The 115,343-nt window shown below is 38.9% G+C and carries 92 protein-coding genes and 7 tRNA genes (1 of these 99 running past the window's edge); 42 read left to right on the forward strand and 57 right to left on the reverse strand.

The window, feature by feature from the left end; genetic code table 11:
- Positions 1–289: 289 nt before the first annotated feature.
- From ABXG98_RS13245 to ABXG98_RS13315, 15 genes are all read right to left on the reverse strand, one after another.
- The gene (locus tag ABXG98_RS13245; protein WP_353539173.1) at positions 290–1,531 is read right to left on the reverse strand and encodes a porin family protein; all 1,242 of its coding nucleotides are present in this window, start codon (positions 1,529–1,531) and stop codon (positions 290–292) included.
- Positions 1,503–1,754: a hypothetical protein gene (locus ABXG98_RS13250; RefSeq protein ID WP_353539174.1), complete on the reverse strand. Its 252-nt coding sequence runs from the start codon at positions 1,752–1,754 to the stop codon at positions 1,503–1,505. Before ABXG98_RS13250 ends, ABXG98_RS13245 begins: the two co-directional genes overlap by 29 nt.
- 278 nt (positions 1,755–2,032) lie before the next feature.
- A complete protein-coding gene (locus ABXG98_RS13255; RefSeq protein ID WP_353539175.1) occupies positions 2,033–2,923 on the reverse strand; it encodes a diguanylate cyclase domain-containing protein in 891 nt (296 codons plus the stop codon).
- A gap of 53 nt (positions 2,924–2,976) precedes the next feature.
- Positions 2,977–3,642: a peptidylprolyl isomerase gene (locus ABXG98_RS13260; RefSeq protein WP_353539176.1), complete on the reverse strand. Its 666-nt coding sequence runs from the start codon at positions 3,640–3,642 to the stop codon at positions 2,977–2,979.
- A gap of 287 nt (positions 3,643–3,929) precedes the next feature.
- Positions 3,930–4,014: transfer RNA gene (locus ABXG98_RS13265), tRNA-Leu, on the reverse strand.
- A 68-nt stretch (positions 4,015–4,082) separates the two neighbouring features.
- Positions 4,083–4,158 (reverse strand) — tRNA-Gly (locus ABXG98_RS13270).
- A gap of 30 nt (positions 4,159–4,188) precedes the next feature.
- Positions 4,189–4,264: transfer RNA gene (locus ABXG98_RS13275), tRNA-Gly, on the reverse strand.
- A 120-nt stretch (positions 4,265–4,384) separates the two neighbouring features.
- Positions 4,385–4,469, reverse strand: a tRNA-Leu gene (locus ABXG98_RS13280).
- Positions 4,470–4,473: 4 nt separating this feature from the next.
- Positions 4,474–4,547: transfer RNA gene (locus ABXG98_RS13285), tRNA-Cys, on the reverse strand.
- Between the two features lie 62 nt (positions 4,548–4,609).
- Positions 4,610–4,685: transfer RNA gene (locus ABXG98_RS13290), tRNA-Gly, on the reverse strand.
- Between the two features lie 32 nt (positions 4,686–4,717).
- A tRNA-Gly gene (locus tag ABXG98_RS13295) sits at positions 4,718–4,805 on the reverse strand.
- Between the two features lie 123 nt (positions 4,806–4,928).
- On the reverse strand, positions 4,929–5,507 hold the full coding sequence (pgsA, locus tag ABXG98_RS13300) for a CDP-diacylglycerol--glycerol-3-phosphate 3-phosphatidyltransferase (RefSeq protein WP_353539177.1): 579 nt from the start codon (positions 5,505–5,507) through the stop codon (positions 4,929–4,931).
- 75 nt (positions 5,508–5,582) lie between these two features.
- On the reverse strand, positions 5,583–7,496 hold the full coding sequence (uvrC, locus tag ABXG98_RS13305) for an excinuclease ABC subunit UvrC (protein WP_353539178.1): 1,914 nt from the start codon (positions 7,494–7,496) through the stop codon (positions 5,583–5,585).
- Between the two features lie 2 nt (positions 7,497–7,498).
- Positions 7,499–8,143 (reverse strand): UvrY/SirA/GacA family response regulator transcription factor, encoded by a 645-nt coding sequence (gene uvrY / locus ABXG98_RS13310; protein ID WP_353539179.1) that lies wholly within the window; start codon positions 8,141–8,143, stop codon positions 7,499–7,501.
- Positions 8,144–8,155: 12 nt separating this feature from the next.
- Positions 8,156–8,422 (reverse strand): hypothetical protein, encoded by a 267-nt coding sequence (locus tag ABXG98_RS13315; RefSeq protein ID WP_353539180.1) that lies wholly within the window; start codon positions 8,420–8,422, stop codon positions 8,156–8,158.
- A gap of 266 nt (positions 8,423–8,688) precedes the next feature.
- Here ABXG98_RS13315 and fabA point away from each other — a divergent pair, with 266 nt between their 5' ends.
- Positions 8,689–9,204, forward strand: a complete 516-nt coding sequence (gene fabA / locus ABXG98_RS13320) for a bifunctional 3-hydroxydecanoyl-ACP dehydratase/trans-2-decenoyl-ACP isomerase (RefSeq protein ID WP_353539394.1) — start codon at positions 8,689–8,691, stop codon at positions 9,202–9,204.
- Between the two features lie 216 nt (positions 9,205–9,420).
- Here the strand turns inward: fabA and ABXG98_RS13325 are convergent, their stop codons facing one another.
- The 3 genes from ABXG98_RS13325 to nadK form a co-directional block, all read right to left on the reverse strand.
- On the reverse strand, positions 9,421–9,801 hold the full coding sequence (locus ABXG98_RS13325; RefSeq protein WP_353539181.1) for an outer membrane protein assembly factor BamE: 381 nt from the start codon (positions 9,799–9,801) through the stop codon (positions 9,421–9,423).
- A gap of 196 nt (positions 9,802–9,997) precedes the next feature.
- Positions 9,998–11,689: a DNA repair protein RecN gene (gene recN, locus ABXG98_RS13330; protein WP_353539182.1), complete on the reverse strand. Its 1,692-nt coding sequence runs from the start codon at positions 11,687–11,689 to the stop codon at positions 9,998–10,000.
- A gap of 121 nt (positions 11,690–11,810) precedes the next feature.
- The gene (gene nadK, locus ABXG98_RS13335) at positions 11,811–12,692 is read right to left on the reverse strand and encodes an NAD(+) kinase (protein ID WP_353539183.1); all 882 of its coding nucleotides are present in this window, start codon (positions 12,690–12,692) and stop codon (positions 11,811–11,813) included.
- A gap of 193 nt (positions 12,693–12,885) precedes the next feature.
- On the opposite strand from nadK, the gene grpE reads away from it, so the two are divergent.
- The 3 genes from grpE (at position 12,886) to dnaJ (ending at position 17,089) form a co-directional block, all read left to right on the forward strand.
- Positions 12,886–13,524 carry a nucleotide exchange factor GrpE gene (gene grpE / locus ABXG98_RS13340; RefSeq protein WP_353539184.1) on the forward strand — a complete coding sequence of 213 codons (639 nt, stop codon included), beginning with the start codon at positions 12,886–12,888 and terminating at the stop codon, positions 13,522–13,524.
- A 253-nt stretch (positions 13,525–13,777) separates the two neighbouring features.
- A complete protein-coding gene (dnaK, locus tag ABXG98_RS13345; protein WP_353539185.1) occupies positions 13,778–15,700 on the forward strand; it encodes a molecular chaperone DnaK in 1,923 nt (640 codons plus the stop codon).
- 246 nt (positions 15,701–15,946) lie between these two features.
- Positions 15,947–17,089 carry a molecular chaperone DnaJ gene (dnaJ, locus tag ABXG98_RS13350; protein WP_353539186.1) on the forward strand — a complete coding sequence of 381 codons (1,143 nt, stop codon included), beginning with the start codon at positions 15,947–15,949 and terminating at the stop codon, positions 17,087–17,089.
- Between the two features lie 88 nt (positions 17,090–17,177).
- On the opposite strand, the gene ABXG98_RS13355 is transcribed toward dnaJ, so the two are convergent.
- Positions 17,178–18,050: a choice-of-anchor H family protein gene (locus ABXG98_RS13355; protein ID WP_353539187.1), complete on the reverse strand. Its 873-nt coding sequence runs from the start codon at positions 18,048–18,050 to the stop codon at positions 17,178–17,180.
- Between the two features lie 206 nt (positions 18,051–18,256).
- On the opposite strand from ABXG98_RS13355, the gene ABXG98_RS13360 reads away from it, so the two are divergent.
- Genes ABXG98_RS13360 through ABXG98_RS13370 form a run of 3 tightly spaced genes read left to right on the forward strand, consistent with a single transcriptional unit; the run spans position 18,257 to position 20,594 of the window.
- Entirely contained in the window at positions 18,257–18,565 is a 309-nt protein-coding gene (locus tag ABXG98_RS13360; protein ID WP_353539188.1) for a PepSY domain-containing protein, read from the forward strand.
- A 2-nt stretch (positions 18,566–18,567) separates the two neighbouring features.
- The gene (locus tag ABXG98_RS13365; RefSeq protein WP_353539189.1) at positions 18,568–19,248 is read left to right on the forward strand and encodes a response regulator transcription factor; all 681 of its coding nucleotides are present in this window, start codon (positions 18,568–18,570) and stop codon (positions 19,246–19,248) included.
- The gene (locus ABXG98_RS13370; RefSeq protein WP_353539190.1) at positions 19,245–20,594 is read left to right on the forward strand and encodes an ATP-binding protein; all 1,350 of its coding nucleotides are present in this window, start codon (positions 19,245–19,247) and stop codon (positions 20,592–20,594) included. Before ABXG98_RS13365 ends, ABXG98_RS13370 begins: the two co-directional genes overlap by 4 nt.
- 18 nt (positions 20,595–20,612) lie before the next feature.
- Here the strand turns inward: ABXG98_RS13370 and ABXG98_RS13375 are convergent, their stop codons facing one another.
- Entirely contained in the window at positions 20,613–22,442 is a 1,830-nt protein-coding gene (locus ABXG98_RS13375) for an EAL domain-containing protein (protein WP_353539191.1), read from the reverse strand.
- A gap of 419 nt (positions 22,443–22,861) precedes the next feature.
- Here ABXG98_RS13375 and ABXG98_RS13380 point away from each other — a divergent pair, with 419 nt between their 5' ends.
- Together ABXG98_RS13380 and ABXG98_RS13385 are read left to right on the forward strand one after the other, a co-directional pair.
- Positions 22,862–24,070: an IS256 family transposase gene (locus ABXG98_RS13380; protein WP_353539192.1), complete on the forward strand. Its 1,209-nt coding sequence runs from the start codon at positions 22,862–22,864 to the stop codon at positions 24,068–24,070.
- Positions 24,071–24,318: 248 nt separating this feature from the next.
- Positions 24,319–26,256, forward strand: a complete 1,938-nt coding sequence (locus ABXG98_RS13385) for an FG-GAP repeat domain-containing protein (RefSeq protein ID WP_353539193.1) — start codon at positions 24,319–24,321, stop codon at positions 26,254–26,256.
- A gap of 512 nt (positions 26,257–26,768) precedes the next feature.
- Here ABXG98_RS13385 and ABXG98_RS13390 read toward each other — a convergent pair.
- The 6 genes from ABXG98_RS13390 to ABXG98_RS13415 all read right to left on the reverse strand — a co-directional run bounded on the left by ABXG98_RS13390 (position 26,769) and on the right by ABXG98_RS13415 (position 35,390).
- Positions 26,769–28,163 (reverse strand): alanine/glycine:cation symporter family protein, encoded by a 1,395-nt coding sequence (locus tag ABXG98_RS13390; RefSeq protein WP_353539194.1) that lies wholly within the window; start codon positions 28,161–28,163, stop codon positions 26,769–26,771.
- 146 nt (positions 28,164–28,309) lie between these two features.
- On the reverse strand, positions 28,310–29,746 hold the full coding sequence (gene lpdA, locus ABXG98_RS13395) for a dihydrolipoyl dehydrogenase (protein WP_353539195.1): 1,437 nt from the start codon (positions 29,744–29,746) through the stop codon (positions 28,310–28,312).
- An 8-nt stretch (positions 29,747–29,754) separates the two neighbouring features.
- The gene (locus ABXG98_RS13400) at positions 29,755–31,053 is read right to left on the reverse strand and encodes a dihydrolipoamide acetyltransferase family protein (protein WP_353539196.1); all 1,299 of its coding nucleotides are present in this window, start codon (positions 31,051–31,053) and stop codon (positions 29,755–29,757) included.
- A 4-nt stretch (positions 31,054–31,057) separates the two neighbouring features.
- A complete protein-coding gene (locus tag ABXG98_RS13405; protein ID WP_353539197.1) occupies positions 31,058–33,439 on the reverse strand; it encodes a thiamine pyrophosphate-binding protein in 2,382 nt (793 codons plus the stop codon).
- A gap of 84 nt (positions 33,440–33,523) precedes the next feature.
- On the reverse strand, positions 33,524–34,063 hold the full coding sequence (locus ABXG98_RS13410; protein ID WP_353539198.1) for an OsmC family protein: 540 nt from the start codon (positions 34,061–34,063) through the stop codon (positions 33,524–33,526).
- Between the two features lie 25 nt (positions 34,064–34,088).
- On the reverse strand, positions 34,089–35,390 hold the full coding sequence (locus ABXG98_RS13415; protein ID WP_353539199.1) for a trans-sulfuration enzyme family protein: 1,302 nt from the start codon (positions 35,388–35,390) through the stop codon (positions 34,089–34,091).
- A gap of 436 nt (positions 35,391–35,826) precedes the next feature.
- Here ABXG98_RS13415 and ABXG98_RS13420 point away from each other — a divergent pair, with 436 nt between their 5' ends.
- Positions 35,827–37,158, forward strand: a complete 1,332-nt coding sequence (locus ABXG98_RS13420; RefSeq protein WP_353539200.1) for a M23 family metallopeptidase — start codon at positions 35,827–35,829, stop codon at positions 37,156–37,158.
- Positions 37,159–37,226: 68 nt separating this feature from the next.
- Here ABXG98_RS13420 and ABXG98_RS13425 read toward each other — a convergent pair whose 3' ends face one another.
- From ABXG98_RS13425 to ABXG98_RS13440, 4 genes are all read right to left on the reverse strand, one after another.
- Positions 37,227–40,325 carry an immune inhibitor A domain-containing protein gene (locus ABXG98_RS13425; RefSeq protein ID WP_353539201.1) on the reverse strand — a complete coding sequence of 1,033 codons (3,099 nt, stop codon included), beginning with the start codon at positions 40,323–40,325 and terminating at the stop codon, positions 37,227–37,229.
- Between the two features lie 85 nt (positions 40,326–40,410).
- Positions 40,411–43,299 (reverse strand): TonB-dependent receptor plug domain-containing protein, encoded by a 2,889-nt coding sequence (locus tag ABXG98_RS13430; protein WP_353539202.1) that lies wholly within the window; start codon positions 43,297–43,299, stop codon positions 40,411–40,413.
- A gap of 405 nt (positions 43,300–43,704) precedes the next feature.
- The gene (locus ABXG98_RS13435) at positions 43,705–46,584 is read right to left on the reverse strand and encodes an insulinase family protein (protein WP_353539203.1); all 2,880 of its coding nucleotides are present in this window, start codon (positions 46,582–46,584) and stop codon (positions 43,705–43,707) included.
- A gap of 85 nt (positions 46,585–46,669) precedes the next feature.
- Positions 46,670–47,365 carry a DsbA family protein gene (locus tag ABXG98_RS13440; RefSeq protein ID WP_353539204.1) on the reverse strand — a complete coding sequence of 232 codons (696 nt, stop codon included), beginning with the start codon at positions 47,363–47,365 and terminating at the stop codon, positions 46,670–46,672.
- Positions 47,366–47,623: 258 nt separating this feature from the next.
- Between ABXG98_RS13440 and ABXG98_RS13445 the strand changes: the two genes are divergently transcribed.
- Positions 47,624–49,150: a sigma 54-interacting transcriptional regulator gene (locus tag ABXG98_RS13445; RefSeq protein ID WP_353539205.1), complete on the forward strand. Its 1,527-nt coding sequence runs from the start codon at positions 47,624–47,626 to the stop codon at positions 49,148–49,150.
- Positions 49,151–49,278: 128 nt separating this feature from the next.
- The gene (locus ABXG98_RS13450; RefSeq protein ID WP_353539206.1) at positions 49,279–50,664 is read left to right on the forward strand and encodes a DUF3300 domain-containing protein; all 1,386 of its coding nucleotides are present in this window, start codon (positions 49,279–49,281) and stop codon (positions 50,662–50,664) included.
- A gap of 267 nt (positions 50,665–50,931) precedes the next feature.
- Here the strand turns inward: ABXG98_RS13450 and ABXG98_RS13455 are convergent, their stop codons facing one another.
- A complete protein-coding gene (locus ABXG98_RS13455; RefSeq protein ID WP_353539207.1) occupies positions 50,932–51,402 on the reverse strand; it encodes an Lrp/AsnC family transcriptional regulator in 471 nt (156 codons plus the stop codon).
- 300 nt (positions 51,403–51,702) lie between these two features.
- Between ABXG98_RS13455 and ABXG98_RS13460 the strand changes: the two genes are divergently transcribed.
- From ABXG98_RS13460 to ABXG98_RS13520, 13 genes are all read left to right on the forward strand, one after another.
- Positions 51,703–54,495: a monovalent cation/H+ antiporter subunit A gene (locus tag ABXG98_RS13460; protein ID WP_353539208.1), complete on the forward strand. Its 2,793-nt coding sequence runs from the start codon at positions 51,703–51,705 to the stop codon at positions 54,493–54,495.
- Positions 54,495–54,842: a Na+/H+ antiporter subunit C gene (locus ABXG98_RS13465; protein ID WP_353539209.1), complete on the forward strand. Its 348-nt coding sequence runs from the start codon at positions 54,495–54,497 to the stop codon at positions 54,840–54,842. Before ABXG98_RS13460 ends, ABXG98_RS13465 begins: the two co-directional genes overlap by 1 nt.
- On the forward strand, positions 54,839–56,356 hold the full coding sequence (locus tag ABXG98_RS13470; protein ID WP_353539210.1) for a monovalent cation/H+ antiporter subunit D: 1,518 nt from the start codon (positions 54,839–54,841) through the stop codon (positions 56,354–56,356). Before ABXG98_RS13465 ends, ABXG98_RS13470 begins: the two co-directional genes overlap by 4 nt.
- Positions 56,356–56,892: a Na+/H+ antiporter subunit E gene (locus ABXG98_RS13475; protein WP_353539395.1), complete on the forward strand. Its 537-nt coding sequence runs from the start codon at positions 56,356–56,358 to the stop codon at positions 56,890–56,892. Before ABXG98_RS13470 ends, ABXG98_RS13475 begins: the two co-directional genes overlap by 1 nt.
- Entirely contained in the window at positions 56,886–57,155 is a 270-nt protein-coding gene (locus ABXG98_RS13480; RefSeq protein WP_353539211.1) for a K+/H+ antiporter subunit F, read from the forward strand. The genes ABXG98_RS13475 and ABXG98_RS13480 overlap by 7 nt, the downstream gene beginning before the upstream one ends.
- 10 nt (positions 57,156–57,165) lie before the next feature.
- On the forward strand, positions 57,166–57,498 hold the full coding sequence (locus ABXG98_RS13485) for a Na+/H+ antiporter subunit G (RefSeq protein WP_353539212.1): 333 nt from the start codon (positions 57,166–57,168) through the stop codon (positions 57,496–57,498).
- 75 nt (positions 57,499–57,573) lie between these two features.
- A complete protein-coding gene (locus ABXG98_RS13490; RefSeq protein WP_353539213.1) occupies positions 57,574–58,122 on the forward strand; it encodes an elongation factor P hydroxylase in 549 nt (182 codons plus the stop codon).
- A complete protein-coding gene (locus ABXG98_RS13495) occupies positions 58,115–59,290 on the forward strand; it encodes an ATP-NAD kinase family protein (protein ID WP_353539214.1) in 1,176 nt (391 codons plus the stop codon). Before ABXG98_RS13490 ends, ABXG98_RS13495 begins: the two co-directional genes overlap by 8 nt.
- Positions 59,291–59,330: 40 nt before the next feature.
- Positions 59,331–59,933 (forward strand): recombination mediator RecR, encoded by a 603-nt coding sequence (gene recR / locus ABXG98_RS13500; RefSeq protein WP_353539215.1) that lies wholly within the window; start codon positions 59,331–59,333, stop codon positions 59,931–59,933.
- 8 nt (positions 59,934–59,941) lie between these two features.
- Positions 59,942–60,436, forward strand: coding sequence for a GNAT family N-acetyltransferase (locus tag ABXG98_RS13505; RefSeq protein WP_353539216.1), 495 nt, complete (start codon positions 59,942–59,944; stop codon positions 60,434–60,436).
- A 150-nt stretch (positions 60,437–60,586) separates the two neighbouring features.
- Entirely contained in the window at positions 60,587–62,548 is a 1,962-nt protein-coding gene (htpG, locus tag ABXG98_RS13510) for a molecular chaperone HtpG (protein WP_353539217.1), read from the forward strand.
- A 265-nt stretch (positions 62,549–62,813) separates the two neighbouring features.
- Positions 62,814–63,458, forward strand: coding sequence for an adenylate kinase (adk, locus tag ABXG98_RS13515; protein WP_353539218.1), 645 nt, complete (start codon positions 62,814–62,816; stop codon positions 63,456–63,458).
- A gap of 118 nt (positions 63,459–63,576) precedes the next feature.
- Positions 63,577–63,981 (forward strand): MAPEG family protein, encoded by a 405-nt coding sequence (locus tag ABXG98_RS13520; RefSeq protein ID WP_353539219.1) that lies wholly within the window; start codon positions 63,577–63,579, stop codon positions 63,979–63,981.
- Between the two features lie 22 nt (positions 63,982–64,003).
- Here the strand turns inward: ABXG98_RS13520 and ABXG98_RS13525 are convergent, their stop codons facing one another.
- The 13 genes from ABXG98_RS13525 to ABXG98_RS13585 form a co-directional block, all read right to left on the reverse strand.
- Positions 64,004–64,480, reverse strand: coding sequence for a GNAT family N-acetyltransferase (locus ABXG98_RS13525; protein WP_353539220.1), 477 nt, complete (start codon positions 64,478–64,480; stop codon positions 64,004–64,006).
- A gap of 59 nt (positions 64,481–64,539) precedes the next feature.
- Complete coding sequence (locus ABXG98_RS13530; protein ID WP_353539221.1) at positions 64,540–65,418, reverse strand: transporter substrate-binding domain-containing protein; 879 nt, start codon at positions 65,416–65,418, stop codon at positions 64,540–64,542.
- 88 nt (positions 65,419–65,506) lie between these two features.
- Positions 65,507–66,127: a bifunctional phosphoribosyl-AMP cyclohydrolase/phosphoribosyl-ATP diphosphatase HisIE gene (gene hisIE, locus ABXG98_RS13535; RefSeq protein WP_353539222.1), complete on the reverse strand. Its 621-nt coding sequence runs from the start codon at positions 66,125–66,127 to the stop codon at positions 65,507–65,509.
- Entirely contained in the window at positions 66,121–66,897 is a 777-nt protein-coding gene (gene hisF / locus ABXG98_RS13540; RefSeq protein ID WP_353539223.1) for an imidazole glycerol phosphate synthase subunit HisF, read from the reverse strand. Before hisF ends, hisIE begins: the two co-directional genes overlap by 7 nt.
- A complete protein-coding gene (gene hisA, locus ABXG98_RS13545; protein WP_353539224.1) occupies positions 66,879–67,616 on the reverse strand; it encodes a 1-(5-phosphoribosyl)-5-[(5-phosphoribosylamino)methylideneamino]imidazole-4-carboxamide isomerase in 738 nt (245 codons plus the stop codon). Before hisA ends, hisF begins: the two co-directional genes overlap by 19 nt.
- 1 nt (position 67,617) lies before the next feature.
- Complete coding sequence (hisH, locus tag ABXG98_RS13550) at positions 67,618–68,259, reverse strand: imidazole glycerol phosphate synthase subunit HisH (RefSeq protein WP_353539225.1); 642 nt, start codon at positions 68,257–68,259, stop codon at positions 67,618–67,620.
- Positions 68,260–69,345: a bifunctional histidinol-phosphatase/imidazoleglycerol-phosphate dehydratase HisB gene (gene hisB, locus ABXG98_RS13555; protein ID WP_353539226.1), complete on the reverse strand. Its 1,086-nt coding sequence runs from the start codon at positions 69,343–69,345 to the stop codon at positions 68,260–68,262. It abuts the gene before it with no gap.
- Positions 69,342–70,436 (reverse strand): histidinol-phosphate transaminase, encoded by a 1,095-nt coding sequence (hisC, locus tag ABXG98_RS13560; RefSeq protein ID WP_353539227.1) that lies wholly within the window; start codon positions 70,434–70,436, stop codon positions 69,342–69,344. The genes hisB and hisC overlap by 4 nt, the downstream gene beginning before the upstream one ends.
- Positions 70,429–71,751: a histidinol dehydrogenase gene (gene hisD / locus ABXG98_RS13565; RefSeq protein ID WP_353539228.1), complete on the reverse strand. Its 1,323-nt coding sequence runs from the start codon at positions 71,749–71,751 to the stop codon at positions 70,429–70,431. The genes hisC and hisD overlap by 8 nt, the downstream gene beginning before the upstream one ends.
- A 158-nt stretch (positions 71,752–71,909) precedes the next feature.
- Complete coding sequence (hisG, locus tag ABXG98_RS13570; RefSeq protein WP_353539229.1) at positions 71,910–72,812, reverse strand: ATP phosphoribosyltransferase; 903 nt, start codon at positions 72,810–72,812, stop codon at positions 71,910–71,912.
- A gap of 478 nt (positions 72,813–73,290) precedes the next feature.
- Positions 73,291–74,355, reverse strand: a complete 1,065-nt coding sequence (locus tag ABXG98_RS13575) for a lipase secretion chaperone (RefSeq protein WP_353539230.1) — start codon at positions 74,353–74,355, stop codon at positions 73,291–73,293.
- A 63-nt stretch (positions 74,356–74,418) separates the two neighbouring features.
- A complete protein-coding gene (locus ABXG98_RS13580; protein ID WP_353539231.1) occupies positions 74,419–75,408 on the reverse strand; it encodes an esterase/lipase family protein in 990 nt (329 codons plus the stop codon).
- Between the two features lie 242 nt (positions 75,409–75,650).
- Complete coding sequence (locus tag ABXG98_RS13585; RefSeq protein ID WP_353539396.1) at positions 75,651–76,694, reverse strand: endonuclease/exonuclease/phosphatase family protein; 1,044 nt, start codon at positions 76,692–76,694, stop codon at positions 75,651–75,653.
- A gap of 334 nt (positions 76,695–77,028) precedes the next feature.
- Here ABXG98_RS13585 and ABXG98_RS13590 point away from each other — a divergent pair, with 334 nt between their 5' ends.
- The 7 genes from ABXG98_RS13590 (at position 77,029) to fadD (ending at position 84,186) form a co-directional block, all read left to right on the forward strand.
- Positions 77,029–77,394 carry a hypothetical protein gene (locus ABXG98_RS13590; protein WP_353539232.1) on the forward strand — a complete coding sequence of 122 codons (366 nt, stop codon included), beginning with the start codon at positions 77,029–77,031 and terminating at the stop codon, positions 77,392–77,394.
- A 73-nt stretch (positions 77,395–77,467) separates the two neighbouring features.
- Positions 77,468–79,432 (forward strand): DNA repair helicase YoaA, encoded by a 1,965-nt coding sequence (gene yoaA / locus ABXG98_RS13595; RefSeq protein WP_353539397.1) that lies wholly within the window; start codon positions 77,468–77,470, stop codon positions 79,430–79,432.
- Between the two features lie 36 nt (positions 79,433–79,468).
- A complete protein-coding gene (tsaB, locus tag ABXG98_RS13600; protein WP_353539233.1) occupies positions 79,469–80,179 on the forward strand; it encodes a tRNA (adenosine(37)-N6)-threonylcarbamoyltransferase complex dimerization subunit type 1 TsaB in 711 nt (236 codons plus the stop codon).
- 45 nt (positions 80,180–80,224) lie between these two features.
- Positions 80,225–80,590, forward strand: a complete 366-nt coding sequence (locus ABXG98_RS13605) for a hypothetical protein (RefSeq protein WP_353539234.1) — start codon at positions 80,225–80,227, stop codon at positions 80,588–80,590.
- A 94-nt stretch (positions 80,591–80,684) separates the two neighbouring features.
- Positions 80,685–81,383, forward strand: coding sequence for a M50 family metallopeptidase (locus ABXG98_RS13610; protein WP_353539235.1), 699 nt, complete (start codon positions 80,685–80,687; stop codon positions 81,381–81,383).
- The gene (locus ABXG98_RS13615) at positions 81,380–82,288 is read left to right on the forward strand and encodes an alpha/beta fold hydrolase (protein WP_353539236.1); all 909 of its coding nucleotides are present in this window, start codon (positions 81,380–81,382) and stop codon (positions 82,286–82,288) included. Before ABXG98_RS13610 ends, ABXG98_RS13615 begins: the two co-directional genes overlap by 4 nt.
- Positions 82,289–82,530: 242 nt before the next feature.
- Positions 82,531–84,186 (forward strand): long-chain-fatty-acid--CoA ligase FadD, encoded by a 1,656-nt coding sequence (fadD, locus tag ABXG98_RS13620; protein WP_353539237.1) that lies wholly within the window; start codon positions 82,531–82,533, stop codon positions 84,184–84,186.
- 85 nt (positions 84,187–84,271) lie between these two features.
- Here fadD and ABXG98_RS13625 read toward each other — a convergent pair whose 3' ends face one another.
- Positions 84,272–85,009, reverse strand: coding sequence for a YciK family oxidoreductase (locus tag ABXG98_RS13625; protein ID WP_353539238.1), 738 nt, complete (start codon positions 85,007–85,009; stop codon positions 84,272–84,274).
- Between the two features lie 245 nt (positions 85,010–85,254).
- Between ABXG98_RS13625 and ABXG98_RS13630 the strand changes: the two genes are divergently transcribed.
- Together ABXG98_RS13630 and sohB are read left to right on the forward strand one after the other, a co-directional pair.
- Complete coding sequence (locus ABXG98_RS13630) at positions 85,255–87,714, forward strand: VolA/Pla-1 family phospholipase (RefSeq protein WP_353539239.1); 2,460 nt, start codon at positions 85,255–85,257, stop codon at positions 87,712–87,714.
- Between the two features lie 131 nt (positions 87,715–87,845).
- Positions 87,846–88,910: a protease SohB gene (sohB, locus tag ABXG98_RS13635; RefSeq protein ID WP_353539240.1), complete on the forward strand. Its 1,065-nt coding sequence runs from the start codon at positions 87,846–87,848 to the stop codon at positions 88,908–88,910.
- A gap of 134 nt (positions 88,911–89,044) precedes the next feature.
- On the opposite strand, the gene ABXG98_RS13640 is transcribed toward sohB, so the two are convergent.
- Together ABXG98_RS13640 and ABXG98_RS13645 are read right to left on the reverse strand one after the other, a co-directional pair.
- Positions 89,045–90,193 carry an AAA family ATPase gene (locus ABXG98_RS13640; protein ID WP_353539241.1) on the reverse strand — a complete coding sequence of 383 codons (1,149 nt, stop codon included), beginning with the start codon at positions 90,191–90,193 and terminating at the stop codon, positions 89,045–89,047.
- Between the two features lie 479 nt (positions 90,194–90,672).
- A complete protein-coding gene (locus ABXG98_RS13645; protein ID WP_353539242.1) occupies positions 90,673–92,013 on the reverse strand; it encodes a dicarboxylate/amino acid:cation symporter in 1,341 nt (446 codons plus the stop codon).
- 238 nt (positions 92,014–92,251) lie between these two features.
- Here ABXG98_RS13645 and ABXG98_RS13650 point away from each other — a divergent pair, with 238 nt between their 5' ends.
- A complete protein-coding gene (locus ABXG98_RS13650; RefSeq protein ID WP_353539243.1) occupies positions 92,252–94,267 on the forward strand; it encodes an Ig-like domain-containing protein in 2,016 nt (671 codons plus the stop codon).
- A gap of 121 nt (positions 94,268–94,388) precedes the next feature.
- On the opposite strand, the gene ABXG98_RS13655 is transcribed toward ABXG98_RS13650, so the two are convergent.
- Positions 94,389–95,498, reverse strand: a complete 1,110-nt coding sequence (locus ABXG98_RS13655; RefSeq protein ID WP_353539244.1) for an arginase family protein — start codon at positions 95,496–95,498, stop codon at positions 94,389–94,391.
- Positions 95,499–95,875: 377 nt separating this feature from the next.
- On the opposite strand from ABXG98_RS13655, the gene topA reads away from it, so the two are divergent.
- On the forward strand, positions 95,876–98,551 hold the full coding sequence (topA, locus tag ABXG98_RS13660; RefSeq protein ID WP_353539245.1) for a type I DNA topoisomerase: 2,676 nt from the start codon (positions 95,876–95,878) through the stop codon (positions 98,549–98,551).
- 147 nt (positions 98,552–98,698) lie between these two features.
- On the opposite strand, the gene ABXG98_RS13665 is transcribed toward topA, so the two are convergent.
- Together ABXG98_RS13665 and ABXG98_RS13670 are read right to left on the reverse strand one after the other, a co-directional pair.
- Positions 98,699–99,067, reverse strand: coding sequence for a ribosome recycling factor family protein (locus ABXG98_RS13665; protein ID WP_353539246.1), 369 nt, complete (start codon positions 99,065–99,067; stop codon positions 98,699–98,701).
- A 78-nt stretch (positions 99,068–99,145) separates the two neighbouring features.
- Positions 99,146–99,913: a hypothetical protein gene (locus tag ABXG98_RS13670; RefSeq protein ID WP_353539247.1), complete on the reverse strand. Its 768-nt coding sequence runs from the start codon at positions 99,911–99,913 to the stop codon at positions 99,146–99,148.
- Between the two features lie 418 nt (positions 99,914–100,331).
- Here ABXG98_RS13670 and cysB point away from each other — a divergent pair, with 418 nt between their 5' ends.
- Positions 100,332–101,306, forward strand: coding sequence for an HTH-type transcriptional regulator CysB (gene cysB, locus ABXG98_RS13675; RefSeq protein ID WP_353539248.1), 975 nt, complete (start codon positions 100,332–100,334; stop codon positions 101,304–101,306).
- A 62-nt stretch (positions 101,307–101,368) separates the two neighbouring features.
- Here the strand turns inward: cysB and ABXG98_RS13680 are convergent, their stop codons facing one another.
- From ABXG98_RS13680 to pabB, 3 genes are all read right to left on the reverse strand, one after another.
- Positions 101,369–102,745 carry an L-serine ammonia-lyase gene (locus ABXG98_RS13680; protein ID WP_353539249.1) on the reverse strand — a complete coding sequence of 459 codons (1,377 nt, stop codon included), beginning with the start codon at positions 102,743–102,745 and terminating at the stop codon, positions 101,369–101,371.
- 165 nt (positions 102,746–102,910) lie between these two features.
- On the reverse strand, positions 102,911–103,504 hold the full coding sequence (locus ABXG98_RS13685; RefSeq protein WP_353539250.1) for a CoA pyrophosphatase: 594 nt from the start codon (positions 103,502–103,504) through the stop codon (positions 102,911–102,913).
- Positions 103,497–104,987 (reverse strand): aminodeoxychorismate synthase component I, encoded by a 1,491-nt coding sequence (gene pabB / locus ABXG98_RS13690; RefSeq protein WP_502901562.1) that lies wholly within the window; start codon positions 104,985–104,987, stop codon positions 103,497–103,499. Before pabB ends, ABXG98_RS13685 begins: the two co-directional genes overlap by 8 nt.
- A gap of 143 nt (positions 104,988–105,130) precedes the next feature.
- Between pabB and ABXG98_RS13695 the strand changes: the two genes are divergently transcribed.
- Complete coding sequence (locus tag ABXG98_RS13695; protein WP_353539251.1) at positions 105,131–106,648, forward strand: fumarate hydratase; 1,518 nt, start codon at positions 105,131–105,133, stop codon at positions 106,646–106,648.
- 152 nt (positions 106,649–106,800) lie between these two features.
- On the opposite strand, the gene dapD is transcribed toward ABXG98_RS13695, so the two are convergent.
- Genes dapD through ABXG98_RS13715 form a run of 4 tightly spaced genes read right to left on the reverse strand, consistent with a single transcriptional unit; the run spans position 106,801 to position 111,800 of the window.
- Positions 106,801–107,634: a 2,3,4,5-tetrahydropyridine-2,6-dicarboxylate N-succinyltransferase gene (dapD, locus tag ABXG98_RS13700; protein ID WP_353539252.1), complete on the reverse strand. Its 834-nt coding sequence runs from the start codon at positions 107,632–107,634 to the stop codon at positions 106,801–106,803.
- Positions 107,635–107,690: 56 nt separating this feature from the next.
- A complete protein-coding gene (glnD, locus tag ABXG98_RS13705; protein WP_353539253.1) occupies positions 107,691–110,327 on the reverse strand; it encodes a [protein-PII] uridylyltransferase in 2,637 nt (878 codons plus the stop codon).
- 19 nt (positions 110,328–110,346) lie between these two features.
- A complete protein-coding gene (gene map, locus ABXG98_RS13710) occupies positions 110,347–111,138 on the reverse strand; it encodes a type I methionyl aminopeptidase (protein WP_353539254.1) in 792 nt (263 codons plus the stop codon).
- A 23-nt stretch (positions 111,139–111,161) separates the two neighbouring features.
- Positions 111,162–111,800, reverse strand: coding sequence for a DsbA family protein (locus ABXG98_RS13715; protein WP_353539255.1), 639 nt, complete (start codon positions 111,798–111,800; stop codon positions 111,162–111,164).
- A 440-nt stretch (positions 111,801–112,240) separates the two neighbouring features.
- On the opposite strand from ABXG98_RS13715, the gene rpsB reads away from it, so the two are divergent.
- The 4 genes from rpsB to frr form a co-directional block, all read left to right on the forward strand.
- A complete protein-coding gene (gene rpsB, locus ABXG98_RS13720) occupies positions 112,241–112,969 on the forward strand; it encodes a 30S ribosomal protein S2 (protein WP_353539256.1) in 729 nt (242 codons plus the stop codon).
- A gap of 208 nt (positions 112,970–113,177) precedes the next feature.
- On the forward strand, positions 113,178–114,014 hold the full coding sequence (gene tsf / locus ABXG98_RS13725) for a translation elongation factor Ts (RefSeq protein WP_353539257.1): 837 nt from the start codon (positions 113,178–113,180) through the stop codon (positions 114,012–114,014).
- A gap of 230 nt (positions 114,015–114,244) precedes the next feature.
- Positions 114,245–114,976: a UMP kinase gene (gene pyrH / locus ABXG98_RS13730; RefSeq protein ID WP_353539258.1), complete on the forward strand. Its 732-nt coding sequence runs from the start codon at positions 114,245–114,247 to the stop codon at positions 114,974–114,976.
- Between the two features lie 63 nt (positions 114,977–115,039).
- Positions 115,040–115,343 carry the 5' portion of a ribosome recycling factor gene (gene frr / locus ABXG98_RS13735; protein WP_353539259.1) on the forward strand. The gene runs 254 nt beyond the window's last position, so the window shows 304 of its 558 coding nt (coding positions 1–304); its start codon is at positions 115,040–115,042; its stop codon lies beyond the right edge, outside the window.

Raw genomic sequence — 115,343 nt, forward strand, 5'->3', positions numbered from 1 at the left:
CTCGTCGGACTCATAACCCGAAGTTACAATATAAGTGGCTCCCGCAACCATCTTTCACATGTATTACCTGCCATGCTCGTTGCTATTTTCTCTTGGTATTGAATACCTAAAGTGATGATATCACTACGTGCGCAATAATTTGGTGTTGAACGGTTTGAAGATTCAGCCAAAATTACAAAGCACGAAATAGATTCGCATCCCAAACGTATTATATGTCTCAGCCACGTTTTAAACATCGTCTTTCAAACGGTCTTCAAATTCAATTAGAAACTATTTTGTTAACAAGTTTTTAAAACCAATACATCAATTGAAGAGCCCATAGTTGCCAGTATTCTTCTTTATTTACACGTGGTTCAGGTATTAACACAGGAGTTAACCTTGCAGTGCCTTGGATCCAATGATGCTCGAATTGTAGTTCAATCTTTGACGCAATTCTATATTTAAGCCCAAGGGTAGTATCGTATTGATAACCAAAGTAATGAGGTACTCCGCCACCAGAATTCAACGCTAGTTGACGACCATGCTTATCGTTTTTATTGGCATAATAATGTTCATATCGACCTAAAAATTGTAACTTAGGTGTAATACTATATTGTGCTTGAACATAACCGCCTTGTCCCTTTGAATCACTGATAAATTCAGGGACGACTAAGCCATAAAGCTTTATGTTTTCTTGCAAGATTTCTGCACTAAATGTCCAGTGTTCAGCCTGATATTCAGCATTAGCATAAAACCTTTCTAAGTCTAATCCTCCATTGATAAAGCCATCATTTTGTCCATTTTTATAAGTAAAGTCAGCATTAGTTGTGGCCAAACCAAACTTCCATTGAGATAAACTAGGTCGCCAATATATACTCCCTTGAAAGTCATTCTCTTGCGTCAATCTTCCTGTTGATGTGCTGCCCATTAAAAGCGTTGTTTGCTCTTTAGAAACAGGGGAAATACCAATGCTTGCTGTAATATCAATATCACCCAATCTTTCATGTGAGTAACGTGCAGCAATTGCGCCGCCGTCACCTCCAATAGACATATCACGTGTACCATCAAAATATACGGATTGAGGTAGTACTATACTCGGCCTTGTCATAGGAACATCGCGTGTACTTGAATACAGCCAATGATAGTTTTTAATACGTCCTAAATATAATTTAGTTTGCCAATTTTCTGTATTATGTAATGCCCATTCAAGTAATAAATAATCGAGTCTTAAACCTTTGTCGTATCGATTACCACCATTGAGATACACTCCTTGCCCGGCAAAACGAAGATCGTCTGTGAATTGATAAGATGCATTCAGTCCCATTTCAGTCAATTTGAATGATACACCTTGATCATCACTCACAAAATCACTGCCGCTTACGTCAATAACACCTTGTGCGATAAAGCCATGAATTTGAACATCGTCACTACTACCAATATTGTTGCCAAAAGCAAACCCAGCAATAAGTAAATAACTAGCCAAGAGTATTGTTATTAATCCTTTATTCACTTTCCTTACCTTATTATTTTGTAATGTTAATAACATTGACATGCTGATTTTCCTTATTCAATATCTCAACATAACCGATTGAGCCACGTGTAGTACTTACCGCGTGTATAAGTTCGGCTTGAGAATTAACTATTTTTGGTGCAACGCCTAACCCTGAAAAGGTTAGCTTATTCCATATGCTATCTAATTGATATGGGAAGATGTGTAGCATATCTTTTGAGAAGGTTTTATGCACAGGATGCTGACTAGGTAAAACAAATACCATAATTGCTTCATTATTTGGCCAACGTATCTGCCGTACAGAATAAATTCTACGAAGCTGTGATGACGAAAGAGATTTTAGCTTAACGGACTGATGAGCAATTACTTGCAAGCTATGTGATTTTAAACACATTAACCCGAATAGCAATAAGATACTAATTTTAAGAATTAATTGAGTAATAACAACATCCTTATAAAGATCACTACCATCGAAGAACACCTAATGTGTAAGATTATGCACTGACAACTGATATGAATGCAATAAATTATAAATACGTTGAACTACTTAACAAAAGATACTGATGTACCATGTTTTTTTGCGACATACATGGCTTGATCTGTAGCATGAATAAACACTGCTAAATCATCTTGTTGATCGGTATATATTCCTGCACCAATGCTGGCACTAATATTAACCGAGTGTCCTTGAGTTACAATTGGCTCGGCAATAATTTTGTTTATTTTCGAGCAAATTTTTTCGAGCACCTTTTGTCTATTTGAAACGTCAGTTAGATTGAGTAAAATAAGAAACTCATCTCCACCTTCTCTAAAAGCAATATCATCGAACCGCACAGTTTCTCTTAACCGATTAGCAACAATTTTTAAAATTTGATCACCCATTCTATGACCCAAATTATCGTTAATAGGCTTGAACTTGTTGAGATCTAGATATAAAACCCCTGTTGCTAGCCATGTGGTATGAACTCTACTGTCAGCTTTTAATATTTCATGTAAATAGCGGCGATTGAATAGCCCAGTGAGTATGTCAATATTTGATTGGGTTTCAAGTTCTGATATTCTATTTTGAACTGAGGTGAAGTCTTGTAGTATGGCAACGCCATAGAGTTCTTCACCAATATGGGCGCTGGCAATAGATATTCTGCTGGCGAATTTATTGCCTTGTGCATCTACACAGGGTATTAAATTACGCTCTGTCATCTCTTTGGCTGGTGCATGAGAGCAGATGTATTTTTCAGTAAGTTTAGCATGATTCAAGTGCTTAATAGGCGTGGTCAAGTCTTCAATGTGACATTGCAGCATTTGTGCTTTCGAATAGCCAAATAAATGTAAACAGGCAGTATTTGCAAATACTATTTCAGAAGCATTATTTGATATTAAAATTGGCTGCGCTAAAAATTCAAGAAAACTTCCTACTTCTGTTAAGGATTTCATTCAATTATTGGCCTAATCATTGACGTACTGTTATTAGTATTGAGTTTAGCAGCTTATTGACTGTTTGCTATACGAATTGATGCTTTAGTTATCTTAATTGAGTCCTTAGTTTTTCCTGTTCTAGTACCTAACGCTTCAATTTTTGCCAAAGCGCCCTCGTTATCTTCAATAACTTTACCAAAGACAGTATGCTTTCCATCTAAAAACGGGGTTGCTGAGAAGGTGATAAAGAACTGACTACCATCAGTACCAGGTCCTGCGTTTGCCATACTCAATACGCCTGCCTTGCTATGGTTTGGTTTGCCTGAAAACTCTCCTTCATATTTATAGCCTGGGTATCCTGCACCCGTGCCTGTAGGGTCTCCTCCTTGGGCCATAAAGCCAGGAATGACACGATGAAAGGTAACATCATCATAAAAGCCCAACTTGGTTAAATATATTGTACTGGATACATGCATGGGTGCAGATTCAGAGAATAACTCAAGCGTCACCTTACCTTGGTTTGTTTGTAGCTCCCAGAAATAGGTTTTACCTTGTGTAAAAGTAAGTAAGGGAGGGGTGTTTAATTGAGTTTTCCAATTAGGATCAGATTTATCAATAGCTTGCTTACTAATAAAACGTTCTATTTTTTGTATTGCTGGATCTTTGCCGCAACAAGCTGTTAGGGCAATTAACAAAAGAAAAGTGGATATTGTTTTGAAAAAAGTATTTATAGTCATTGTTATAATCTTATGCGGTCGGCTGATGTTCAAGTGTTTAAGTGTTTAAGTGTTTAAGTGTTTAAGTTTAAAGCAACTCAAGATTGATTACATTAACGTTTGTGCTTGCTTACTGTTTTTTCACAGAATGAGGTGTTTATTTAGAAATTAATGACGTTTTCGATAATAAGTTTTAGGTAATAAACAGCTATAAATTATAAGTAATGTATAAAGAGTGCTGGGGCTATCAAGATTGATATATAAGAGTAGTGTTTTAAGTATACTGAAGAGGTTTTATAGTATAAAGATGGTACCCGGAGCCGGACTTGAACCGGCACGCTTTTCGGCGAGGGATTTTAAATCCCTTGTGTCTACCAATTCCACCACCCGGGCATAGTTATCTTAATGATAAAGGGAGTTTTTTATAGTAGGAGATTGGAAACCTACTTGTTCTTTAAATTTGGAGCGGCTAACGAGACTCGAACTCGTGACATTCACGTTGGCAACGTGATGCTCTACCAGCTGAGCTACAGCCGCTTCATAGAGCTTGTACTTTTAAAACAATGTTGGAGCGGCTAACGAGACTCGAACTCGTGACATTCACGTTGGCAACGTGATGCTCTACCAGCTGAGCTACAGCCGCTTCATTAGAGCTTGTACTTTATAACGTTCATTTCGTTAAAAATGAGCGCGCATTCTAGCGTACCTAAACTGTTTTGACAACAGCAAAAACACACTTTTTTCTCAACCTTTGTTGATGAAATGGTACCCGGAGCCGGACTTGAACCGGCACGCTTTTCGGCGAGGGATTTTAAATCCCTTGTGTCTACCAATTCCACCACCCGGGCATCATGGAGGCGGGTCCCGGAGTCGAACCGAGGTCCACGGATTTGCAATCCGCTGCATAGCCATTCTGCCAACCCGCCATTTTATCAACACGAGTTGAGGTGCATTCCTTTGGAATTTCAGCTTAAAACAAGTTAAATATTGGAGCGGCTAACGAGACTCGAACTCGTGACATTCACGTTGGCAACGTGATGCTCTACCAGCTGAGCTACAGCCGCTTCATTAGAGCTTGTTCTTTTTTAAACTATCTTGGAGCGGCTAACGAGACTACTCTCATCAACATAAGTCGTGACATTCACGTTGGTAACGTGATGCTCTACCAGCTGAGCTACAGCCGCTTCATTTGTTGACTCCTTGTCAACGGAAACGCATTCTACATCGAATTGAGTTACAGTCAACTATTAAATTCTTTTTTTATATCGACTGCTCAAAAAGCAGCTGATTTGATGTTATTTTATCTGTTATTTTTTTAGCTCAGGCCATGCAGCTTTGAAATAACTCACTAAAGTTGAAACCGTTAAAACTGTTGCAATAGCGTAAAACAAATAAGACGCGTAATTGATTACTTCATGAGGTAAATAAAATAAAATAAGTGGGATGTCATAATCTGGCCGCCAAATTAAGCCCATAATACCTAACATTTGAGCAGCTGTTTTGTATTTGCCCATTTCAGAAACCGCAATAAGGTCTCTTTTGCCACGAGAAGACATAAACTCTCTTAAGCCACTAATAAATATTTCACGGGCTATCATGATGATGGCTGGAATAGCCACTAGCCATGTTTGATAATCTTGTACTATCATAACGAGCGCCGCAACCACCATAAGTTTATCGGCTACGGGGTCAATAAATGCACCAAATGCAGAAGATTGGTTGAGTTTTCTTGCTAAATAGCCATCTAAGGCGTCACTAATTGATGCCGTCCAGAATATCGCAAAAGCGCCAAAGTGGCTCCATGATAGCGGTAAATAGAATACAATAAGAAAAACAGGGATCAAAATGATCCGAAAGAGTGTTATTTGATTAGGTAGTGTCCACATAGTTTTTATTTTAGTTAGAGGCTTGTCTGTAAAAATTCCGCTTTCATTCTACACAGGATTGGCAATTAGATATAGTCACTTATTATGTAATGCGTCATAAATATTTTTTGCTAATACTTTACTGATCCCTGGCACTTTTTCTAATTCGTTAATATCAGCTTTATTAACCTCTTGAATGCCACCTAAATGTGCCAGCAGCGCTTGCCGTTTTTTAGTTCCAACTCCTTCAATATTTTCTAATACAGATTTCTTACTTGCTTTTTGTCTTTTTGCGCGATGTCCGGCAATGGCAAAGCGGTGTGATTCATCGCGAATATGTTGAACTAAATGCAGTGCAGGGGAGGTCGCTGGTAATGATATTAGTTGATGAGACCCTGCTAAAATTAAGGTTTCTAACCCCGGTTTACGTGACTCTCCTTTAGCAACACCCACTAATAAAGGTATTCTTTCAAATTGTTGTTTAGTGCTTAATTGTGCAAAAAACTGTTCAGCTCTGGCTAATTGCCCTTTACCACCATCGATAAACACAATGTCGGGCATTTTTTTTACACCATCTGTCACCGACGAGTTACTTTCTGCATCACTTGGTTTTAGCTTGCCGTAGCGCTTATTTAAAGCAAAAGACATGGCAGCGTAATCATCGCCAGGGGTAATGCCATGCACGTTATAGCGTCTATAATCTGATTTTACCGGACCATCTTGATTAAACACCACATTAGATGCAATGGTTTGTTGCCCCATTGTGTGGCTAATATCAAAGCATTCAATGCGATGAATGCCATTAGCAAGCTCAAATACTTCATTTAATGCGACGAATCTTGCTTGCATTGATTCTTTGTGGCTATTACGAGTTAATAGCGCGGTTTGTGCGTTGGTCGATGCAAGTTTGATATATTGCCTGCGCTCGGAGCGGGTTTTGGTTGATATTTTTACATCATGCTCAGCTTGTTGTGAAAGTAGGTTTGCTAACTCAGTCACCAGCTCAAAATCAAAAGGAGCCACTATTTCTTTGGGAATAGTGCCATGATTATTACCGTCGCCTAATTCATTTCCTAGATAATGCTGACCAATAAATGCCTGAATTATTTCTGAATCACTTGTTTCATTGGGGACGACTGGAAAGTAACTTTTACTGCCCAATATTTTATGGTCACGAATGCAAAGTAAATGTATACATACTTGTGATTTTAACCGATAGAGGCCGATAACATCCATTTCGGCTGTAACGCCACTTACATATTGTTGTTGTTGTACTTTTCTTAACGTAGTAATTTGGTCACGAAATTTTGCGGCCTGCTCAAAATCTAATCGATGACTGGCTGATTCCATTTTTTCAACAAGCTGCTCAATAACCATTGAGCTTTTTCCTTTGAGGAATAGTTTTGCTAGCGCTACTTGCTGTTGATAGTCGTCGTTAGTTACTTTATCAACGCACGGTGCTAGGCATCGCCCTAATTGGTGCTGTAAACATGGGCGAGAACGTGCTCGATAATAACTGTCTTCACATTGTCGAATAGGAAATATTTTTTGAATTAAACGTAAACTCTCCCAAACTGCGCCTACACTAGGGAAAGGGCCGAAATAGTCACCTTTTACCCTTTTACCACCACGATGAAGCCCTAATTTCGGATGTTTATGAGCGGTAATTAGTAAATAAGGGTAAGACTTATCATCACGTAATAAAATATTGTATTTGGGCTGGTACTTTTTGATGTAGTTATTTTCAAGGATCAAGGCTTCCCCTTCAGTATGGGTAACCGTTACATCAATTGCACATATTTGTTTTACCAAGGCTTTGGTTTTTACTGAGCCGACATCTTTGCGAAAATAACTCGCTAACCTATTTTTTAAATGTTTGGCTTTTCCAACATATATTACTGTTTGCTCTGCGTTATACATACGGTATACGCCAGCTTGGTCAGTAACAGAGTTTAAAAAAGCTTCGCTATCAAAATTAAGCTTGGGTGGTATTGGGGTACTTGCAGACACAATTATAACTTTTCGGTGTTGATCATGCCGTAACGAATTGCTAAGTGCGTTAATTCAACATCGTTACCAACGCCGAGTTTTTCAAACATGCGGTAACGATAGCTGTTAATAGTTTTGGTACTTAAGTGCAAATGCTCGGAGATTACGGGCACTTTTTCACCGCGGGTAACCATAAGCATAATTTGTAGTTCACGATCGGATAACTCGCTAAAAGGGTTTTCTTCAGCGGACTTAAACTGGCTTAATGCCATTTGTTGGGCGATGTTTGCTGGCAAGTAGCGTTGCCCACTGTGAACTTGTCGGATAGCATTAACCATCTCTTGTGAAGCCGTGCCTTTGGTTAAATACCCTGAAGCGCCAATTTGCATGACTTTCGTTGGAAATGGATCTTCGGTATGCGCGGTCAATATGATCACTTTAGCTTCAGGAGCAAAACGTAAAATCTTCTTGGTTGCTTCAAGGCCGCCCATGCCAGGCATGTCCATATCCATTAAAATAACATCAGCTTCAGTTTGACGACAAAACTTGACTGCATCTTCACCGGTTTTACATTCTTTTAACACCTTAAAGCCTTTCACTTCATTCAGTATTTTACTAACACCTGTTCGTACAAGTTCGTGATCATCAACTAATAATATATTTATCAATGGAAACTGCCTTTATAAGTCGTTATTTTTTAGCCAACTATTGAGTAGGCCAATTTGACCATTTTTATATGCTGCATAGGTTAAGCGTACTGCATTACTTAAAATAATACTATCTGACCAATTCGTTTGCTCAGAAATTAATTGATAGCACACCTTTGCTTCAGGAGATAGGTAACCACGCATCTCTTGTTTTCCGCGCTCTTTTTGCCTTTCGCGATAGCGTTTTTGCTTTTCAGCATTGGTCATTGCTTTTTTTTTAGTTTTTACCGAATCGTCCATTTATTTCTCGATACGTTTTATGGTCTACTCTATTTAAGCACTATGTTACTCCGACAAGTTAATTTTGCAATATCATAGCGAGTACAAATAACAGGATAAAAATTGATTTTTATCATTAAAACCTATTTATTTCACTGTTCGGAGTTGTTTAGTGTACAAGTGTTCGCTAAAGTAGCGGCCACAAATTATTTCATACTCAAGTAATCGCTGTAAATAGACTTTATTCCTTGAGTACACAACAATTATAGGTAAAAACACTTATGGCTATGGCACAACAAAGTTCATACGATAAAGCTGACTTAATAAAAGCGGGTACAGGTGAAATGTTCGGCGAAGGAAACTCGCAGCTTCCTTCAGACAATATGCTGATGATGGATCGCATTCTAACCATCACAGAAGAAGGTGGTGAGCATGGCAAAGGTTATATCGAAGCAGAGTTAGATATTACTCCGGATTTATGGTTCTTTGATTGCCACTTTAAAGGGGACCCTGTAATGCCGGGTTGTCTAGGTTTGGATGCGATGTGGCAGCTTGTGGGTTTCTTCTTGGCTTGGACTGGTGGTCCGGGTAGAGGACGTGCTTTAGGTGTGGGTGAAGTGAAGTTTACCGGTCAAATATTACCTACCGCCAAAAAAGTTTCGTTTAGAATTGATTTCAAGCGTGTTATTAAACGTAAGTTATATATGGGCTTAGCTGACGGCTCTGTTAGTGTTGATGGCCGTGAAATATATACAGCCAAAGATTTGAAGGTAGGGTTGTTTACTGATACCACTAAGTTTTAATACGACTTAACGAGAAAAGGGGATATTTCCTCTTTTCTTTGTCGGACTGAAGTCCGCCCTACATTGGTGATGCCGTCTGTTGGGGGATATTTCCTCTTTTCTTTGTCGGACTGCGCTACATGGATGTAGCTAATTAGAGAATGCAGGACGCACATTCTCTTGAAGTCCGCCCTACATTGGTGATGCAGTTTGTAGGGGTAAGTTATTGCCCGTTATTTATTTTTCTTCTTTAGTATCTTGCTGTGATAAAGGCGCATTAAAAGGGATGTTAAAATTTTCCGACAATTCAAAGTCACCTTCGGCTGAAACTAACTTGTTATCTTCAAATTTTATAGTGAAATTTTTCTGTGTGTTAAGTTTTTCACTTCGTCCTGACTTAAAGCGATATACATAGTTCCAACTATCAGAATCAAACGCATCAATAACAACAGGGCTCCCTAATACAAACTTAACTTGTTCTTTAGTCATACCTACTTGTATTTTATTTATGGTTTTCTGTTCGAGGTAATTTCCTTGAGGAATATCAATGCGATATATCCAACTTGAACAAGCAGAAAGTGATAAAGTTAGAGCAATAATAGAGGTGCGGAGTAACATGAAAATTTACTTTCCTTAAATACAAATGAGTAACAAATAAGTTCAGCTGAAGTATTAAGGGTTAACTTAAGTATCAAGACCAAAAGACACAGCTTTATATTAGCGCATAAAGCGCGAGCAGGGATAATAACCAAGCACGAGGTTAGATACAAAGCTATTTTTCAAAATTTTTGTTTTCAAACTGAAAAATAAACGTCTAACTTGCTAACAATTCTTGTGCATTTGCTAGACTGTGCTCAGATATTTTATCTCCAGCGAGTAAACGAGCAATTTCTTTGACTCGACTTTGTTGGCTAAGTTCCGTAATTTTTGTTTCAGTATATTCACCATCAGTTAATTTACTGACAAAAAATTGCTGATGTCCTTTACAAGCTACTTGAGGTAAATGAGTAACACATATTACTTGAGTATTGCTAGCAAGTTGTTGCAGTTTACTGCCAACCATTGCTGCTGTAGGCCCGCTGATCCCCACATCAACTTCATCAAAAATAAGTACAGGTGTGACTACTTTATCAGCCAGAATAACTTGCATGGCTAAACTTATTCTTGAGAGTTCTCCACCTGAGGCAACTTTGCTCATCGCCTCTAATCCTTGACCTGGATTGATACTTACTAGAAAATCAATTTTATCCAAACCATTGGCATTCATCGTGACATGCTCTTGATCCCTTGCGTTGGCATTAGCAGGCTCTATGGCAATGTGGAATTGCCCTTGAGGCATATTTAATTCGTGCATGCTGGTGCTAATCAATTGCCCTAATTTTTTTGCTGCACACTTTCTGGAGGAGGATAAGGTTAATCCTGCCTCTTGGTATAATTGTTCAGTTTTGGCTATTTGCGTAATCACTTCATCAATTCTTGACTCATCGTTGGAGATCGCTGCTAGTTTTTGTCTTAATTCTTGATGGAAATTGACTAAGCTTTCGGGTGGTAAGCTATGTTTCTTTGCTAGTTGTAATGCTGCAGAATAGCGTTCTTCGATTATGGCATAGGCTTGGGGATCTAATTCAAGATCCTGATAATAATGTTTAAGATCAGTACCTGCTTCATCAAGTTGCACTAATGAATCGTTAAGTATCGACGCAACATTAGCAAGCCGGCTATCAAGGCGAGCCAAGGCACTAATATTTTCGCTACATTGCTGTAAGGAATCGAGTATATTAAAGCGTTCATTTTCAGTTAAGGTTTGCAGCGACTGCAAGGTACAATCAAGTAAATCTTGTGCATTAGCATGGCGCTTATAATCACTTTCTAAGGTTTCAAATTCACCTGATTGCAAAGCAAAATCATCAAGTTCGTTGACTTGGTATTGTAGTAGTTGTTGTTGTGCTTCACGTTGCTGTTTATTTTGTTGCAACTGGGTCAACTCTTTCGTTAGCTTATGCCATTGGTGGTAATAATGCTTCACTTCTTCAAGAAGGGGTTTATGGTCAGCATACTCATCGAGTAGTTTACATTGTTGAGATGACTTAACGATTAACTGGTGATCATGCTGTCCATGGATATTGATCAGTAATTGACCGATTTCTTTTAATTGTACCAAGGGTACTTGGCTACCATTAATGTAAGCTTTAGAGCGACCTTCAGCAGAGATGACTCGGCGCAAAATACATTCACAGCTCGACTCTAATTGTAAATCATGCTGCGCTAACCATTGCTGAGCATTGATATTATTGTGGGTATCAAAAGTGGCAGCCAGCTCAGCTTTTTTGCTGTTAGGGCGCACTACATTGGTTGTGGCTCTATCACCTAAACACAAACCTAAGGCATCAATGGCGATTGATTTTCCCGCCCCTGTTTCACCTGTGATTGTAGTCATGCCTGATTGCCAATCAATATCGAGCGATTTTACTATGGCGAAATTTTGAATGTTAAGTTGTAAAAGCATAATAGTGCGCACCCGAATTACTGTATAAATACTTAGCTGTTAATTTATACAGTAATCACGAATAATGCAAATGTTTTTTACGATGCTACTGACAGAAATTTGTCATACTATATGAATGCTGTTAGAACAGTTTGTTACCCCAGCTAAGCTTGCTTCGCAAAACATTAAAGTAATCGTGATCTAAAGGATGCACTAAACGAATGGTGTACTCACTTTTTTTAATAATGACTTCATCACCAGGCATAACTGCTAATATGACATGACCGTCACAGCTAACTTGCAAGCTCTCTTGGTTTTCATTAGCGAGTTTTAGCTTTATTTCACTATTACCATCAACCACAATAGGTCTGCTTGTGAGTGTGTGAGGAAACATGGGGACTAAAGATAAAGCATTTAAATTTGGTGTTAATATTGGTCCACCAGCCGACATTGAATAGGCTGTAGAGCCAGTGGGTGTTGAAATAATTAAGCCATCAGATCGCTGGCTAAACATAAAGCTGCCGTCAATGTAAACTTCAAACTCAATCATGCTGGCCACCTTACCGGCATGAAGTACGGCTTCGTTTACTGCGCCATTTGCGCTTTTTAGCTTGCCGTGACGATATACTTCGGCTTCAATAATAAAGCGTTGTTCAGACCGAGACTCTCCAGCCAAAATTTTGCTTAATGGTTCGATTATTTCATCAGGTGAAAGATCGGTCAAAAAACCTAAATTACCACGGTTAACACCAATGACGCCAATATCGTAGCAAGCTAGCACACGCGCCGCACCTAACATATAGCCATCGCCACCGATTACAATAGCTAGGTCTGCTTGCTCGCCAATGTCGGTAAGTGAACAAACCGTACTATTTTCAATCGTTACCGAGCTGGCTACAGAACTTTCTATTAATATTTGATAATTATTTTGAGCTAAATATTGGTGTAATGCTAATATTGTTGTACTGGCACCTTGATGATTAGGCTTTCCAATAAGGCCAATTGTTTTATAGTGTTGAGCCATAACAGTAATTTCGTGATGATATTGTCTTTAAGGGAAGTTTCCCCCTATTTGAATGGCTTGTAAAGTTTGTATTTGATAAAATGATTTTTATTTTCTGGTTAGAAGGGCTTGATTAGTAAAAGCTCGACCCCATTATTAGCATCATTGCGTTTTTATTATTGTATAGTTATTAAGATTTAATTGGAGTTTTTTCATGACGACACAGTCAAACACACCTGACAATGCACAAGGTGCAGAGTTAACACCAGAGCAACTTGCTGATGAAATAGTGCAGCAAGCGGAAGAGCAAGTTGAAGAGCAACATGAGCATGCTCATGAAGTTATTAATGAAGAACAAGAGCGAATTAATGAATTAGAATTAGCATTAGCTACAGCTCAATCAACCGTTTTAGAGCAAAAAGACTCTGTTGTTCGTGCAAAAGCTGAAGTTGATAATGTTCGCAGACGGGCTGCTCAAGATGTAGAAAAAGCGCGTAAATTTGCGTTAGAAAAATTTGCCAGTGAGATGATCACTGTGGTTGATAACCTCGAACGCGGATTAGCCACAATTGATGCTGAAGCTGAAGAACAAAAAGCAACCTTTGAAGGTATTAACTTAACGCTTCAAGGATTAATGGCCGGGTTAGAGAAATTTGGGGTAAAAGCAATCGACCCTCAAGATCAACCTTTTAACCCTGAATTCCATCAAGCTATGTCAATGCAAGAAGTGCCTGATGTTGCCCCGAATACTGTGATTGCGGTCATGCAAAAAGGCTATGAATTAAATAGTCGATTAATTCGTCCTGCAATGGTCATGGTATCTAAAGCTGCAGGTGTTGACACTCAAGCGTAGTGATCCTATTTATCACATGAATATTATCTTTTAATTGATAATAAGCTTTCAAATACAGATCCGCTAATGCAAATTGGCGGATTTTTTGTTTTTTAACTTGCTGAAATTTTACAAAATAAATATTTTTTTACAATTATCCATTGAAAAGCAATTTGCTGACCCCACTTACTATTCAACAACAAATTAGATTAACTTTTACTTCTACTGACCCAAGAGTTCAGTAAAGTAAACATATAGAATAGGAGCTCCCATCATGGGTAAAATAATCGGTATTGACCTAGGAACAACTAACTCATGTGTTGCTGTTTTAGACGGCGACAGTGTACGTGTAATTGAAAATGCAGAAGGCGATCGTACAACTCCTTCAATCATTGCATACACAGAAGAGGGCGAAACATTAGTAGGTCAACCTGCTAAACGCCAATCAGTAACCAACCCAAAAAACACTTTGTTTGCTATCAAGCGTTTAATTGGCCGTCGTTTTGAAGATGAAGAAGTTCAACGTGATATTAAAATAATGCCTTTTGGCATTGTTAAAGCTGATAACGGCGATGCTTGGGTGACTGCACGTGACAAAAATGTTGCTCCACCACAAGTATCTGCTGAAGTTTTAGCGAAAATGAAAAAAACAGCTGAAGATTACTTAGGTGAAAAAGTCACTGAAGCGGTTATTACCGTACCTGCATATTTCAACGATTCACAACGTCAAGCAACAAAAGATGCTGGTCGTATCGCAGGTCTTGATGTTAAACGTATTATTAACGAGCCAACTGCTGCAGCGCTTGCATACGGTATGGACAAGCAAGAAGGCGATAAAGTCGTTGCTGTATACGATTTAGGTGGTGGTACATTCGATATCTCAATTATTGAAATTGATGAAGTTGATGGCGAGCATACCTTTGAAGTATTAGCGACTAATGGTGATACTCACTTAGGTGGTGAAGATTTTGATAACCGTTTAATTAATTACCTTGTTGATGAATTCAAAAAAGATCAAGGTATGGATTTAACTCAAGATCCATTGGCAATGCAACGCTTAAAAGAAGCAGCTGAAAAAGCTAAATGTGAACTGTCTTCAGCACAGCAAACAGATGTGAACTTACCTTATATTACTGCTGATGGCTCTGGTCCTAAGCATATGAATATTAAAGTTACTCGAGCTAAGTTAGAGTCTTTAGTAGAAGATATGGTTAAGGCGACTTTAGAGCCACTTAAAAGAGCACTTAAAGATGCAGATTTATCAGTAAGTGATGTAAATGACATCATTTTGGTTGGTGGTCAATCTCGTATGCCTATGGTGCAAAAAGCGGTTACAGACTTCTTTGGTAAAGAGCCACGTAAAGATGTTAACCCTGATGAAGCGGTAGCTTCAGGTGCTGCGATTCAAGCGGGTGTACTTTCTGGTGATGTAACTGACGTATTATTATTAGATGTTACGCCATTGTCACTAGGTATTGAAACCATGGGTGGTGTGATGACTAAAGTTATCGACAAAAATACCACTATCCCAACGAAGCAATCTCAAACGTTCTCAACGGCTGATGATAACCAAGCGGCAGTAACTGTTCATGTTGTTCAAGGTGAGCGTAAGCAAGCTAGCGCTAACAAATCACTGGGTCAGTTTAACCTTGAAGGTATTGATCCTGCGCCACGTGGTACACCGCAAATTGAAGTAACATTTGATATTGATGCCGATGGTATCTTACATGTTACGGCTAAAGATAAGAACACAGGTAAAGAGCAAAAAATTACCATTAAAGCTTCTTCTGGTTTATCAGATGAAGAAGTAGAACAAATGGTAAATGATGCAGAAGCTAATGCTGATGAAGATGCTAAATTTGAAGAGCTAGTAACTGCACGTAACCAAGCTGACGGCATGGTTCATGCGACTCGCAAGCAAGTTGAAGAAGCTGGCGATGACTTACCAAGCGAAGACAAAGAGAAAATTGAAGCGGCTATTGTTGAACTTGAAACAGCACTTAAGGGTGATGATAAAGCAGACATTGATGCTAAATCTCAAGCATTAATGGAAGCGTCAGCTAAATTAATGGAACTTGCTCAAGCGAAAGCACAAGCTCAAGGCGCACCAGAAGGTGGAGCTCCTGAAGCGGAAGGAAGCGCTCCTGCAGATGATGTTGTAGACGCTGAATTTGAAGAAGTTAAAGACGATAAGTAATTATTTGTCTATTGATTAGCTTTATAACATAGCGGAAGTACGCACAGTGCTTTCGCTTAGCTCTGGAGTCAATCAGTAACAACTCATTTATTTATCTGTTAGTTGTTCATTATAAAGCGTCGGTTACGGCGCTTTTTATGTGTTAGTTAGACAAATAAATTTTAATTTGATTTTAATTTTCATGGTTTTTATGTAAAAGAAATTAAGCAAATTAGTATCAATCAACTTAAGTAAAGAAACAGATTTATGTCAAAACGTGATTATTACGAAGCTCTTGGTGTATCAAAAAGTGCTGACGAGAAAGAAATCAAAAAAGCTTATAAAAAGCTTGCGATGAAGTTTCATCCCGATCGCACCAAAGGTGATAAAACAAAAGAAGAAACCTTTAAAGAAATTCAAGAAGCTTATGAAGTCTTAAAAGACGATCAAAAGCGTGCTGCTTATGATCAATATGGCCATGCTGCTTTTGAACAAGGCGGTCACGGTGGTGGCGGCTTTGGTGGTGGTCATGGTGATTTCGGTGATGCTTTTGGTGATATTTTTGGTGATATTTTTGGGGGCGGTCGCGGTCGCGGTGGTCGTCAATCACGAGCACAACGTGGCTCAGATTTGCGCTATAACGTTGAGCTTAATTTAGAAGATGCTGTTAAAGGCAAAAGCTTAGAAATTAAAGTACCGACCTTAGTTAGTTGTGAACCTTGTGACGGCTCAGGCGCTAAAAAAGGTACGTCAGCAAAAACTTGTAATACCTGTCATGGCCATGGCCAAGTACAAATGCGTCAAGGTTTGTTTGCGGTTCAACAAACGTGCCCAACTTGTAGTGGTAAAGGCAAGGTGGTTTCAGATCCTTGTACTTCATGTCGCGGTCAAGGGCGAGTTGAAAAAACGAAGACCTTATCTGTAAAAATTCCACCGGGTGTTGATACGGGTGACAGAATTCGTTTGTCAGGTGAAGGTGAAGCCGGTGAGCACGGCGCACCAGCAGGTGATTTATACGTACAAGTTAATGTTCGAGATCATGATATATTTGTTCGTGATGAAAACCACTTATATTGTGAAGTTCCAATCAGCTTTGTTACTGCTGCATTGGGTGGGGAAATTGAAGTACCTACATTAGGCGGTAAAGTTAAACTTAAAGTACCTAAAGAAACGCAAACAGGAAAAATGTTCCGTTTACGTGGCAAAGGTGTTAAGTCAGTTCGTAGTTCTGCCACGGGTGATTTAATGTGTAAGGTAGTGGTAGAAACACCGGTTAATTTATCAGGTGATCAAGCTGATTTACTACGACAGTTAGAAGAAAAAATGGGGAAAAGCAGTAAAAAGCATAGCCCAAAAGAGACAGGTTTTTTTGATGGCGTGAAAAAGTTTTTTGATGATTTAAAAAGCTAAATTAACACGCAATTAAGTAATAATTTGTCATTAATGTAAAAAGCCACAACATTTAAATATTGTGGCTTTTTACGTTTATACTATTTAATTAATTTTCTTTATTTTTATTGTCTTGTGCTAGAAACCGAAAATAGCAGGTAGCAATTAATATCAGCAGTAATATTGAAATACTGCCACCGCCATGTACCTCAACCACTTCAACGTAGGGCGCAACATACACTTCATCATAGTCGGCACTTTCTAGCGGTAGGGCATATAAAGCATTGCTATCATCAGAGCTATAACTGGCAACAATGTCGTCGTAGCCCACTTGATACAAATCGATTAATACATCGTATTCATCCCGAGTATAACCAGATAAAAATGTGGTGATAACCTCATATTCATCGGCATCAGAATCTCCCTCAATAATAAAATCATCAGTGGTGAAATAGTGTGTCCAAGGGCCGCCATTTTTACTGAGGTATAATAGTGCATAAACTTCACCCAGTTGATTGTGGGTATAACTATAAAGATCTGCATCAAAAATCACACTAAACGTTTGATAATAGCCATCACCATCATAATCTTCCTGTAACAAGCTAGTAGCGCGATAAATAGTAAATTCAGCATCATAGTTCTGAGCCGAATTTATATGGCTAGAGTTGCTTGATGTCGCATTAGGTGTTGAAGATTTAACTGCTTTTTTTCGACTGTTAACTATAAACTCTCTGGTTTTAGCCGAAGCCTTGCCGGTAAGTTGGTCGGCTTGGCTCGTGAGTTTAATTCCTTTGATAATCTCGGTTCTTTGTTGCTTGTTAAGGTTTTTTGTAAAAACACCTTGGGAAACGGTGTATTGTTTACTGCTAAATTCATTTGCCATAACAGGCATCAAAGACAGCAAACTCAGACAGAGCAATAGAAAGCATGTTTTAGCTGGTTTTATTTGGGCTACTCGTATTGGGTTAAAAGTGATGCTCATGATATATCCTTACTGGTTTTATTTAGTGAAGCTATTAAAACCCAGTTAAGATGAATACAAGCTGAACAGTTTAAACCTTCAATTTCTGTGTTCAGCTTATATTCAGTTGCGAACCCTTATAATTTTAAATAAGCTATAGCGAGACAGTCTCACACACTTTTTGAAATGAACACTCTACTTGGCACCGCTATTTCTAGGAACAATAAATGAAATTTGTTTTAACCTTACTATTCATGCTTTTTCTTGTACTTTCCCCCTCAAGCCGGGCGATAGCACAAGGAAGCTTTGCGTTTGCAAATGCTGGTGTTCAAGTCAATCAGCATGCGAGTAAGCAACGTCTAAAAGTGAGAAGTAGTAAGCAAGCTGCACAAATGGCTAAAGGGCGATATGGAGGTAAGGTGCTAAAAGTTCAGCAGACGAAATCAGGTTATCGGGTTAAGTTACTTAAAGCTGATGGACATATTGTTTCTGTTTATGTCGATGGTGTGACTGGCCGCATAACAGGTGGTAATTAACGATGCGATTGTTACTTATTGAAGATGATTTAGCCTTACAACATAACTTAAATGAACACTTAACTTCGGCAAATTACTTAGTTGATTTAGCCAGTGATGGCGAAACCGGTTTATTTCAAGGTCAAGAATACCCTTATGATGCAGCTATTATTGACGTTGGTTTACCTATAATTGACGGTATTAGCGTAATACGCAGGTTGCGCGAGAGTAATATTGCTTTCCCAATTATAGTGCTAACAGCAAGAGATAGTTGGCAAGATAAAGTGGCGGGTTTAGATGCCGGAGCTGATGATTATTTAACTAAACCTTTTCAACCTCAGGAGCTTCTCGCTCGCTTAAATGCCTTAATTCGACGTTCAGTAGGGCAGGCAAGCCCTTTAATTAAAAACGGTCCTTTAACCATTAATACCAAAAGCTTGCAGGTTGAAGTGAATAATCACACAGTAAAGCTTAGTAGCTCTGAGTATAAGTTACTCGAATATATGATGCTTCACCTAGATGAAGTGACGTCAAAAGCGGTATTAACTGAACATATTTATGATCAAGACTTTGATCTTGACTCAAATGTTATTGAGGTTTTTATTCGTCGGTTAAGAAAAAAACTAGATCCCACTAATCAGTACGGGTTTATAGAAACGCTGCGCGGTCATGGTTATAAATTAAAACAGCTAAATAACCAATGAACTCCTTAAAAGCAAGGTTATTTCTCAGTACACTGATTATGACGGTGGTCATGTTACCAATTATTGGTTTCACTCTAACGAAAGCATTTGAAAAGCAATTGATGCTAGCTGTTCAAAGTGAATTAAAGGCTTATAGCTACTCAATTTTTACCGTTGCCGAAGTTGAAAACAACCAACTGTTAATGCCCGAGCTTTTATTAGAAACACAATTTAATGTCAGTCAGTCAGGGCTTTACGCGCTCATCACTGCTTTACCTAAAGGTGACAAGCCAGCTACTCAGATTAAGCAAAACGACCAGCTGTTATGGCAATCACAGTCGCTATTAACTTTGTCATTACCAAAAAAGCTCCCTTTTCCACAGGTAGGTCAAACGCAATTTTCATCAATTATCTTAGCAGGGAACCCTCATTTACTTTATAGCTATAGCGTTAGTTTTTCTGATAATGGTCAATCATTTGCTGTGACGTTACATTTAATTAAAAATCAACAAGACTTTGCCATGGTTCTACATGATTTTAAGCGACAACTGTGGACGTGGTTATTTGCGTTAATGATTGTTTTTATATGTGTGCAAATCATTTGGTTATTGTGGACTTTGAAGCCGCTTAATATGTTAACCCACGAGTTAGCACAGATTGAAAAAGGTGATAAAAAAGCATTAAACGCGGTATATCCAAGTGAATTAAAACCCGTCACTCAGCAATTAAATAATTTATTGGTAACCGAAGAAAATCAGCGTACCCGCTATCGAAACGCATTGTCAGACTTGGCTCATAGCCTTAAAAACCCACTTGCAGTGTTGCAAAGCCAAGCCCAAGTAACTCCCAGCGCAAGGGAGCAACTTCAGGTTATCAACCAGATTATAGAACATCAACTTAAAAGAGCGCAAAGTGCTGGACAATCTTCATGGCATATAGGTGTTGGTGTGAGTAAAGTGATTGAAAAATTGGTTTCAACCTTAAGCAAAATATATCAGGATAAACATTTATCTTTTGAGCTGAGCATTGAGCCGAACGCTCTCTTTAAAGGTGACGAAGCTGATTTAATGGAAATTCTAGGTAATATTTTAGATAACGCTTGTAAAGCCGCGCAACAACAAATTAATCTTAAGGTACATACGAGTGATAACCAGTTAATCATTGAGATAGCCGACGATGGCGCAGGTATAGAAGCATCACAACAGGCTGTTATTTTATCCCGAGGAGGGCGCGCGGATACTTATCAAGTAGGGCATGGTATTGGACTCGCTATTGTGAATGATTTGGTTAGTAGTTACCGAGGTCAATTAGCTATCGGTAACTCAACCACACTTTCAGGAGCACTTTTTACTCTAAGGTTTAACTAGCACGCCTAGTATGTTTTTTTAAAATGAATTTATTAAATGTTCTTCGTTTAAACCGTATTTATTATTCGATCGTGTCAGCATGTCGACAAAGTCATCAAGTATAAGTGGTTTAGAAAACCAATATCCTTGAAAGTAAAGACAACCATTATTATATAGTTCAATATATTGTTGTTGAGTTTCTACTCCCTCGGCGATAACATTGAAATTGTAAAGTTTAGCGATAGACAATATAACAAGAGACATACCCGTGAGTGGCAAAGTGTTTTCCTTGTCGCCACTGACAAAGCTTCTATCTATTTTTAAACAGTTTAAAGGGTATTTTTTTAATTGATTAAAAGAAGTAAAACCAGTACCAAAATCATCTAGAGACAGTTTGAAACCTAGTCTTCTTAGCGCAATCAACATCTCAATTGCTTGTAAATCTGTTTCAATCAAGCTTGTTTCTGTTATTTCTAACTCAATTTTTGTTGGATCTATCTGGTGTTTGTTAAGTATTTCTTTAATGCAATGCACAAATTCTTTATTGCGAAGTTGGTTTGAAGAAATGTTGATAGAATAAAATTCAATATGTTTTGTGTTTAATACGTCTGTATTTGCTATAATTTTGAACGACTCATTCAATACCCACAAATCAATTTGTTCGATTAAACCATAGCTTTCTGCTATGGGGATAAATTTATCAGGTCCGTATTGTGCAAGCTCTTTCCTATCACATCTGAGTAATAATTCAGCGCCAGCAATTGTATCTTTTCCTCCACGGAAAATAGGCATAAACAACATGTGAAACTGGTTTTTTTTAATGGCTTGAGCAAGTTCCTTTGCAATGTATTTTTGTTCAACAAATTCTAGCCCTAAAGATTCGTTAAATATTTGCACGCTATTTTTACCAAGCTGCTTTGCTTGCCTCAAGGTAACGTCAAGATTATCTATAATATTTGAAAATTCACCATTTACACGGTTTGTTCTCACAATAGCAATGCAGGCATAAATTTTAGTTGACGGCTCTGATGAAATGCTTAACTCAGTAACTGCTAGTTTAAGTCTTTCAACGAGCGGTAATATATCTAGTTCTTCTGGCAGGTTGGTTAAGTTAAGAACAAAGGCATCACCAGAAAATCTTGCTAAGTAGTGAGAGTTTGCATTACAAACAGTTGGGGTATTTGCAATTACTTTTAATAGGTTTTTAGCAAGTTGCTGAATTATTTTATCGCCTATTTCAAACCCGAAGGTATCATTAATGATGCGAAAGTTATCAATATCCACGTTGATAGATGTAATGCTATTAATATCAGGGTTCAATTGGCAATCATTTAGCCATTCATTGTAGGCATGTCGGTTAGCTACACCAGTTAACGAATCTTTTTTTGATTCTTGATCGACTGCATTTTTTTGTTGCCTTGAAAAGTAAGCAGAATAGGCTGTAAATATGATAGTCAACATGAAAGGTGTGACAAGCTTTAATGTTTCAGGAGCTTCTCCATATAACATGGTGAGCGCTAAAAGAAAAAAGGTAGATGGTATTGAAATTAAAAGAGCGATTCTGATTGAAACTAAAAAAAATAGCCCGACTGTTGATGGAAATGCGTAATAAATTCCATGAAGGCCAACATAATAACTCGCTAACGCCAAACAACTCCACATTGAAATAATGATACAAGCTATATACTTATTGTTAATGTTGTTATCGCGAATGTTTTTAAAACAAAAAGCAAAAACTATTGAAGCTGTAACCAATGATAGGGCTAAGAGATAATTCTCTTTTATGATATGTACGAAAGAAAAAATAGTGACAGGAATAAAACAGAGTAATAAAAAAAGCCGAGAATGACGCTGATTTAGTACAAGCATGGATGCTAATCGTCCGTGTAGTGATGGGATTATATAAAATGAATTCAAGGTAATATAACAATAGCCTTTCAGAATGTAATGAATTAATTGTTATTAATTGTTTTTAAATGTTAATTGTCAGATGAAGAATAAGTATAAGCACTATTTTCTGATATTAACTAAAATATAGAGTGTGACTTAATTTGGGTTTAGAAGAGTACACACCAACAACGGGCTTGTCCAACAACTGGATTAAGTTGTAGTAGCTCATATCTGATCTTACAGCTTTGATGAATAGGTTTAGATTTTATCTGACAGACAGTTATGAGCGATCAACGGACATTGACTGTTAATATATTAACGGCAGTAACTGACCCTGTAACTAAATCTGTGTAATTGCCTATTATTAATACCCATAAAGGGTTTAGGATAGGCAAACTATGAATAAGAAAGAACTAGAAGCATTTGCTAAGCAAGCAGCAAAATCAATTAAGTCAGAAGCAGATTTAACTGACTTTCGTAAAATGCTAACCAAGGTTACCGTTGAAGCAGCACTCAATGCTGAACTAGACGAACACCTTGGTTACGCCCGTCATGAGCAATCAAACAAAGATAATTACCGTAACGGTTATTCATCTAAAACCATTAGAACTGAAGATGGTGAAGTTGATTTAGATGCGCCACGAGACCGAGATTCAAGCTTTGAGCCGCAACTCGTTAAAAAGAATCAAACCCGTTTTACATCGATGGATGACAAGATTTTATACCTGTACTCCAAAGGCATGACCACGCGAGATATCGTCGCTACGTTTAAAGAAATGTACGACGCTGATGTTTCACCCACACTCATTTCTCGTGTTACTAATGCAGTCATTGAACAAGTCGTTGAGTGGCAAGCGAGACCGCTCGATGCGGTGTATCCCATTGTTTACTTGGATTGCTTAGTCGTCAAGATCAGGCAAGATAAGCAAGTCATCAACAAAGCGGTTTATCTCGCATTAGGCGTAAATGTCGAAGGCCACAAAGAATTACTCGGTATGTGGATATCGGAAAACGAAGGCGCTAAGTTCTGGCTAAACGTACTGACTGAACTTCAAAATAGAGGTGTAAAAGACATCCTCATTGCTTGCGTTGATGGGCTTAAAGGTTTTCCTGATGCGATTAATACCGTTTATCCTGATACGCAAATTCAGCTCTGTATTGTTCATATGGTGCGTAATTCATTGAAGTTCGTGCCGTGGAAAGACTACAAAGCGATTACGAGTGATTTAAAGCGAATTTACCAATCAATAACTGAAGAAGATGCCTTGATGTCGCTTGAGCAATTTGAACAGCGATGGGACAGTAAATACCCTAACATCTCCCGCTCATGGCGTAATAACTGGCAAAATGTCAGCACCTTGTTCAATTACCCTGAAGATATACGCAAAGCCATTTACACCACCAATGCGATTGAATCACTGAATAGCGTTATTCGTAAGGCAATTAAGAAACGGAAGCTGTTTCCACACGATGATTCAGCTAGAAAAGTGATTTATTTGGCGATTGAGCAAGCATCTAAAAAATGGACGATGCCAATAAGAAATTGGAAAACGGCCTTGAATCGATTTATGATTGAATTCGAAGACCGTTTGAAAGATGTTATTTAAACCTGGCAGTTACACAAAATGTGTTACAGGGTCCAGTAACTAGCTAATTGCGGACATTACCTAAGTCTAGTTCAATAGGCATCAAAGCACTTCCAATCCAACACATTAATTCAATTAAAAATACCATTTAACTGTGTATGTTTGTATGTTTGTATGTTTGTATGTTTTGCATTAGTCTATTGGCTATTAATAATAAACAACTAGCATGATGTTAGCGTGGTTTGCTAGTCAACTTAAAAGGACTTCTTATGAAGACTAGTAATACTTTACCACTTCTACTTTTATCAGTTTTAATTACTGCATGTGGAGGGGGGGGAGGTTCTGATAAAACAACCACTCCACCGCCACCACCTGCAAATGTAGCTCCCACAGCAAACGCTGGTACTGATCAATCTGTTAACGGAGAAATAGTTGTTACGCTATCGGGCAGCGGAACAGACCCTGATGGTACAATTGCATCATATTCGTGGGCACAATCGAGTGGCGCTAGTGTCACATTGAGTAATGCATCAACTTCTACAGCCACATTTACTGCACCTTCTTTAGTGGAAGAAGCAACACTAACTTTTGAATTAACGGTAACAGATGACGATGGCGCTGTCGGAAATGACAGCGTGACAGTGGTAATTAGTCCCGCACCAATTGCACCAGTGATTAATATTGCCACACAAAAGAGTGTTGACTCTGAAAGTAGAGTAGTATTAGTCGCACATGCTAGCGATGAAGATGGTGATATTGTTAGTTATCATTGGCAACAAACCCCTGAAAAAACTGTTGTACTAAATGAGCTATCTAATGGAAATGTCGAATTTATTGCTCCAAGCAATGCTCAACTATTGGAATTTATTTTAACAGTTACAGATGTTCAAGGTTTGAGCACAAATAAAACAGTCAGTATTAATGTACTTGACTCAACTTCATCTCTTGCAACATTAACTTTGGACGAAGCTGCCATTCCCGATATTATTGGTCCAAATGAAGGTAATCTATTGGCATGGACTTTTAATGATTTTGATGGAGATGGAAGTCAAGATTTTATGTTTGCTGGTTATAATTGGACTGACGCTGGACCGACACTTCAAGAAGCCCCTATTCATGTATTTACTAATAGCACTGATGGTCAGTTTACTCTAAATACATCGACAATTTTTAGCGGGACGTTACCTGGAATGGTTAATGCTCGATTCGCAGAAAGCCCTGATTTTAATGGAGATGGTAAACCTGATCTCATTATGATTGGCCATGGTTTTGATGCAGAACCTTTTCCTGGTGAACCTGATATATTAATGTTATCAACCCAAGGAGGGACTCTCGAAGATGCCAGTGATAATTTAGGTCTTTCTGAAGCAAATTTTTCACATGCATTAGGCGTTGCAGATATTGACAACGATGGTGATATCGACATTATTATATCAACGCTTGGCTCACAACTTATTCCTGAGAATAAATTTCATGTACTAATCAATGATGGCTTGGGAATGTTTACGCGCCATGATGACTGGATACCTGAAATTATCAGAAGCGAAGTTAACGGAGGAGGGTTTTTCACTTCTTTGATTTTGGTTGATTTAGATAATGATAATGATCAAGATTTAGTTTTTTCTGCGGGTATATCTGGCCAAGAGTCTTGGGTGTTATGGAATCCGGGCAATGGTAACTTTTCGACTCTTGCTCCAACTCAATTATCTAGCTCTGATAAGTATAAAGTAATACCTAGTATGACTTCAATGGACGTGGATGGGGATGGCTATCAAGATCTTCTGCTGTCATCTACTCGCGACATACCTAATTTTTATGATGGTTGGCAGTTAAGAGTACTAATTAATGACCAAAAGGGGCAATTTAATGAAATGACTAACGAATTTGCCTCATTAGCTATGACGGAAAATGGATGGGTTCGTGATGCAAAAGTAATCGATGTTGATTCCGATGGTGACCAAGATATAGTCTTGACAGATGCTCACGACTTCATAGCTTCACAAGATAAACGACCATTCGCATTACTTAACAATGGTTCAGGAGTATTTACGCCAATATTTTCTGATTTACTGCCTAAGCCCTGTGCGATTATACCTTTTGATGTGGACAAGGATGAGGACGTTGATTTTATTTGTTTTCTAGCAGATATGATCGGTCAACCAACTCAAATACAAGATTTTGCTATCTTTCGTAATATGTCTAATTAGTAATACCTATCTGCCACAGGCCGATAACGTTCGCTCTGTGGCTATTAGAATAGTCATTACATAATTTCAAGTACTATCTAAGAGCAGAAACATTATTATTGTCCTACTAGCTTTCGCTTGATGCACAAAAATATCTTGAATTGTATTTCAGTTAATGGCTGCTTTAGCTCAAATCAGTCAAAAATTTATTGCCGAGTATCTGCAAGGGTGGCATTTTTTTACCAGTCAGATTTTCGATTAATTGGTGATATTTGATAGTCAAACCATGCATCTTTATAGCTGTGGCTTACGTCCGCTTTCGTATCATTGCTGTCCTAATAGCTAAGTATCTGAAGGTCTGCTCTTGGCACTCAAGAGACTGTTACTGTCAGATTTGATTGAGTTCTGTAAATTAAATCTGACAGATCAAGTTAAGACTTACTCAATTAAGTTGCGGCAAGTGCAACCTACCCTTGATGTATTACAGCAAAGCCTAGATATATTTATCTACATCTAGGCTTTTTAGCTATATTTTACCAAACATCTTTAGCGAGTTTACCTTGCACATCATTGACTTTATCACGATTAAACCTTGGTAAGGCAACCGTTTTTCGTTGATGATGATAGTCTTTAGTTACCGCAATAATGGTAGTGGATAAAAGCATGAGAGCGGTAATATTAATGAGGGTCGTTAACCCGAGAGAAAGATCCGCTATTGCCCAAACTTCAGGTAATGAGGCATTTGCTCCCCAAAATGTCATGGTAAGAAAAACAAGAGTAAAGACAGTTCGGCCCATAGTGTTATCAAATTTGAATAGCACTAAGTTACTTTCAGCATACACATAATTAGCCACAATAGAGGTAAATGAAAATAAACAAATGGCAATTGTGATGAAATCACTACCCCAGGCACCCACATGTTCGCTGACAGCACTTTGTGTGAGGCGAATGCCTGTTAACCCTTCATTGCCTAATTGATTTTGAGCTAATAAAATAATCATTGCCGTTGCGGTACAAACAACAATAGTATCAATGAATACACCTAACATTTGCACATAGCCTTGTGCCGCAGGATGACGAGATGCTGCACATGCTGCTGCATGGGGCACAGTACCAGCGCCAGCTTCGTTAGAATATAATCCACGTTTAACACCGTTAATGATGGCAGCACCTAAAGCTCCGCTACCAGCTTGGGTTAACCCAAAAGCTGATTCATAAATCATCACGATGATATCGGGTAATAATGCGTAATTTACAATACAAATATATAACGCTAGTGCCAAATAACTAATACCCATAATAGGCACTAAAATACTAGAACATCTAGCGATCATGCGCACGCCGCCTAAAATAATAAGGCCAGCGAGCAGTATAATAATTAAACCTGAAAGAGAAGGGGGGACCTGATAAGCATGGCTTAATGCATCCGCCATGGTATTTGCTTGAGTTGAGCTAAACACTAGCCCATAACCAATAAAAATACAGGCTGAAAAAATGGCGGCTAGCATAGGCTTTTTCAACCCCATTTTTATATAATAGGCAGGACCCCCTCTATATTGTCCTTGGCTATCTTTCACTTTATAGAGTTGGCCCAGCAAGCTTTCTGCATAGCCAGTCACCATGCCTAGTAAGGCGATAATCCACATCCAGAATACCGCACCAGCACCCCCTAAAGAAATCGCAATGGCAACTCCGGCTAAGTTACCTGTTCCCACTCTAGCGGCTAAACTCGTCATCAACGCCTGAAATGCAGATATACCTTTAGAGTTACTAGTAGCGCCATTTTTTAACACACTAAACATATGAAAAAAATGGCTAAACTGTAATAGCTTAAGCCGACAACTAAACCAGATCCCGGTACCTACCAGCATATAGACTAATAAAGAATCCCAAAGGATACTGTTGATGAAATTTACTATTTGGCTCATTGACTTACTCACTTTTGTTTTTGTTATAGGTTAAAGATTTTTTGAATGTAGGTATTGAGTTTTAGAGAGGGTGGCTCCACGACCAATAGGGGAGAGATCGTGAAGCCAAGGCATCCATGCCAAACACTTTTATGGAGCTTTGTTATCTAAATATGAATAGCACGTTGAAAAGCATCTAGTACTGATTCGTGCATCATTTCAGATAGGGTTGGGTGAGGAAATACTGTGTGCATTAACTCATCTTCTGTAGTTTCCATTGTTTTAGCAATAGTAAAACCTTGAATCAGTTCGGTAACATCATTGCCGACCATGTGTGCGCCAAGTAATTCACCCGTAACGTCATCAAAAATAACTTTTACTAGCCCGTCGGTATCACCTTGAGCAATGGCTTTACCATTTGCTTGAAAAGGAAACTTACCTGTTCGCACTTTGAAACCTTGATCTTTCGCCTTTTTCTCCGTTAAGCCGATACTTGCCACTTGCGGAAAACCATAAGTACAAGCAGGAATCATCGATTTATCTAACGCGTGAACCGTTTTCTGTTCAGCAATTTTTTCAATACAAATAATCGCTTCATGGCTTGCTTTATGTGCTAAACATGGTGCACCAGCAACATCACCAATAGCATAAATTCCTTGCGCAGATGTTTGACAGAAATCATCTACGGCAATAAATCCTTGCTGATCAAGAGATACTTCAGCGGTGCTTAGTCCAATATTTTCAATATTAGGTATGACACCAACCGCTGTAATGACTTGCTCTATAGTTAATTGCTCAGTTTTGCCATTTTTTTCTATGGTTGCAGTGACCTGATCTTTGAGCCTTTCAAGCTCAACAACTTTTGTAGCAAGTTTAAATTTCATGCCGCGTTTCTTCATTGCTCCTTGTGCAATGTCAGCAATCTCTTTATCTTCAAATGGCATAATTTGATCCATGGCTTCCACCACGGTGACATCACAACCGAAGGTTTGATAAAAATTAGCAAACTCGATACCGATAGCCCCTGAGCCTATAACTAGTAATGACTTTGGCATTTTTTTAGGAACTAAAGCTTCTTTATAACTCCATACGCGCTCGCCATCATCCTCAAGCCCTGGAAAGCTTTTTGCTCTAGCGCCTGTGGCAAGTATGATGTGTTTAGCAGATAATTGTGCTTCAACCTTATCATTGTTAGACACTGACACTTGCTGCAGTTTCGATTGAGCATTCATGCCTATAAGCTTGCCATAGCCATTGAAAACACTAACGTTGTTCTTTTTCATTAAATGACTAATACCACCGGATAACTTGGCAGAAACATCGCGCGAACGTTGAACAATTTTATCTAAATCAAAAGCAATATCCTTTACTGATAGCCCATAGTCTTGAGCATGAGACATTTTTTGAAACATCTCTGCAGATTTAAGCAATGCTTTGGTTGGAATACAGCCCCAATTTAAACAAATACCACCTAGATGATTAGCTTCAATAATTGCGGTTTTCATGCCAAGTTGCGCCGCTCTAATTGCGGCAACATAACCACCTGGGCCAGCACCAATAACAATCACATCAAAGCTATATTGCTCAGTTTTATTATCTAACATGTAGGCTCCTACAATATAATTGAAATTGGATCTTCAATGATTTCTTTAAATGCTTTGATAAAGCGAGCACCAATAGCACCATCAACACAACGGTGATCCATGGCTAAGGTCACAGACATCACAGTCGCTATTGATAACTCTCCATCGATAACTATCGGTTTTTGCTGACCAGCACCAACCGATAAAATACCATTTTGAGGCGGGTTAATTATCGAGGTAAAGTTGTCTATGCCAAACATGCCTAAGTTAGAGATAGTGAATGTTCCGCCTTGGTAGTCAGCGGGTTTTAATTTGCCCTCTCTTGCGCCTATTGCTAGTTCTTTAGCAACATTAGATATACTGGCTAAACCAATCCCGCCGGCATTTTTGACTACAGGTGTAATTAAACCATCATCTACAGCGACAGCAACGGATACATCTACTTGATCAAAATAGATTACCGAGTCACCGTCCCACATACAGTTAGCTTCAGGCACAATAGCCATTGCTGAGGCAACAGCTTTAATGACAAAGTCATTGACTGATATTTTATAAGCCGCATTTTTTCGTTCATTTAACTGCTTGCGCATGGCTAAAAGCGAGTCAATTTGACAATCTACCGTCATATAAAAGTGAGGAATATCTCGGCTTGATTCAGTTAAACGATCGGCAACAACGGTTCTCATACCTGAATTCTTCTTGCGGGTAAAAACAGGTAATAAATTGTAATCAATTTCAATTGCCACAGGTTGTGTTGTAGTATTGACTTGCACTGGCTTAGTTAAGTCAACCCCCATCAATAATTCAATATCGCGCTTAACTATTTTTCCTTTAGCGCCACTACCGGTTATTGCTTTTGCATCAAGGTGTTGCTGTTCAGCCATACGTCTTGCTAGAGGCGACATATTCAATGAACCATTATTGATTGATGATATGTCTACTGAACTAGGCTCGGCAGGTGCTACAACCTTGTCTGTATCAGTAATAGTGCTAGCAGCAGGCTCAGTTATTTCACTTGTTGTTATAGGAGTGCTGATTTGGCTTTCATCAGTTGAATTGTCACTTTTGGCAACTTTTTCAATAGCAGTACCAGGCTCAGATAGTTTTACTATCACATCATCAACTGGCACTTCATCACCCATTTGAGCGCATATTTCGCTAATTACACCATCGCTAGCCGCTTCAACTTCAATGGTGACTTTATCTGTTTCCACTTCAACGATAATATCGCCAGCAGCTACATTGTCGCCAACTTCAACCAACCAATTTGCAATAATACCTTTAGTCATTGTTGGTGATAACATCGGCATTTTCATTTCAATAGACATACGACTACCTATTACGAATTAAATTTAAACAAGAAGATGCACACGCATCAAGAATGGCATCAGCGTCAATACGGTAATGCTTATATAAATCAATAGAGTCACCAGACTGGCCAAAGCTATTGACTCCAAGCCCTTCAACGCGGTGCCCCAAAACTCCACCTAACCATGTTAGTGTTGTAGGATAGCCATCAACCACAGTGACTAACCCGGCATTGTCAGCTAAAACGGCCAATAAGTTTTCAATGTGAGCACGGGCTGATTTATCACCTTTTTGGCGGTCGGCTTTCGCTTTTTGCCAATCAGAATATAGCTTGTCCGCAGAGGTAACTGCTAATAAACCAGCATCAGGCATTTCTTCCAGTAATTGTTCAAATGCTTGTTTTGCTTCAGGAGCAATGACTCCGATATATACAATTGCTAATGCACTATTATTAGCTGGTTTCTTATGCCAGTATGCGCCTTGAATAATTTCATCTTTTAGCGTTTGGGTTAAGTCACGCTTTGGTTGCTCAATACTTCGGGTAGATAACCTTAAATAGGTTGAGCAGCCTTCAGGTTTTTGCATATGATCTAAAGACCATTGCATGATACAAGCAACTTCATCTGAGTAAGCAGGCTCAAAAGATATTAAATTAGGTTGAGCCATACCAATGAGTTGGGTGTTAAATGACTGATGCGCACCACCTTCAGGTGCTAAGGTAATACCTGCGGGTGTGCCTATCAGCATAAATCGAGCATCTTGATAACATGCATAATTAAGTGCATCTAATCCACGACAAATAAACGGGTCGTAAACCGTACCAATAGGTAATAGGCGTTCACCAAAATGTTTTTCAGCTTGGCCTAATGAACTAAGTAAACTGAATAAGTTACTTTCAGCAATACCTAGCTCTATATGTTGACCTTTAGGAGATTGTAGCCACTTCAATGTTGATGGGATCTGCTCATCTTTAAAGGTATCTTCTTTAATAATGCGATGATAAACCCCACGCTTATTAACCCAAGCACTTAAGTTGGTTGATGAGGCAACATCAGGTGCTGTTGTAACAACACGATTTGCAAATTCAGCTTTACTAGCAGCAATTTGACTCATGACTTTACCGAAAGCAACTTGCGTTGAAGACTTATCACCTGCTGGTGTTTTAAATTCGTCAACAGCCAATACGGGTAACATTGCTTTGGGGGCTTTGCGCTGATTATAGGGAACGGTTGTTAAAAACTCGTTTAATTCGGTTTCAGAGCAAGATAAACCAGCCTGAGGTAGCCATTGCTCTCCATCAGCTATATTATTGTCTGCTTGAAATTGGGTCATTTGATCAGGTGTGATCATGCCCGCATGGTTATCTTTATGTCCAGCTAGCGGTAAGCCATAACCTTTTACAGTGTATGCAACAAAACAACGAGGTTTGTCATCTTGAACATTATGAAACGCTTCACAAAGTAATTCCATATCATGGCCACCAAGATTGGCCATTAAGGTACTTAATTGCTCATCATCGTGGCTATCTAAAAACTGTTTAAGGCCTTTAGTGCCTTTTAAGTCTGCTGATAAGCGTTGACGCCAAGCAGCACCGCCTTTAAAAACCATAGCTGAGTAGAGTTGGTTAGGACACTCATCAATCCATGTTTTCAATGCATTACCCGCAGGGCCTTTAAAAGCTTGTTGCTGAAGTTTTCCGTATTTTAAGGTAACAACCTCCCAACCAACGGATTCAAAAAAATCTAAAATGCGTTGATACAAATCATCATTAATAACGGCATCTAAACTTTGACGGTTGAAATCAATAATCCACCAAGTATTTTTAAGCTCTTTCTTCCAGCCCTCAAGTAACGCTTCGTAAATATTGCCTTCATCAAGCTCTGCATCACCTAAAATAGAGATCATCCGGCCTTTATTATCAGCATCGGTATTGGTTAGTAAATTATGATCACCAGCAAAATCTTGCGTAATTGAAGAAAATAATGTTGCGGCAACACCTAGGCCAACCGAGCCAGTCGAAAAGTCAACTTCGGTTTTATCTTTAGTAATTGAAGGGTAGGACTGAACACCTCCAAAGGCTCTAAAACTTTCTAATTGTTCTTGGGTTTGACGCCCTAACAAATACTGAATAGCATGGAAATTTGGAGATGCGTGGGGTTTAACTGCAACCTTGTCTTGAGGTTGCAAAACATTCATATACAGCGCGGTCATTACCGTTGAAATAGACGCTGATGAAGCTTGGTGCCCACCCACTTTAATACCATCGCGCGATGGGCGAATATGGTTAGCATTATGAATGGTCCAGCTGGCTAACCAGCGAACTTTATTTTCAATCTCTATAAGCATATCAAGGTTTTTTTGATCTAAACCTTGCATTGCTTTTTTGTTTTTTAATGTTTTAGGCATAAGAAAATTCTTTTTTTAACAACAGAGTTGAACTTACCCTGTGTATCAACAGTTAGGGTAAGCTCGACATTCACTTAACTTTAACTATGAAATAATTAGCTCACCTTTGAGCTCAGCACCTTTCATGACAGTCATTGCATTTGGGCTGTGAGAAACAGCTTTTTCGCTAAGCTGTTCAAATTGTTCCGTAGTGCCATCGCCTGAAACTTCAATTAAATACTGAATTGTTTTAAAACCAATCGGTGCATTTTCGTCAACACCTAAGAAACCTGCTAAATTTAACTCACCTTTAACGGTAACTTTAAGTGATTCTAATTGAACTTCCATAATCGAAGCGCCAACCGTGAACCCGACTAAAATACAGGCACCCATTCCAGATAATAAATACTCTTGCGGGTTGGGAGCTTGGTTTGTCCCAAGGAGCTGACGAGGTTCATCAATCACCCATTCAAATTCTCTATTGACCACATGTGGGCCAATTTCCATCGGTAATGCCGTTACTCGTGAACGTGTTCCTGTTTCCCAATTAAGCTCTACGCCATATTTTGCGATTCCTTCTGCGGGAAATTCTGTGATCTCGTTTACATATTCACTAAGTGCTGATACTGCAATACTGTTGCGCATGATAATTCCTTAAAAGTTAGTTAACTTATAGTTGTGCTAATGCTTGTTCAAAATCGGCGATTAAATCTTCACCATCTTCAATGCCAACGGACATGCGGACACATCCTGGCATGATGCCCATGTTTTCACGTTGTTTGATAGTTGAACTGGCGTGAGATGTATTAAATGGCAAACTAACGAGTGATTCGACACCACCAAGGCTGGTTGCTTGTCTAGAAAGCTTTAACAGGCTGGCTAATTTTTTAGCTGCTTCATCACCACCTTCAACGGTGAAAGAAATCATACCAGAGGCATTTTTCAGCATTGTTTTACCCAATTCATATTGAGGGTAGTTTTTTAATAAAGGATAGCGAACTGAAGATGTCTTTGGATGAGATGCTAGATAACTAGCAAGTTTAAAGGCACTGTCTTGGTGAGCGTTCATGCGAATAGCTAAGGTTTTCAAGCCTCTTTCGAGCATAAAGGCTGCATGGGGATCGAGAGAGCCGCCGTAGTTAAGTAACCGTGGCCAAACCATATCAACCAGTTTTCTACTGCCCATGATACAACCTGCAACAATATCACTATGACCATTGAGGTACTTGGTACAAGAGTGAATGACTATATCAGCACCTAACGCTAGAGATTTACAGCCGATAGGGGTGACAAATGTTGCATCAACCACTAAACGTAAGCGATGTTTCTTGGCAATTTCAGCTAGACGAGCAATATCAATTAACTTTAATAACGGATTAGTTAATACTTCAAAATATAGAATTTGAGTATTGGGTTGAATTGCCGCTTCGATAGCTTCGTAATTAGTTGGGTCTACAAAATCAACACTCATGCCAAATGTAGGGAACTCATGATTGAATAGGTTATATGTACCACCATAAAGTTCATTTGAAGCAACAACATGTGCACCTTTATCCATTAACGCCATCACAGTTGCAGTTATAGCTGCCATACCAGAACTAAAAACAAGTGCTGACTCGGCTCCTTCTAATGCGGCGAGTTTATTCTGTACAGCCCATTGGCTAGGATTGCCATAACGTGTGTAAATAAATTTATCGCGTGCATGTCCTTCCTCAACGGCTGTATATTCACTATCACCTAATACAAATGTTGATGTTTGGTAGATTGGTGTGCCAACAGCGCCAGTAGCATCATCATCCATAGTACCTGCATGAACAGCGATGGTTGAATCATTTGACATCCCCCAATCTTTTGCTTTTATTGCAGGGCCTTCAATACGATGGCGAGATAAATCATTGGTCCAAGAAATAGTGCTGCCTGAAAGGGCACTTTTACTGCGCTGATCACCTTTTACATTGTTTTCTTTTCTCATAACTCATTCACAGGTTAATTGTTAATTTATTAAGAAAGAGCACTAACCATGCCATTGGTGTTATTTTTATATATATCAATCACTTAGTTGGTGTTATTTGTTTTTGTAGTAGAACTGACTGTATTGTTATTGCAACACTAGGTGGGCATATCTGCTTGAGAGACCAGTTTTATAGGGTTTTCTAATTAAAGCTGCCTGTACCATAAATGAGACGTGTATCATCAGTGTTACGATTTTTTACGTGGTTTTGTTTTTGGTTTGTTTTACTGATTAAATTCAGAAAAACAATAAATACTGAAATTTAATTTGTATTTGATCTGATTGTGTGATTATTATTAATGCGGTTTATTTGAACGATATGTTTTGAATAGCCCATTTTAAAATAATAAAGGATTATTTTTCTAACTAACAATTTAAATAAAACAGAGATCTAATTATGAAAAACAAATATTTAACTATAAAGCTCAGCCTTGTTGCGGCTAGCATCTTAAGCCTTAATGTGAGTGCAACAGAACATACTGAAATGGGGAACGATTATATTTTTTCGGCACAAGAATTAAGTAAACTAGCTAACATTAAACAACCATTACTGAGTGATGATCAATTTGTGTTTAATAATGAGTTAGCATTGCTCGATTGGGATAGCGTTTTTGCGAGTTACTTCCCGCATTTAAAACCTTATCAAGAAACAATTATGCACTATGCTGGTTATTACAGTATAAATCCTAAGCTATTGATAGCATTGATTGAATATAAGAGTTTGTTGGTGAGCAACCCTTCAGAAAAAGGTTATCTTATGCCTTTTGCTGATCTATCAGATGAAAGCGGTTTTCAAGCACAAATAAAAGATGTTTCAAGTAAGTTGAGCAAACGTTTTTATGCTTATAAAAAACTGTCCTTACACCCTAAAAAAGAAAACTTTGTGTTAAGAAGCTATAAAATGCCCAGTACCGCGGCAACAATGGCTTTTGCCAGTGTTTTATCTAGGGAGAGCCAATTTAAAGCAGCACAAAAAAATCCGTACAAAGAAATGACCAACAAAAGCTCAAATACTGGGGACAATTTCCATCAAGTAAATGCTTCTCCTATAGTCAATGGCATCTTAGATGCTTATGAAACAGTATTTGCACAAAATAGTGATATTTTAAAAAATAAAGACGAGTCGAGCTTGGAGGGAAAAGAAGCCTTACAAGAGTCTAGTTCAATTAAAACACCAGCAAGTGCGGCGGCAAACTACCCCAATTTATACCTACCTTGGTCAAGTGGTTGGAGCTGGGTAGCAGGTGGTGCTCATGGTTTTGATGGTGGTTCATGGCCACTTTCTTCACTAGATTTTTATTACCCTGGTGGTAATACGGGCTGGGGAGGAAATAAGCCTTATGTTTATGCATCTCATGGCGGCACAGTGACTTGGTATTCACGTTGTAATATGCGCATAACGCATGCCTCAGGCTTAGCAACTAACTATTATCATATGGATAATCTGCAATATGGATCTGGTAGCTATATCAATGCAGGCACTTACATAGGTACTTATGCAAATAATAAAAGCGCGGCACTGTGTGAAGGTGGACAATCAACGGGGCCACACTTACATATATCATTGCTAAAAAATGGTTATTATGAGTCACTGCAAGGTTATAATTTTAGTGGTTATTATATTCAAGTAGGTACTTCTCAATATGATAGCAACTGTAGTAGAAATTACTTTTGGAAAAATGGTTATACCTATTGCGCAGGTAATAATATTTATAAGCCTTATGAATAAATATTAAGCTAATAAAAAGCACAAAGACAACTCTCTGTGCTTTCACTTAGTTTGCGAAATGCTAGGTGTTAATTTCTAGTTATTGATAACAAGTTACTACCTCTCAAGTAGGTAATTACCATTAACCATAGCAACCAGTAAATACTTCCAGCATGATGTTCTTTTGCTTTGGTAACAGAAATGTCTTGGCTGTATTGGCTTGTTCGTCCTAGCGCATCTTTTGCCAATAAGGTGATAGTGAAATTTCCTGCACTTTTATAAACATGCGTTGGCGAAGTACCTGCTTTTTTACCGCTGCCATCACCAAAATCCCATGAATAGATAAGCTTACCTGCACCTTTAACTGTTTTATTAATACCATGTACTTTTAGGTAGTTTGTTGTAGTAATAAAACTTGATTCAGGTGGCTCTACCAGCTTAAGTGTTAACGTTTGTTGCGTAGTTAAGGTATCACCATTTTGATTAGAAGCTGTTAGCACAATAGTATAATTACCCGCAGATTGGTAGGAGTGTGTTGGCGACATTTCTTCGCTTTGATTACCATCACCAAAATCCCATAAATAGCTTAACGTATCATCTCCCCAGCTGCTTTCATTGCTAAAGATCACTTCAAGATAATTAATTTCAGCGGTGAATTTTGCCCCCTGTGTTGCTACCCTATGCTCAACAGATGCTGTCTCACCATTGTTGTCAGTTATTTGAAGTTCTACAATGTATTCACCATTTTTATCATAAGTATGAGTAGCTGACTTCTCAAATGACAGGGGACTGTTATCGCCAAAGTCCCACTGATAAGTTAACCATTGTGTTTCACCAAATGAATTGTCAGAAAAGCTAATTGTGTTCTTAATTATGCTTTGAGTAGAAAACTGTGCTGTTAATGGTAGTTTTTCTGCAGATAAACGAATTTTGGCTGTTGAAGAATCTTCAGCTTGTTCCATAACTTCCATTTTTAGTCCATGAATTGGTAATATTACGCCTGATTCAGGTTGAAGAGGATTTATATAGCTGTTTTGGTCATCAAATAGGCTTATTGCAGTTAACCTATCATCTGCAGCTTTTTCTCGTTGGTCGAAAAGGCTAAAAACAGCATCTCTAATTTGATTTGACGTCCACCAAATTCCATAAACATCATCTTGAACAAGCTGCTGATCAGCATCTATAACACTGGTGAAGCCCTGTCCGGGATGGATACTTACTTGGTTATTAAAAAAGCTACTGTCAGCTAACCACATTAATATGCCATGATCATATTGTTCAGTATCAAGCCCTTTGTCGACATCTTCATAACTTCTAAGCTGAACATAATAATTTTGAGTAGCACTGCTACTGGTCTTGAAATGTTCAATACGACTAAAACCATCAAGCTCAGCATTATTTGCATTTTCAGCGTTGTCTATTATTGACGTATTATCACCAGAAACTAGCGTAATATCATCTACTAATAAACCATAACCACCAGTATTACTATCAGTTGAGTAATGAATAGAGACGGTAATCTCTTGTCCTTTAAAATCACTTACATCAAAGGATAGATCAAGCCAGCCATTTGCAATATTAGATGATTTGCCCGTAATATAATTACTGATTAAGCCATACCATTCGAATGTATCCGAAGCTTTATTGTCAGTAAGCGTATAATTACCTTTGATAGGTGTACCATTGACTAAAACCTGTGCGTAATCCCAATCTTGTTCTATATCCCAGAAAGCTTTCATTGATAGCTTACTATCGACACTGTTGGGTATGGCTACCTTAAAGCTCATGGAGTTTGATAAGTTATCACCCATAGCAGAATGAAATTGATTAAGTCCTGCAAAAGGTGAAATAGCAAAGCTGTTTCCTTCAGGGAGTTTAATATCGATTAAATTGGTCGACTCATTATGAGTTGTGGCCGCTACAATATCAATAACACGTTCTTGGTCTTTTAATTCATCTATTGTGACTGGTGTTGAGGTTACCCAGTTTCCACCAAATGCATCTTGTAATTCAACTTTAGCTAATGGACTAAAGCCAGTTGGTATTGCGCCAGGTATAGCATCACCTGCCCAACTACCGCTAGACATAAGTGACCAAAAACCAACGGGTGAATTAGGCGCTGAATCATTAGTATCGTATTCGTCTTTTAAATTGGCTACCATGTGACCAAACTCATGAGTTACTACACCAATAGCTGAATCAATACCTTGTACTGTATAACCATGTCCACGGTAATTTCCTGTACCATTATAGTCAGTATTTGGAATGTCATAATTATCAATATTCCATCGATGTGCCCAAATAGCATCATCGCCAAGCACACCACCACCTGCGTCAGCACCTACACTTGAATGAAATACCATAATGTAATCGATGTAACCGTCGGGCTCTGCAATAATGCCATCACCATCAAGGTCAGCGGGATCGATTAAATCAAACTCGCTTAAGTCAATATCATAGGTGGTTACCGCTTTGTTTAATGCTTCTTTTATTAATGATGTGGCCTCTTTATCATTACCCGCTTCATTATTTTCACCGTAAAAACTGGCATCTTTATCAGCGGTTAACCAACCATAAACTTTACCGTTAAATTTGAAGCTCTCTCCTGACTCACTCGCATAATACTGGTGGGCGCTCATTAGGTTTTCATTGTTTGGTCCGACAAAGCCAGTAGGAGAAAACATTAAATTTTGATAGTGGTCAGCATCATATGTTTGGTAAAACATAGCTGTATCGTCAGTAGTTAACTGGTTGTTATCATGCGGTAGATCTGGAAAATCAATAAGTAGCGTTAATATATTAACTTCATGGGCATTTGAGTTTTTATTGCCACCTTTAGCATCTTTACTTTTTGCCTTAGGTAAACCTTTATCTTTAACTTTTGAATAGTTAACTACTTGTTTTCCCGCAATTTCAAAAACATAATCATTTTGTTGAGTTTTATTTTGTTTAATATAGCGATTAAAAGCCGTAATTTCTTCTTCTTTACTGGCATCTTTAGCTAGTTCCCCCCGCTTCTTTAACCAGTAAATTATACGTTCTTTATTAATAACACCAGCATCTTTTATAGGGGCATTAGTTACAGCTGTTGAGTGTTCGTGATTTTGTTTACTGTGCGCGGTGTTTTGTGTCGTGATTAGTAGGGCAGTCGAAACTAAAAGACCTATGCTTTTTTTTAAAAATAACATGAATTTGCCTCATGATTGAATTGAAAAGCTTTACTTGCGTTGAAATTATCTAAGTAACAACACAAGTAAAGGAGAGGAGGGGGGATTACATTTCGATAGTAACGCCTAAATTATAGGTACGCCCGATAACATCAGAAACACCATATAATCCACCTTGCAAGCCTGTAGTTCTTGGCGGCTCTACATCAGTCAAGTTACGAATACTAAAACTGAAAGAGGTACTATCATTAAGGGTGTAATGGCTAATAAAATCAAAGCGTTTTAATATTGGTGCAACACCATCTCCGTTTGGATAAACTTCATCATAATTTGCATTTTCATGATTGAAGTTTGGTGCTTCGACTGACTTATCACGCAAGTTTGCGCGAAGTTTTACACTCCAGTCGTCAGTTTGATATGCAACACTAAAGTTAACTAGCAGGTCAGGATAATAGTAACCACCCTTGTAGTTATAATAGGTATCTTCAGGCTTTAAAGGATCACTAATAGTATTGTGGTCTAACCATTGGTTAACAATAACAGAGGTAAAAAATTCACCGTCTAAATTGTCAAATAAAACATCAGCATCAAACTTGTATTCAACTTCATAGTCAATCCCTGAAAGTAATGACTTGCCTAAATTGATTGAACCACCTTTTATTTCTGTGATAGCGCCATCAGCACGTCGAGTAATGGCATTACATGCTGAGCTATCTAAACCAGGGGTGTCGTAACAAGTTTTTAAAAGCTGACTTACCGATACGGTAGTTATCTCATTGGTTAAGTTCATTTCCCACCAATCGATAGAGATATTTAGGTTAGGAATAGCAGATGGGGTTAGTACAAGCCCAACCGTTAATGTTTTTGCATCTTCTGGCTTTAACTCTGGGTTACCACCTGAGCGTACTCCTCTGCTAGCAGTTGATAGAGAATCTTCCCAGTTTGCTCCTACTGCTGCAGTACAGTTTGCTGTTCTTACTTCAGGGTTATCACCTTCGCCAGGTTTATTACATGGATCGGTAATAAATGAAAAGCCAATATTACCTGGATTAAATAAATCGTAAACGGTTGGCGCTCTAACACTTGCAGAAGCACTTGCTCTTAACTTAACATCTTCAATTATTTGATAGTCTAAGCCAATACCCCAAGCATCAACGTTTCCTATGGTGCTGTAGTCAGAGTAGCGGTAAGAGCCATTGATAGTTAGTGTATCAAGTACAGGAACATCAATTTCAGTAAAATACTCTTTTACATCAAGGCTGGTTGGTTTAATTGGTGGTGATAAACCAGCAAGTAAAATATTACCTGCGTATTCAGCAGCATCAGGTGTTGATTCAATCACCTCTTTACGGTATTCGGCACCGAAAACTACATTAACAAAACCTGCAGGCAGTTCAAATAGTTCTCCACTGATATAACCAGATATTATAGTTTGCTCATTTCTGTTTGAGGATTGCGCAACACCGCTTACCCAATCAATGGCTTCTTGATCAGTGTTTTCACCAAATATCGCTAATGGTAAACAACCAGTAGCGCTTGGATTACCCTCAGCGGTTGCTCGACAAACTGCATTACCATCGGCGTCTTCAATTACATCAAAGGCAAAGTCATGTCTATCTTTGTAAAGACGATTACGTCTTTGGCTTAGCTTTGACTCACCATGTTGCATGGATATATCCCAATCCCACTCCATAAATACGCCATTAAAGCCAAATAATGTACTGTAAAAATCGCGACTAGAGTCATTGCCTTGGCGGCCAAAGTCTTCGTGAGTTCTATAAACTATATCCCAACGACTAAGGCTCGCATCAGAAACAATATCATCCCAGCCTTTATCATCCATAAAGTCTCTAACCGATTGAGGTAACGTTGGGTTTTCTCTATGTACAGTAATTGGCGAGGGGGTATAAGGCATTTGACCTAACCATTGACTTTCACTTTTTGCAATCTGCATGGTTGAGTAAAATGAAACCTCGTTTGACACTTCATAATTAAGGTTAATCATTGTACTTAGCACTTGTTGAGCACCACGTAATTGATAGGCATATTCACCAAAATTAAAGCCAGGACCACCTGAGGTGTATTGGCCGTAAAACGTATTGTCGTTAAAAGCAAGTTCACCTGTACCTGGATCGATATAATAGTGATCATATTGACCTTCATCCCAGTTCCAGGTCCTAATACCCCCAGTCGCAGGGTATGAGCCAGTGTGTCTATCATTAATGATTAAATAATCTGGAATGCCATCAGTAGACGTTTCACTCAGTGGGTTAGCAACTGAAGCAAGTAAGTTTTTACCGTGAACAAATTTTCTATCTTTTTGTTGTAACGGCTCGCTATTAGAATAATTAATACCCGCATTGATATTACCACGCCCGTCAGCAAATGAGCCCCCCATAGAAAGTGAAAACTGTTGCGCTTCTGCGCCACCTTTTTCAGGAATAGAGGTGCTAGCAGAGACTTTAAAACCTTCATAATCTTTTTTAAGCTGAATATTAATTACACCCGCAAGTGCGTCTGAACCATACACAGCTGACGCACCACCAGTAAGAATTTCAACTTGTTCAACCATACCAATAGGAATGTTTGATAAATCAACCGCACTACCAGAAATACTTGAAGCAACAATACGTTTACCATTGATTAATGTGAGGGTTCTATTAACACCTGCACCACGTAAGTTTCCTGATGTTGTACCGTCTGAGCTATTGCCTAAGTTATTACCAACAGCAAGCTGAGGTAAATCAGATAATGCTTCTTCAAGGTTTGAAAAACCTGTATCTTTCAGCGTTTCAGCAGTAATTATAGTTATTGGACTTGCAGACTCGAAAGTTTCTTTTTTGATACGAGAGCCTAAAACAGAGATGCGCTCTACTTGATCTTCACTATTATCTATTTGTTCATCTTGTGCATAGGCTGTTAAACCCGGCGCAGACATCATTAAAATACCAACAGCTATTGCTTTTGATAACTTATTACCTTGGATTACTGACATATTTAATACCTTTATTTTATAAGAATTATAAGGCTGTACCTTAGTGTGTTTTCGTCGCACCACTTGACAACTACTGCAGATTTATAAGTAGGTTTTTGCAATGCTAAAGTAACTTAGCAGTATACGTACCAAGTAAAATGTTTTATATAAATCAGTTATTTAGGTGTGTTCGTTGGTTTTTTTATTGGGTGGTAAAGGGCTGGTGTTACAGTTTTGAACCATTAAATATGAAGATGGCGCTCAAGAGCACAAAAATTACTATTAGCATGGTTTTTAGTGCCAGATTCATTTTTGCAACACGTTACATACTTGAAACAAATAGTTGAGCTATCAAAACAAAAAAGCGCTAATAGTAGCCTATTAGCGCTTTTACCAATTCATATTCTTTATTTTTATTAAAAATGATTACTTATCAGTATTGTTTTTAAACTGAATGAATGGAGCTTTTGCAAAGTTACTGCCTTTAATTTGTACAATAATATGTGCTAGTTCATTAGGCGTAATAACTTGTTGATAAAGATGTTGAATCTCTTTCACCGTAACCTTCTTAATGGCATCAATAAGTTTTTGTTTACTATCAAAAGTTAGCTTACCAGTTTGCCAGTCACTTAAATATTCACTTTGCTCTTGATAAATGTTTTTCGGTTTTTGAGTCAAAGAGACTAATACTGCCTGTCGATATTTCTCTAGGGTATCACTATTAAGTGAGGTGATATCATCACTAAAGTTAGCTTGAAAAGCTTTGAAGCGTGCTAACATTTTTGTTGGTGATTTTACCGGTGTTTGTATGTACCAGGCATAGGTGATTTGTCCATCCTTTACTGTAGTGTAGAACCCTACACTATACCCTAACTGCTCTTCAGTACGGATTTGCTTAAACAGTGCAGGCGATACGATTTTTGCTAGCACTTTACCTACAGCTTCTTTTTTCACTGTATGTTTTTGCCATTTGGCATCAATAAGCGCAACGTCATTTTGTTGCGCATTTACTTTAATATTTACTTTTTCATTGTCGCTAAACTTATGATATTGAGTAAAAAATATAGGTGCTTTACTGTTAGTCGCTTTTACTTTTAATGACGTTTCAACTGATTTCACAAAGTGATTGAGTTGGCTTTGGTCAAAGTTACCAAACGCAAAAGCATTGATTCGCACGGATTGGATAAAGTTATCTGCAAATGCGGTTAAATCATTCAATTTAAGCTTAGACAAAGTCTTTAATAAATCTTCTGCTGGATACTTACCTTCAATTAAAAAAGTATTGTATTGCTCAAACGCTTGGTTATATAAGGCATCTTTATTTTTATTATGTAATGACGTTTGTATCGATTTCTTCCAGTGGTTAAAACTTTTATCATTAAAGCTTATTGAGGTTAAAGCATTAATTGCTTTAGATTGAAGCTCAAGCTGCTTATTAGTAAATCCAGCACTAATTAATGTTAAACCTTGCTGATGGTTAACTTGTAAAGACATCCCAGCATTATAGGCTTCAGTTTTTAATGGGCTTATTTTATCAGTGATAGCCTTATGAAGAAGTAATAATAAAGCTTGCTCATTTGCGCTTTTAGTACCTAAATTGGTATTTAAGTTAATATTAATACCGCCTTTTGCAACTGAAAATTGTTCACTGTGTTTAACGTGTAAAACGCTACCTAATGGGGTGGATATTTTAGTTGGTTTAGGCTGTAATTTTGTTTTAACTAGGTCAAAGTTTTCTGGTAGCAAAGAATTTAAGGCGGGTAAATTTAGCGGGAAGCCACTGTTTGTATTTTGCCATTGTTGTATTTGTGATGGCAAAATGTCATCAATTTGGTATTTTGCGTCAAAATAGCCAATAGGTTGTTGTGGGGTTTGTTTATTATCAATATAAAATACTCTTACTCTATTAATCGTTAATTGAGCTAATAAGTGCTTAATGTTTTCTGGGCTAAAGTGTGAAAATTCATAATCAGCACTGAGTGTATATTTAGTAGGAACTTCATGCATTTTAGCTGCTAAATTTGCAGCATAACTATATTCACTGTATTTACTTTGGTAATCAAAACTGTTCTGCAGAGATTGCTTTATTTCTTGGTAATATTTGCGTGATAAGCCTTCTTGATTAATCAAGGTTAGATATTTAAATACAGAGTTGATAATAATATTGCGTTGTTTTAGCCCTTGTTCAGTTAAGTCTATGTCGATAAAAAACTCTCCTGAATTTCCAAATGCACTGGGATCAGCCCATGCTGACAACCCTTCAATTAACCCTTCAGTTTTTAAAGTGTCTACTAAAGTTCCTGGCATTTTACTGTTGAGTAGATAACTTACATAATAATTGGGCTTAGATAAAAACTGTTCAGCATTGTTTTCGATAACAAACTTTAATTGAATTTTTTTAAGGTCTTTTTGTGGTTTATACCTAATAATTTTTTTGGTTTGTGCTTCTGTTATTGCTGGAGGGATAATAGCTGATTTTTTGATATTATTATCTTTAATGGCGGCAAAGTATTTTTTTGCTATTACCTCTAATTCAGTGATAGAACGATTAGATACAAGCGCAACTTTCATCCGGTTAGCTTGATAAAACTGGTTATAAAAGTCTATCGTAGCTTGGTGCAAAGTTTGACCGTTTTGATCTTTCAAACTACTTAGGTTGCCCCAAGTGAAATTAGCTACAGGGTGAATGGGGTTTAAGGTTAAACCATTTAAATGACCAAGAATTACGCCGTCATACACTCCTTTCATGCTCCACTCTGAGTTCACAGCATTACGCTCTTTATTAATATATTTTTCAGCTAATAATGGCGCCTTAAAATAATCTGAAAACCTGTCTAATAATCCTTCGAAAGCATTGTTTTTAATGCTAGCCATATAATTAGTATGATCCATATCAGTGTAGGCATTATTCATACCGCCATTACTAGAAATAAAGGTATTGAAGCTGCCAACTTCGGGATACTTTTCTGTTCCCAAAAACAACATGTGCTCAAGAAAATGCGCTTGGCCCCAAAAGCCGTTAGTTTCATCATAAGAGCCAGCCTTCACAGCGAGAGCTACGGCAGAACGCTCCAAACTCGCATCAGAAACCAGAATTAACTCAAGTTTATTAGGTAAGCGTAGAACTTTATAATGCCTGTTATCATACTTACTTTGCTTTATTAACTGAGGCATTGCTTTAATTTTTGGGGATGCTGTTTCTGCTAGCGAGAATTGCTGAATACTGCAAGCACTTAGCATTAGTGAACATGCAATAAAGCTGAGTAAGGTGTAAAACTTTTGGGTGATATTGTTTTTACTATTCATTATATGGTTACTTTTAATTAGAATTATTTCTCAGTAACTGGGTCATAAATGAGCCAGTTACTGGCTCAATACTGAAACAGTTGCCTTATATACTGCAGCCATCAGAGGAGCAAAGTCCTACATTATTGTGTTCAGCTTGCTTGCATTCGTTTTGTGCCCAATCAAAGGCTTTTTTGAGGTTTTCTAACGTTGAAAAACCAGCGGATAATTTATAACCTTGTCTACCGTTTAGGTAAATTAAGGCAGGAAAACCTTGAACACCTAGCTGTTTTGCTTCGGCATATTCTTGTTTTGTAAGATTTAAGCAGTTTCCGCTTAAGTAATAACTCAAAAAGTCTTGTTGAGATATTCCAAAGGGTTCAGCAATCTTAGCTAGCGTATTTGCTTGCATTACATCCTTGCCCTCAACAAAAAAGGCGTGCTGTAAAGCATGAATATAGTTGAGCATGGCTTCTTCGCCGGCAAGCTTCTTCACTGCAACGGATGCTCTAGCGCTTGGCTCGGTATCGTAGCTAAAGCCTGGCGTTGCTAATAATTGCCAGAATAATGGGCTAAACTCTTTCCCTGATAGCTTAGTTACATGTAATGAGGCATTTTTTAAATAGTCTCTAAAATCTTTGTCACATCGCTTTGCTTGTATGCCAGGAAATAAGCCGCCATTAATAGTTTCGGTACAGAGCTCACTAGGGAGCTGATGATAAAATTCTTCCACAATAGAAGAAATACCGTAACACCATAAACACAAAGGATCGGTAACGTAAAGTAAACGAGCAGCAGTCATAAAAGTTCCTTAAGGTAGCAAGGGTAAAAACTATTTTTTACCCTATAAAACTTAAGTAAAAGCAGGTTTTGAACCAACTTGTAAATTACGATATATATCAGTGGATTAGTGTTAGTGTTTATAAAAACCAAATGACCAGCTGTTACATTATGGATACACTTTTAGTTGCTTGTATGTTAAAGCTTATATAAAACAGCTTGTTAGTGATGCTTTAGATGTGCTATTTTTAATGAATGTGTTACAAAACTGAGTCAGGGTATGCGTTTAGATATTGTTTCAGCCGATCGTTTAGGCATCACTCAAGAAATGCTTCGAGTAATAGTTGAAAAAGGTTGGAATCTCGCAAAAGTTGAAATGTATACCCACCATACCTTTGTTCATATCAATGAAAGAGGAATAAGTTTTGAAACCATCAAAAAAGAGCTTATTGCTATTCCTGATGTATCAGATGTTATTCGAGTAGCGTTACTACCAGGTGAGGAAAAGCGCAAACACCTTGATACTATTTTGTCTAAATTGCCAGAGCCAATCATTGATATAGATATACATGGGCAAATTATCGTCGCCAATATAGAGGCTGAAAAATCACTGGGTTTAACTAAAGATAGATTAGAAGGTAATAATATCTGTAATCTTTTGCCTATTAGTCTACAGCAGATATTAATGGAAGATCCTCCGGCGATTGATATCTGGTATGCGAAAAAACATTTTTTGATTGATATTACGCCTATCTTCACAAACTCTAAAGTAACAGGGGCTGTATTATTGCTGCAAAGTCCTGAACGGTTAGGGAAAAAAATATCGGAAAGACAAGCGCATACAGATAATAATATACAATCAATTATTGGCCATTCGATCAAAATAAAAAATATACAACAACAAACTCTTCGCTTTGCAAAGTTAGATTTTCCCGTATTGATTACCGGTGAAACAGGCACAGGCAAAGAGCTTTTTGCTAGAGCATTACACGAATCAGGGAAGCGCTCAAAAGCACCATTTCTTGCGCTAAATTGCGCAACTTTAGCTGAAAACTTATTAGAAAGTGAGTTGTTCGGTTATGCACCCGGTGCCTTTTCAGGTGCCCACAAAACCGGTAAGCCAGGGCTGTTTGAAATGGCTGAGAATGGTACCGTTTTTTTAGATGAAATTGGCGAAATGTCTGTTTATTTACAAGCGAAATTATTACGATTTCTACAAGAATTCACCTTCAGGCGTATTGGTGGTACCCACGAAATAAAAGCCAACATTCGAATTGTATGCGCTACTCATAGAAACCTTGAAAAAATGACGGTAAAAGGTTTATTTAGAGAAGATTTATTTTACCGTTTAAACGTGTTAAATATCAATTTACCCCCCTTAAGAGAGCGCAGTGAAGATATTTATGATTTAGTTAGTTTTTTTAGCATTAAAGCCTGTGAACAAATTAATATAGGTAGACCAACGTTCTCAGAACCGGCTATGCAATTACTAGAAAACTTTCAATGGCCGGGAAATATCAGGCAATTACAAAACGTCATTTTTAGAACATTAGCTTTAAGCGATAAAAGTACCATTGAAGCAGATGATATTTGCTTTTCAACTTCAACATCAGACCAAGAACTTGAGGCTTTTCGCGATGAAGATATTCGTTCACTGGAATATGCAGTAGAGCAATTTGAGAAAGGTTTATTGAGCAAGCTCTATGTGAATTATCCTTCTACTCGAAAGTTGGCGCAGCGGTTATCCGTGTCTCATGCCAAAATATCTCGGAAATTGAAAAAATATAACATTCAAAAAGCAGATTAAGGCTTTCTTAAGTAGACTACTAAGTTTTACTCACTATAGGCCAAAGCTGAATTGGGTAACAGTTCAGCTTACGTTCAGTTTGGCTTTGTTATCTTGATGACTACACATTAGTCAGAAGGATTGTTACGATGAAAAAAGTCATATTATTAACCTTGGTGTTCAGCTGTCTGTTTTGTACTCTGACAAGTTTTAGTGCTAAGTCCCATGATGTTGCTATAGATCAAATCCCAGAAGAGCAGGTATTTACCGAAGCCGAACTAGCTCAAATGCTAGCTCCCATAGCTTTGTATCCTGACAGTTTGTTAACGCATATTTTAATTGCCTCAACCTATCCCATAGAAGTGATAGAAGCGCATCGTTGGTTGCAACGAAACAATGACTTAAATGCCACACAATTAGCTAAATCTGTTGAAGATTATGAGTGGGACGCTAGTGTGAAAGCACTTGTACCTTTTGCACGTATTCTCAGCCGGTTAAGTGAAGATTTGAGCTGGACGAAGCAGCTAGGGGATGCTTTTTTACAAGACGAGGAAAGACTACTCGACAGTATTCAATCGCTGAGGAAACAAGCTAAGCATGCTGGTAATCTTGATAAAATGGAGAACATGGAAGTTAGTTTTGCTGATAACAGTATTATCATTGAGCCGCGTGAAAAAGAAATAGTATATGTGCCATATTATGATACCCGCATGGTTTATGGAGCTTGGCATTGGTCGGCTTATCCACCGGTATATTGGACGCCTCGTCGGAGTGTTTTTGTCAATCACCATAGACCTTTCTATTGGCATGCAGCGATTCATATTTCATTTGATTACTTTTTTAGTGCTTTTCATTGGCATAACCGTCATGTAGTTGTACTTAACACACCTCGTTCGCACAGCGTGTATCGTCGTTATTATCATCAACGTCCTCGTCGCTTAGTTGCTAGTGGCGGTTATGCTAAACGTTGGGTACATCAACCTAAACATCGAAAAGGCGTTGCTTACCGTAGTAAACATTTGAGTCAAAAATATTATACTCACCGCTCTAAGGCGCACCGAAGTAATAAAAAAACGCATCAAGCACATTTTAATAGCAACCAAAAACACAGGGTAAAACGTCATGAAAACCGTATTTCATCGAAGATAAAGCACACATCGATTAAAAAAGCTCTAGGAACAAGAAAGATGGCTGACAAGCAAGTTCGCCATTTAAATAAGCACCGTGGTGCTGCGTCAAACCGAGTAGTAAAAACTAAGGTGCCAAAATCTCAAAAAAGCGCTAGTTTACATAAACACCATAATAAAGGCAGATCGGATAACAAGGTGAAAAAACTGCAAAAATCAGCGGTAAGTAAATATCGTGGTAACCAAGCAAAAAAGGGGGCGCACACATTATATGCCAAAAATAATAAGGTGAAGCAAAGAACAGCTAGAGTGGTGAGCAAGCATAAAAGCACTGTTACTCGAAATAAGCAGCACCGTAATAATAGAAAATCAAATCACCGCAATAGCTCTGTTAAACAACATAAATAACTAAGGGTCTGTTGATCTTTGCTGATTATTTTTGCAGCAGTTTATTAGCCTTTTATACAAGGCAGAGCTTATGTTGTGTAGTTGTTCTACTCTAATAAGCGATAACGCAGTAGAAATGGCTAATAAACGCTGTCCTACGGATTCGTTTAAATGCTTCTTGCTCTTTGTTGCGAGGAATTTAAATAGAATAACTATGCTACATTCCTAGCGCCGCGATCAAAAAGCATTTAATTCGAACAAAATTTAAACATGAAAGGTCAACAGACCCTAGTCTTCTTGGAAGTTAGGCAGGACACCGCTGCGGCTGTGTTCAAAAACAAGGGATGTTTCAACTGTAGTCACTTCATCACGTGAGGTGATATTTTTAAAAACAAACTGTCTTAAATGTTCACTGTCTTGAACTGACATATGAATATAATAATCGTAACTGCCGCCCATATGATAAAGATTTAAAATTTCAGGGTACTTTAGTAAATCATCACGAAATTTATTGACGATTTCTTCTGAATATGGCTGCAAGCGAATAGCAGCAATAGCTTCAATATTACCGCCAATCGTATTTAGATTAACGTCAATAAAGGCGCCCTTAATCACACCATTTTGCTTTAACCGTTTGACTCGCTCTAAACAAGTTGACGGGGCAATTCCTATTTTTGCGGCTAAGTCTTTATTGTTGATATCTGCATCATTATATAGAAGGGTTAAAATCTGAAGATCTATCGTGTCGAGCTTTTTCATGGGGCACCTGTAAACTAATTACTGCTTGAATATAATAAATAATACACTCTTCAAGGGTAGATCGACTAGTATTAAAGGCATGATATTTGAATTTATGACATTAAATGCTAAATTATCCGAATTATTTTTAAGTTTATACTATTTTTATTTGCTTAAATCGTAATAAAGTCGTTACAAATCAAAAGTTCGATAATAGCAATATCATTTGCCAGCGGCATGAGTTTTGACATATTATGACTATATCCATCGGCGATCGATTTCATTCTTTTTAACTAGAAAAATAAAAAAAAGGCTTACGCTATGACTTTGCTTTGGATACCCTTGTTATCCTTACTTGGCAGTATAATTTCATCAAGAACAGGTAAATTAACCCGTAATCAATCAACCACTTTGTCGTTATTGATGCCGGTCATTGCTTTAATATTGACGATCACTTTAGCACCAAATGTATTTGCTGGTGCTATTTTCCGTGAAAGCTTTTCTTGGGTGCCTTTATTGGGTATTGATCTTGCTTTTAGATTAGATGGCTTATCCATATTGTTTGTATTCATGATACTAGGGATTGGTATCTTAGTTATTTTTTACGCACGATATTATCTCAGCAGTAACGACTCTCTTCCCAAGCTGTATGCTTATTTAATGCTATTTATGACCGCAATGCTTGGTATTGTGATGTCAAATAATGTCATTCAGCTTTGGTTCTTTTGGGAGCTAACGAGCATTAGCTCTTTTTTGTTAATCAGTTACTGGTGGCATAAACCTGAAGCGCGTAAGGGCGCTACTATGGCATTAACCATTACAGGTGGTGGCGGTTTAGCGTTATTGGGTGGCTTACTATTATTGGGCGATATGGTAGGCAGTTATAATTTAGATGTGATTTTAGTCAGCAAAGAGCTTATACAAGCACATGCGTGGTACGAGGTATCGTTAATCTTAATTCTATTGGGGGCTTTTACCAAGTCAGCACAATTTCCGTTTCATTTTTGGTTACCCCATGCTATGGCTGCTCCAACACCTGTTAGCGCTTACTTGCACTCAGCAACTATGGTAAAAGCAGGCATATTTTTATTAGCCCGTTTTTACCCCGCATTAGCAGGAACAGACTTGTGGTTTATTTTGGTGAGTTTAACTGGGTTGGCGACCCTACTTTTTGCTGCATACGTTGCCTTATTTAAACATGATCTGAAAGGGTTGTTAGCCTATTCCACTATCAGCCACCTAGGGTTAATTACCTTGTTGTTTGGCTTAGATACCAAGCTTGCTGCAGTTGCGGCTATTTTTCATATTATCAATCACGCTACATTTAAAGCGTCTTTGTTTATGGCAACCGGTATTATTGACCATGAAACTGGAACACGGGATATGCGTAAGCTTAATGGTATGTGGCGATTCATGCCTTATACCGCAACGTTGGCTATGGTGGCAGCATCGGCTATGGCGGGTGTACCGTTACTTAATGGCTTCTTATCCAAAGAAATGTTTTTTGCTGAAACCTTGCATCAGCAATTGTTGGGTTCTATGTCATGGCTGATTCCCGTGTTAGCAACGGTAGCAGGGGCGTTAGCCGTTGCTTATTCAGCCCGATTTGTTCATGATGTTTTCTTTAATGGTGATCCTATTGATTTACCTAAACAACCTAGTGAGCCTCCAAGATATATGCGAGTACCGATTGAGATATTGGTGGCGCTTTGCTTAGTTGTAGGTATATTTCCTAACTTTGTTGTTGATGACATATTGAAGGCCGCGTCAACAGCTGTACTGGGCGGTTATGTGCCTGAATTTAAAGTGGCACTATGGCATGGTTTTAATTTACCGTTGTTAATGAGCGGCTTTGCTGTTATAGGTGGTTTGCTGCTCTATACACAGCGCCGTCATTTATTTGCATTCCAAGCATCACTACCTACAGTAAATGCTAAACAATTCTTCGATGACAGTGTTTATAATATAACCAAATGGTGTCAGCACAAAATAAATACCATAGAAAATGGCTCATTACAGCGCTACCTAGTGGTAATGTTTATATTAGTACTGTTTTTTGCTGGTTGGCCATTATTTGAAATGAGCCAATTGATAGGGCAAAACAGTGCAACTCCCGTAGACATGCATAATGCTATAGGTGCAGCATTATTAATGTTTGGTGCAATCAGTACGGTTATTTGGTACCGCTCACGGGTTGTCTCATTGTTGATGCTTTCTGTTGTTGGTTTAATGGTGTCGGTGGCATTTACTCGGTTTTCAGCACCAGATCTGGCATTAACACAATTAACTGTTGAAGTAGTGACGATTATTTTATTGATGCTGGCATTATTTTTCTTACCACAATATACACAAAAGGAGTCGAGCTCAACGCGAGTGTTACGTGATTTAGGGATCTCTGCGGCGTTAGGTATTATTGTTGGTAGTATTTGTTATGCGTTAATTACCCGTCCATTTGAGTCTATTTCTGACTTCTTTATCGCTAATGCCAAAACGGGTGGCGGGGGCACCAACGTGGTTAATGTTATTTTGGTTGATTTCCGTGGTTTTGATACCTTAGGTGAAATTTGTGTATTGGGTATTGCTGCGCTGGGTATATATAAACTGTTACTTAACTTACCATTGTTGATTCCTCGCAGTGATAGTGAAGGGCGGCCTTGGGCAAAAGAGCGATATCCCTTGTTGTTAGAGAGTATTTCTCAATCGCTACTACCTTTGGCATTAATGGTATCATTTTATATTTTCTTACGTGGTCACAACCTACCTGGTGGCGGCTTTATTGCAGGGTTAATAACAGCGGTAGCGTTTATTTTGCAATATATCGCACATGGCTCAAACTGGATTGCCCAACGCCTCACTATCAATTATCGTAAAATTATAGCCACAGGTATTGTTATTGCTCTCTCGACCGGATTAGGTAGTTGGTTTTTCTCAAGACCGTTTATGACTACGTGGTTTGATTATTTTGATATTCCTTTGATTGGTAAAACTGAGCTAGCCAGTGCGCTAGTTTTCGATTTAGGTGTGTACTTAACAGTGGTTGGTTCGACGCTAATGATTTTGGCAAGTCTGGGTAAGTTAACGGCTAATGAGCCTAAAGATGGAGTACATAGCTAATGGAGTTACTTTATGCTGCTTGTGTGGGGTTGTTAGTTTTTTGTGGTGTGTTTTTGATATTACGTGCCAGAACGTTTCCAATTGTTTTAGGGTTAACCATGTTTTCTTATGCGGTAAATTTATTTTTATTTGCTTCTGGTCGGTTAAGTATTAATAAGGCCGCTGTGCTTGGTTATAGTGCGGATTATGCCGATCCACTGCCACAAGCTTTTGTATTAACCGCCATAGTGATTGGTTTTGCAATGACCGCCTTTGTGGTTATTTTAGCGATTAGAGGTAGAGCAGATTTAGGTACAGATCATGTCGATGGTGAAAAAACAAGCCAAGATAAGAAGGTAAACGTATGATGCAGCATTTGAGCTTTTTACCTATTTTATTACCCATGTTGGCCGGTGTTACTTTATTAATGCCACCTTTTGGCAGTCATAAAAAGATCAGAAGAATTGCTTCTGTAACTATGAGTATTGTTGTGTTTTTTGCATCATTGGCTTTGTTACTGAAAGTGCAAACCGACGGTGTGGTTGTCTATGCTATTGGAGACTGGAGTGCGCCATTTGGTATTGTCTTAGTTGCTGATGCATTATCCACTTTACTCGTTTGCCTCACTACTTTGCTAGGGGTTGTATGTACCTTATATGCAAGTGCAGGGGACGATGAAAAAGGCAGTTTTTTTCATCCGTTAACACATTTTTTGATACTTGGTGTTAATGGTGCATTTTTAACCGGTGATGCCTTTAACTTGTTTGTGTTTTTTGAAGTGCTACTGATTGCTTCTTATTCGCTACTTATGCATGGCGGCGATAAAAAAAATACCCGTGCTGCATTGCAATATGTAATTATGAACTTAGTTGGCTCTGCGATATTTTTAATTGCACTCGGTGTGTTATACGGTGTTTTAGGTACACTGAATATGGCTGATATGGCGCAACAAGTATCACAGTTGCAAGGAGATGATGTTTACCTTGCTAAAATAGGCGGATTATTACTATTGGTTGTTTTTGCTCTTAAGGGGGCATTGTTACCGCTGCATTTATGGTTACCTAATACATATGCTACCGCAATGCCAGTGGTTGCCGCATTATTCGCCATTATGACTAAAGTTGGTGTGTATTCAATGATGCGTGTTTATACCCTAATTTTTGGCGATGAAGCTGGCGAATTAAGTCATATGGCACAAAGTTGGCTGTGGTGGTTTGCGCTAGCAACAATAGCAGTAGGGGCTGTAGGTGTTTTAGCGAGCAAAAGTTTACGAAAACTCACTGCTAACTTAGTGATTGTCTCTGTTGGAACATTAGTAGCCTTAGTCGCCATACAAACCGTTGAAGCAAGTGCTGCTGCGATTTATTATTTAATACATTCCACATTGGTAACGGCAGCGCTGTTTCTATTAGCTGATTTAATTGGTCGTCAACGAGGTAAGTATACTGATCAGATCACAGCAGGTCATGCCATTATGCAACCAAGATTACTTGGCTGTTGTTTTTTAGTAGCCGCTGTTACTGTGATAGGTATGCCACCATTGTCAGGGTTTATCGCTAAGGTGTGGCTACTTAAAGAAACCCTACATGCCAACTATGCCTTTGTGTTTTGGCCGTTGTACTTAATTGCAAGTTTAGCGGTATTAGTGGGGGTTACAAAAGCTGGGGTTACTTTATTTTGGCGTCATCAAAATACAGTGCTAGCAAATAATGAGCAACAAGGTGTTAATCTGCCTCAGATTATTGCGTTATTGATACTCATTGTAGCAGCACCGTTAATGAGTATTTTTGCAGGTCCGCTCAGCGAGTATGCGCTAGGAGCGGCTAGCCAATTACATGACTTTAACGATAATATTGATATGATTCTTTCTGGAGGTCAATGATGCGTTTAGAGGCCAAATTTAAATTTTTACCAACACCGATTTTAAGCCTATTATTATTTATTGTCTGGCTATTGCTCAATAATAGTTTATCTGCCGGGCACCTTGTCTTAGCTACAGTATTAGCGATAGTTATTCCTCTAATGACTAGCCCGTTTAGAACTAAACAACCCTTAGTTATCAAGCCCGGATTAGCATTGCGTCATTTGCTGTTAGTGTTGTATGACATCATCACCGCCAATATTCAAGTTGCGGTATTGATCTTAGGACCAAACAAAAAGTTAATGCCAGGCTTTGTTAAAGTACCACTAGATTTAACACAAAGTATGCCAATTACCATTTTGGCTAGTACGGTATCTTTAACCCCTGGTACAGTCAGTGCCGAAGTTTATCCTTGGCGAGAAAGTTTGAAAACAGGGGAAGAGCCAGCGGCACAATATCTGCTGATTCATGTATTAAACCTTGAAGATGAGCAAGCGTTAATTAACTTAATTAAAACACGATATGAAGCACCGCTAAAGGAGATATTTCAATGCTAGAAACGGTGATTTTAATTGTATTTGCTATGATAGGCATATCACTATTGTTAAATTTATGGCGTTTATTAGTAGGGCCTTCTACCCCTGATAGGATCCTTGCCTTAGACACCATGTATATTAATACCATTGCTTTGATTATTTTGTACGGCATGAGTTTTGGTACTGAGTTGTATTTTGAGGCGGCATTGTTAATTGCAATGTTAGGTTTTGTCAGTACAGTAGCAGTATGTAAGTACTTGCTTCGTGGCGATATAATAGAATAGGGCTTAAGTTATGACAGAATGGATAATATCAATACTCTTATTAATTGGTGGTTTTTTTGTACTTGTTGGCTCAATAGGCTTAGTGAAAATGCCAGATTTTTTTATGCGTCTTCACGGACCAACTAAAGCAACCACCTTAGGTATGGCATCATTGCTTACTGCCTCAATGATTTTTTTTAGTAGCACACAGGCAGGGTGGAGTGCAAAAGAAGTATTAATTTCATTATTTTTAATACTTACCGCACCCATCAGTGGATATATGATGATTAAGTCAGCAATACACCATAAGCTTGACCATATAGATCGTACTAGCGGTAAAGACAACATTGAAGATGATGTTTAGTATGTAAACAAGCGGTGAAACGTAGGGTGTTTTTGGTTACAATGCGGGCTAATTATTGTTACACATTAACAAGTCATGCAACACTATACACAAGATTTGATCACATTATTTGAACGCACTTTTTACCACGATTATAATACACGGTTGGTGAAAGGGGATGATGAACCCTTATATTTACCAGCCAATAGCGACTGTCAATATCATCAAATTATTTTTGCACATGGCTATTACGCTAGTGCGTTGCACGAAATATCCCACTGGTGCCAAGCGGGCAAAGCCAGGCGATTATTAGAAGATTTTGGCTATTGGTATGAGCCCGATGGTAGAAATGAAGCGCAACAAAAGCAATTTGAACAAGTTGAGGTCATCCCACAAGCAATTGAGTGGGCTTTTAATGTCGCTGCTCAAAAAAAATTTAATGTCTCTGCTGATAATTTAAATGGTTTTCAAACCGATACAGCCAGTTTTAAAAACAAAGTATTACAACAAGTCGCTACCTTTATAATAGAAGGCTTTCCTACGAGAGCGTGGCAATTTATTGAAGTTTTGGCGCATTTTTATCAAACACCACTGCCATTAACGCTTGAGCAATTTACAGACAAAGATGAAGAAAAAAATGTTTAAATTAGGTTTTATTATTAATCCAATCGCTGGGATTGGTGGCAGTGTTGCTTTAAAAGGTAGTGATGACATGGCGCAACATGCGCTGGCACTAGGGGCAAAGCCAAAAGCGAATGCACGCGCGCAAACGGCGCTAAAGGTATTATTACCTTATCAAGATGAAATCATGATTTACACTGCCAATAATCAAATGGGTGAGCAGGCAGCTAAAGACTTGGGTTTTAACACTAAGTTAGTTTATCAAACTGACACTAATGCTACCCAAGCCTTTGATACAGAACAAGCCGTTAGCGCTTTATTAGCTGAACAAGTAGACATTATCTTATTTGCCGGAGGCGATGGTACTGCCCGCAATATTGCCAAAATAGTCTCGGCTAACGCGATACAGTCAGAGCAACCCCAAATACCGGTACTGGGTATTCCAGCAGGGTGTAAAATTCACTCAGGCGTCTATGCTATTACTCCAACGGCAGCAGGCCGAGTAGTTGAGTTAATGGTAACCAAACAACTGGTAACCCTCACTGACGGTGACGTGATGGACATTGATGAGGCGTTATTTCGCCAAGGGGTGGTAAAGGCAAAGCGTTTTGGTGAAATGCAAATACCGAGTGAATTGCGGTATGTGCAAGCAGTTAAATCTGGTGGTAAAGAGTCAGATGAACTGGTATTGCATGACATTAGCGAAGATGTGATTTCGCATATGGCAGAAGATGAACATGGTTTATTTATCATTGGTTCAGGCTCAACCACAGATTTTTTAATGAGTGAACTGGGGCTAGATAACACCTTACTTGGCGTTGATTTAGTGCAAAATGAAGCATTAATAGCAAATGATCTAACCGAAGCAGAATTATGGCAACAACTAATGCAGGCAAAGCAAACACTGCAAAAAGTTACGTTGGTTATTACCTTAATTGGCGGCCAAGGGCATATTTTTGGTCGTGGCAATCAACAATTAAGCCCACGAGTTATTCGTTATATTATTGGGCAACCAAGGGGCAAAGAAAACATTATGATCATTGCCACTAAAACAAAGTTAACAGCATTAAATAATCGGCCTCTGATCTGTGATACCGGTGATAGCGCTTTAGATCAGTTATTATCTGGTTTTATGGCGATTTCCACGGGTTATAAAGATCAGGTGCTTTACCCAGTATCCAGCCCTTTATAAGAAGTTAACCCCTTTTTAGTACCACAATTGAAGTGTATTTATGAAATTTAGTCCTTTAGTACAAGAACTTATCGACTCTTTGAAATGTTTGCCTGGTGTGGGTGCAAAATCAGCCCAGCGTATGGCCTTTCATTTATTAGAGCGAAACCGCCGCGGCGGTAGCAAATTGGCTAATACCTTGACAAGCGCCATGAATGATATTGGTCATTGCCAATGTTGTCGAAATTTTACTGAGCAAGATTTATGTGAAATTTGCCAAAGCCCCAAGCGAAAAATTGCTACCAGCATTTGTATTGTTGAAAGCCCTGGTGATGTGATTGCTATTGAAAATAGCGGTGAATACTCTGGGAAGTACTTTGTATTAATGGGACACTTATCGCCCATAGATGGCATTGGTCCTGATGACTTAGGTCTAGATGTGTTAGAGAAACAGCTAGCAACAGGGCAGTTTGTTGAAATGATTTTAGCGACCAATCCTACCGTTGAGGGGGAAGCTACTGCACATTTTATTGCTGAATTAGCGCAACAATATCAGGTTAATATCTCTCGCATTGCCCATGGCGTGCCTGTTGGTGGCGAGCTTGAATATGTTGACGGCAATACGTTGTCTCATGCATTTTCAGGTCGAAAAAGCTATTTTTAGGGCAAGTTGTGATTATTCGGTCATTTAATGTAAGGGATTACCCCGCGGTCAAAAATATATACCAACAAGGTATAGATACCGGGCATGCTACGTTTCAACGAAAGGCAAAAAACTGGGAAGAGTGGCACAATTCAATGTTAAGCCATTCTCGTCTCGTTGCCCAAGAGAATGAGCATATTTTAGGTTGGGCAGCGCTTTCCCCCATCTCTAGCCGTGCTGTTTACTCAGGTGTTGCAGAGGTGAGTGTATATGTATCGACAAGCGCACAAGGTAAGGGAGTTGGTCAACAACTGCTATCACAACTTATTTTATCTTCTGAAGAAAATGGCACTTGGATGCTGCAAGCAAGTATTTTTCCTGAAAATATCAGCAGTATTAAACTTCATGAAAAGCATAATTTCCGCCAAGTGGGCGTACGAGAAAAACTTGGGGAAATGCATAATGTATGGCGCGATGTAGTGCTACTGGAACGGCGCAGCAAAGTTGTGGGGATACTGGGCTAAATAGTCATTAACCTCATAGCTTTTTATTACTAGCGTATTCACTACTTAAAACTTTTCTTTCTTATTCCCTTGAATTACATTTAGCCACCCCCACATCCTTTCTAACGTTAATTTTAACGATTTTCACACATTAGACAGGAGAGGTTTCAGATGTCTGAAGCAAGCCAACCAGAAGTTCATGGTTTTCAAACCGAAGTTAAACAACTTTTACAATTAATGATCCACAGCCTTTATTCTAATAAAGAAATTTTCTTACGTGAATTAGTTTCTAATGCGGCAGATGCATCAGATAAATTACGTTTTAAAGCCTTATCAAATGCTGATTTATTTGAAGGTGATGGCGAGCTAAGAGTTCGTGTGAGCTGTGATAAAGAAAACAACACCGTGACTATTTCAGATAACGGTATTGGTATGAACCTTGAGGAAGTTATTGAGCATTTAGGTACGATTGCTAAATCAGGTACGGCTGAATTTTTCTCACAGCTGTCTGGCGATCAAGCGGCTGACTCTCAATTAATTGGTCAGTTTGGTGTTGGTTTTTATTCTGCCTTTATCGTTGCTGATAAAGTAACAGTGCGTACACGTCGAGCCGGTGATGATGCATCACAAGGTGTTGAATGGGTCAGCGCTGGAGAAGGTGACTTCACTACCGCGCAAATTGAAAAAGCTAATCGTGGTACTGATATTATTCTGCACCTAAAAGAAGATGAAACAGAGTACGCCGACGACTGGCGTTTAAAGTCTATTGTTACTAAGTACTCTGATCATATCTCTGTGTCAGTTGAAATGCTTACACCAGAAGTTCCTGCGGTTGAGGCGGTAGCTGAAGAGAAAGACGACGAAGGTAATGTTACTAAGCCAGCAGTCGAAGCACGTGATGCAGTACCTGCAAAATGGGAAGCAATTAACAAAGCTACCGCATTATGGACGCGTGAAAAAGCTGATGTTTCAGAAGAAGAATATAAAGAATTCTACAAGCATGTATCACATGACTTTGGTGACCCACTATTATGGGAACACAACAAGGTAGAAGGTAAAACAGAGTATACCTCGCTGTTATATGTACCATCTAAAGCGCCATTTGATATGTATAATCGTGAAAAACAGCATGGCTTGAAGCTTTATGTACAACGCGTATTCATTATGGATGATGCTGAGCAATTTATGCCAACGTATCTTCGTTTTGTTAAAGGTTTACTTGACTCAAATGACTTACCGTTAAACGTATCTCGTGAAATTTTACAAGACAACAAAATCACACAGGCAATTCGTAAAGGTTGTACGAAACGCGTGTTGAAAATGCTTGAAAAACTCGGTAAAAAAGATGCTGAAAAATATCAAGGTTTTTGGGATGAGTTTGGCCAAGTGCTAAAAGAAGGCCCAGCTGAAGATATGGCGAATAAAGAGCAAATTGCTGGCTTATTACGTTTTGCTTCAACCAATGATGATAATGCGATTCAAAATGTCTCTTTGGCGTCATACATTGAACGCATGAAAGAAGGGCAGGACAAAATTTACTATGTAGTAGCTGATAGTTTTGAAGCAGCAAAAAATAGTCCTCACTTAGAAGTGTTCCGTAAAAAAGGCATTGAAGTGTTACTAATGTCTGATCGTATTGATGAATGGTTAGTGAGTCATTTAAATGAGTTTGATGGTAAGCCATTACAATCAGTAACTCGTGGTGGTTTAGATCTAGGCGATATGGACGATGCTGAAACTAAAGAAGCACAAGAGAAGTTAGAAAAAGAGTTTGATTCTGTTGTGGTTCGCATTAAAGAAGCGCTTAACGGTAAAGTTAAAGAAGTTAAACTCTCTCAACGATTAACTGATTCACCCGCTTGTATTGTAGCCGATGAAAATGATATGAGTAGTCAAATGGCAAAGTTGATGGCTTCGGTTGGTCAAGAAGTGCCTGAAACCTTACCTATCTTTGAAATCAATGGTGAACATGCATTAGTAAAACATGTTGCTGATGAACAAGATGATGATAAGTTTGTACAATGGGTTGAAGTATTATTTGAGCAAGCAATGTTAGCCGAGCGTGGTAGCTTGAAAGACCCTGCTAGCTTTGTAGCACGATTAAACAAGTTAATGTTGGGTTTAACTCAGTAAAGTGCTTGTTAAAACGTAGACTTTAGTCGGAAAAAGGAGCAATTCACTATAAATGATCGCTCCTTTTTTGTATGCTATGCTTGTTTGCACAAAGGCTTGCTTGTATAGTGTTTGCCGCAATAATTGAATAACCAAAGAATTATTACACTAGCGTGATCATATTGAAATTAATCGCCATACATACGGCTGTTAATCGCATAAAATTATTATGCTACTGTAATTATTTTTACTTATTTTAAACGTTATTACTTAAAGGTTAGTTTATATGCGTATTGTACTTCTTGGCGCTCCTGGTGCGGGCAAAGGCACACAGGCACAGTTTTTAATGGCTAAATTTGGCATCCCTCAAATTTCAACGGGTGATATGCTGCGTGCAGCAATTAAAGCCGGAACTGAATTAGGTAAACAAGCTAAAGCTGTAATGGATGCAGGACAGTTAGTCTCAGATGATCTCATTATTGGCTTGGTAAAAGAACGTATCCTTGAAGATGACTGTAAAGCTGGTTTTTTACTTGACGGTTTTCCACGTACTATTCCACAAGCAGATGCCATGAAAGCCAATGGTGTTTTAGTTGATCACGTGCTTGAGTTTGACGTGCCAGATGAAGTGATTGTTGAGCGTATGGCAGGCCGACGTGTACATTCTGGCTCGGGTCGTGTGTATCACCTTGTTTATAATCCACCAAAGGTGGAAGGTAAGGATGATGTTACTGGTGATGATTTAGCTATTCGCCCTGACGATGAAGAATCAACCGTACGTAAGCGCTTAGCTATTTATCATGAGCAAACAAAACCGCTTGTTGATTTTTATAAAGCAGAAGCCAGCGCTGGTAACTGCCAATACCTAACGGTTGATGGTACGCAAGCGGTTGAAAAAGTGAATGAGTTGTTAAGCGAAAAACTGGCATAACCTAACTTTGTTCCTGTAATTAACACAGCTCTGATTATTAATAAAAACTCGCTTCGGCGAGTTTTTTGTTTTAGCATTACGGAAAAAATAATTTACTTTAAAATCAGGAACGTGATAAATGAATTTGACAACTAATCTAACAATTACCGCGCTGTATGCAAGTTTACTTGCGCTATTGTTTATCGCGCTTTCAGTTAACATTATAAGATTACGCTTTAAACTAAAAGTGGGCGTTGGTGATGGCGGTGAGAGCACGCTCACTAAAGCCATTAGGGTGCATGGCAATTTCTCTGAATATATACCGCTGGCGCTGTTTTTATTAGGCAGTTATGAGCTTAGCGGGGCTAACACTTTATGGGTGCATATTGCAGGGGCTACCTTATTTGTTGGCCGTATCTTCCATGCTTTAGGCTTAAGTAAATCTATAGGAACTTCTGCACCTCGTGCTGTTGGCACTGTGGCAACTTTTCTTATACTGCTCATGCTTGCGGTTGAGAATATACGGCTATTTTTATTAGCGTAGTATCTTTTATTACAGCGCTTGTTTAAACATTCTTGATCATAGCTACGTGGGGAATGTTATCTTCAAGGTACATTTGGGACACTTGTTTGAAGCCGTGTTGTTGATAATAGTTAATTAAATACTCTTGTGCTGAAATTTTAATATTATGTCCTGGAAAGTGTTTTGAACACAAGGTAAGTGCTTCTGACATTAATTGATGACCCAGCCCAGAGCCTCGCGCTTTCTTTGCAATAGCGACACGCCCAATGCTGATATGATCAGGGTAACTCTGTCCTAACGCTAAGATACGTAAATAACCCACAAGAGTGCCATTGTGGTAGCCCAAAAGATGCAGTGTATCTTGGTGTCGGTCTAGTTGGCCTTTTTCACCGTCTAAATCGGGGTAGAAGCAGGTTTGCTCAACAACAAAGACATCAATACGAAGCTTTAATAAATCATAGAGTTGATCGAGCGTAAGCTCATTAAAAGTTTTTGCTGTCCAAGTGGTGCAATGAGTCATGTGTCCTACTATTTTGTTAACGATGAGTAATACTATATGTGGTTTATTTTTAGGCCGTTTTATTGATTTATAATTCTATACTTATCGGCGTCAATAAAAAAACCTGCTTCGGTGTATGCTCTTACAATTGTTCCAGAGCTTCTGAGTATTTTCAAACCTTTATTGATAGCAGTAAAGGCAGATTTTCCCTGTGGATGCGCTTTACTAATGGCAAAATGACGAGAGCCTTTTAACAAAATTGCCGTGTTGGGCACTGGTATGAGATGAATGCTTTCTAAGCGATAACTTTGATCAGTTGTTGAAGTAAAGGGCATTAGCATAAAGTCTACCCATTGAAGGCTTGTCATACGCGCCATTGAAACCCATGAATCTTCACGAAGCAATTCTTTTAATGATAAGTCTTGCAGTGTCTGCCAATCGGTTCGCCATTTCGGGGTTGATACTGCTGTCAATGTGTTAAAATCAGAAAATGATTTCAGTTGTAATACTTTGTGGTTGGTTGGACTAGTATAAATACCAGCGAAATACTCACCATTTCTAATCACTGGCTCGGAAATGTATAGTTTGTCGGCAATTGTCTTGGCATCAGTGTGCCAATAAGTATCAAAACTAAGCAACAATTCGCCTGCTTGAAGTAATTGAATATTCCTAAAATTCACTTTACCAGGTAACAAGTGAAACTCAGCATGAAAGCCGCCCAAATATAACGCTTGTTGGGCAATAATTATATCGATGACATCACGGCGGGTATATTTACTTGAGAATTCATTAACAGCTAATACATCTCGGTTGCCAATAAAGGTTTGATAATCTTGGTAAACATCATCTTGAATAGGAATAATCACTTTGTTTGAATAAGCGAAAGTATTACCACGAATCATGAACGTTGTTAATGAAAGCATGATTGCTAAAAAAGTAAGTGAAATTGAGTTTTTCAAAACAGAGCCAAACAACGTTAATAAATGCATCTCTGTTAGTTATAACAAGGATGCATTTATTTATCAAAAAACTGCAGAGAATAAGCCGTTATTTATTGTGACGATCTTGGAGAACAGCCATGACTTCTGACAACTCAATTTTTTGATCCGCCAGTAAAACGAGGGTGTGATAGAATAAATCAGCACACTCGCCTAATAAATCATCTTTAGTTTCAGCTACCGCTGCTAGTGCTACTTCAACGCCTTCTTCACCCACTTTCTGTGCCATCTTGGTGGTACCGCGAGAAAACAAGTGTGCAGTATAGCTGTCTTTAGGATCATCACCTTTTCGGCTGGCAATCACTTGTTCAAGCTGACTTAAAAAATTTTGCTGAGTTAATTTCTGCTCAGGAAAACAAGACTCTGTACCCAAATGGCAACTTGGACCAATAGGGCTGCAAGCAATTAACAAACTGTCTTTGTCGCAGTCGCTCAGTACTTGCTCAACGTTTAAAAAGTTACCTGAGGTTTCACCTTTTATCCAAAGCGCTTGTTTTGAGCGACTAAAAAAAGTGGCTTTGCCTGATGCTAAGGTAGCGCTTAATGACTCTTGGCTCATATAACCTTGCATTAATACCGCACCCGTTGCTGCATGCTGAATGATGGCAGGGATCAGGTTATCCATTTTCTGCCATGCTAATTCATTGATATTATCTTTGTTTACTAACATGGTCTTACCTCAATGTTATTTGATTTTAAATAGGTTTTTAATTCACTGATTGGAATAATGCCTTTATGAAACACCGAGGCTGCTAAAGCGCCATCAACGTCGGCTTGCTGGTAAACCTGTGCAAAATGCGCTATTGCACCAGCACCACCTGAAGCAATTAAAGGTACGTTGCATACAGCACGTGCCTGCTTTAATTGTTCAATATCATAACCTTGGCGAACCCCATCTTGGTTCATGCAATTTAACACAATTTCGCCTGCGCCTAGGCTGACGACTTTTTCAATCCAGTCAAATGTGGTCCAAGTGGTTTTTTGGGTACGAGTTTCATCACCGGTAAATTGATATACTTGGTAAGTGCCCGTTTCTTTATCATAAAAGCTGTCAATGCCAACGACGACACATTGTTGACCAAAATGATCCGCAAGGCGAGAAATTAAGGTTGGATCACGAAGGGCAGGAGAGTTAATGCTAATTTTATCTGCACCCATCATTAATATCTCTTTGGCATCAGCCTCGCTTTTAATCCCACCAGCAACACAAAAAGGAATATCGATTACTTGGGCAATTCGACTAACCCAGCTTTTATCAACCACGCGTCCGTCTGAACTGGCGGTAATATCATAAAAAACGAGTTCGTCTGCACCAGCTTCTGCATATTTTTGCGCTAAGGGTACAATGTCACCAATAATTTCATGGTTTCTAAACTGTACGCCTTTAACGACTTTGCCGTCACGAACATCTAAACACGGAATTATTCTGCGGGCCAGCATGCAATCGCCTCCTCAAGGGTGAATTTACCTTCTAATAAAGAGCGCCCTAAAATAACGCCGCTAACACCTGAGCCAATTAAGGCTTTAATGTCATCTAAAGAGCCAATACCACCAGAGGCTTGCCATTGAATGCTTGGATATTTTTGACAAAGTTCAATATACAAATCAACGTTTGAACCTGAAAGCGTGCCGTCTTTAGAAATGTCGGTACAAAGAATATGTTTAATGCCAGCATCAATATAAGCATCAAGTAAGTCTTCTAGATTGACGCCACTGTCTTCTATCCAGCCATGAGTAGGGAGTGTTTTATTGCCTTGTTGGTCAATTTTGATATCAAGGGCTAAAACGATTTTGTCGCCACCATAGGTTTTTAACCATTCAATCACTAGCTCTGGTTGCTTTATGGCTAATGAGCCAATAACCACACGGGTTGTACCTAAATCAAGCAGTTGTTTAACATCGTCTTCACAACGTATGCCACCACCAACTTGGGTGATCATGGTTTCATGGTTTACCACGGTTTTAAGCGTTTCTAATTGGCGTTTAGTGCTATCTTTTGCACCGTCTAGGTCAACAAAATGCATTACGGTAGCGCCTGAAGCAGCATAGGCTTGCTGGCGTTCTTGCACGGTATATTGGTAGTTTGTTTTTTGGTTGTAATCACCTTGAAATAAACGAACAACTTTACCGTTTATTAAATCAATTGCGGGGATCATCATGCTATTTTTGCTCCTGAGAAGGTAATTCGAGAAAGTTTCTTATAATCTTACTGCCTAAATCACCTGAGCGCTCGGGATGGAACTGGCAGCCAATAAAATTGTCTTTGCCAATAATGGCTGAAAATTCAGAGCCATATTCACAACTCGCTAGCGTATACTCACTTATAGGTGCGGCAAAACTGTGAACAAAATAAAAGTAATCTCCTACGTTTATGCCTTTTAAAACCGGGTGTTCGGCTATTTTGGTTAAGGTGTTCCAACCCATGTGGGGTAAACGGTTACCTTGTGCTTGCAATGGCTCTACTTGTGTAGGAATCATACCTAAGCAATTGATCGTGTTGTCTTTGGCGCCTTCAGTTGAAGACTTAGTCATTAACTGCATCCCTAAACAAAAGCCTAAAACGGGTTGAGTTAAGTTTTGCAGTGTTTCTACTAAGTCTTTTTCGATAATATTGCCCATGGCATGTTTAGCACTACCCACGCCAGGGAAAATCACTTTGTCGGCTGCCTTTATTTGTGCAATGTCATCGGTGATAGTCGCAGAAAACCCTAAGCGTTCAATGGCAAATTTTACTGAGGATAAGTTGGCGCAGCCAGTATCAACAATAACGTTACTGCTTGTGTTAGCAATAGTACCGGTCATTTACAAGGTTCCTTTTGAGCTAGGTAATTCATCACCTTCAACTTTTATAGCTTGGCCTAATGCGCGGCCAAATACTTTAAATAAACTCTCTACTTGATGATGACAGTTACCTTTGCTAGTTGATAGGTGCAAAGTGATTAACATTGAATCGGCAAGAGAACGGAAAAAATGCGATACCATCTGTGTTGACATTGTACCCACATTATCAGCAGTAAATTCAGCGTCAAATTCAAGCCAAGGGCGGCCAGATAAATCAATAGCACATTCTGCTCTGCACTCATCCATAGGTAGTACAAAGCCAAAACGGCCAATACCACGTTTATCACCTAATGCTTGTTTTAATGCTTGCCCTAGAGCAAGGGCAGTATCTTCAACGCTGTGATGATCGTCAATGTGATAGTCGCCGCTGACACTGCATTGCAGGTTAAAGCCACCGTGGGTCGCAATTTGGTCTAACATGTGATCAAAAAAACCTAAGCCGGTATCAATGCTACTACCGCCTTTTTTATCTAAATTCACCGTAATGGTAATATCGGTTTCTTTGGTGGTTCTGGTGACGGTAGCTGTGCGTGGCTGCTCGAAAGTTGCCAGAATTTTTTCGCTGATATGTGACCAATTTAAGGTGTCACGATCATATTTTAGGCCAACAATGCCCATGTTTGCGGCTAAGCCCATATCGGTTTCACGGTCGCCAATCACATAAGAGTTGGCAAAATCCACACGACCTTGTTGTAAATACTCACTGACTAATCCCAGTTTTGGTTTACGACAATTGCAGTTGTCTTCATCAAAATGAGGACACAGCAAAACGTCTTGAAATACCACGCCTTGCGAGGCAAAAATAGCCATCATTTTGTCATGAGCTAAATCAAAGTCGGCTTGAGGAAAGCTATTCGTGCCTAAACCATCTTGGTTTGATACCATTACTAGCACAAAGCCTTTGGCTTGTAATTTTAACAGTTCAGTGATGACATTTGGTTCAAATACCAGCTTTTCTAAGGTATCAAGCTGCTTATCAATCGCTGGCTCTTCAACTAAGGTGCCATCACGGTCGATAAATAAAATTTTCTGTTGGTTGTTACTCATGATAAAACTTCTTTTAATTGGGTTATTTCTTGTGCGCTGCCGATACTAATGCGTAAACAGTTTTCTAGTTGTAGTTGTTTTGATTGATCACGAATTAAGATGTTATGGCGGAGCAGTAATTCAAAAATTCGTGTTTTTTCGCTAGCACTTTCACAACGAAACAGCACAAAATTAGCGTCACTTGCAAAAACTTCACTGCACCAACCTTGTTTACTCAGCCAGGTGGATAAATCTGTTTTAATGCCATTGCATGTTGTTACACGTTCGGTCATTTTTTCTAGATCGTCAGTTAACGCCAAACTGGCAATTTCAGCCACTGGGGCGGAAATTGGGTAAGGCGCAATGACTTTGCTCAATAGCGTGATAACGTCAGTATTGGCTAAGGTAAAGCCACATCGTAGGCCGGCTAGGGCGAATGCTTTTGATAAAGTTCTTAGTACAATCACATTGTCATACGTTGTTAACAATGAGGTGCTAGTTTGCTCAGGGGAAAACTCACCGGTATATTCAATGTAAGCTTCATCGACAACAACCATAGCACTATCTTTAAATAACTCGATAGCTTGAATTATTTGCGCTTTTGGTAACAGTTTACCCGTGGGATTGCCGGGAGAGCATAAAAATACAACCTTCACCTTGCCTACTTGCTGTTTTAGGCCTTCAATATCAAGCGTGGTATCAGCAGTTAGTGGTACCTTAACTATGCCAGCGCCATGATTTTCGGCGCTAATTGCATACATGCCATACGTTGGTGGGCATATTAATATACTGTCTTGATAGGCACGGCAAAAGCTGCGAATAATCAGCTCTATGCCTTCATCTGCACCACGTGTTGCTAAAATTTGTGAGCGCTCAAGGCCGCAGTAATTGCTATAAGCCTTGAGTAGATTATTCGGCTGAAAATCAGGGTAACGGTTGATGTTTTCACTGCTGACTTGATACTTACCTTTGCCAGGTGCTTCATTGGCGTTAAGCCATATTTTGCTGTTTGCTTGCGCAGAGTCGCCACTAGCAAAAAGTCTTCGTGCTGATTGGTAAGGCACCATGTCTACCAGCTCGGCACGAGCTAATTTGTTAATTAAATTAGACATTTTTCCCTTCCGATATAGAGTCTTCTAGACGAATAGTGACCGCACGTTGATGAGCATCTAAGCCTTCAGCGTCGGTTAGCTCAATAATACATTCAGCTAAATTACTTAGCCCTTCTTTACTAAGTTCTTGCACGGTATAACGTCGAGAAAAATCAGCTAACGATAAACTTGAAATCACTTTTGAATAACCGTAGGTAGGTAACACATGATTAGTACCACTGGCGTAATCCCCAGCAGACTCAGGCGAGTATGCACCGACAAAAATAGAGCCAGCATTACGCAAATCAGTTAATAATGCTTGCGGATTTTCGGTTTGAACAATTAAATGCTCTGGCCCATATAGGTTTGACACTTCAACAGCCTGTGCCATATCTGTAGTTAATATCAAACGTGACTGTTTTAGCGCTTGTTTTGCAATGTCACTTCGCGATAATAATGTTACTTGGCTTTCAAGCTCGTTTGCTACCTTGTTGATTAAGTCTTTACTATCGGTCAGTAAAATAACTTGGCTATCTGCGCCATGCTCGGCTTGAGAAAGTAAATCAGCAGCAATAAACGCCGCATTAGCTTGCTCGTCACCAATAACTAATACTTCAGAAGGGCCGGCTGGCATATCAATAGCAAATCCAGCCACTTGTTGAGACAGTTGTTTTTTCGCTTCGGTAACATAACGATTACCAGGGCCGAATACTTTGTTAACGGCTGGAATTGTTGCTGTGCCATAAGCAAGTGCGGCGATAGCTTGTGCGCCACCTATGGTGTAAATTTCTGTGATGCCGCAAAGCTCTGCTGCCACTAAAACTTCATTGGCTAATTGGCCGTTTTTATCTGGCGGACAAACCAAAACTGTGCGTTTACAACCGGCAATTTGTGCTGGCACACCCAACATTAACACCGTTGAAGGCAATGGCGCACTACCTGCGGGAATATACAAGCCAACACTTTCAATAGCTTCTGTTTTTAAGATGCAACGAACACCAGGACAGGTTTCAACAAATACATCTTGTGATATTTGGGCGTTATGAAAACGCTTAATTTGCCCATAAGCGGTATTGATTGCTTTTATGCGCTTGTCTGTTAAGGCAAGTTTTGCTTGTGCTACTTGCTCAGGTGTGACCGCTAGCGTTGTTAATGCGATACCGTCAAATTGCTCAGTTAAAGAAAATAAGGCTTTGTCACCTTGCTTTTGCACTTGCGATAAAATATTACCAACCTGTGTTGATAATAAAGCGTTATCGGCAATGGCCGGGCGCGCAAGGGCATCTTTCTTTTGCTGGGCTGAGGTCGATTGCCATTCGATTATTTGGGTATTCATAATTTTCTCTAAATTATTAAGATATAAATTGCTCAGATCCGCTAAAGAATTGAGGTTTCAGCAAAGCCGCCAAATTGTGCGTTGCCTGAGCTTAGTACACTAAGTGATGGTAACGAGCAACGCCGACAAAGCCGTTTAAATTTCAATTGTGACGCGGATTATTCCATCATTTTTTCTATCGGCATAACCAATATAGAATTACAGCCTAGTTCTTTGAGTTTTTCCATGGTTTCCCAAAAGAAAGTTTCAGTAGCAACTACATGAACGGCAACAATGTCATCACGCCCTGCTAAAGGTAAAATAGTGGGGGTTTCTTTCCCTGGCATTAGTGCACTTACTTCACTAATTTTATCTTTTGGTGCATGCAGCATAATGTATTTACTTTCTTTTGCTTTCATTACGCCGTTAATACGTGGAAGTAAGGTATCTAATATTGCCTGTTTTTCATCGCCTAGAGCGTCAGCACGTTGAATTAAAGAGGCTTTAGAGCGAAATACTTCAGCCACTTCTTTTAGACCATTGGCTTCAAGCGTTGCGCCGGTTGAGACTAAATCGCAAATACCATCAGCTAATCCCACTCTTGGCGCCACTTCAACAGAGCCTTTTAATAGACAAAACTCAACGTTGATGCCGTTATCTTTAGCAAAGCGCTTTAATAACTGAGGGTAGGTGGTTGCAAAACGTAAACCGTCTAAACATTGTAATCCGGTGTATTCAAATTCTTCAGGCATGGCGATTGAAAAACGACAACCACCAAAGTTTAATGGTGTTGTTTTAATGTATTGGTTTTTGCTGCCAATTAGCTTGCGAGATAATTCTTCTTCCTCGAGGGTGTTATCTCCAACAATGCCTAGATCACAAACGCCATCCATGACCAAACCCGGAATATCACTACTGCGCACGCGCATAATATCAATAGGTAAATTGCTAACATGGGCAAGTAAGCGGCGGTCGCTCACATTAAGTTTTAATCCACAGCGTTTTAATAATGCTTGAGTGTCGTCACTAAGACGTCCTGATTTTTGCATCGCAATGCGTAAACGTGGCTCTGAAGTTGTCATTTTCTTATCCTATTAAATGTTAATTCTGTTTGAAAAATTGTTTTTTCAGTGGATTTAAGCATGTATATACAATTTTCAACTCGCTAAAATGCGAAAACCCCCGAAAGAATTAAGGCTCTTTCGGGGGTTCATAAATAGTTTTCTTAAATTTAATTCCACGAAAAGCCTTTAGCCCTTCATGGTATCTCTGGCTTTATTTTAAAGACAGAGACCTGAACGGCTAATCTATATGATGATGGTGATGTCGGCTATTCAGGTTAAAAGTCATAATACGTTATTCTCTAAAAATAAATGGATTTTCTCTATACAATTAGACTACTGATAAAATTATTTGGCTGCAAGGAATAAATAACTTTTTTTTATCATTATTTGTTATATGGTGCTTGCCTAGAGTTATTACTCGATATATACCAAGCGTTTCCACTAGCGAGTTTTTACTTTTTTTTCATAAGTCAGATTGGAAAAACAATGTTCACTATTAGTATGACGCTAAATCACGACTATCTAAGGCACGTATTCTTCTTATTTCTTGGGCGTTAAAATGTTGATTACGCAGTGCTTTAATAAGCTCCTGCTGGGCTTGATTATCAGGTTCGATTGAAACAAGCGTGGCTAATTCAATGCGATATTCTTTTATGCGTTGCTGCCATTGCTCACGTTTGGTATCAAGGGCTGACAATCTATCAGCTGCTTGTGCATTGAACTCTTGCTCTCTGAGCATGTTTAACTCGTTACCACTTGCGCCTTGTTGAACCATGTCATTATATTTTTGTCGATAGACATTTAATTTATTTGCTGTGTTTTGTTGTTTAATTAGCCAATCAGGGCTTTGGGTATTAAGCGCGGATATGGCATCACTTTTTTGTTCATCGCTTAAGTTATGATTTCTTCTAATTTCAACAAGGCTAAACATATAATGTTCGTACTGGTCTTCTTGTTCAAAAAAAGCCGCAATAACCTCTTCTGATAAAAAACGCCAACGTGTTGCAATAAGCTCGTTTCTGCTAATGATGATATGCTCAAATGAAGCGTAATCATCACTAGCCATTTGGTTATGTTCCTGTTTAATAGCTGTGATTGCATTTCTGTATTGTAAATACCCGTCAAGAATATCTAATGCTTCAGTTAAGGCTTGTGCGGTTAGTTGCTCTGTAAGGTTATGGTTAATACGGGCAATAATTCGCTCTAGCGGCTCTTCTCCTATGGCTGATAAATAGAACTCAAACAGATGAAGAATTTTTTTATTAATGCGTAAACTACCATCTTCATTAATATCAAGGCGTTGTGGTAAAGGAGTGTTGAGTAATGAGGTAGGTAAGTGCTGAATATACTCATCAGGCATGGTTGACTCAGGGTGGGAAAATACTAATTGACTGATCGCTTGCGCTTCTATAGGCGCATTTGAGTTGCGCAGCTCTGTTATTGTAGATGCTTGCGTTTGTTGCGATTCATTGGCGTCGGCGGTAAATCTGTTGTTTAGTGTTGCTGCGCAAACCCCTAAAAATATCAAAAAAATACTAACATTTACTATGTGTTGATTCAAAATGAATACCTTATCTAGAAATAACTAAAGAAAGGCTTACCTGAGTAAACCTTTCTTGATTTGTTATAAACCAGCAGCAGCTAGACGTCTTGCATGGTCTTTATATAGTTGCAATGGATTAGCACTCCACAAACCACGTAAACCAAACATACCATTGATTTCATCGGCATGATTCATGGTGTAGTCATCACGAATTACTTTGCCTAAATGGGTAGAGCAGCGGCCTACAACCCCGTCGTTAGCTTCATCAATTGTTAGGTATGTCACCGACAACAAACCATCAGCTAGATCTAAAATGTTTGAATCTACTAACGGATTATAGGTGCCAGCCCAAGAATAATAGGCAACACCATTGACTTGGTGATCGCCGTCATTAACAGAATAATCACTTACCCAATTAGGCCACCACCAAGAGCCCGCATTATGGCTCGGCGTTTCCTGACAAGCACCTTGTCGCAGACCCTCAGGATATTTAGCATTAAAAATAGCGGCATCTGTTGAGTTTAATGCTTCTAATGAACCCATAGCATTAGATTGCTGGGAACTATCACCTGTTATTGCCGCTAAAAAAGTCCCAACAGCATTACCTATCGATAAGGTGACGCCTTCTAGAGGAGAGTCTTTAATAAAGTCGGCTGTACCTGAGCCAAAATGTGGTGAACCAACAGAGGTAACTGAAGCGACTAAATCAGGACGGACTGATGCAACATAGCGTGAATCAATCCCTCCTTGAGAGTGGCCTATTAAATTAAATTGAGTAATGCCAGTGACTGCACTTAATTCTTCAAGATAGGTTAGTAACTCTTCACCTCGTGCTTCACTGGTTTCATAGCCAGTCACTTGAGGCGTATAAACTTGGTTTGAACCAACAGATGCTAATGCGCCTTTTACACCGTAAAAGTAATCTGCAAGGGCAGAGTCAAAGCCTGATAAACCATGAACTAAAACGATGGGGTACTTAGTATTTCCTGAGTTGTTTGCTTTAACTGGCATTGAAATGCAGCAGCTGATCAGTATTGATATAGCTAGGAATTGCATAATATTCTTTATCATTTTTTCACCTTTTTTATTGTTGTAGTAGAAGAAAATGTATATGAACAAAAAGTGGTCATACCTGATAAGTTATAATGAATAAAAATGTGAAAATCAACCGTAATTATTCACAGAACCCGATTAAAACAAGGCGAAAAAACAAGCACTCTTAATAGCCTTTGAAACTAATGTTTAATACATGTGTTTTAAATTAAAACAATTTCAGGATATTTGTTTAGCAGATCATTTTACAGGTAGAGCTGTTAGGATCGTAACGTTAAGGTGATCATGACAATAGCGTGATCTGTACTTTCGCCATCACGATCGAAAATAGGATTAATTAAATGTTGGTCATAAGTATCATAAGCGCTGACTTGGTAAAGGCTATCGTGATTGCTAGCATCAAATTCATATGACAATAAAATGTAGTCGAGCACCGCGCTAGTCGCACCATAATAATGAGTAGGTGCGCGTAATACTGCGTCTTGGCGGTGAATATCAGTGCTGTCATTTTTTAGCGCTACTCGAAATAAATCCCAAGCATCCTTTAAGCAATAGTTGGCAAGATACTCAGCACAATTTATTGCTGAAACAAAGCGTAAACTGTCAGTGAGTAAATGCTTTAATACGCCGTCATTCAAACTGTTATTAAAATCCCCCATTAAAACCATGGGGTGAGTAGTCATGGCTCGGCGTTCAATCATTGCAATCATCAGTAAAGTTGCCTCACTGCCACGTTGTATGGTTGATCCCCAACCACCGGCAACCTGCGATTTGAGCTGTTCTACTATACTTTGCTCTGGTGTCCAATTTGACTTTTTATCGTCCAGTTCAAGCATGGGACGTTTAGATTTAAAATGCACAACATAGCAATCACAATGGCCTAAATGCGGTATATCAAGTGTGGCTCTGATAATTTTACGACTAAATGAGAAGTTTTGCGCTAATCCTAAGGATTGTGCAAGTTCAATATCGGGTTTTACCTCAGCGACCTCAAGCAAAGGATATCGCGAGGCTATAGCGACAACAGGGCTTTGGTAAATAAAGTCATCAATGACTTTTGGTTGGTCAACGACGGCAAAATAAGGATAACCTTGGGCGCTGAGTAAAGCTTTTAATGATTGCGTGCTGAAGACTTCTTGAAAGCCGATAATGTCAGGCTGATACTTGCTTAGATAGTGTGTTATCCATTTTTGCTTTTTTGCCCATTGCGCAACACTGTAAATACGCTCGAAATCATAAAAAGCATTAGGGGGCTCAAGGTAGTTGAATAAATTAAACGTAGCAATTTTTAGCTGGGTATTCATTAACGATTCGGTATCATCAGAAGGCGTTACTGAAGGAGAATGTTGACTGCTTTGCACTTTATGTTGGTGAATGATGATGCTAACTCGTAGAATGTATTAGCGGTTATTATAGCGACCCTTGATAAAAAATCACCCATTGACTCAGGTGTTGTTTCTCAGAAGGTGTTGTATTAAGAATGCTCTGGTGTTTTTATTGGCGGGCTTTGTCATAAGAAAAACTCTGGGTGTTGTGTTATATTGTAATTATATTGTCTGTTATAGGATGTTGGCGGAGCAGTATAGTTGAAACAGATAAAGCAGAGAAAGTAGTCAAAGTAATTAAAGTTGAATATTTATGGATATATTTACTACAGTGTTAACGCGCGTTGTACCAGTACCAATTAAGTCTGCTGATTTAAAGGTTAAAGCGGTATTAAAAGACGCGGCTGCAGGTGAGTTAAAGGAAGATTTAGACCATGTAGAAAATCATGCGTATTATTTTGACAATGACAATGACAATGACAATGACAATGACAAGAAAAAACAAAAACACAAAAAACAAAAAACAAAATTAGACCATGAGCAAGACCCTAGTGCGATAAGTGACACAATGGAGTCTGATGCCAGCTTGAAATCGTCAAAAAGCAAACAACAACCTCAGGCTGACGAAGGCGTCACTGAAGCTGAAGATGGTACCAAGCATTTAGATCTTTATGTTTAACCTTTATGTTTAGCGATAAAACAGTATAATCGGCCATTCTTCTAATTAGCCTTTTTAATTGACCACGTATTTAATGACTAATGTTGCTCAAGCATTCTCACCTAATGGCGCTTTAGCTAAAGCTATTGACGGTTTTTCTCCTCGTCAAGCACAAACCGATATGGCGTTAGAAGTGGCAACTGCCATTGAAAAAAAATCCTCACTAATTGTTGAAGCAGGCACGGGAACAGGTAAAACTTTTGCTTATTTAATTCCCGCTTTTTTGAGTGTTAACGCCTCTGCTAGTGGTGATGAATTAAATACCAAAATTATCATTTCAACAGGAACAAAAAACCTTCAAGAGCAACTTTTTCATAAAGATATTCCGTTAGTTAAAAAAGCTTTGGCCAGTAACGTACAAGTGGCTTTATTGAAAGGGAGAGCTAATTACTTGTGCCGATATCGTCTTGCTCAATATCAAGAAACGCGAGGCCAATTAGATGCTAATGCGCTCAACGATTTAGTGAAAGTTAAAACATGGGCTAATAGCACCCAAAGCGGTGATATTGGTGAATTGGTCAATGTAACAGAAGACTCAAACGTGTTTCCGTTTATCACCAGTACCTTAGATAACTGTTTAGCCAAAGATTGCCCTGATTATGAACACTGTTATTTAGTGAAAGCCAGGCAAAAAGCGATAGATGCAGATTTAATTGTTGTTAACCATCATTTGTTTTTTGCCGATATGGCGTTAAAAGATACTGGGTTTGGTGAATTAATTCCAAAAGCGCAAGTAATGGTATTTGATGAGGCGCACCAAATTGGCGATATTGCCAGTGATTATTTTGGTGAAGCGTTCTCAACACGTCAACTCGTCGATTTGTGTACTGATGTTATGCAAATTTACCGCAGTAAGTTAACTGATGTTAAGCAATTAGGCTTAGCTGCAGAAAAGTTACAAAAAACTTGCCAAGAATTTAGGTTGTTGTTTAATTATGATCCTGAGCGCGGTAATTGGCGTGAAAAATATCAACAGCTGCACTGTGCACAAAAATTTCAACGATTGAAGGTTGATTTAGACTTTTTGTACCAAGTCATCAAACTATGTGTTTCGCGAAATGAAGCAATTGATAACTGCTTTGACAGAGCTGTAAACTTGTTATCTCAATATGAAGTGATGGCTAATGTTGATGTCAGTGGCATGAGTTTCTGGTATGAAACGACACCACGGCATGTGGTATTACACTTAACCCCACTAAGTGTTGCTGATAAGTTTAGTGCTTATGTAAAAGAGTCTGGGGCTGGGTGGATTTTCACTTCTGCTACATTGGCGGTAGATAATAGTTTTGCGCATTTTGCGCAGCATTTAGGATTACTTGGTGCGAATGAACTATTATTACAAAGCCCGTTTGATTACCAACGGCAATCACAATTGATTGTGCCCCGTTATTTACCCGAGGCGAATGATAAGAATCGTGCTGAGCAGTTAGCGCAATTAGCACAATCGTTAATTGCTGCCAGTAACGGCGCTTGTTTTATGTTATTTACTAGCTATCGTGTGATGCATCAAGTAGCAGAAATTTTGGCTGAAAACATTGACAACCCTTTGTTAGTGCAGGGGCAAATGGGCAAGCGAGTGCTTTTAGAACAATTTGTTGATACCGATAACGCGGTGTTGCTTGCAACAGCCAGCTTTTGGGAAGGTATTGATGTGCGTGGAGATAAGTTAACTTGTGTTATTATTGATAAGCTCCCTTTTGCTTCACCAGATGATCCGCTATTACAAGCACGGTGTGAAGAGGTGAGACGACAAGGTGGTGATGCTTTTGCTACCATTCAACTTCCACAAGCGGTTATCGCATTGAAACAAGGTGTCGGTAGGCTTATTCGTGATGTGAGTGACCGAGGGGTAATGGTGATTTGCGATAATAGGTTAGTAAATCGCCCTTATGGACAGACCTTTTTGAAGAGCTTACCTGAAATGAAGCGCAGCAGAGATTTAACTCAAGCGATAACCTTTCTTGAAACTATTAACGATAATAGCCAACGGAATAATTAATTCGATGGTTATAAACTGTAAATTAAGGAATTTTAAGTGAATTATTTGGCCATAGATGCCTCAACCGAAGCTTGCTCAGTCGCATTACAAGTAAACGACAATATATACAGTCGTTATGATTTATGCCCACAGTCGCACAGTTTACAGTTACTTCCGATGGTTGATGCCGTGCTAAACGAAGCCAATATCACCTTGTCACAATGTGATGGGCTGATTTTTGGTCGGGGCCCCGGCAGTTTTACTGGCGTGCGAATAGGTGTAGGTGTAGCTCAAGGCTTAGCGTTTGCAGCAGACTTGCCCGTGGTGGGGGTCTCTAGCTTGCAAGCCATGGCACAATTAGCGTTTATGAGATGTAAAAAAACACAGGTACTTGCCTTAATTGATGCGCGCATGAATGAAGTGTATAACGGCTATTTTGTGCTTGATGAAAATAATATCATGCAAGAACAACTATTAGCAGATAAAAAGGGTGAGGCGGTAACAGCACCTGAACTCGTTAATAATCGTTTGGTCGATAGTGTCATCACGCCTGTTTATGGTGTCGGTACGGGTTGGGATGCTTATCAAGCACAGTTATCATCATTTAAAAGCAATCAAGGTTCACCTGAGATTTTATTTCCGAGCGCTGAAGCTATGTTAGACATTGGTGAAGCTGCATTTATAAAAGGTGAAGGGGTTACGGCTGAATATGCCCAGCCTGTTTATGTACGCGACACTGTTTCATGGAAAAAGCTACCGGGAAGGTAATTCGCTGATATTGCCTAAATTGGCATTGTTTGCTAAATTGAATGTATGCAAATTTCTAGCTCTGTTAATATCCCTGTTACTTCAGGGCTTAATAATTCCCCTACAGCACCGATACAAAATTCGGAGCGCTCTAGCGAGGGTGTTGCAGAAAAAGCGCAAAACACACAGACAACAGCCCCATCAAGTAAACAAACTACACCTAGTATTGTTATTGATGAACAAGCCGTTGCCCTTTATCAACAAAGTCAGTCATCAGCACAAATATCTGCACAATCTAAACAATCAGCTTCTGCAAGCCAAGATCAACCTCTAGCGAAGAATGAAACCGCCGTTTCCAGTTATCAAGCTATTGATAATATAGCCAAGCGTGAATCAGTTCAGCAATTGTTTGGTGTTGACCTATTTGCTTAAGTTTTTTGTCAAATACATGTATTGTTGAAAACAGTATGAAGTGATAAAAGCAGCTGATTATTTACATTTTATTCCTATATTAAGTTGAGCTTACATGTCGTTTTTACCATCGAAACGGACCGATACAAATTCATCAAAATTTTGGCAAAAGTATCATTTTTTTATGTTACTTATTGCTGCTATTGTCATTAAGCAATTACCGTTAGTTTCTATTCCTTTTAATTGGTTAGAAAGTTATTTTCATGAAATAAGTCATGGTATTGCAGCTATTGTTACCGGTGGAACTATTCTACGTATTCAACTCTTTGCCAATGGGGCAGGTTTATGTACTACCCAAGGAGGCATGGCTGTCGTTATCAGTTTTTCTGGTTATGCTGGCGCAACACTGTGGGGGTGGGGAATTTATAAATTGGCTAGTGCTCACCAACGGGCGGCACAGGTATTTTCTGTGTTTATTTTACTCTTACTGATTTGCTCTGTGATTTTTTGGGGGCGAGATATCTTAACGTGGTTTATTTTAGCAATATTAGCGGTTGTTTTTTTACTCACCATTAAATTAAAAAAAATAAACTATTTACAAGGATTGATGCAGCTGTTTGGTTTATTAATTTTACTTAATAGTATGTCTAGCCCCACTTACTTGCTTGATGGTCGTCATATTGGCGATGGTGCGGCATTAGCCTCAGTCACTTTTGTTCCTGAAATTGTTTGGGTGTTAACTTGGTTTGCTTTTGCTTTACTTGCCTTATATTCACTTTATAAAACCGCTAAACATAAGGGCGCTTTGCTATGATGACTACCAATACCACAAAAGAAGTTAAATACACCTTTGACACTATGTCTTTACATGGCATCGCTTGTGGTGGTGCTAATAAAGACAATCAAAATGATAACATTGTTTTATGTTTACATGGCTGGCTGGACAATGCTGCTAGTTTTTCACCATTAATGCCCTATTTTCAACAATATTTACCTGAGAAACATATCGTTGCAGTTGACTGGCCAGGGCATGGTAATTCCAGCCATAAAAGCCTTGATGCTCATTATCATTTTATTGATTGGGTGTATGATCTTTTACAGTTATTTGAGTTAAACCAATGGCAACAAGTCGATATTGTTGCTCACTCAATGGGAGGCATGGTAGCAAGTGCTTTTGCTGCAGCCTTCCCTGAAAAAGTTAACTCTTTAACCTTAATTGATTCTATTGGTTTTATTAGCGCAAAAACAGAACAAACCACCAAACAATTGCGTGATGGTATGTTAAGCCGTTATAAAAGCAGTGCGTTAGGTAGAGAGCGCTCAGGAGCGAAAAAGAATAACTATCACACCAGCCTTGATTCAGCTGTTAAAGCAAGAGTAAGTGTGTCAGACCTGCAGTATGAAAACGCTAAACTTATTGTAGAGCGCGGCATTATAAAAGAACCACAAGGTTACCGCTGGCTAAGTGATGCGCGTTTACGCAATATTTCTCCTTATCGCTTAACCTTAAAGCAAGCGCAACAATTTATTCGTGATATAAAATGCCCAGTGCAACTGATTCACGGTAGTGATGGTATGGAGTTTGTCAACTCAGGTATTCAAGATTTTGGCCGCTTATTTCAACAATTTTCAAGCGTTGAGGTCAAAGGTGGGCATCACGTTCATATGGAGCAACCACAAAAAACAGTGCACCTGATTAAACATTTTTTAGCTGAATAGTGAAGTTTTGACGAATATTCAAACAAGTGTTTAAATTTAACTGGTAGAATCAGTTGGAATTTGATAAAACAGTGGGATAAATTTTAAACTTCAAATAATATGAAGTAAAAAGTATGCTCAATTGATTTTTAACACGTGTTTAAAAATTAACTTTGACAAGTTTATTCAATTGCGTTTGAAAACTATAATCTGTGCACTAGTCTTTAAGTAGTTGCTAAAAAAATATTAATGAGGAAAGTATTGTGGAAAAAATCTGGCTAGAAAAAAGTTATCCCCCTGGAGTTCCATTTGATATAAATCCTGATAAATATCCTTCATTAGTGGCTATGTTTACTAAGTATTCTGCACAATATAGCGATAAGACAGCGTTTATTAATATGGGCGCTGAAATTAGCTACGCAGAATTACAGCAGCAAGCAACTGCTTTCGCTGCTTATTTACAGCAAGGCTTAGGCCTTGAAAAAGGTGATAAGTTTGCCATTATGGTGCCAAACACCTTGCAGTATCCTATTGCCTTGTTTGGTGCGTTGCTTGCGGGCTTAACCGTGGTTAATGTTAACCCTTTATATACTGCTCGCGAGTTAGAACATCAGCTAAAAGATTCTGGCGCAAAGGCGATGCTTATCATCGAAAATTTTGCACAAACGTTAGAAAAAATTGTCGATAGCACCCCGATTGAACACGTCATTATGACGTCTCTAGGAGATCGGTTAGGCTTTGTTAAAGGCGCTGTGGTTAACGCAGTAGTTAAGTATGTGAAAAAAATGGTGCCAGCGTTTCATTTACCAGACGCCATTCGATTTAACGCAGCTTTAGACAAGGGCAAAGCTTATAATTTTACCCCAGTAGAGGTGAGTGGTGATGATCTAGCCTTCTTACAATATACTGGCGGTACTACTGGCGTATCAAAAGGCGCCATGCTAACCCACCGCAATATGGTCTCGAACTTAGAGCAAGCTAAAGCGGCCATAAAACCTATGCTTAAAGAGGGTGAAGAGCTTGTGGTTACCGCATTGCCGCTCTACCATATTTTTGCCCTAACCGCTAACTGTCTCACCTTCTTTACTTTAGGTGGTAGTAATCTCCTTATTACTAATCCTCGTGATATGCCTGCATTTATTAAAGAATTAGCTAAATATGAATTCACCGCGATTACCGGGGTGAACACCTTATTTAATGGGTTATTGAATACTCCTGGCTTCAAGGATTTAGATTTCTCTCACCTTAAAATGGCGATGGGCGGTGGTATGGCTGTGCAACGTCCTGTGGCAGAGCGTTGGCAAAAAGTGACAGGAACCCGTCTGCTTGAAGGCTATGGCTTAACTGAATGCTGTCCTATGGTATCTTTAAGCCCATATAATCAAGAAGGCTATGATGGCACTATTGGAATACCCGCACCTTCAACAGATATAAAAATTATGCTAGATGATGGCAGTGAAGCCCCCATTGGTGAAGCTGGTGAAATGTGGGTTCAAGGTCCGCAAGTGATGAAAGGCTACTACAACCGCGAGGATGCAACCAACGAAATACTCAAAGACGGTTGGTTGGCAACGGGTGATATTGCTTTTATGGATGAGCGTGGTTACTTCAAAATTGTTGATCGTAAAAAAGATATGATCATTGTCTCAGGCTTTAATGTATTTCCTAATGAAATTGAAGAAGTTGTGATGATGCATGAAGGTGTGGTTGAAGCCGCTGCCATTGGTATTCCTCATGAGGCCAGCGGTGAAATGGTGAAAATATTTGTTGTATCTAAGCAAGCTGATTTAGATGAAAAAACACTAATTAAACATTGCCGCGATAATTTAACCAACTACAAAGTACCGAAAGTGGTTGAGTTTAGAGATGAGTTACCAAAAACCAATGTTGGTAAAATTTTACGAAGAGAACTCAGATAAAAGTGTCGAGTATCTAAAGAGGTAGTAGCGAAGTACACGGCTAAAAAAGAGTGTCTTCGCCACTAGCGCCTAATAGCTTATCGTTCTATTGTGCTTTTATCGTTTGCCCATTGACTGCTAAGCTATCATCAGACATCAAATACACATACAGCGGCATAATGTCTGCTGTGGTTGCTAACTTCTCTTTATCTTCAGCAGGAAAAGCACTGGCGCGCATATTAGTATTGGTTGCACCAGGATTGATTGCATTAGTTCGTAAGCTTGAGTTTTCATACTCATCAGCAATTACTTGCATCAAACCTTCAGTAGCAAATTTTGAAATACTGTAAGGGCCCCAGTAAGCACGGCCTTGACTACCTACACTTGACGAAGTAAATACCAAAGAAGCTTTCTCGGTCAATAAAAGTGTTGGGATCAGCGCTTGGGCAAGTAAATATTGTGCATTAACATTAACTTGCATTACATCACTAAAGACTTGCTCATGAATTTGAGTGAAAGGTGTTAACTCACCTAAAGTAGAAGCGTTGAGCAGCGCCCCATCTAATTTACCAAATTGACTGGCAATGGTAGACGACATATCGATATAGTTTTGTTTTGTTGCACCCTTTAAATCGAGTGGAACTATAGCTGGCTCAGCTAAGCCGAGAGCGATAATTTCATCATAAACTGCTTCAAGCTTTTTGACCGTTTTACCCAGTAAAATAACCGTAGCACCAAGTTTTGCATAAGTGATTGCCGCTTCTTTTCCTATTCCAGCGCCGGCGCCAGTGACAAGGATAGTTTTATTAGTTAAACAGTTTTCTTTTATCGAGTATTCAAACATTTTAAATCAGATTAGTCTTGTAAAGTGAATAACGTCTATTTTACGTGGTTTTTTTTTAATAACGAGAAAAAAATCAACTAAAATGTAAAAAACAACTGGCACATTGCCAAGGCTTGCGTTAAGTTTGTTAACTGGTCTAACTAGTTGGTTTAGTATCTGCTTCGAAATAACAATAGTTAACATAAAGAAAACAACATTAAACTTATTAAAAACAAAAGAAATATAATAGGCATTGGGGAGATAAAATGAAAAAATTAGTTCTTAGTCTCGCAATTATTAGCGCACTTGGCTTAAGTGGCTGTGATAGTGAAACCATCGAGGATGTTAAAGCGGATGTTGCAACAAGCAGCACAGGCGTTGTTGCATCGGCACGGGTTGTGTTTGACCCATCTAATGGGGTGCTATCAGTACCTAATGATTTATTATTTACTGGCACTGAAGATGGTACTTTAAATCTTCCGGTTGATGATGCAACAGATTTTTCTGACCCAACAGTTGCAATGAGTGCGCTTGATGGATGGTCTACTACCAATCCATTTTCGCTTGATATTACCTTTCCTGCAGGTACATCTCTAGATGGTAACTCTGCGTTTGATCCGGCTTCTGTAAAAATATATGAAACCTTAATGGGCGGCGACCCAGGCTGTGAAAGTGTGCCTCGTGGCGCAGCTTGTAGCGTAGTGAATGAATTAACCTTTGGTGTTGATTTTGTGACTAAAGCCTCAGGAAATAGTGTTGCTGTGGTGCCACTAAAACCGTTCAAGGGGAAAACAACCTATATTTTAGCGCTAACCAATAATCTAAAAGATAGTAATGGTAAAGCGGTCGCTGGTTCAACAACTTATGAATCTGTTCGTCAAGACATAGCAACTAACCCAATGGCAACAGCGGCACAGTTGGGCTTGCAAGGTGTCATTAATAGTTATGAGTCGGCTATTGCCGCCGCAGGTGCAGATAAAGATGCACTTATTTATACTATGGCATTTACTACCCAATCAACGGTTGACGTATTAGCAACAGCTAAAGCGTTGATGGCGAATAATGTACCGGCTATGGTTGCTAGCGCGATGGAAGGTATTCCAACCATTGGCGTACAAGATACGGGTATGTCAGTTGCTGATATTTTAGCCGCTCAAGTGCCAGCCAGTTTATTACCCATCTATTCAACGGCTAACTTTATGCAAGGGAGTATTACGCTACCTTATTATTTAGGTGTGCCTACGGCTGAAAATCCTAAAGCGCCAGTAAATGATTGGTGGAAAAGCTTATGTGATTCTGGCGCTATGTTGGCTGGGTTAGCAGCCGTCAATCCGGCTGCTATTCCTGCTGATGCCATTAGTGTTGATGATGGCACTTGTATGGCGATATCTGCAGCGAAAGGGTTGCCAGCACCGGGATTAAGAGCGTTAGGTATTGATACCGAGCGTAATTTAACTAAGTTTAGCCCAGTGGTTGCGCCTAAAGCTAATATGGATGTTGTAGTGCAAATGACTACACCAGACGTTAATGTAGCTAATGCAGTGCGTGCCGGTTTAGGCTTATCAGCCGATCTAGTCGAGCCAGAGAGTGGTTGGCCTGTGGTTATTTTACAGCATGGCATCACCTCGAAAAAAGAAGATATGTTAGCAATAACAGGCATTCTTTCAATGTATGGTATGGCAACGGTTGCGATTAATCACCCGTTACATGGCGATCCAAACGTGTTTGGTGGCACTATGTCTGGCGGCAGTCGTGGTTTTGATCTAGATGGTGATGGTGTTGATGAGTTTAATGCATCGACTCAATCAGCTACCCATTATATGAACCTAGCTAGTTTACTAACAACCCGTGATAATTTACGTCAATCAACGGCAGATTTATTAGGTTTGCGCTTAGGTTTGAACTTCCTTGGAGGTGTTCATGCTGAAGGAAATCCGATTAATGTTGACACGACTAAAGTGCACTTTTTAGGACACTCGTTAGGCGCCATTACCGGCATTAACTTTATTGCGCTAACCAATAGTGAGCTTGATCCACAAGTAGACCCATTATTTGCAGTATCAACTAACTCGCAAGCAATGCCTGGTACTATGGTGGCTAATTTCTTATTAGAGTCAGGTGCATTTGGTGATGTGATTAAATCAAACCTGACATATGCAGCATCAGCAGAACTGCAAGGCTATGTGGCTCAAAAACACCCTAGTGGTGCTTCTGAATCTGAACTTGTTGTCGCATACCAAGAGTTTTACGGGTTATTATCAGCAGAGCAACAAGCAGAACTTGATGCTACTTTTGCTAAGTTTACCTTTGCAGCCCAAACAGTTACTGATTCGGGTGATCCGGCAAACTATGCTGCGATGATGGCGGCTACCAATACACCTACTCATTTAATTGAAGTGGTAGGCAATGGTAGCGATAACCTAAGTGACCAGGTTATTCCTAACTCAGTGTCTAGCACACCGTTTGGTGGTACAGAAGGCGCTATTGCATTATTAGGGTTACCAAGTGTGTCTGACGTTACTCAAGATGCTGAAACTCCTGTTTCTGGTGCTGTTCGCTTCTTGTTTGGTCATCATGGTTCGATTTTAAGTCCAGCGCCTCGTGCTGAAGCTTCAGATCCGCTAATGACTGGGGCTGCAACAACAGAAATGCAAAGCCAAGTGGCTAATTTCTTTAGTAGTGAAGGGCATGTTATTACTGTGTTTGATGGTGATGTTGTTCAGTAACTAGTGGTTATTTTGACAAACCAAGCCCTTAGTGAAAGCTAAGGGTTTTTTTTTAGCTTTTTTATCCCCATATAAAATGAATCAAATGAATGGTGTCAGAATATCAAAGCGGAAACGCACAGGAGAAAAGTTTGGAATTTTTATATGAATATGGTTTGTTTTTAGCAAAAGCGGTTACCTTTGTTATTGCGGTTTTTGCTATTGTCGCACTAATCGCGAGTACCGCAATCAAACAAAAACATAAAAAAGGTGAGTTGGAAATTACCGACTTATCTGAACAGTTTGAAGAGGTCGAAGAGGAAATAGTTCATGCTTTGCTCAATAAAGAAGAGTTAAAGCAAAAAGAAAAAGCAGATAAGCTTATTGCTAAGAAAAAAGCGAAGGAAGAAAAAGCACAGGCTAAAGAAAAATCTAAATCGGGTACTGAACAGGGTTTAGAAGGAAAATCTAAAGTGTTTGTGATTGATTTTAATGGCAGTATTGACGCTAAAGAAGTGAGTTCACTGCGTGAAGAAGTGTCAGCTATTTTGTCAGTGGCAACTCACAATGACGAAGTATTTGTGCGCTTAGAAAGTGGTGGCGGTATGGTGCATGGTTATGGCTTAGCTTCATCCCAGCTAGATAGAATTCGTCAACATGACATTCCGTTAACTGTGTCCGTTGATAAAGTTGCGGCATCGGGAGGCTATATGATGGCCTGTGTGGCCAATAAAATCATAGCGGCACCTTTTGCCATTCTTGGCTCTATAGGGGTAATTGCACAATTACCTAATTTTAATAAGCTATTAAAGAAAAATGATATTGATTTTGAACAATTTACTGCCGGTGAATTTAAACGCACAGTCACGATGTTTGGTGAAAACACACAAAAGGGCAAAGAGAAATTTATAGAAGAGCTTGAAGAAACTCACGTGCTGTTTAAAGATTTTGTTAATGAGCATAGACCCAGTTTAGATTTAGATAAAGTTGCTACGGGTGAGCATTGGTTTGGTACTAAAGCACTTGAGCTTGGCTTAATTGATACCATACAAACCAGCGATGATTATTTACAAAAACTCAGTAAAAGCCATAAAGTTGTTGCTATAAAGTACGAGGTTAAAAAAGGCTTAGCCGAAAAGTTCGCCAAAGCAGCATCACTATCGGCAGAAGGCGTTTTAGGTAAGTTAATGCAGAAGAATCGTATTTTCCCTAGCTAGTGTTTTATGATTTAGTATCAGTTAGAGAGGCTTAATGTCTGAATCTTGATTCGCAGAGAAGCCTCTTTTAAATCAACTAGCATCTACGGCACATGTTAAATGATAACCTACTTTTTTACCAAGAATGGGTTGTGCTATTCTTGAGCTAAAGCGCCTAATGCTGGGTTAACGACATGATATTTACCATCATTAAGGTAAATGAGATCTTTGTCTACTAATTGATTAATTGTTTTTTTTGCTGAACCCGTTGGAATACCTGAAAGTTGAATGAACTCATTAGAGGTAATTTGTTTGGTTGGTTTAATCGCGATTGCTTTGAGTGCCTTTTTTTCGTTTGATTTTAAGTTCAATATCATATTTTTATTTTCATTTAATTCCTCATCAACGATTTTTCTCCACGCGTCATTTGCATCATCTAACGTTGGGTGGGTATCGCTCAACCAAAGCTCTGAGAATATATAATTTACGTAATAGGGGTGTCTCTGTGTAACTTTCATGGCGTATTCAAAGACAGTCATATCAAAGGTGTTATTATACTGCTTTTCCCAAATAGGTTTTATGTGGTCGAGATAACAATCTTTGCTAATTCTTTCAATTTCAAATCTATACGTATGCTTGTATAAAGGTCTTTTTTGATCTGCCATCGCTTGTTGCATGAGGTTTCTTTCTGAGCCACAAAACACATAAGTTACATTGCTTGACAATTCAAGGTGATGTCGAATTTCGCCCTCAATATCAAATGATTTATTATCGACTTTAGACAGTTGTTGAAATTCATCGATCATAAATACAATACGAATGTTATGCTCTTTACCAAGTTCATTTAATTTCTTTAAGGTTTCCCCCATCATATCTAATGATGCTTCTTTGCCAAAAGTCATTGATGGTTGACCTCTATCCAGAGAAAAACTAGGAGCATATCGAGTAAATACATCTTGTAATCTTTGACCGATAATTGAAAGCTTATTGGTTTCATTGATATTTTTTGCAGTAGACATTGTTTCAATGATTAATTTACTTGCTGTTTGACAAAGCTTTTTCAAAGCAGATGATCGGTCTGTGGTAAAAGCTAAATCGACACGCTGAAACAGAACGTGTTGGTTTTCAGCTTTAAGATCGTTGAGCGCTTGTAATATCAATGACGTTTTACCGTGTCGTCTATGAGCTTGCAACCACAAATGTTGCCCTGTTGAAATCAGCTTTTTAAGCTTGTTTCTTTCTGTAACTCGGTTGCAGAATGCATTACCTGATGCAATTCTGAGAGGGAATGAGTTCATATTCATCATTTATCCTGAGCCTGAGTGAGGTGGTATAATACAAAAAGTATAATACAAAAAGTATAATACAAAAAGTATAAATGATTTGTTGATACTTAAACTCTACCGCTAGCGTATTTAAATCACTGTTTCCAAAAGGGGTGTGCGATAATAATGGTGTAGCTTTGTTATTTTATTTTTCTCGCCATACTTGCTGATATCGTTATGTTGCGTATTTGCGATTCATCTACTGTAAAGTTCATACCTAGCACCCAATACATACTTTTAACCTGCCAATGATAGCGCACAACATTCATTGCTTACTCTGCATTTTGCTCTAGCGAACTGATATATGAGCGTGTTTCTGTGCTACTGTAGGAGAGAAAACATTGAGACACGCATCATTAATTATCGCAGTCATAGCATCTTATGGTATTAACAACAATAAAGGGTGTTAACATTAATGCTAACCCTCTTTATTTATCTTTATTATTGAAGCGTGCTAACTACTTATCTTTCAAATGATGAAAATCTATTTCTTCAATTTTGCTACCTGCTTTTTCATCTAAAAACATCTCATTATCAAACTGTCCTTCAGATTTAGCAACAATAAGGCTGACCATGCTGTCACCTGTGACATTGACCGCGGTACGCGTCATATCCAATAATCGATCAACACCAATGATTAGCGCGATCCCTTCAACGGGTAGTCCTACTTGATCTAAAACCATAGCTAACATGATCAAACCAACACCAGGAACACCTGCCGTGCCTATTGAAGCGAGTGTTGCGGTTAATACCACGGTAACATAATCCGCAAGTGTTAAGTCTTGACTAAATACCTGCGCAATAAAGACAGTTGCAACCCCTTGCATAATTGCTGTGCCGTCCATATTAATGGTTGCGCCTAGTGGCACAGTAAATGAGGCAATTGAGTTTTTCACTCCCATTTTTTTAGTGGCTGTTTCTAATGTTACCGGAATAGTGGCATTAGAGCTTGCGGTCGAAAAGGCGAAAATAGCTGCATCTCGCATTTTTACTAAGAAAGTGAGTGGATTTAACCCAGTAAACAGTTTAAGTAGCATCGGGTAAGTGATCAATGCATGACCAAGTAATACAAATAACACTACTAAAAAATAAACAATCAAATTACCAAAGGTTTCAATAGATACCGTAGTAAACAAACTTGCGAGTAACGCAAATACACCATAAGGTGCAATATTCATAAGAATCGCGACTAAGCGCATTATCACTTCGTTTAAATCTTCAAATATACTTGCGACACGCTCTCCTGCTTTACCTGATAAAGCAATGGCAATGCCAAACAATAGTGCGAAGACAATAATTTGTAGCATTTTGCCTTGAGCGAATGCTTCAAATGGGTTGGTTGGGAACATTTGTATAATAACTTGTGCAAGTGATGGCGCTTCTCTAGAGCTAAAGCTGGTATTGGCGGTCATGCCAACCCCTTCTCCAGGGCCGATAAGTATGGCAACAAAAATAGCAAAGCTAATAGCAATTGCGGTTGTTACTAAATATAAACCAATAGCTTTGCCACCAATGCGTCCTAGCTTTGTGGTATCTTGCAGCGAGCAAACACCACAAACAAGCGAAACAAAGACCAAAGGGACAACAAGCATCCGCAAGCTCGCCATGAAAATTTGACCAATGATTTCTAACACACCATCAACTAAAAAGTTTTGTAGTGATAATTCAAATAAGAATAAATTTAAGACTAAGTCTTTGCCATTAGGCATTAACCATTGTAAAAATGAACCTAGGGCAATACCTAAGATCATGCCGATAACTATTCGAGTAGTTAAACTACTTTTATGGGGTGATGTCATAGTTTTTATTATTTGCGTTGTTTAAATTATTAGATTGAGTAGATTAACAATAAATAAGGGGATTAAAAACAGTTTTACAAATTTAGCCCTCAGTTTCGCTTGATTTGATTTAACTTACTTGATGATCAAGCTTTTTTTCTTGAAATACAGCATTAAGTTGTACTTTTTTATTATTTATCAGTTAATATGTTTACAGAAGCTTTATAAAGATTAATTAAAAGAGAATAGGGAATACCTTATGGAGTTACTTCGACACGCAAGTTTTACTTTGTTGTTTATAATACTAACCACATTAGTTGGATGTGGCGGTGGTGATGGGAACCTTACTGGAGATACAGGGGGGACTGATCAAAACATCAGAGAAGTCACTACTGTTAATTTGTTTGCTAGTAGCCAACAACTTCCTTCTAGTGGCGCTGATGAAATTATTTTAACTGCTATAGTTAAAGATAGTAATAATCAACTGGTTAGTGGTGCAACAGTTGCTTTTTCCAGTACTTCTGGCAGTATTCAAGCAACTAATAACCTTACCGGTGATGACGGTAAAGCAACTGCTTTATTGAAAACAGAAGGCGAACCAGAAAACCGAGTGATTACTGTTTCTGCAGTAAGTGAGACTATCGCTGATACAGTTGATATTGCTGTTGTAGGCACAAGTATTTCACTGACCGGTTCTTCTGCATTGGCAATTAATGATGATAATAGTTTTGTCATCAAGGTATTAGACTCAGATAATAATGCTATTGCAAAAACAACGGTAGACATCAGCCTTTCTAACAGTGCCATATCAGGTAATGTTGCTAGTATCACTATTCCAGAGACGGTTGAAACAGATTTTAATGGTCAAGCGATTGTTAAGGTGAATGGTTCAACAGGCGGTAGCAATACTATTACTGCTTCTGCACTGGGGGCGTCCATCAGTCAAAATGTTACCGTCCAAGCAGATTCCTTTTTATTTAGTCAGTTTACAAATGGTAATGGTGTCAATGTTAACCCATCGAGTTCGCCAGAGCTTCCTGATGTCTTATTGTCTGATACGGCAACTATTACTCTCACTTGGTTGCGTTCAGGAGAGCCTGTGCCTGATGGCACTGCGGTTAGTTTTACTGCTACTCGTGGGGTGTTAGCGGCTAACTCTGGTACAGTATCAAATGGTAAGGTCTCAGCTACAGTTACATCAAGTAATGCTGGGCAGTCAATTGTAACTTTCACAGGCGTTGATGGTAGCATAGAATTAAATAACCAAGTGCAATTTGAGTTTGTCGCTGAAACAGCCAATAGAATTATAGCCCAAGCATCACCCAATTCAATTGGGCCAAATGGAGAAATATCTATTATTTCAACTACCGTTAAAGACATTAATGGTAACTTAGTAAAAAATAAAACCGTAGATTTTGAATTAACGGATGTTAATGGCGGCTCAATTTTTCCTGCGACAGCGGTGACTGATAGTAACGGCTATGCTTCAACAACGTATACCTCTAATGCGGTTTCAGCACAAGACGGTATTGAAATAAAAGCTACTGTTAGGGATAAACCCACGGTAAACGACACTGTGACCTTAACCGTTGCAGATCGTGAATTATTTATTGCCATTGGTACAGGTAATGAAGTAGAAGAAACCGATGACGGTACTACTTATACCAAAAAGTTTGTCGCATTTGTAACCGATGTAGATTCAAACCCCGTGACTAATCAAAAACTGACTATTTCTGCTGTACCGCATCGATTCTATAAAGGCCAGTGGGTACAAATGTACAAAGATACCGCTAAAGAGAAATTTATTTCATGGGTAACAGCGGGCTTAGTTAGGTCAGACTTAGGAAGAGCTCCAGCGATACCTGGTGATTGGGACCCTGTGCATGCCTGTATTAATGAAGATACTGATATTGATGGTGTGTTAGATGAAGACGAAGATACTAATAACGATGGTCGACTAACGCCGGGTAACGTATTATCTTCGTTAGCAGCAGTTAGTACTGATGGTGAAGAAACCGCAACCGTTGAAGCGGTTACAGACAGTGAAGGCAAAATTGTTATTGATTTGGTCTACCCACAAAGCTTTGGTCATTGGGTAGATGTGAATATTATTGTTTCTGGATCGGTTAAGGGCACAGAAAGCTCAGCTAAAACCACCTTTACTCTGCCTGTTGCAGCTAGCGATGTACAAAGTGAGTTTATCTCACCTCCTACCGCGAATGTTGGTGCTAAAGGGCCGTTTGGTTTGTTGCCAGATTGTACAACTACACAGTAATGATTGGTAAATAGATAGAATGAAAAAATGGCTCCTAAAGGAGCCATTTTTAATTGTAGTTTTATAGATATGTTTGGAAAATAACTCTATATATCAGTAATGGTACCGATACTGCTTATCGTTAATTTTTAGCAATTTCTTCAATCAAAAACGCAGATATCTCACTTGCTACAGTCAAGGTTTTATCTCTGCTTACTTCGCCTTGGCCTGAACTGTCAGTAAAAGGTGCTATTTCCATCATATCGGCACCTGTTATTCGGTACTTCTCGGCAATAGCGCGCAATATTTGCATTGCTTCTTGAGGCATTAAACCATCTGGCTCAGGTGTGCCTGTAGCACTAGCATAACTGTCATCAATGGCATCAATATCAAAGCTGACATATAACTCATCGATGTTCTGCTCAGCTAATTGCGCAAGAATATTCTCAATAACTTTTTCAACCCCTAACGTTTTTACTTCATGCGCCCAGTGTTGTTTTACCCCAAAAGTACTTTCCCAGTGGCTTTTAGGTTTACCACTTGAGCGAATACCCACTTGTATTAAATGTTCAGGGGCTGGTAAGTATTCTAAGATATGCGTACACCAAGAGCCAAAGCATAAATCAATACCAAGTCGCTCTATGAGTAAATCGGTGTGGGCGTCAAAATGAATGATCCCTGTGCGCTTGCCTTGCTGTTTTTTAGCTTGTAAATAGGCTTTGGTTAGCGGATAGCTAACGCTATGATCGCCACCAATGCCAAAAATACCTTTCTCAGGAAAAGCGGCATAAAAGTCATGTAATATATCTTCAGTGATACTTAATGGGCTAACGAAATAGTCACTTTTTGCATTTTGGTACAGCGCTTTTCTACAATTTTCAATAGTCGCATCGTTTAAATATTTATCGGACAATAAATGAGGGATTACCCGAATATCGCCAAGATCAAATACCTTCAACTGTGGGTATTTTTCTAGTAAGGTGCTTCGTAAAAATAACGGCCCCCAATTTGCGCCTCTTAAAATTCCACCGCCACAATCGGATGCTACACCTAAAATAATGGCGCTAGAGGCATCAGGAAGCTTATCTAAAGAGCTTTTCCATAAATCTTCAATGCCAGTAGCTTGTCCAAAAATTGTTTGATGTAATTGCTCCTTACGCTCTTTCGCGGTATTGACGGTAAAAACACCATTACCTGGAGGACATAAACATTGGGTTAACTTATCTTTTAATTGTGTGGTTAATTGCGGCATTTTGTATCTCTATATGCGAGTAAGTGACAAGATCAATTTAAAACTTTTCTAATTTAACGCTTATTTTTTTCAGTAAAGTCGATTATGATTGCGCAGAAATCGCTTTACCAAAACATTATAGCCAAAAGCAGCAAGCAGTAATAGACGGACAAACAAGCTGAAAAAATAAATGCTTGTCAATTTGCATATTTATCGATATATCTATAAATAGGTATGCAATCATATTATTTAAAACAAGACAAAATATAGCGTTATTTGAGTGAGATTAAAGAGCACGCTCGCACTTTTTAACCCAAATAATAAATGAATAAAAAGACGAAAAATAAATTATCTTTTAGTTAAGATAAATAGTCGAATACGTAGGATTACAAATTTTTATGGCAAAATCATTGGTTATTGTCGAGTCGCCAGCTAAAGCGAAAACAATTAATAAATACTTAGGAAAAGACTTTATAGTCAAATCAAGTGTCGGCCATGTTCGAGATTTACCCCATAGTAGCACGGGCAAAAAAGTAGCGGCAAAATCACCAGCTGAAGTACGTAAAATGTCGCCGGATGCGAAAGCAAAGTATAAAGCGAAACGTGATAAACAGGCGCTCGTTAACCGCATGGGTATCGATCCTGAAAAAAACTGGGCGGCTAATTATCAAGTCCTTCCTGGAAAAGAAAAAGTTGTTACTGAACTGCAAAAACTTGCGGATAAAGCCGATACTGTCTATCTCGCAACCGATTTGGATCGCGAGGGAGAAGCGATTGCTTGGCATTTAAAAGAGTTAATTGGCGGTGAAGATGATAAATTTCGTCGCGTGGTATTTAATGAAATAACAGAAAGTTCTATTCAGCAAGCATTTGCTACCCCTGGTGAATTAAGCATGCCGGGTGTTAATGCGCAGCAAGCACGACGTTTTCTCGACCGTGTCGTTGGTTTTATGGTAAGCCCACTGCTTTGGAAAAAAGTGGCCCGTGGTTTATCTGCAGGCCGAGTTCAATCCGTAGCGGTCAAGCTGGTGGTTGAAAAAGAGCGTGAAATAAAAGCTTTTGTTCCAAAAGAGTTCTGGGATATTAGTGCCGATACCCATGCAAGCTCGGGTGAGGCGTTGACTTTAGATGTAACTCATCACAAAGGTAAAACTTTCAAACCCACAACTAAAGACGAAGCTGACGCGGCATTAGCGGTATTGAACCCTGCTAATTATCTGGTCAGTAAACGTGAAGATAAACCATCTAAAAGTACACCTTCAGCGCCTTTTATTACTTCAACTTTGCAACAAGCGGCCAGTACTAAGTTAGGTTACGGCGTTAAGCGCACTATGGGCTTGGCTCAGCGTTTATATGAAGCGGGACACATTACTTATATGCGTACCGACTCAACTAATTTAAGTAAAGATGCGGTGGAAATGTGTCGAACCTATATTAGTAAAAGTTTTGGTGAAAATTACTTACCCGAACAACCAAAAACTTATGGTTCAAAAGCCGGTGCACAAGAAGCCCATGAGGCGATTCGTCCGTCGAATGTTAATCTTGAGTCTGCCTTTATGGACGGTATCGATGCCGATGCTAAAAAGCTTTATGATTTGATTTGGCGTCAGTTTGTTGCCTGTCAAATGACAGCTGCACGTTATACTGTGAGTACGTTAACAATTGGTGCTGCTGATTTTGATTTAAAAGCTAAAGGCCGAGTGATGCAGTTTGATGGCTGGACTCGTGTTCATCCGCAACTGACCAAAGGTGACGACAAGCATTTGCCTGATTTAGCCGTTGGTGAGACGTTAACATTAGATAACTTGGCGGCTGCTCAACACTTTACAAAGCCACCAGCTCGTTTTGGTGAAGCGTCATTAGTTAAAGAGCTAGAAAAACGCTCTATTGGTCGCCCGTCAACCTATGCCTCTATTATTTCAACGATCCAAGATCGAGGTTATGTACGTTTAGATAAAAAACGTTTTTATGCTGAAAAAATGGGTGAGATAGTTACCGATAGTTTGTCAATGAGTTTTGAAAAACTAATGAGCTACGATTTCACTGCCAATATGGAGCAAGAGCTCGATGCTATAGCTCAAGGTGAGCTTGATTGGAAAGGTGTTTTAGATGAGTTTTACAAAAACTTTAGTAAAAAGTTAGCCCTTGCCAATAAAGATGTTGATGATGGAGGGATGCGTAATAACTCTCCGGTATTAACGGATATAGATTGCCCCACATGTAACCGAAAAATGGGCATTAGAACGGCATCTACTGGGGTGTTCTTAGGCTGTTCTGGTTATGCTTTACCGCCAAAAGAGCGCTGTACCACCACCATGAATTTAACCCCAGGTGAAGAAGCAGTCAGTGTATTAGCAGAAGACCAAGAAACCGAAGCTTTGCGTGCGATGCATCGTTGTCAAAAGTGTAATACTGCAATGGATAGTTACTTAATTGATGAAACACGTAAGTTGCATGTTTGTGGTAACAATCCTGTGTGTGATGGCATTGAAGTAGAGCAGGGGACATTTAAAATTAAGGGCTATGATGGTCCTGTTTTAGAATGTGATCGCTGTCAAGCTGACATGGAGCTAAAATCAGGGCGTTTTGGCAAGTACTTTGATTGTACTAATGATGAATGTAAAAATACGCGTAAATTATTAGCTAACGGAGAAGCGGCTCCTCCAAAAGAAGATCCGGTTCAATTGCCCGAGCTTGCATGTGAAAAATCTGACGCTCACTTTGTGTTACGCGATGGTGCTGCGGGTATTTTTCTTGCGGCAAATACGTTTCCTCGTTCGCGTGAAACTAGAGCGCCAAAAGTGGCTGAACTAAAGCGTTTTAGAGAAAGAATTTCACCAAAATTCTATTACTTAGCGGATGCTCCTGAGCAAGATAATAAGGGGAATTTAGCGGTAGTACGCTATAGCCGTAAAACTAAAGAGCAATACGTGATGTCTGAAGTTGAAGGTAAAGCCACCGGCTGGACAGCAAAATATATTGATGGTAATTGGGTTGAAGATATTCCTAAGCCAAAGAAAAAAGCTGTTAAGAAAGCTGCGCCTAAGAAAAAGAGCACTTCAAAAGAAAAGTAAACGTTAGGGTCTTATATGGACTCCCCGTTAATGTCAAATTTAGCAGCACAGGTTGTGAATTTCTATGTGATGTAAGTGTTTCCAAGTGATATAAGCTCAGTATGTCACTTGGTCAATCTTCACGCCAAACCTTGAAACCAGTGTTGCTTAATCTAACCCTTCAAGCTCATCTATGACGCGTCTTGCCTGTGCAATGGTACAATGACTTTTGGCGATTAAATTGCCAACTGTAATCTCTGTTAACATTGACCCAATCCGTAATAGTTCATCATGACTTAAGTCTTGGTACTGTTTATTTAATAATTTACTTAGCCAAGCCCAACTCGGCTCAGATGCGTTATCGATAAAATCGGTTATTGCTTGTAGCTGGTCAAAGTTAGCCTTAAGCAGCCAATTGCGTGAGCGCCCAATACGCTTAAGCTCACAGCCTTGCTGCCTAATAAAGGCCTTTAAAGCGTAAGCTTTCATGGTTCTTCGTAAAAAAGAGGGTAAAGTGATACAGTTAATTTTATCCACGTCTCAATCTCAGCAGCAGATCCAACAAAAAACCAGCAAAAGCTGGTTTAGAATTTAAAACTTAAAAAGGTAGTGAGATTACCATTTCTTTTTCGGTTGAAATAAAATGTCCAACTCATCTTCATCATTTTTAGCTTTTTTAGCGGCATCAGAAGCATTGGTTGATTTTAATGCTTCAGTGATTTCTGCTAATTGTCCCGATATTTCGGCTTGTTTGGTTGTGATATAGTCAGTTTTGATTGGGCTATTTGCTAAACTCTGTAAAGCTTTTTCAAAGTACTGGCGTGCAGAGCCAAGCATTTCTTTACTGTATGCTTGATTGCCACGCTTGACCAAGCTTTCTATATTTATTTTTAGCTGCATGGTATCTAAACGTTGATCTTCCTTCGAAAAAGTTTGTGCATCGAGTACCCCTTTGCTTTGCTCTGATTTTAAAGTGGCCCGTAATTTTTTGATGCATTGTAAAATAGCTAATATTTGCTGTTCATTGTCAGGTAAGCGAAAGTTATCATCACTGTTTTGATTCGAAGCAAGCTCCTTAGCTGCCTCAAGTCTAGTGCTTAGGTCGTTTATACGATTTTTAATCCCTTTGACTGTAGGCATTAATTCTTGCATTGCTTTGGCTGCATTTAAACTGCGTTGGTTTAAAATTTTAACCATTGTTGGGCTTGCTGGTAGATTCGCTAAATTAACCAGTAGTTCTTCGCTTTCATCCATAATAGCTTTTTGCTTAGCGACCTTAACTCTCTTGTCGGCCTCTTGCTTTTCTTTGTGTTGTTGCACTGCACTGAGCACAACCACAATAATAATTAAGGTGATGAGTAAACCTACGATAATGGCGACCATGTAAAAGCTCTTATTATATAATTATGTGGATAACGCTATGCAGTCTACAAAAAATGTCATGCTTAGCAAAGTCTAACTTACATTTAATTATAGAATTAAATGTATAAGTTGGTATCTCCTATGCTAATAAAAGTATGTTTCGACTTTTACTTCTATGAATTGTTTAACTTTTATGTCATCTAACTCATTCCAAGTTACTGTATGAGGTTAAAAATAGGAGGTGTACGTTGTTAAAAAAATGATGGCTTAGTAACAGTCACCGATAAAATATAGAGAGTGGCATAAGATAGCACAAAAGAATCTTAAGCGATTTATTCTATAATTGGTCGATTTAATTTACAAAAAGTTAAATTTGATATGGAATAAATGTTCAATTAAGTATATGATTTTGGTCTAAGAAAGTTCCAGAAGTTAACTTATGAAATTGCAACAGTTGCGTTATATCGTTGAAGTATTAAATAATAACCTTAATGTGTCTGCCACGGCAGAGGCGCTTTTTACTTCTCAACCGGGCATATCTAAACAGGTACGAATGCTAGAAGATGAGCTTGGTATCCAGATATTTGGCCGCAGTGGTAAACACTTGACTCATGTAACCTCAGCAGGACAAGAGGTTATTAACATCGCCCAGCAAATACTCTCTAAGGTTGAAGGTATTAAGGCGGTGGCGAGAGAGCACACTCAGCCTGATGAAGGTAAGTTACGTATTGCAACTACGCATACGCAGGCACGTTATGCCTTACCTGAAGTTATACAAGGCTTTATTAAAAAATACGGTAAAGTGTCACTGCAAATGTCACAAGGCACACCGGCGCAAATTAGCGATGCAGCAGCCAAAGGAGATGCTGACTTTGCAATTGCTACTGAATCTTTACATTTGTATAACGATTTAGTGATGCTTCCTTGCTACCATTGGAACCGCAGTATTATTGTTCGCAAAGATCATCCACTGGCGAGAAAGCAAGATTTAACCATACAAGATGTGGCAAAGTACTCACTAGTTACTTATGTTTTTGGCTTTACTGGTCGTTCTGAATTGGATGCGGCTTTTGAAAAAGCGGGTGTTGAACCTAAAATAGCATTTACCGCAACCGATGCTGATGTTATTAAAACCTATGTGCGCTTAGGGGTTGGTATTGGTGTTATAGCATCAATGGCGATTGATCCTAAAATTGATCATGATCTTGTTGCTATCGATGCAAGCCATCTATTTAAAGCGAGCACCACTAAAATTGGCTTTAGAAGGGGTAGCTTTTTACGAGGTTACATGTTTGATTTTATCGAGCGGTTTGCGCCACATTTAACAAAGCATGTGGTAACCCAAGCTATGCTTTTGAAAAACAATGCTGAAGTTGATGAGATGTTTGCAGATACTAAGCTACCCACTAAATAATGCTAGCTTAGTGCTTGTATCATTAACGCTAGCACTATTTGTGCTAGCTAGTGCTTGTGCCATTAACACTCAGTAATATTAACGGCTAAGCCGCCACGTGATGTTTCTTTATATTTAGTCTTCATATCATTGCCTGTATCCCACATCGTTTTGATCACCTTATCCAATGAAACCTTTGAGGTGCCCGTGCCGCGAAGGGCTAATCGAGACGCATTAATGGCTTTAACTGAGCCCATGGCATTACGTTCAATACAAGGTACTTGTACTAAGCCTCCAACGGGATCGCAGGTCAAGCCTAAATTGTGCTCCATGCCTATTTCAGCTGCGTTTTCCACTTGAATTGGTGTTCCACCTAGTATTTCGGTTAATGCACCGGCAGCCATTGAGCATGCAACCCCCACTTCTCCCTGACAGCCAACCTCAGCGCCAGAGATAGACGCATTGGTTTTATATAAAATCCCTATTGCTGCTGCCGTTAATAAGTAGCGAACACAATCATCGTCTGACACGGGTTTAACAAATTTATCGTAATAGCATAATACCGCAGGAAGAATACCAGCAGCACCGTTAGTTGGCGCTGTAACGACGCGGCTACCCGCAGCATTTTCTTCGTTTACGGCTAAAGCAAACAGATTAACCCAGTCCATTGCAACCAGCGTATCATTAGAGTTTTCAACCATAAGTGAACGGTGTAGTGCCGGTGCTCGACGATTAACTTTTAAACCGCCGGGTAAAATTCCCTCTGTGGCAATACCTCTATCGACGCTAGCCCGCATCGCTTGCCAAATTTCAATCAGTTTGGTGCGAATAGTAGCTTCATCATTTAAGCACTTTTCATTATTTAGCATAATAGTGCTAATGCTTAGACCGGTGGTTTGCGCTTCTTGTAGTAGCTCTGCAGCATTGGTGAAAGCGTGCGGTTTATTAATGTTACTATGCAAAGAAAGGGCGCGGTCTTTCTCTTTTTCGAAGTCACAATCAAGCACAATAAAGCCACCGCCAATAGAGTAATAGGTTTGCTCTAACAGAATACTGTCACCTTGATAGGCGAACAACGTCATCGCATTAGCGTGAGCAGGCAATGTTTTTCTATGATGATAGATAATTGCATCACTTTTGGGGAAATCAACAAGATGTGAGCCATCAAGTTGTATTTTTTGCGTTTCAACGACTTCGGCTAAAATGCTGTCAATGGCGTTCACAGGTATTTGCTCAGGTGTTTCGCCTGATAAACCTAATATCACCGCTTTACCCGTACCATGGCCTATACCCGTTTGACCAAGAGAGCCAAATAACTCACATTTTACACGGTCAATCTGAGCTAATAATTTTTGTTTTTTGAGTTCATCAACAAATAATTTTGCCGCTTTCATAGGGCCAACGGTATGAGAGCTAGAAGGGCCAATGCCAATTGAAAACATATCAAATACACTAATCATGCTTATTTCCGAATATAATTTTGAGTGGCGCGTTGTTTGCTGCCGTTAATATTGCCCATGATAGCTGAAAGTTGTTATTTATGACAACTAATAATAGCGCATGCTTGTGAAAACACAGCTAGACATAGCTTTTAATTAGGTGTTTTTCTGGCAACAGGCGCTAGATCATTTAATACGGTTAATTAAATCTTTTATCATGGCGGCTGTTGCTCCCCAAATATTATAATGTCGATAAGGAAAGAAATGTACCTGATGACTGCGCCCATTCCTATAGGCGGTTATGCTATGGTGATTGGCATCTAATAAGAAATACCGCAAAGGAACATGAAATATTTCATCAACTTCGTTGGCGTCTTTTTGGTAGGGTTGTACGGTGTCAATCATTGCTACAATAGGAGTGACCTGATAGCCGCTAATAACTTGATAACTAGGTAATTGACCCAGAATAGTGACGGTTTGAGGATCTAAACCAATCTCTTCTTGAGCTTCGCGTAATGCGGTGTCAACCAAGCTTTTGTCACTGGGTTCAACCTTGCCTCCGGGAAAGCTTATTTGTGAAGGATGATGTTTTAAATGACTCGCTCTTTTGGTTAATAAAACTTGCAAGCCTTTTGATGAAAATCCACCTTTTGCTTTGCCATCATCAAATAGTGCAATAAGAACAGCTGCCGATCTTAATGGCGCATGATGTTGATAATTATGACAAGATTCATTTTGTTGTTTTAAATTAAATCGAAACATAAATTCAGCTTTATTCATCGTAGTTACCTCCTTGCTGCCCCAACTTAGTTAAAACGGGTAATATGCGGTTAACTTTATCAAAAGTTTCTTGATATTCACTACTCGCAATAGAATCAGCCACTAAACCACCGCCAGCCCAACAGTAGATTTGATTTACTGGTGTATTGTTTGACTGGTTAAGCGGTTGCTTTTCACAAATTAAGGTACGAATGGTAATGCTAGTGTCCATCGAGCCACAGCTTGAAATATACCCTATGCTTCCACAATAAACACTGCGACGGTGGGGTTCGAGTTGCTCAATAATTTCCATGGCACGAATTTTAGGTGCACCGGTTATTGAGCCACCGGGGAAGGCACCCCGGAGAAGATCAGTGGCATTAAACTGTGGCGCTAGCTCACCTTCTACAGTACTAACAAGGTGGTGAACCGCAGGAAAACTTTCAATATCAAATAGTTTTGGTACAACTACCGAGTTTGCTTTACAGACTTTAGAGATATCATTGCGGAGCAAATCAACAATCATTAAATTTTCGGCACGATCTTTGGTTGAATTAACGAGTATGCTGGCATTTTTTTCATCTACAGACTGTTGTCTGTGTCTAGGCATAGTTCCCTTAATGGGTTTACTTTGAACCTTACCTTGTTTGCACTGTAAAAATCGTTCGGGGGATACACTTAAAATTGACGCTTGCTCTAATTGCATAAAGGCAGAAAACGGCGCTTTGTTTTCGGCTCTCAGCGCGCAGTAAGCCTGAAACTCATTGCCTTGGTATTGTGCACTAAAACGTTGTGCTAAGTTTATTTGGTAACAATCGCCTGACAATAAGTACTGTTGCACCTGATTGAACTTCTCAATATAGCTAGCTTGGTCCATATTACTTTGCCATTTTGTTGTTAAGGCAAATGGTGACAACTTGATTTGAGAAGTACTTAGTGCCACATTTTTCTTGTTCAATGATTGGATAAACTGGGTCAGTTGTTGACGTTTATCAGAGGGGCACACTAAGTAATATTGCTGGTTTTGGTGATCAAAAATGACAGCTTGGCTATAGATACCTATCGCCATTTCGGGTAATGAAATATCCGGCGAAGCTTGCGTGGGCATTTTTTCAAATCGTCGCCCTAAGTCATAAGCAAAGTAACCTAAAGCTCCCCCCATAAAAGGTAAGTTATAGCTAGTGGGGGCTGGTTTGGCTAAAAGCTGCGACTGGATTTTTTCCACCAAGGTTAAGGGATCATCCGCACTTGTTTGTGTAATGTTAGTAGCAATATGATGAATAGATGTTTGATTTTGATAAGTGCATAAGGTTAGCTCAGGTTGCCAAACAAAAATGTCAAAATGGCAATCGATATGCTCACTTTCACCAGAGTCTAACCAAATAGACCATGGCTGTGCAGCTAAGGAGGAAAATAAATCGACTGGCATGATGCCATCAGCGATCACCAACGCTTCAGCGGAAACAGAGATTGGCTCTAATGAAAACAAGGTATTGGAAAGCAAGGCAATAATTACTCTAAAAAGTCGTTAGTCTATTCACTAGAAAATTGTTGATATTCTACTATTGGCTACTAGCAGCACTGACAATAGCAAGGTATTATAAGCGATAAATATTATACACACTTTTAACGAAAGCTGAGAGCAAGATGTCCGATAAAATAATCAAACAACAAGATTTAATCGATAGTATTGAAGATGCACTACAATATATTTCTTATTATCATCCGTTAGATTTTATACAGGCGTTAGAAAAAGCCTACCATAAAGAAAAAAGTCAAGCAGCAAAAGATGCTATTGCACAAATTCTCATCAATTCACGTATGTCGGCAACGGGTAAACGTCCTATTTGTCAAGATACCGGTATCGTGACCTGTTTTGTTAAAGTTGGCATGGCGGTTCAATGGGATAAAACCGATATGACAGTGCAGCAAATGGTTGATGAAGGAACACGTCGCGCGTATATGAACCCAGATAATCCATTACGTGCTTCTATTGTAGCTGACCCTACTGGTGCACGTAAAAACACCAAAGACAACACGCCTGCTGTTGTTCATCTTGAATTGGTTGAAGGTGATGAAATAGAAGTGATGATTGCCGCTAAAGGCGGTGGTAGTGAAAATAAAACCAAGATGGTGATGTTAAATCCTAATGACTCTATCGCTGATTGGGTGGTAAACACCTTACCATCGATGGGGGCAGGTTGGTGTCCACCGGGAATGTTGGGTATAGGTGTCGGTGGTACAGCGGAAAAAGCGGCGGTGTTAGCGAAAGAAAGCTTGATGGACCCTGTTAATATTCAAGAATTAATGGATCGCGGTGCCCAAAATGCAGAAGAAGAGTTACGCTTAGAAATTTTTGATCGTGTGAATAAGCTTGGTATTGGTGCCCAAGGGCTTGGTGGCTTAACTACTGTGGTTGATGTGAAAATTAATGCCGTACCAACACACGCTGCATCATTGCCTGTTGCTATGATCCCTAATTGTGCCGCAACTCGCCACGTACACTTTCATTTAGATGGCAACGGTCCTGCCGATTTAACACCACCTAAACTAGAAGAGTGGCCAGATATTACTTGGGAAGTAGGTGACGATGTTCGCCGGGTTAATGTTGATGGCTTAACGAAAGCAGATATTGCAGAATGGAAAACAGGTGAAACGGTGTTACTTAGTGGCACTATTTTAACGGGCCGAGATGCTGCCCATAAACGTATTCAGGATATGTTAGCCGCTGGCGAAGCACTGCCGGTAGACTTTACTGATAAGTTTATTTATTACGTTGGCCCTGTTGATGCTGTTGCTGATGAAGTTGTTGGTCCTGCCGGTCCTACTACTGCGACACGTATGGATAAATTTTCTGAGATGATGTTAGCTAAAACTGGCCTGTTAGGCTCTATTGGTAAATCTGAGCGTGGCCCAGCAACGGTTGAAAATATTCAAAAACATAAATCAGTGTATTTAATGGCTGTTGGTGGCGCTGCCTATTTAGTTTCGAAAGCGATTAAAAAAGCGCGAGTAGTGGCCTTTGAAGACTTAGGTATGGAAGCTATTTATGAGTTTGAAGTAGAAGATATGCCAGTAACGGTTGCAGTGGATAGTTCGGGTGAATCAGCGCATGTTACCGGCCCAGCAATTTGGAAAGTAAAAATCGAAGAAATGAATGGTTAATCTCAATTAGAAGTTAAGCGTTAAGCAAGTTAAGCGTTCCAAAGGCGATAAATTATGATTATCGCTTTCGGAACTGGCTACTTTACTTGCACTGTGACCAAAACGATTAATTCGAACAGAATTCAACCATCAAAAATCAACAGACTCTACGGTTATTCTGCTAAACGAAGTAACTCATTAATACCGGTTTTTTCTCTGGTTTTTGCATCCACTTTTTTAACGATAATGGCGGCATATAAACTGTAGTTTCCACATTTAGACGGCAAGTTACCAGGAACAACTACTGAGCCTGCAGGAACACGGCCGTAATGAGTCTCTCCGGTTTCACGATCGAAAATGCGAGTGCTTTGCCCAATATAAACACCCATTGAGATTACCGCACCTTCTTCAACAACCACTCCTTCTACAATTTCAGAGCGAGCGCCAATAAAGCAATTATCTTCAATTATCGTTGGACCTGCTTGTAAGGGCTCTAATACTCCGCCAATACCAACACCACCTGATAAATGTACGTTTTTACCAATTTGAGCACAAGAGCCAACCGTAGCCCAACCGTCAACCATACAACCTTCATCAACAAATGCGCCAATGTTTACAAAACTAGGCATCACTACGACATTTTTACCAATAAAACTACCGGTACGAACTGAAGCGCCGGGCACTACGCGAACGCCATCAGCCTCAAACATGGCTTGTGTATACCCTTGATATTTCATTGGTACCTTATCAAAAAAAGTGCTTTCAGCACCATCAATGACTTGATTGTCCCAAATGCGGAATGACAATAACACCGCCTTTTTTAACCATTGATGTACATGCCATTGCCCGTCAATTTTTTCAGCCACACGTGCTGAGCCGTTATTTAGTGCCGCAAGTGAGTCTAAAACCGCTGTTTTGACTTCACTGGAAACTGTTGCAGGGCTGATGGTTGCTCTTTGTTCAAAAGCCTGTTCTATGGTGGTTGCTAGTGATGTTAAATCAGTCATTTATAATTTCCTGTAATTGATAATTGGTAATCGATAATTGAAAAAGTTCATCAAAGTTAATTGATTTCTTCGGTTAATATATCAGCTAATTGCTGCTTTTCATCTTTCGACAATGCCATGTTTTCACTGGTTGAAATAGTAAAAACATCATCTGCTTTTTCACCAAAGGTGGTGATTTTAGCTGAGTGGATATTAATGTGTAATTGTTGGAAAACCTGCGCAATATTACTAAGTAAACCTGGCCTGTCTAGAGCTATGATTTCAATCATGGTTTTGCTTTTAGCATTTAGTTTAATAAAACTGACCCTTGGTGGGAACTTGAACTGTTTTACTTCTCTACGTGCTGGTTGCAGCGGAATATCACAATAATTATCCTGCCTTAATTTTTCACTTAATGCCTGGGTAATCTCTTGAGTTTGGTAACTTTCTTTTAAAGCTTTACCGCGAGAATCAAGAATAATGAAGGTATTAACCGTGTAGCCAGTTTTGGTGGTAATAATTTTTGCATCATGGATGGAGAGTTTTTTCATACCCAACAATTCAACCGTATTTGCAAAAGTGTTGACCTTTTCTTTTGCAAAAACAAACACCTCAGTGCCGCCTCGATAAGGCTTAGGGCTAATAATTACTAGAGGAAGCGCCCGGTCGTGGCCAATAATGCGTTGGCAATGACGTGCTATTTGCTCGGGTGAGTAACGTAAAAAATAATCGACTCTAAATTCAGCCCATAATGCGTTCAGTGCTGCATCGTCTATTGGGCTGTCGGCTAATATCTCTCGCGCTTGCTGTTGGTTTTCTCGAATTTTAGATCGCGTTTCTACAGGTTTTGACAATCCACGACGGAAGGCGCGTAAGGTATTAAAATAAAGATCATGTAATAAGTTAGCTTTCCAGTTATTCCATAAGCTTTCATTGGTTGCTCGCATGTCAGCCACGGTTAAACAATATAAGTAGTCTAGATGCGCTTCGTCGCGAACAATTTCACCAAATTGACGAATCACGTTTTCGTCGGTTATATCGCGACGTTGGGCTGTTACTGACATCAGAAGATGGTTTTTCACTAGCCAAGACACCATATTGCTATCGTGCTTACTCATTTGATGAGATTGACAAAATATGAGCGCATCAACTGCACCTAATTCAGCATGGTCTCCGCCTCTACCTTTAGCGATATCATGGAAAATTCCCGCTAGATATAATACTTCAGGCTTGCGAATTTTTTGCATGATTTTACTGCACAGTGGAAATTTGTGATTATGCTCTTTTTGACTAAATTGATAGAGGTTTTTCACCACACGATAACTATGTTCATCAACAGAATAGGCATGGAATAAATCAAACTGCATTTGGCCAACAATATTACGCCATGAGGGTAAATATGAGCCGATAATGCCATGACGATGCATTAAATTAAATGCCAAACCTAAACCACGAGGATGTTTGATTATCTGCATAAAAATTTCACGGCATTGGGCATAATCAATTAAGCCAGAGATCAAACGTCGACGTGCATTTCTCATTAATCGTAAAGTATGTGAGTGAATTCCTTTAATGCTAGGCTCTTGCGCGATGATCAAAAACATTTCAATCATTTTTACTGGCCGCATAAAAATACGATCGTTGCTGGTATTAATCAGTTTATCAACTAACTCAAAATCTTGGTTGATAGTGACACTTGTTGTTTGATTTGAGTTTTGAATGATTTCTTGTTTAAAGCGTTGTAATAAAATGGTATTTAATTCACTCACTCGGGAAATTATGCGGAAGAAGCGCTTCATCATGCGCTCAACCGGCGCTTTTCCTTCATCACCAAACCCCATCATTTTGGCAACGTCCGTTTGATAGTCAAATAACAAACGATTTTCACTACGTTTTGCAACAAAGTGCAAGGCAAAACGCATCCGCCATAAATAATCTTGTGCTTCAATAAGCTCAAACAGTTCATTAGGGTATAGGTAATTATGTTCTACTAATTCTTCTAATGAGTCAGCAAGAAAATGGCGTTTTGCCACCCAGGCTATGGTTTGAATATCACGAAGGCCACCGGGGTTGGCTTTTAAATTTGGCTCCAGCGTGTAAGCTGCGCCATGAAATTGTTGATGACGTTTTTTTTGTTCAGCCCGTTTGGCAATAAAAAACTTTTCTGAGGTCCAAAATTCGTCTTCATGCAACAATGGCTGTAACTGTAGAGTTAAGGCTTCATTTCCTGCAACTTGTCGCTTTTCCATTAAATTGGTCGCAACCGTGACATCGTTGGTGGCCTGTTTCAAACATTCATCGATGCTACGTACACTATGGCCAATATCAAGTTTTATATCCCAGAGCTGAGTAATAAAGCTTGATATTCTTTCTTCTAGCTCTAGATCAATTTCTGCCTGAGTAAGGATTAAAATATCTACATCAGAATAGGGGTGAAGCTCTCCACGCCCATAACCACCGACAGCAAGTAAGCTGATTTGAAATTCATCAAGGTGATGTTGGCACCATAGTTTGGCGAGAATAGCATCAACAAACACCGCTCGAGCCACTAATAGATCATTAACATCATTGTCGGAAAATGCAGTTTTTAACCACTCATTGAAACTGAGCGTTAACTGGCAAATAGCTTTGCTAGATAATTCATTCGCGGTAATCGCTAAACTTTCAATAAAGTCAGTAGGTACAATATGGTTCGAGAGTGGATGATTATTCAATGGCTCACCTTTATATGTGTTACACGTTGTGAAGAATGCGACTAATGGTTTCTTCTTTTCGTAAAGTTAATACTTCGCAGCCTGTTTTGGTTACCACTAGAGTATGTTCCCACTGAGCAGAATTTTTACCATCGCTGGTGTAAACAGTCCAATTATCATCTTTGTCTAAAATGGTACTTGCTTTACCTAAATTAATCATAGGCTCTATGGTAAAACACATGCCTTCAACCATTTTAGTTTTGTCATTGTTTTTGTAGTGAACAATTTGCGGCTCTTCATGAAAATCAACACCAATACCATGACCACAATAATCTTTTACAATCGAATAGCGGCCTTTACTTTTGATAAATTTTTGAATAGCGGCGCCTATTTCACCAAAAGCAGCACCTGCTTTGACTTTTTTCATGCCAACATATAAAGACTCTTGTGCTAAACGGCACAAACGGCTGTTTTCTGGCGAAACATCGCCGATTAAAAACATTTTACTGGTATCGCCGTGGTAACCATCTTTGATAACTGTAATATCAATATTGATAATATCACCGTCTTTCAATTGTGTATTATCAGGGATACCGTGACAAACCACATGGTTAACAGAGGTGCAGATAGACTTTGGAAAACTGTGATAATTTAACGGCGCAGAAATTGCGTGTTGCACTTTTTCAGTATAATCAGCACAAATAGTATTAAGTTCGTCAGTAGTGATCCCTGCCTTTACATAGGGAGCAATCATCTCTAAAACATCACAAGCAAGTTGTCCTGCAACTCGCATTTTTTCAATTTCATCTTGGCTTTTAATTTGTATGGCCATTATTCTCTCTTACCTTTTAGATGTTAGGTGTATTTGTTTAACTCTAATTGAACTGCTTCAATAATTGCTTTTGGCTCAGATAGGTAGAAATTATGATTAAGTAAAATCAATTGATCTTCAACCGCTAACAATAATGCCGGAATTGCTTGGGTATTAATAATTTCTTGTAATGCAAATATTTCTTCAAGTTGGATCATTGCATCTTTACTGAGTTTATCATGCTTAAACACTTTTGCTGGTGGAGATAATTTAAGTGTGCTTATTATCGTGTCAAAGTCTGTGGCTGAAGTTAATTGATTGCCTTGTTCAAAGTGTGCCTCTTGCAGTGCATTTAACAAAGGTAATACCAAGTCTGGGGTTTTATTTTGAGCCCAAGTCATTAAATTTGCCGACAATATTGAGTTTTTGCTTTCAAGTAACAGCTGCTGATAATTTTGCGAGAATTGAATATTAGCTAGCCTTTCAACTTCTTTTATTTCATTTACTTTACGACGAGAAGAATCATTGGTTTTACCGTCAAAAAATGCCGTGTGCCATAAGTTTAGGGTGATCTGTGGAAAAACATTGTGGATTTCATTGACCAGTTTTGTTGCTACATAACTCCAAGGGCAATGGCTGTCATACAGGAAAAACAGTTGTGCAGATATGTTCGGTGTTGTCATTGTTTACCTAAATTTATTAAATCTGGGGTGATCAGTCTATTCTGATTATTGATTTTACCGTGATAAAGGCAATTATACCAATATGATTAAGTGCTTTTCTTCTGGAAGGGAAATAGCAATGCAGAAAAGCACAAGGACAAAAATTATTTTCTGGTTAATTTAATCGATTTATGGTATAAAGTGCCGCGCTAAAATCTTAGTGGTTTTTTAGTTTTTTTTAAATCGCAAAAAACACTCATTTTAGTGCCAACTAAACAGGTCAATGTTAGCCAATCGGCAACCTTGATTATATTATAAACTCACATACATCTATTAAAGGTATACCGGGGTGCTCGGCTGAATAATATCTTGCGGACATTTGATTAAATACCACAAGAATACAGCGTTTAGGGTCGTGTATATTGGGTGTATGAACGCTTAACCCCAGAAAGGAAAATACAATGTCAAACGTTTCAATGCGCGATATGCTTAAAGCAGGTGTTCATTTCGGTCACAAAACTCGTTACTGGAATCCAAAAATGAAACCGTTCATTTTTGGTGCTCGTGATAAAGTTCATATCATCAACCTTGAACAAACAGTTCCTATGTTTAATGAAGCGCTTGCTTTCATTAACAATGTTTCTTCTAAGAAAGGTAAAGTTTTATTTGTTGGTACTAAACGTGCTGCAAGTGATGCGATCAAAGATGCTGCGATTAAATCAGATCAATTCTTCGTTAATCACCGTTGGTTAGGTGGTATGTTGACTAACTGGAAAACAGTTCGTCAATCAATTAAACGTCTGAAAGAACTTGAATCTCAAAGCACTGACGGTACTTTTGAAGCTTTAACTAAAAAAGAAGCATTAATGCGTACTCGTGAAATGGAAAAACTTGATAAAAGTTTAGGTGGTATTAAGAACATGGGTGGTTTACCTGATGCTATCTTTATCATCGATGCTGATCACGAACATATCGCTATCAAAGAAGCAAACAACCTTGGTATCCCAGTAATTTCTGTTGTAGATACTAACTCAAACCCTGATAACATTGATTACATTGTTCCGGGTAACGATGATGCAATCCGTGCAGTGACGTTATATTGTGACGCTATTGCTAATGCGGTAATTGCTGGTCGTGAGAAAAACATTGTTGTACAAGCTGAAAAAGACGGTTTTGTTGAAGCTGAATAATTACCACTTATCACTTTTTAAAATAAGTGTAAGACAGTAATGAAGTAACACATTTCGTTTATACATAAAAGCAGTGTCAATAAACCTTTAGTTTAATGTGCTGCTTTTATGACACCTAATTTAATACTTATTCCCACTAGATTATTGTTGGTACTTGCTTATCGCAAAACAGTAAGTTGGGGATAACTGAATACTGAGGATCTAACTCATGGCAATTACTGCTGCAATGGTTAAAGAACTTCGTGATCGCACAGCTGCGGGCATGATGGATTGTAAAAAAGCGTTACAAGAAGCTGATGGTGACATGGAACTTGCGATTGAAAATATGCGTAAGAATGGCCAAGCTAAAGCGGCTAAAAAAGCTGGTAATATCGCTGCTGAAGGTCAAATCATCATTAAAGATGGCACATTAGTTGAAGTTAACTGTCAAACTGACTTCGTTGCAAAAGATGCAAACTTCTTAGCATTTGCTAATGAAGTAGCTGAAACTGCTGCAGCTTCAAAAGTTTCAATTGAAGAACTTCAAGCACAATTTGAAGAAAAACGTATCGCATTAGTAACTAAAATTGGTGAAAACATCAATGTGCGTCGTGTTGCTTACGTTGACGGTGCAGCGTTAGCTTCATATAAGCATGGTGCAACTATTGGTGTAGTTGTTGCAGGTGAAGGTGATGAAGAATCACTTAAGCATATTGCAATGCACGTAGCAGCAAGTAAGCCTGAATATTTGACACCTGAAGATGTTCCTGCTGAAGTTGTTGAAAAAGAAAAAGCAATTCAAATTGATATCGCAATGAATGAAGGCAAACCACAAGAAATCGCTGAAAAGATGGTAACTGGTCGTATGCGTAAATTCACTGGTGAAGTTTCTTTAACTGGTCAAGCTTTCATCATGGAACCTAAGAAAACTGTAGGCGAAGTATTGAAAGAGAAAGGCGTTACTATCACTTCTTTTGTTCGTTTAGAAGTTGGTGAAGGTATTGAGAAAAAAGATGAAGATTTTGCAGCTGAAGTTGAAGCACAAATAGCCGCAGCTAAAAGTTAATTTGTTTTATTTGAAATATTAATTACACAGCGCTTGCGTTGTTAATGGCTCAATTAATTAGAATGACTATAAAACGTCTACCTCGGTAGACGTTTTTTTATACGCTTTTTTCATGATTTACATTGAAAAGGCATAATAAAAACGAGTTTTTAAAGTTAATACTTCCGTGATTGGGCGAAAAGTACTAAAATAACCGCGCTATTTCATCACCTAACAGGAACCTATCACACATGACCATTAATTCAAAACCAACTTATCGTCGTATTCTCCTTAAATTGAGTGGCGAAGCCCTAATGGGTGAAGAAGGCTTTGGTATTGACCCAAAAATTCTTGATCGTATGGCTCAGGAAATTAAAGAATTGGTTGAGATGGATATTCAAGTAGGCTTGGTTATTGGTGGTGGTAACTTATTTCGTGGTGCTGGGCTTGCTGAAGCAGGCATGAACCGCGTTGTAGGCGATCAAATGGGCATGTTAGCAACGGTAATGAACGGTTTAGCAATGCGTGATGCATTGCATCGTGCGTTTGTTAACACCCGTTTAATGTCAGCAATCGATTTAGCAGGTGTTTGCGAGCGTTATAACTGGTCTAATGCCATTAGTTTGCTAAAATCGGGTCGAGTGGTAATATTCTCTGCTGGTACTGGTAACCCTTTCTTTACTACTGACTCAGCAGCTTGCTTACGTGGTATTGAGATTGAAGCAGATGTAGTGTTAAAAGCAACTAAAGTTGATGGTATCTATTCAGAAGACCCAGTAAAAAACCCCCAAGCACAGCTCTATAGCGAATTGACTTTTGATGAAGTGTTAGACAACGAATTAAAAGTGATGGACCTTGCTGCCTTTACGTTAGCCCGTGATCATAATATGCCTATTCGGGTGTTTAATATGAATAAAGCCGGCGCACTCAAGTCGGTTATCATGGGTGAAGCCGAGGGTACCGTTATCAAAAATATGGCTTAAGTAGCGATATATATTTTAAAAATTTTCAATTAACCTTTTTAGATTATTGTAGGAAGAAACACAGTGATAGATGAAATTACTCAAGATGCGCAAGAGCGTATGGCAAAAAGCATTGAATCTTTAAAAAACAGCCTTAACAAAGTAAGAACAGGGCGTGCTCATGCTTCATTACTAGACAATATTAGTGTTGATTACTATGGTATGGAAACACCGTTAAACCAAGTGGGTAATATTTCAGTGCCTGATGCACGAAATTTGTCAATCACTGTGTTCGATAAAGGAATGATTGCTGCAGTTGAAAAAGCGATTATGAAATCTGATCTTGGTTTAAATCCACAATCTAATGGCACACTTATCCGCATACCTT

The sequence above is a fragment of the Colwellia sp. KU-HH00111 genome, from assembly GCF_040362745.1.
Lineage (GTDB): Bacteria > Pseudomonadota > Gammaproteobacteria > Enterobacterales > Alteromonadaceae > Colwellia.

Bases quoted from the DNA above. Each gene is read 5' to 3' on its own strand.
- ABXG98_RS13580 (WP_353539231.1), bottom strand. From the start codon at position 75,408: ATGATAAAGAATATTATGCAATTCCTAGCTATATCAATACTGATCAGC.
- ABXG98_RS13490 (WP_353539213.1), top strand. From the start codon at position 57,574: ATGCAACACTATACACAAGATTTGATCACATTATTTGAACGCACTTTT.
- dnaK (WP_353539185.1), top strand. From the start codon at position 13,778: ATGGGTAAAATAATCGGTATTGACCTAGGAACAACTAACTCATGTGTT.
- hisIE (WP_353539222.1), bottom strand. From the start codon at position 66,127: ATGTTAGTAAACAAAGATAATATCAATGAATTAGCATGGCAGAAAATG.
- ABXG98_RS13315 (WP_353539180.1), bottom strand. From the start codon at position 8,422: ATGGACGATTCGGTAAAAACTAAAAAAAAAGCAATGACCAATGCTGAA.
- ABXG98_RS13605 (WP_353539234.1), top strand. From the start codon at position 80,225: ATGCAAATTTCTAGCTCTGTTAATATCCCTGTTACTTCAGGGCTTAAT.
- htpG (WP_353539217.1), top strand. From the start codon at position 60,587: ATGTCTGAAGCAAGCCAACCAGAAGTTCATGGTTTTCAAACCGAAGTT.
- hisF (WP_353539223.1), bottom strand. From the start codon at position 66,897: ATGCTGGCCCGCAGAATAATTCCGTGTTTAGATGTTCGTGACGGCAAA.
- yoaA (WP_353539397.1), top strand. From the start codon at position 77,468: ATGACTAATGTTGCTCAAGCATTCTCACCTAATGGCGCTTTAGCTAAA.
- ABXG98_RS13245 (WP_353539173.1), bottom strand. From the start codon at position 1,531: ATGTCAATGTTATTAACATTACAAAATAATAAGGTAAGGAAAGTGAAT.
- hisG (WP_353539229.1), bottom strand. From the start codon at position 72,812: ATGACAACTTCAGAGCCACGTTTACGCATTGCGATGCAAAAATCAGGA.
- ABXG98_RS13695 (WP_353539251.1), top strand. From the start codon at position 105,131: ATGTCCGATAAAATAATCAAACAACAAGATTTAATCGATAGTATTGAA.
- ABXG98_RS13610 (WP_353539235.1), top strand. From the start codon at position 80,685: ATGTCGTTTTTACCATCGAAACGGACCGATACAAATTCATCAAAATTT.
- ABXG98_RS13260 (WP_353539176.1), bottom strand. From the start codon at position 3,642: ATGACTATAAATACTTTTTTCAAAACAATATCCACTTTTCTTTTGTTA.
- ABXG98_RS13420 (WP_353539200.1), top strand. From the start codon at position 35,827: ATGAAAAACAAATATTTAACTATAAAGCTCAGCCTTGTTGCGGCTAGC.
- ABXG98_RS13630 (WP_353539239.1), top strand. From the start codon at position 85,255: ATGAAAAAATTAGTTCTTAGTCTCGCAATTATTAGCGCACTTGGCTTA.
- ABXG98_RS13445 (WP_353539205.1), top strand. From the start codon at position 47,624: ATGCGTTTAGATATTGTTTCAGCCGATCGTTTAGGCATCACTCAAGAA.
- grpE (WP_353539184.1), top strand. From the start codon at position 12,886: ATGACGACACAGTCAAACACACCTGACAATGCACAAGGTGCAGAGTTA.
- ABXG98_RS13375 (WP_353539191.1), bottom strand. From the start codon at position 22,442: ATGCTTGTACTAAATCAGCGTCATTCTCGGCTTTTTTTATTACTCTGT.
- ABXG98_RS13250 (WP_353539174.1), bottom strand. From the start codon at position 1,754: ATGGTATTTGTTTTACCTAGTCAGCATCCTGTGCATAAAACCTTCTCA.
- pyrH (WP_353539258.1), top strand. From the start codon at position 114,245: ATGACCATTAATTCAAAACCAACTTATCGTCGTATTCTCCTTAAATTG.
- ABXG98_RS13585 (WP_353539396.1), bottom strand. From the start codon at position 76,694: ATGAATACCCAGCTAAAAATTGCTACGTTTAATTTATTCAACTACCTT.
- recN (WP_353539182.1), bottom strand. From the start codon at position 11,689: ATGCTTTTACAACTTAACATTCAAAATTTCGCCATAGTAAAATCGCTC.
- ABXG98_RS13685 (WP_353539250.1), bottom strand. From the start codon at position 103,504: ATGAATAAAGCTGAATTTATGTTTCGATTTAATTTAAAACAACAAAAT.
- ABXG98_RS13370 (WP_353539190.1), top strand. From the start codon at position 19,245: ATGAACTCCTTAAAAGCAAGGTTATTTCTCAGTACACTGATTATGACG.
- ABXG98_RS13525 (WP_353539220.1), bottom strand. From the start codon at position 64,480: ATGACTCATTGCACCACTTGGACAGCAAAAACTTTTAATGAGCTTACG.
- ABXG98_RS13410 (WP_353539198.1), bottom strand. From the start codon at position 34,063: ATGCGCAACAGTATTGCAGTATCAGCACTTAGTGAATATGTAAACGAG.
- ABXG98_RS13615 (WP_353539236.1), top strand. From the start codon at position 81,380: ATGATGACTACCAATACCACAAAAGAAGTTAAATACACCTTTGACACT.
- nadK (WP_353539183.1), bottom strand. From the start codon at position 12,692: ATGGCTCAACACTATAAAACAATTGGCCTTATTGGAAAGCCTAATCAT.
- hisH (WP_353539225.1), bottom strand. From the start codon at position 68,259: ATGACCGGTACTATTGCTAACACAAGCAGTAACGTTATTGTTGATACT.
- ABXG98_RS13360 (WP_353539188.1), top strand. From the start codon at position 18,257: ATGAAATTTGTTTTAACCTTACTATTCATGCTTTTTCTTGTACTTTCC.
- adk (WP_353539218.1), top strand. From the start codon at position 62,814: ATGCGTATTGTACTTCTTGGCGCTCCTGGTGCGGGCAAAGGCACACAG.
- hisB (WP_353539226.1), bottom strand. From the start codon at position 69,345: ATGAGTAACAACCAACAGAAAATTTTATTTATCGACCGTGATGGCACC.
- ABXG98_RS13655 (WP_353539244.1), bottom strand. From the start codon at position 95,498: ATGCCGCAATTAACCACACAATTAAAAGATAAGTTAACCCAATGTTTA.
- ABXG98_RS13495 (WP_353539214.1), top strand. From the start codon at position 58,115: ATGTTTAAATTAGGTTTTATTATTAATCCAATCGCTGGGATTGGTGGC.
- ABXG98_RS13325 (WP_353539181.1), bottom strand. From the start codon at position 9,801: ATGTTACTCCGCACCTCTATTATTGCTCTAACTTTATCACTTTCTGCT.
- ABXG98_RS13430 (WP_353539202.1), bottom strand. From the start codon at position 43,299: ATGTCAGTAATCCAAGGTAATAAGTTATCAAAAGCAATAGCTGTTGGT.
- ABXG98_RS13425 (WP_353539201.1), bottom strand. From the start codon at position 40,325: ATGTTATTTTTAAAAAAAAGCATAGGTCTTTTAGTTTCGACTGCCCTA.
- ABXG98_RS13715 (WP_353539255.1), bottom strand. From the start codon at position 111,800: ATGACAACACCGAACATATCTGCACAACTGTTTTTCCTGTATGACAGC.
- ABXG98_RS13480 (WP_353539211.1), top strand. From the start codon at position 56,886: ATGCTAGAAACGGTGATTTTAATTGTATTTGCTATGATAGGCATATCA.
- ABXG98_RS13390 (WP_353539194.1), bottom strand. From the start codon at position 28,163: ATGAGCCAAATAGTAAATTTCATCAACAGTATCCTTTGGGATTCTTTA.
- topA (WP_353539245.1), top strand. From the start codon at position 95,876: ATGGCAAAATCATTGGTTATTGTCGAGTCGCCAGCTAAAGCGAAAACA.
- ABXG98_RS13680 (WP_353539249.1), bottom strand. From the start codon at position 102,745: ATGATTAGTGTATTTGATATGTTTTCAATTGGCATTGGCCCTTCTAGC.
- tsf (WP_353539257.1), top strand. From the start codon at position 113,178: ATGGCAATTACTGCTGCAATGGTTAAAGAACTTCGTGATCGCACAGCT.
- pgsA (WP_353539177.1), bottom strand. From the start codon at position 5,507: ATGTGGACACTACCTAATCAAATAACACTCTTTCGGATCATTTTGATC.
- hisA (WP_353539224.1), bottom strand. From the start codon at position 67,616: ATGATGATCCCCGCAATTGATTTAATAAACGGTAAAGTTGTTCGTTTA.
- ABXG98_RS13255 (WP_353539175.1), bottom strand. From the start codon at position 2,923: ATGAAATCCTTAACAGAAGTAGGAAGTTTTCTTGAATTTTTAGCGCAG.
- fabA (WP_353539394.1), top strand. From the start codon at position 8,689: ATGGCACAACAAAGTTCATACGATAAAGCTGACTTAATAAAAGCGGGT.
- cysB (WP_353539248.1), top strand. From the start codon at position 100,332: ATGAAATTGCAACAGTTGCGTTATATCGTTGAAGTATTAAATAATAAC.
- ABXG98_RS13625 (WP_353539238.1), bottom strand. From the start codon at position 85,009: ATGTTTGAATACTCGATAAAAGAAAACTGTTTAACTAATAAAACTATC.
- ABXG98_RS13460 (WP_353539208.1), top strand. From the start codon at position 51,703: ATGACTTTGCTTTGGATACCCTTGTTATCCTTACTTGGCAGTATAATT.
- hisC (WP_353539227.1), bottom strand. From the start codon at position 70,436: ATGTCTAATTTAATTAACAAATTAGCTCGTGCCGAGCTGGTAGACATG.
- ABXG98_RS13435 (WP_353539203.1), bottom strand. From the start codon at position 46,584: ATGAATAGTAAAAACAATATCACCCAAAAGTTTTACACCTTACTCAGC.
- ABXG98_RS13485 (WP_353539212.1), top strand. From the start codon at position 57,166: ATGACAGAATGGATAATATCAATACTCTTATTAATTGGTGGTTTTTTT.
- hisD (WP_353539228.1), bottom strand. From the start codon at position 71,751: ATGAATACCCAAATAATCGAATGGCAATCGACCTCAGCCCAGCAAAAG.
- ABXG98_RS13645 (WP_353539242.1), bottom strand. From the start codon at position 92,013: ATGACATCACCCCATAAAAGTAGTTTAACTACTCGAATAGTTATCGGC.
- ABXG98_RS13455 (WP_353539207.1), bottom strand. From the start codon at position 51,402: ATGAAAAAGCTCGACACGATAGATCTTCAGATTTTAACCCTTCTATAT.
- recR (WP_353539215.1), top strand. From the start codon at position 59,331: ATGAAATTTAGTCCTTTAGTACAAGAACTTATCGACTCTTTGAAATGT.
- rpsB (WP_353539256.1), top strand. From the start codon at position 112,241: ATGTCAAACGTTTCAATGCGCGATATGCTTAAAGCAGGTGTTCATTTC.
- dapD (WP_353539252.1), bottom strand. From the start codon at position 107,634: ATGACTGATTTAACATCACTAGCAACCACCATAGAACAGGCTTTTGAA.
- lpdA (WP_353539195.1), bottom strand. From the start codon at position 29,746: ATGTTAGATAATAAAACTGAGCAATATAGCTTTGATGTGATTGTTATT.
- ABXG98_RS13465 (WP_353539209.1), top strand. From the start codon at position 54,495: ATGGAGTTACTTTATGCTGCTTGTGTGGGGTTGTTAGTTTTTTGTGGT.
- map (WP_353539254.1), bottom strand. From the start codon at position 111,138: ATGGCCATACAAATTAAAAGCCAAGATGAAATTGAAAAAATGCGAGTT.
- dnaJ (WP_353539186.1), top strand. From the start codon at position 15,947: ATGTCAAAACGTGATTATTACGAAGCTCTTGGTGTATCAAAAAGTGCT.
- ABXG98_RS13355 (WP_353539187.1), bottom strand. From the start codon at position 18,050: ATGAGCATCACTTTTAACCCAATACGAGTAGCCCAAATAAAACCAGCT.
- ABXG98_RS13440 (WP_353539204.1), bottom strand. From the start codon at position 47,365: ATGACTGCTGCTCGTTTACTTTACGTTACCGATCCTTTGTGTTTATGG.
- ABXG98_RS13640 (WP_353539241.1), bottom strand. From the start codon at position 90,193: ATGAATATGAACTCATTCCCTCTCAGAATTGCATCAGGTAATGCATTC.
- ABXG98_RS13380 (WP_353539192.1), top strand. From the start codon at position 22,862: ATGAATAAGAAAGAACTAGAAGCATTTGCTAAGCAAGCAGCAAAATCA.
- ABXG98_RS13400 (WP_353539196.1), bottom strand. From the start codon at position 31,053: ATGTCTATTGAAATGAAAATGCCGATGTTATCACCAACAATGACTAAA.
- ABXG98_RS13590 (WP_353539232.1), top strand. From the start codon at position 77,029: ATGGATATATTTACTACAGTGTTAACGCGCGTTGTACCAGTACCAATT.
- ABXG98_RS13670 (WP_353539247.1), bottom strand. From the start codon at position 99,913: ATGGTCGCCATTATCGTAGGTTTACTCATCACCTTAATTATTATTGTG.
- ABXG98_RS13415 (WP_353539199.1), bottom strand. From the start codon at position 35,390: ATGAGAAAAGAAAACAATGTAAAAGGTGATCAGCGCAGTAAAAGTGCC.
- ABXG98_RS13405 (WP_353539197.1), bottom strand. From the start codon at position 33,439: ATGCCTAAAACATTAAAAAACAAAAAAGCAATGCAAGGTTTAGATCAA.
- ABXG98_RS13365 (WP_353539189.1), top strand. From the start codon at position 18,568: ATGCGATTGTTACTTATTGAAGATGATTTAGCCTTACAACATAACTTA.
- ABXG98_RS13475 (WP_353539395.1), top strand. From the start codon at position 56,356: ATGCGTTTAGAGGCCAAATTTAAATTTTTACCAACACCGATTTTAAGC.
- ABXG98_RS13470 (WP_353539210.1), top strand. From the start codon at position 54,839: ATGATGCAGCATTTGAGCTTTTTACCTATTTTATTACCCATGTTGGCC.
- ABXG98_RS13650 (WP_353539243.1), top strand. From the start codon at position 92,252: ATGGAGTTACTTCGACACGCAAGTTTTACTTTGTTGTTTATAATACTA.
- ABXG98_RS13450 (WP_353539206.1), top strand. From the start codon at position 49,279: ATGAAAAAAGTCATATTATTAACCTTGGTGTTCAGCTGTCTGTTTTGT.
- ABXG98_RS13385 (WP_353539193.1), top strand. From the start codon at position 24,319: ATGAAGACTAGTAATACTTTACCACTTCTACTTTTATCAGTTTTAATT.
- ABXG98_RS13520 (WP_353539219.1), top strand. From the start codon at position 63,577: ATGAATTTGACAACTAATCTAACAATTACCGCGCTGTATGCAAGTTTA.